The organism is Pseudomonas sp. TE3786 (assembly GCF_054057335.1).
In genome coordinates this window covers 114205-229547 of sequence record NZ_JBSRZF010000001.1, presented here as the reverse complement: position 1 = coordinate 229547, position 115343 = coordinate 114205, and the positions used below count along the sequence as shown (strand labels likewise).

At 61.5% G+C, this 115343-nt stretch carries 100 protein-coding genes and 1 pseudogene (2 of these 101 only partly in view); 50 read left to right on the top strand and 51 right to left on the bottom strand.

Annotated elements, in window-relative coordinates; genetic code table 11:
- The 4 genes from ACVW0Y_RS01040 to ACVW0Y_RS01025 all read right to left on the bottom strand — a co-directional run.
- Positions 1-128, bottom strand: the 5' portion of a protein-coding gene (locus ACVW0Y_RS01040) for a CheR family methyltransferase (protein ID WP_457435464.1). It extends 1087 nt beyond the left edge of the window; only the first 128 of its 1215 coding nucleotides appear in the window; it begins with the start codon at positions 126-128; its stop codon lies beyond the left edge, outside the window.
- The gene (locus ACVW0Y_RS01035; RefSeq protein WP_457435462.1) at positions 125-643 is read right to left on the bottom strand and encodes a chemotaxis protein CheW; all 519 of its coding nucleotides are present in this window, start codon (positions 641-643) and stop codon (positions 125-127) included. The genes ACVW0Y_RS01040 and ACVW0Y_RS01035 overlap by 4 nt, the downstream gene beginning before the upstream one ends.
- Positions 644-651: 8 nt before the next feature.
- Complete coding sequence (locus tag ACVW0Y_RS01030; protein WP_457435460.1) at positions 652-2274, bottom strand: methyl-accepting chemotaxis protein; 1623 nt, start codon at positions 2272-2274, stop codon at positions 652-654.
- Positions 2275-2558: 284 nt separating this feature from the next.
- Complete coding sequence (locus tag ACVW0Y_RS01025; protein ID WP_457435458.1) at positions 2559-2807, bottom strand: DUF3077 domain-containing protein; 249 nt, start codon at positions 2805-2807, stop codon at positions 2559-2561.
- Positions 2808-3373: 566 nt separating this feature from the next.
- Between ACVW0Y_RS01025 and ACVW0Y_RS01020 the strand changes: the two genes are divergently transcribed.
- The 12 genes from ACVW0Y_RS01020 to ACVW0Y_RS00965 all read left to right on the top strand — a co-directional run bounded on the left by ACVW0Y_RS01020 (position 3374) and on the right by ACVW0Y_RS00965 (position 19185).
- Positions 3374-5386, top strand: a complete 2013-nt coding sequence (locus tag ACVW0Y_RS01020) for an autotransporter domain-containing protein (RefSeq protein ID WP_457435456.1) — start codon at positions 3374-3376, stop codon at positions 5384-5386.
- 167 nt (positions 5387-5553) lie between these two features.
- Positions 5554-6465, top strand: a complete 912-nt coding sequence (locus ACVW0Y_RS01015) for a LysR family transcriptional regulator (protein WP_457435454.1) — start codon at positions 5554-5556, stop codon at positions 6463-6465.
- A gap of 125 nt (positions 6466-6590) precedes the next feature.
- Entirely contained in the window at positions 6591-8057 is a 1467-nt protein-coding gene (locus tag ACVW0Y_RS01010) for a gamma-aminobutyraldehyde dehydrogenase (protein WP_457435453.1), read from the top strand.
- A 196-nt stretch (positions 8058-8253) separates the two neighbouring features.
- Positions 8254-9414, top strand: coding sequence for a putative ABC transporter substrate-binding protein YdcS (gene ydcS / locus ACVW0Y_RS01005; RefSeq protein WP_457435452.1), 1161 nt, complete (start codon positions 8254-8256; stop codon positions 9412-9414).
- Between the two features lie 217 nt (positions 9415-9631).
- Positions 9632-10672, top strand: a complete 1041-nt coding sequence (locus tag ACVW0Y_RS01000) for an ABC transporter ATP-binding protein (protein ID WP_457435451.1) — start codon at positions 9632-9634, stop codon at positions 10670-10672.
- A gap of 1 nt (position 10673) precedes the next feature.
- A complete protein-coding gene (locus tag ACVW0Y_RS00995; RefSeq protein ID WP_457435450.1) occupies positions 10674-11612 on the top strand; it encodes an ABC transporter permease in 939 nt (312 codons plus the stop codon).
- On the top strand, positions 11602-12411 hold the full coding sequence (locus ACVW0Y_RS00990) for an ABC transporter permease (RefSeq protein ID WP_457435448.1): 810 nt from the start codon (positions 11602-11604) through the stop codon (positions 12409-12411). Before ACVW0Y_RS00995 ends, ACVW0Y_RS00990 begins: the two co-directional genes overlap by 11 nt.
- A 149-nt stretch (positions 12412-12560) precedes the next feature.
- A complete protein-coding gene (locus ACVW0Y_RS00985; RefSeq protein ID WP_457435446.1) occupies positions 12561-13985 on the top strand; it encodes a gamma-aminobutyraldehyde dehydrogenase in 1425 nt (474 codons plus the stop codon).
- Between the two features lie 312 nt (positions 13986-14297).
- Positions 14298-15803, top strand: a complete 1506-nt coding sequence (locus ACVW0Y_RS00980; RefSeq protein WP_457435445.1) for an APC family permease — start codon at positions 14298-14300, stop codon at positions 15801-15803.
- A gap of 210 nt (positions 15804-16013) precedes the next feature.
- Positions 16014-17669 carry an ABC transporter substrate-binding protein gene (locus ACVW0Y_RS00975; protein WP_457435443.1) on the top strand — a complete coding sequence of 552 codons (1656 nt, stop codon included), beginning with the start codon at positions 16014-16016 and terminating at the stop codon, positions 17667-17669.
- 83 nt (positions 17670-17752) lie between these two features.
- Positions 17753-18199 carry a phosphotransferase system, HPr-related protein gene (locus ACVW0Y_RS00970; RefSeq protein ID WP_457435441.1) on the top strand — a complete coding sequence of 149 codons (447 nt, stop codon included), beginning with the start codon at positions 17753-17755 and terminating at the stop codon, positions 18197-18199.
- Between the two features lie 152 nt (positions 18200-18351).
- Positions 18352-19185 (top strand): enterotoxin A family protein, encoded by an 834-nt coding sequence (locus tag ACVW0Y_RS00965; protein ID WP_457435440.1) that lies wholly within the window; start codon positions 18352-18354, stop codon positions 19183-19185.
- 2 nt (positions 19186-19187) lie between these two features.
- Here the strand turns inward: ACVW0Y_RS00965 and recJ are convergent, their stop codons facing one another.
- Entirely contained in the window at positions 19188-20903 is a 1716-nt protein-coding gene (gene recJ, locus ACVW0Y_RS00960) for a single-stranded-DNA-specific exonuclease RecJ (RefSeq protein WP_457435438.1), read from the bottom strand.
- 84 nt (positions 20904-20987) lie between these two features.
- On the bottom strand, positions 20988-21533 hold the full coding sequence (locus tag ACVW0Y_RS00955) for a YaeQ family protein (RefSeq protein ID WP_457435436.1): 546 nt from the start codon (positions 21531-21533) through the stop codon (positions 20988-20990).
- A gap of 96 nt (positions 21534-21629) precedes the next feature.
- Between ACVW0Y_RS00955 and ACVW0Y_RS00950 the strand changes: the two genes are divergently transcribed.
- On the top strand, positions 21630-22829 hold the full coding sequence (locus tag ACVW0Y_RS00950) for a CaiB/BaiF CoA transferase family protein (protein ID WP_457435435.1): 1200 nt from the start codon (positions 21630-21632) through the stop codon (positions 22827-22829).
- Between the two features lie 147 nt (positions 22830-22976).
- Complete coding sequence (locus ACVW0Y_RS00945; protein WP_457435433.1) at positions 22977-23846, top strand: TIGR02285 family protein; 870 nt, start codon at positions 22977-22979, stop codon at positions 23844-23846.
- 141 nt (positions 23847-23987) lie between these two features.
- Here the strand turns inward: ACVW0Y_RS00945 and thrC are convergent, their stop codons facing one another.
- The 4 genes from thrC to xerD form a co-directional block, all read right to left on the bottom strand.
- A complete protein-coding gene (gene thrC / locus ACVW0Y_RS00940) occupies positions 23988-25397 on the bottom strand; it encodes a threonine synthase (RefSeq protein ID WP_457435431.1) in 1410 nt (469 codons plus the stop codon).
- A gap of 10 nt (positions 25398-25407) precedes the next feature.
- A complete protein-coding gene (locus ACVW0Y_RS00935) occupies positions 25408-26712 on the bottom strand; it encodes a homoserine dehydrogenase (RefSeq protein WP_457435430.1) in 1305 nt (434 codons plus the stop codon).
- Between the two features lie 142 nt (positions 26713-26854).
- A complete protein-coding gene (gene dsbC / locus ACVW0Y_RS00930) occupies positions 26855-27583 on the bottom strand; it encodes a bifunctional protein-disulfide isomerase/oxidoreductase DsbC (protein ID WP_457435429.1) in 729 nt (242 codons plus the stop codon).
- 109 nt (positions 27584-27692) lie between these two features.
- On the bottom strand, positions 27693-28589 hold the full coding sequence (gene xerD, locus ACVW0Y_RS00925) for a site-specific tyrosine recombinase XerD (RefSeq protein ID WP_457435428.1): 897 nt from the start codon (positions 28587-28589) through the stop codon (positions 27693-27695).
- Between the two features lie 248 nt (positions 28590-28837).
- Here xerD and ACVW0Y_RS00920 point away from each other — a divergent pair, with 248 nt between their 5' ends.
- A complete protein-coding gene (locus ACVW0Y_RS00920) occupies positions 28838-29500 on the top strand; it encodes a hypothetical protein (RefSeq protein ID WP_457435426.1) in 663 nt (220 codons plus the stop codon).
- A 107-nt stretch (positions 29501-29607) separates the two neighbouring features.
- Here ACVW0Y_RS00920 and ACVW0Y_RS00915 read toward each other — a convergent pair whose 3' ends face one another.
- The 6 genes from ACVW0Y_RS00915 to ffh all read right to left on the bottom strand — a co-directional run bounded on the left by ACVW0Y_RS00915 (position 29608) and on the right by ffh (position 33754).
- Positions 29608-30015 (bottom strand): acyl-CoA thioesterase, encoded by a 408-nt coding sequence (locus tag ACVW0Y_RS00915; protein ID WP_457435425.1) that lies wholly within the window; start codon positions 30013-30015, stop codon positions 29608-29610.
- A 98-nt stretch (positions 30016-30113) separates the two neighbouring features.
- Complete coding sequence (gene rplS / locus ACVW0Y_RS00910; protein ID WP_108095773.1) at positions 30114-30464, bottom strand: 50S ribosomal protein L19; 351 nt, start codon at positions 30462-30464, stop codon at positions 30114-30116.
- 42 nt (positions 30465-30506) lie between these two features.
- Positions 30507-31259: a tRNA (guanosine(37)-N1)-methyltransferase TrmD gene (trmD, locus tag ACVW0Y_RS00905; protein ID WP_457435424.1), complete on the bottom strand. Its 753-nt coding sequence runs from the start codon at positions 31257-31259 to the stop codon at positions 30507-30509.
- 18 nt (positions 31260-31277) lie between these two features.
- Entirely contained in the window at positions 31278-31814 is a 537-nt protein-coding gene (rimM, locus tag ACVW0Y_RS00900) for a ribosome maturation factor RimM (protein WP_108095775.1), read from the bottom strand.
- Positions 31815-31819: 5 nt separating this feature from the next.
- A complete protein-coding gene (gene rpsP / locus ACVW0Y_RS00895) occupies positions 31820-32071 on the bottom strand; it encodes a 30S ribosomal protein S16 (RefSeq protein ID WP_108095776.1) in 252 nt (83 codons plus the stop codon).
- A gap of 306 nt (positions 32072-32377) precedes the next feature.
- On the bottom strand, positions 32378-33754 hold the full coding sequence (ffh, locus tag ACVW0Y_RS00890) for a signal recognition particle protein (protein WP_457435423.1): 1377 nt from the start codon (positions 33752-33754) through the stop codon (positions 32378-32380).
- A 156-nt stretch (positions 33755-33910) separates the two neighbouring features.
- On the opposite strand from ffh, the gene ACVW0Y_RS00885 reads away from it, so the two are divergent.
- The 3 genes from ACVW0Y_RS00885 to ACVW0Y_RS00875 all read left to right on the top strand — a co-directional run bounded on the left by ACVW0Y_RS00885 (position 33911) and on the right by ACVW0Y_RS00875 (position 37548).
- Positions 33911-34711 (top strand): cytochrome C assembly family protein, encoded by an 801-nt coding sequence (locus ACVW0Y_RS00885; RefSeq protein WP_457435422.1) that lies wholly within the window; start codon positions 33911-33913, stop codon positions 34709-34711.
- 8 nt (positions 34712-34719) lie between these two features.
- Entirely contained in the window at positions 34720-36015 is a 1296-nt protein-coding gene (locus ACVW0Y_RS00880) for an HlyC/CorC family transporter (protein WP_457435421.1), read from the top strand.
- A 222-nt stretch (positions 36016-36237) separates the two neighbouring features.
- The gene (locus ACVW0Y_RS00875) at positions 36238-37548 is read left to right on the top strand and encodes an MFS transporter (protein WP_457435419.1); all 1311 of its coding nucleotides are present in this window, start codon (positions 36238-36240) and stop codon (positions 37546-37548) included.
- Between the two features lie 88 nt (positions 37549-37636).
- Here ACVW0Y_RS00875 and purT read toward each other — a convergent pair whose 3' ends face one another.
- The 4 genes from purT to ACVW0Y_RS00855 are packed head-to-tail and all read right to left on the bottom strand — an operon-like array spanning position 37637 to position 40229.
- Positions 37637-38818: a formate-dependent phosphoribosylglycinamide formyltransferase gene (gene purT / locus ACVW0Y_RS00870; RefSeq protein ID WP_457435417.1), complete on the bottom strand. Its 1182-nt coding sequence runs from the start codon at positions 38816-38818 to the stop codon at positions 37637-37639.
- A 30-nt stretch (positions 38819-38848) separates the two neighbouring features.
- Entirely contained in the window at positions 38849-39064 is a 216-nt protein-coding gene (locus tag ACVW0Y_RS00865) for a DUF1289 domain-containing protein (RefSeq protein WP_457435820.1), read from the bottom strand.
- On the bottom strand, positions 39061-39585 hold the full coding sequence (locus ACVW0Y_RS00860; RefSeq protein ID WP_457435416.1) for a gamma carbonic anhydrase family protein: 525 nt from the start codon (positions 39583-39585) through the stop codon (positions 39061-39063). The genes ACVW0Y_RS00865 and ACVW0Y_RS00860 overlap by 4 nt, the downstream gene beginning before the upstream one ends.
- 41 nt (positions 39586-39626) lie before the next feature.
- Positions 39627-40229, bottom strand: a complete 603-nt coding sequence (locus ACVW0Y_RS00855; RefSeq protein ID WP_457435415.1) for a CoA pyrophosphatase — start codon at positions 40227-40229, stop codon at positions 39627-39629.
- Between the two features lie 155 nt (positions 40230-40384).
- On the opposite strand from ACVW0Y_RS00855, the gene ACVW0Y_RS00850 reads away from it, so the two are divergent.
- Complete coding sequence (locus ACVW0Y_RS00850) at positions 40385-40939, top strand: NUDIX hydrolase (RefSeq protein ID WP_457435413.1); 555 nt, start codon at positions 40385-40387, stop codon at positions 40937-40939.
- A 52-nt stretch (positions 40940-40991) separates the two neighbouring features.
- Positions 40992-41495, top strand: coding sequence for a L,D-transpeptidase family protein (locus ACVW0Y_RS00845; protein WP_457435412.1), 504 nt, complete (start codon positions 40992-40994; stop codon positions 41493-41495).
- A 124-nt stretch (positions 41496-41619) separates the two neighbouring features.
- On the opposite strand, the gene ACVW0Y_RS00840 is transcribed toward ACVW0Y_RS00845, so the two are convergent.
- From ACVW0Y_RS00840 to purL, 3 genes are all read right to left on the bottom strand, one after another.
- Positions 41620-41937: an NGG1p interacting factor NIF3 gene (locus ACVW0Y_RS00840; protein WP_457435411.1), complete on the bottom strand. Its 318-nt coding sequence runs from the start codon at positions 41935-41937 to the stop codon at positions 41620-41622.
- A gap of 169 nt (positions 41938-42106) precedes the next feature.
- Entirely contained in the window at positions 42107-42289 is a 183-nt protein-coding gene (locus ACVW0Y_RS00835; protein ID WP_457435410.1) for a CDGSH iron-sulfur domain-containing protein, read from the bottom strand.
- A 116-nt stretch (positions 42290-42405) separates the two neighbouring features.
- A complete protein-coding gene (gene purL, locus ACVW0Y_RS00830; protein WP_457435408.1) occupies positions 42406-46302 on the bottom strand; it encodes a phosphoribosylformylglycinamidine synthase in 3897 nt (1298 codons plus the stop codon).
- Between the two features lie 166 nt (positions 46303-46468).
- On the opposite strand from purL, the gene mltF reads away from it, so the two are divergent.
- Positions 46469-47935, top strand: coding sequence for a membrane-bound lytic murein transglycosylase MltF (gene mltF / locus ACVW0Y_RS00825; RefSeq protein ID WP_457435407.1), 1467 nt, complete (start codon positions 46469-46471; stop codon positions 47933-47935).
- Positions 47936-48010: 75 nt separating this feature from the next.
- Here the strand turns inward: mltF and tadA are convergent, their stop codons facing one another.
- The 5 genes from tadA to ACVW0Y_RS00800 all read right to left on the bottom strand — a co-directional run bounded on the left by tadA (position 48011) and on the right by ACVW0Y_RS00800 (position 53977).
- Positions 48011-48496 carry a tRNA adenosine(34) deaminase TadA gene (gene tadA / locus ACVW0Y_RS00820; protein WP_457435405.1) on the bottom strand — a complete coding sequence of 162 codons (486 nt, stop codon included), beginning with the start codon at positions 48494-48496 and terminating at the stop codon, positions 48011-48013.
- 3 nt (positions 48497-48499) lie between these two features.
- Positions 48500-49870, bottom strand: coding sequence for a multicopper oxidase family protein (locus ACVW0Y_RS00815; RefSeq protein WP_457435404.1), 1371 nt, complete (start codon positions 49868-49870; stop codon positions 48500-48502).
- A gap of 224 nt (positions 49871-50094) precedes the next feature.
- Positions 50095-51672 (bottom strand): glutamine-hydrolyzing GMP synthase, encoded by a 1578-nt coding sequence (guaA, locus tag ACVW0Y_RS00810; RefSeq protein WP_108095793.1) that lies wholly within the window; start codon positions 51670-51672, stop codon positions 50095-50097.
- Between the two features lie 99 nt (positions 51673-51771).
- Entirely contained in the window at positions 51772-53241 is a 1470-nt protein-coding gene (gene guaB, locus ACVW0Y_RS00805) for an IMP dehydrogenase (RefSeq protein WP_457435402.1), read from the bottom strand.
- 181 nt (positions 53242-53422) lie between these two features.
- Positions 53423-53977 (bottom strand): sugar ABC transporter ATPase, encoded by a 555-nt coding sequence (locus tag ACVW0Y_RS00800; protein ID WP_457435399.1) that lies wholly within the window; start codon positions 53975-53977, stop codon positions 53423-53425.
- A gap of 82 nt (positions 53978-54059) precedes the next feature.
- On the opposite strand from ACVW0Y_RS00800, the gene xseA reads away from it, so the two are divergent.
- The 10 genes from xseA (at position 54060) to ACVW0Y_RS00750 (ending at position 66721) form a co-directional block, all read left to right on the top strand.
- Complete coding sequence (gene xseA, locus ACVW0Y_RS00795; protein WP_457435819.1) at positions 54060-55439, top strand: exodeoxyribonuclease VII large subunit; 1380 nt, start codon at positions 54060-54062, stop codon at positions 55437-55439.
- 26 nt (positions 55440-55465) lie between these two features.
- Positions 55466-56296: a peptidoglycan DD-metalloendopeptidase family protein gene (locus ACVW0Y_RS00790; RefSeq protein ID WP_457435398.1), complete on the top strand. Its 831-nt coding sequence runs from the start codon at positions 55466-55468 to the stop codon at positions 56294-56296.
- A 159-nt stretch (positions 56297-56455) separates the two neighbouring features.
- Positions 56456-57706: a mechanosensitive ion channel family protein gene (locus ACVW0Y_RS00785; protein WP_457435397.1), complete on the top strand. Its 1251-nt coding sequence runs from the start codon at positions 56456-56458 to the stop codon at positions 57704-57706.
- Positions 57707-58074: 368 nt separating this feature from the next.
- The gene (leuA, locus tag ACVW0Y_RS00780) at positions 58075-59751 is read left to right on the top strand and encodes a 2-isopropylmalate synthase (protein WP_457435396.1); all 1677 of its coding nucleotides are present in this window, start codon (positions 58075-58077) and stop codon (positions 59749-59751) included.
- A 247-nt stretch (positions 59752-59998) separates the two neighbouring features.
- On the top strand, positions 59999-60529 hold the full coding sequence (locus ACVW0Y_RS00775; protein WP_457435395.1) for a GspH/FimT family pseudopilin: 531 nt from the start codon (positions 59999-60001) through the stop codon (positions 60527-60529).
- Positions 60495-61070: a type IV pilus modification protein PilV gene (pilV, locus tag ACVW0Y_RS00770; protein WP_457435394.1), complete on the top strand. Its 576-nt coding sequence runs from the start codon at positions 60495-60497 to the stop codon at positions 61068-61070. The genes ACVW0Y_RS00775 and pilV overlap by 35 nt, the downstream gene beginning before the upstream one ends.
- Positions 61067-61789 carry a PilW family protein gene (locus ACVW0Y_RS00765; protein ID WP_457435393.1) on the top strand — a complete coding sequence of 241 codons (723 nt, stop codon included), beginning with the start codon at positions 61067-61069 and terminating at the stop codon, positions 61787-61789. Before pilV ends, ACVW0Y_RS00765 begins: the two co-directional genes overlap by 4 nt.
- The gene (locus ACVW0Y_RS00760) at positions 61786-62352 is read left to right on the top strand and encodes a pilus assembly PilX family protein (RefSeq protein ID WP_457435392.1); all 567 of its coding nucleotides are present in this window, start codon (positions 61786-61788) and stop codon (positions 62350-62352) included. The genes ACVW0Y_RS00765 and ACVW0Y_RS00760 overlap by 4 nt, the downstream gene beginning before the upstream one ends.
- Positions 62349-66302, top strand: a complete 3954-nt coding sequence (locus tag ACVW0Y_RS00755) for a pilus assembly protein (RefSeq protein WP_457435390.1) — start codon at positions 62349-62351, stop codon at positions 66300-66302. The genes ACVW0Y_RS00760 and ACVW0Y_RS00755 overlap by 4 nt, the downstream gene beginning before the upstream one ends.
- A 2-nt stretch (positions 66303-66304) precedes the next feature.
- Complete coding sequence (locus ACVW0Y_RS00750; protein WP_457435388.1) at positions 66305-66721, top strand: type IV pilin protein; 417 nt, start codon at positions 66305-66307, stop codon at positions 66719-66721.
- Between the two features lie 168 nt (positions 66722-66889).
- On the opposite strand, the gene ACVW0Y_RS00745 is transcribed toward ACVW0Y_RS00750, so the two are convergent.
- Entirely contained in the window at positions 66890-67723 is an 834-nt protein-coding gene (locus ACVW0Y_RS00745) for an ATPase (RefSeq protein WP_457435387.1), read from the bottom strand.
- Positions 67724-68089: 366 nt separating this feature from the next.
- Between ACVW0Y_RS00745 and ACVW0Y_RS00740 the strand changes: the two genes are divergently transcribed.
- Entirely contained in the window at positions 68090-68362 is a 273-nt protein-coding gene (locus tag ACVW0Y_RS00740) for a hypothetical protein (protein WP_457435386.1), read from the top strand.
- 29 nt (positions 68363-68391) lie between these two features.
- Here ACVW0Y_RS00740 and ACVW0Y_RS00735 read toward each other — a convergent pair whose 3' ends face one another.
- Positions 68392-69390 carry an NAD-dependent epimerase/dehydratase family protein gene (locus tag ACVW0Y_RS00735; protein ID WP_457435385.1) on the bottom strand — a complete coding sequence of 333 codons (999 nt, stop codon included), beginning with the start codon at positions 69388-69390 and terminating at the stop codon, positions 68392-68394.
- A gap of 242 nt (positions 69391-69632) precedes the next feature.
- On the opposite strand from ACVW0Y_RS00735, the gene ACVW0Y_RS00730 reads away from it, so the two are divergent.
- On the top strand, positions 69633-70217 hold the full coding sequence (locus ACVW0Y_RS00730) for a hypothetical protein (protein WP_457435384.1): 585 nt from the start codon (positions 69633-69635) through the stop codon (positions 70215-70217).
- Between the two features lie 50 nt (positions 70218-70267).
- Here the strand turns inward: ACVW0Y_RS00730 and ACVW0Y_RS00725 are convergent, their stop codons facing one another.
- Positions 70268-71158 (bottom strand): LysR family transcriptional regulator ArgP, encoded by an 891-nt coding sequence (locus ACVW0Y_RS00725; RefSeq protein WP_457435383.1) that lies wholly within the window; start codon positions 71156-71158, stop codon positions 70268-70270.
- 98 nt (positions 71159-71256) lie between these two features.
- Here ACVW0Y_RS00725 and ACVW0Y_RS00720 point away from each other — a divergent pair, with 98 nt between their 5' ends.
- The 4 genes from ACVW0Y_RS00720 (at position 71257) to ACVW0Y_RS00705 (ending at position 75438) form a co-directional block, all read left to right on the top strand.
- Positions 71257-71658, top strand: coding sequence for an ACT domain-containing protein (locus ACVW0Y_RS00720; RefSeq protein ID WP_457435381.1), 402 nt, complete (start codon positions 71257-71259; stop codon positions 71656-71658).
- A 5-nt stretch (positions 71659-71663) separates the two neighbouring features.
- Positions 71664-72266 (top strand): LysE/ArgO family amino acid transporter, encoded by a 603-nt coding sequence (locus tag ACVW0Y_RS00715; RefSeq protein ID WP_457435380.1) that lies wholly within the window; start codon positions 71664-71666, stop codon positions 72264-72266.
- A gap of 212 nt (positions 72267-72478) precedes the next feature.
- Positions 72479-73060, top strand: coding sequence for a superoxide dismutase (locus ACVW0Y_RS00710; RefSeq protein ID WP_108095809.1), 582 nt, complete (start codon positions 72479-72481; stop codon positions 73058-73060).
- A 320-nt stretch (positions 73061-73380) separates the two neighbouring features.
- Positions 73381-75438, top strand: a complete 2058-nt coding sequence (locus tag ACVW0Y_RS00705; protein ID WP_457435378.1) for a putative bifunctional diguanylate cyclase/phosphodiesterase — start codon at positions 73381-73383, stop codon at positions 75436-75438.
- A gap of 99 nt (positions 75439-75537) precedes the next feature.
- Here the strand turns inward: ACVW0Y_RS00705 and ACVW0Y_RS00700 are convergent, their stop codons facing one another.
- Positions 75538-76413, bottom strand: a complete 876-nt coding sequence (locus tag ACVW0Y_RS00700; protein WP_457435818.1) for a GIDE domain-containing protein — start codon at positions 76411-76413, stop codon at positions 75538-75540.
- A gap of 45 nt (positions 76414-76458) precedes the next feature.
- Positions 76459-77031, bottom strand: coding sequence for a LemA family protein (locus tag ACVW0Y_RS00695; RefSeq protein WP_457435377.1), 573 nt, complete (start codon positions 77029-77031; stop codon positions 76459-76461).
- Positions 77032-77235: 204 nt separating this feature from the next.
- On the opposite strand from ACVW0Y_RS00695, the gene ACVW0Y_RS00690 reads away from it, so the two are divergent.
- The 9 genes and pseudogenes from ACVW0Y_RS00690 to ACVW0Y_RS00650 all read left to right on the top strand — a co-directional run bounded on the left by ACVW0Y_RS00690 (position 77236) and on the right by ACVW0Y_RS00650 (position 89843).
- The gene (locus ACVW0Y_RS00690) at positions 77236-78576 is read left to right on the top strand and encodes an imelysin family protein (protein WP_457435375.1); all 1341 of its coding nucleotides are present in this window, start codon (positions 77236-77238) and stop codon (positions 78574-78576) included.
- 301 nt (positions 78577-78877) lie between these two features.
- Positions 78878-80296 (top strand): di-heme oxidoreductase family protein, encoded by a 1419-nt coding sequence (locus ACVW0Y_RS00685; protein ID WP_457435372.1) that lies wholly within the window; start codon positions 78878-78880, stop codon positions 80294-80296.
- Positions 80297-80312: 16 nt separating this feature from the next.
- Positions 80313-81392 carry an imelysin family protein gene (locus ACVW0Y_RS00680; RefSeq protein ID WP_457435371.1) on the top strand — a complete coding sequence of 360 codons (1080 nt, stop codon included), beginning with the start codon at positions 80313-80315 and terminating at the stop codon, positions 81390-81392.
- A 1-nt stretch (position 81393) separates the two neighbouring features.
- A complete protein-coding gene (locus ACVW0Y_RS00675; protein ID WP_457435368.1) occupies positions 81394-82494 on the top strand; it encodes a DUF1513 domain-containing protein in 1101 nt (366 codons plus the stop codon).
- Positions 82495-82811: 317 nt separating this feature from the next.
- A pseudogene (locus ACVW0Y_RS00670) lies at positions 82812-83504 on the top strand (methyl-accepting chemotaxis protein); the annotation flags it as partial.
- 165 nt (positions 83505-83669) lie between these two features.
- Positions 83670-84437, top strand: a complete 768-nt coding sequence (locus tag ACVW0Y_RS00665; RefSeq protein WP_457435817.1) for a methyl-accepting chemotaxis protein — start codon at positions 83670-83672, stop codon at positions 84435-84437.
- Positions 84438-84663: 226 nt separating this feature from the next.
- On the top strand, positions 84664-85803 hold the full coding sequence (locus ACVW0Y_RS00660) for an efflux RND transporter periplasmic adaptor subunit (RefSeq protein ID WP_457435366.1): 1140 nt from the start codon (positions 84664-84666) through the stop codon (positions 85801-85803).
- A gap of 29 nt (positions 85804-85832) precedes the next feature.
- Positions 85833-88913, top strand: a complete 3081-nt coding sequence (locus tag ACVW0Y_RS00655) for a multidrug efflux RND transporter permease subunit (RefSeq protein WP_457435365.1) — start codon at positions 85833-85835, stop codon at positions 88911-88913.
- Positions 88914-89015: 102 nt separating this feature from the next.
- On the top strand, positions 89016-89843 hold the full coding sequence (locus ACVW0Y_RS00650; RefSeq protein ID WP_457435363.1) for an SDR family oxidoreductase: 828 nt from the start codon (positions 89016-89018) through the stop codon (positions 89841-89843).
- 101 nt (positions 89844-89944) lie between these two features.
- Here the strand turns inward: ACVW0Y_RS00650 and ACVW0Y_RS00645 are convergent, their stop codons facing one another.
- From ACVW0Y_RS00645 to ACVW0Y_RS00590, 12 genes are all read right to left on the bottom strand, one after another.
- Positions 89945-90196, bottom strand: a complete 252-nt coding sequence (locus tag ACVW0Y_RS00645; protein ID WP_457435362.1) for a DUF3077 domain-containing protein — start codon at positions 90194-90196, stop codon at positions 89945-89947.
- Between the two features lie 624 nt (positions 90197-90820).
- Positions 90821-91624: a YfaP family protein gene (locus ACVW0Y_RS00640; protein WP_457435360.1), complete on the bottom strand. Its 804-nt coding sequence runs from the start codon at positions 91622-91624 to the stop codon at positions 90821-90823.
- 4 nt (positions 91625-91628) lie between these two features.
- The gene (locus ACVW0Y_RS00635) at positions 91629-93257 is read right to left on the bottom strand and encodes a DUF2300 domain-containing protein (protein WP_457435816.1); all 1629 of its coding nucleotides are present in this window, start codon (positions 93255-93257) and stop codon (positions 91629-91631) included.
- Between the two features lie 9 nt (positions 93258-93266).
- A complete protein-coding gene (locus ACVW0Y_RS00630; RefSeq protein ID WP_457435359.1) occupies positions 93267-97982 on the bottom strand; it encodes an alpha-2-macroglobulin family protein in 4716 nt (1571 codons plus the stop codon).
- Positions 97979-98614, bottom strand: coding sequence for a DUF1175 domain-containing protein (locus ACVW0Y_RS00625; protein ID WP_457435814.1), 636 nt, complete (start codon positions 98612-98614; stop codon positions 97979-97981). Before ACVW0Y_RS00625 ends, ACVW0Y_RS00630 begins: the two co-directional genes overlap by 4 nt.
- Positions 98615-98634: 20 nt before the next feature.
- On the bottom strand, positions 98635-100341 hold the full coding sequence (locus ACVW0Y_RS00620) for a DUF2138 domain-containing protein (RefSeq protein ID WP_457435357.1): 1707 nt from the start codon (positions 100339-100341) through the stop codon (positions 98635-98637).
- Between the two features lie 52 nt (positions 100342-100393).
- Complete coding sequence (locus ACVW0Y_RS00615; RefSeq protein ID WP_457435355.1) at positions 100394-101182, bottom strand: YfaP family protein; 789 nt, start codon at positions 101180-101182, stop codon at positions 100394-100396.
- Between the two features lie 122 nt (positions 101183-101304).
- The gene (locus tag ACVW0Y_RS00610) at positions 101305-102246 is read right to left on the bottom strand and encodes an AEC family transporter (protein ID WP_457435354.1); all 942 of its coding nucleotides are present in this window, start codon (positions 102244-102246) and stop codon (positions 101305-101307) included.
- Positions 102247-102390: 144 nt separating this feature from the next.
- Positions 102391-102612: a hypothetical protein gene (locus ACVW0Y_RS00605; protein WP_457435352.1), complete on the bottom strand. Its 222-nt coding sequence runs from the start codon at positions 102610-102612 to the stop codon at positions 102391-102393.
- Between the two features lies 1 nt (position 102613).
- Complete coding sequence (locus ACVW0Y_RS00600) at positions 102614-103315, bottom strand: lipopolysaccharide kinase InaA family protein (RefSeq protein WP_457435350.1); 702 nt, start codon at positions 103313-103315, stop codon at positions 102614-102616.
- A 217-nt stretch (positions 103316-103532) separates the two neighbouring features.
- Positions 103533-104813, bottom strand: coding sequence for a sensor histidine kinase (locus tag ACVW0Y_RS00595; RefSeq protein WP_457435348.1), 1281 nt, complete (start codon positions 104811-104813; stop codon positions 103533-103535).
- A complete protein-coding gene (locus tag ACVW0Y_RS00590) occupies positions 104803-105486 on the bottom strand; it encodes a response regulator transcription factor (protein ID WP_457435347.1) in 684 nt (227 codons plus the stop codon). Before ACVW0Y_RS00590 ends, ACVW0Y_RS00595 begins: the two co-directional genes overlap by 11 nt.
- A 176-nt stretch (positions 105487-105662) precedes the next feature.
- Here ACVW0Y_RS00590 and ACVW0Y_RS00585 point away from each other — a divergent pair, with 176 nt between their 5' ends.
- A complete protein-coding gene (locus ACVW0Y_RS00585; RefSeq protein ID WP_457435346.1) occupies positions 105663-106406 on the top strand; it encodes a phosphatase PAP2 family protein in 744 nt (247 codons plus the stop codon).
- Positions 106407-106631: 225 nt separating this feature from the next.
- Here the strand turns inward: ACVW0Y_RS00585 and groL are convergent, their stop codons facing one another.
- The 4 genes from groL to ACVW0Y_RS00565 form a co-directional block, all read right to left on the bottom strand.
- Positions 106632-108278, bottom strand: coding sequence for a chaperonin GroEL (gene groL / locus ACVW0Y_RS00580; protein WP_457435344.1), 1647 nt, complete (start codon positions 108276-108278; stop codon positions 106632-106634).
- A 52-nt stretch (positions 108279-108330) separates the two neighbouring features.
- Positions 108331-108624 (bottom strand): co-chaperone GroES, encoded by a 294-nt coding sequence (locus tag ACVW0Y_RS00575; protein WP_457435342.1) that lies wholly within the window; start codon positions 108622-108624, stop codon positions 108331-108333.
- Positions 108625-108878: 254 nt separating this feature from the next.
- Positions 108879-109334, bottom strand: coding sequence for an FxsA family protein (locus tag ACVW0Y_RS00570; RefSeq protein WP_457435340.1), 456 nt, complete (start codon positions 109332-109334; stop codon positions 108879-108881).
- Between the two features lie 151 nt (positions 109335-109485).
- Positions 109486-110217: a HugZ family pyridoxamine 5'-phosphate oxidase gene (locus tag ACVW0Y_RS00565; RefSeq protein ID WP_457435339.1), complete on the bottom strand. Its 732-nt coding sequence runs from the start codon at positions 110215-110217 to the stop codon at positions 109486-109488.
- Between the two features lie 151 nt (positions 110218-110368).
- Here ACVW0Y_RS00565 and ACVW0Y_RS00560 point away from each other — a divergent pair, with 151 nt between their 5' ends.
- Positions 110369-111127 carry an SDR family oxidoreductase gene (locus ACVW0Y_RS00560; protein ID WP_457435337.1) on the top strand — a complete coding sequence of 253 codons (759 nt, stop codon included), beginning with the start codon at positions 110369-110371 and terminating at the stop codon, positions 111125-111127.
- Positions 111128-111258: 131 nt separating this feature from the next.
- Here the strand turns inward: ACVW0Y_RS00560 and ACVW0Y_RS00555 are convergent, their stop codons facing one another.
- Positions 111259-112281 (bottom strand): DUF481 domain-containing protein, encoded by a 1023-nt coding sequence (locus ACVW0Y_RS00555; RefSeq protein ID WP_457435336.1) that lies wholly within the window; start codon positions 112279-112281, stop codon positions 111259-111261.
- 259 nt (positions 112282-112540) lie between these two features.
- Between ACVW0Y_RS00555 and ACVW0Y_RS00550 the strand changes: the two genes are divergently transcribed.
- Both ACVW0Y_RS00550 and ACVW0Y_RS00545 read left to right on the top strand, forming a co-directional pair.
- Positions 112541-112921, top strand: coding sequence for an MGMT family protein (locus ACVW0Y_RS00550; RefSeq protein WP_457435334.1), 381 nt, complete (start codon positions 112541-112543; stop codon positions 112919-112921).
- 83 nt (positions 112922-113004) lie between these two features.
- Positions 113005-114744: an AmpG family muropeptide MFS transporter gene (locus tag ACVW0Y_RS00545; RefSeq protein WP_457435332.1), complete on the top strand. Its 1740-nt coding sequence runs from the start codon at positions 113005-113007 to the stop codon at positions 114742-114744.
- A gap of 74 nt (positions 114745-114818) precedes the next feature.
- Here the strand turns inward: ACVW0Y_RS00545 and ACVW0Y_RS00540 are convergent, their stop codons facing one another.
- Positions 114819-115343: the 3' portion of a mechanosensitive ion channel family protein gene (locus tag ACVW0Y_RS00540; RefSeq protein ID WP_457435330.1), read on the bottom strand. It continues 312 nt past the right edge of the window; 525 of the gene's 837 nt are visible here — the last part of the coding sequence; its start codon lies beyond the right edge, outside the window — the gene reads right to left on this strand; its stop codon occupies positions 114819-114821.

The following is a 115343-nucleotide window of genomic DNA, read 5'->3' as shown; positions in this document are numbered from 1 at the left end:
AGATCACGCCCCGGCACCGTGCCCATGCAGCGGCGCACCGCACGCTCGATCACCGACGCGCCAACGGTAATGGCGTCCAGGCCGATCTTGTCCTTAAGCAGCTGCTCGAAGCGCGGGTCGATGCTCATGGCGCGCCTTCGCTGGTGCCGATGCCGCCGTCCGTAAATAACAGCGCCTGCACCGCCGCCGGCAACAGCTGCTCGATCTGAATGCGCTGCACCAGGCCGCTGGCGCTTTCCAGCACCGGGCCGAGGTAGGGGGAATCGGCGTTGCTCAGGCCGGAATCACGAAATTCATCGGCGGCGCAGCGCAGGGTATCGCTGGCCTGTTCCAGCACCAGCCCCAGCGGCCGGCTACGGCCATCCGCGCACGGGTAACTGACCAGCACCGTGCGCGTGCTGGTACGCGCCAACGCCGGCGTACCCAGGCTGAGCTGGCAGAGATCGAGCACCGGCACCAGATGCCCGCGAAAGGCAAATACCCCGGCCACCCAAGCGGGCGCACCGACAATGGTTTTCACCGGCACCCGCGGCAACACCGCCACCACCTCGCGGGCGGCCAGGGCATAGCGCTCGGGGCCTAGGGAAAACAACAGGTACAGCGGCGCCTTGGGCCCGCGCGCCGGTTGCAGCTCGATGCTCATCGCCGGCCTCAGACCTTGAAGCTCGACACGCCGCTACGCAGGCTGCCGGCCACCTGATTCAACTCCTCAATGGCGAAACTGGCCTGACGCAACGACTCCACCGTCTGCCCCGTGGCCTCGCCCAACTGCGTCAGCGCCTGGTTAATCTGCTCGGCACCGGTAGCCTGGGCCTGCATGCCCTCGTTCAGCACCACCACACGCGGGGCCAGCGCCTGCACCTGGTCGATGGTTTGCGACAACTGCTCGCCCACCTCCTGCACCTCGCTCATGCCACGGCGCACCTGCTCGGAGAACTTGTCCATGCCCATCACCCCGGCCGATACCGCCGACTGGATTTCCCGCACCATCTGCTCGATGTCGTAAGTGGCCACGGCAGTCTGGTCCGCCAGGCGCCGCACCTCGGTGGCCACCACCGAAAACCCGCGCCCGTATTCGCCGGCTTTTTCCGCCTCGATAGCCGCGTTCAGCGACAGCAGATTGGTTTGGTCGGCCACTTTGACGATGGTGGTCACCACCTGATTGATGGTGCTGGCCTTCTCATTAAGGATGCCCAGCTTGGCATTCACCAACTCGGCGGCCCCCATCACCTGGCGCATGGTTTCTTCCATACGCAGCAGCCCCACCTGGCCGGCGCCGGCCAGAGCCGAGGCTTGCTCGGCGGAATAACTCACCTCGCCCATGGTGCGCACCAGATCCCGCGAGGTGGCGGCAATTTCCCGCGAGGTGGCACCAATCTGCGTGGTGGTGGCGGCGGTTTCGGTGGCCGTGGCTTGCTGCTGTTTGGACGTGGCGGCGATTTCGGTCACCGCAGTGGTTACCTGCACCGCCGAGCGCTGCGACTGCGACACCAGCGCAGTAATGTCATCGACCATGGCATTGAAGCCGCTCTGTACCGCGCCGAACTCATCGGCACGCACATTATTGAAACGGGTGGTGAGGTTGCCGGTGCGCATCACCGTAAGAATCTGCGCCAGATGGTTCAGCGGGCCCATGATCGCCCGCATCAACACAAAGCCGCTGATCAACGCCACCGCAATCACCAGCAGCACCGACAGCAGCATGCTCACCTTGGCCCCGGCCGCCTGGCTGGCGATGCTGGTGGTGGCCACATCGGCGCGGTCCTTGTTGTACTGCACCATCTGCAGCAACTGCTCGCGGCCCTTGGCCCACACCGGGCGCAGGTTCTCGTTCAGCGCCTTACGGGCATCCAGCGGACGGCCTTGCTGAAAGTCTTCCAGCACCGCGGCAAGCAGCGTATTGAACTGCTCACGCTGCTTGAGAAAGTCCTCCAACGCGGCTTTATCGGACTCATCAACAATCGACTTCTTGTACTCGGCCACCCGCGCCATCAGCTTTTCGTCGTTGATATGGAATTCCTGAAAGGTCGCCGGGCTGATCACCTGCTCATCGGAGAGGCCCACCACCTGCTGGGCGAGGATAAAACTGTCGACCCAACTGCTGCGGATATAGGAGCTGAAATACACCCCGGGCATGGAGTCGTTGGCCACGCTCTTGGCACCGGCCTCGATGGTTACCAGCCGCGAATAGGCCACCGCGATCATCAGAATGACGATGGCAATGATCACCGCAAAACTCGCCAGAATGCGCTGGCGCAGGGTCCAGTTCTTCACACTTCACTCCCCACTGTGAACGGTGCCTGGGCACGGCTCGAGCTACGGCGCCAAGTGGCGCGCCAATGCCGGCGACGCTATGACGATGACGCGCCCTACACAGGCGCAAGCAAATCAAGCGTAGCAGCGGGTAAGCAGATCAACGACTTAACGGGGATATTTACAGCGATTGGTTCAACCTGGGGCTGCTCGCACAACGCCAAAGCGCCGCGATGCTTTTGATCGTGTAGCTTGGGCCGGCCCGTGGTGGGCTTCGCCGAACGCGGACCGACCCAACCTAGGGGTTACGCCTTAACTTTCACCCGCACCGCCACCAGACAGGCCGCCACCAGGGCATTGGCCATTTCCAGCAGGTATTGGGCGGTATTGCGGCCAGCGTCGTTATCCAGGCTGTCGGTCATCAGCAGCCGGGTAACGCCATCCAGCAGGATCACGGTCTGTTCCAGCGCGTCGGTCAGCGGCACGTCGGCATTTACCGCAAACACCGGAACATCATCGGGTACACAGAAGGTTTGGGGTTGGGTGGTTTTCATCACAGCACCTCCCGGTTCAGAACAGGAGGATGGGGGGTAAGGGTATTTGGATAAGTCATAGCGCACCTTAAGATTGAGAAGGGCTGCCAGACATCGCCGTCAAACGAAGGGAGGCAGCTATACGCGGGTTGACGGACCGGGGACAAGGTGCGAAACCCGGCGCACCCGAAGATGCCCCGCGTACAGCCGCCATAAGAAAGAACAATCAGGAGGCTGTGCACCATGTACTTACAGGCCGTCAAACCCGATCGCTGAACCATTCAGCGACGGGCTGAACTATGCCGGCCCAAGGAAAATCCCGACAAGCCAGCTCCCGCCGACAAGCCCGTAGGCAACTAGGCGCACCGGGCGAGCATAGCCCGTAGGAATAATCACGCCAACGCCCACGCGCCACCCCGCTTGCCCGGCACCACCACTGGCTTGAAGCCCCGCACACCGCCGGCACTCAAAGACCTTTCCTACGCAATTGAAAGCACCAATCCCGCCAGCCAGCCGGAACCAAACGACATAAACCCCAGCACCACATTGCCGAAGCTTGCCGCTTCATTTTTCCCGCAGGTGGTGTCATGAAATCCCTTCCGTTTTCCCGCTCCCCCCTCGCCCAGGCGCTCTCCCCCTGGCACCTGATTCCCGCCGCTGTTCTCTCCACGCTCACCCTTCTCGCCGCCCAGCCCGCTGGAGCGGTGATGATGGATTTGGGTAATTTGCCGAACGGTACAGACACCGTGAATGCCACGACCATCAGCGGCGATGGTCAGACGGTGTTTGGGTTGGTCGGGACTCAGCCGTTTCGTTGGACGGCTGACAAGGGGATGAGCACGTTACCGGCGGAGCTTGCCGGCGCGACTATCTACGCAACCAGCAGCGATGGGCGCTATATCGTAGGCGTTTTGAGAGGCCCATTTCGCTGGGATGCCACCAACGGCGTGGTCAAAGTGGGCGATTACACTGACGGCATTGCCGCCAGTGTCAGTGACGACGGTAGCGTGGCGGTAGGCAACGTCTATGCCCCGCCAGGTAACTACACAGCCTTTCGCTGGACCCAGGCAGGCGGCCAGCAACTGCTGGGTACTCTCGGTGGCTCGCAATCCTGGGCGCTTGGCGTAAGTGGCGATGGCACCGTCGTCGTCGGCGAGAGCGACATCAACCGGAGTAACTCCATTAAACATGCCTTCCGCTGGGATATCGCCAGCGGCACCATGACCGATCTCGGCGGCTTGCCGGGCTATACCGACAGTTCCGCCAAAGCCGCCAACCGCAATGGTTCGGTAGTCGTCGGCACCAGCACCTCGGCGACCGGCGACGAAGCCTTTCGCTGGAGCACCACCAAAGGTATGCAGGGTTTGGGCACCTTGGGCGGTACCTCCAGCAGTGCCAGCGATGTAAACGCCGATGGTTCGGTGGTGGTGGGTACCTCCACCCAGGCCGACAATGCCGCCCGCGCCTTCCGCTGGACCGCCGCTTCTGGCATGACCAACCTGGGCGTATTGAGCGGTGCCACCACCAGTGCCGCCACCGGCGTGAGCGACGACGGCCGCACCGTAGTCGGCACAAGCGGCGCTCGCGCCTTTATCTGGAAAGACGCCACGCCAATCGTGCCAGAGGCCGGCCTGCCGGATGCCTACACGCCCATCGGCGTGATGCAGGATCTGGTCTACCTGCAAAGCTCCTTGATCACCAGCGCCGACACCGTCAACCACCTGATCAACAGCCAGAATCGCCGCCTGGGCGATCTGAACCAAAGCCACTGCCAACCCGGCGCGGCCCAACGCTACTGCCTGGGCCTGGACGCCACCGCCTACCGCGGCGAAGCCAGCAGCAATGGCAACCAGCACAACCTGCAATTCGCCGGCGGCATGCGCCTGAACGAGCACTACTCGGTAGGCGCCAGCGCCAGCCTCGGTGGTGCCGAGCTGGATGTGCAAAACGCCGAACAAACTAAGGCCTATGCCCTGGGCCTGTGGACCGCTTACCAGCAAAACCTCGACAACACCGGTTGGGGCGGCAGCGCCAGCGTGGCGGCCGGCACCAGCAATAACAGCTTCGAACGCGGCGTAGACCTCAGCGACGTACAACGCGCCCAAGCCAAGCTGGATATGCGCAGCAGCGCCGTGCGTATCGCCGCCAACTACGGCCTGCAGCTGGGTACTTCACTGGTCACCCCGGAAATCGCCCTCAGCCATCTGCGCGGCGAGCAGGACGGTTTTACCGAACGCAATGTGGCCTTCCCACTGACCATCGACAGTTCCCGCAGCACCGACACCTACGCCACCCTCGGCGTACGCAGCGCCACCCCGGTCAACGCCAAAGGCACCCTGCACCTGAGCCTGGCGGTGGATACCCTGCTAAGCGAAGACACCCCGGCGATTGAAGGCAGCTCCAGCGTGCCTGGGCTGACTCGTTTTACCTACAACAGCAGCCTGGATAAACGCCGCGTGGTGCCCACCGCCATGGCCGGATATAGCCATGCCATCGATGCCAACTCCACCTTGGGTGGCGGCGTGCAAGTGGCCACCGCTCAGTACCAGGGCGAGCGGGCGGTGTTTGGGTTGGGGGTGCAGTATCGGTATGCGTTTTAACCTGAGCGTTTGATGTTTCCAGGAAATCGCGGCTGACCGGTCCGGCGCTCCGGTCAGTCGCGATGCTTTTTGGGCTTATCCATTCTATTTAATCAATACCAACCCTACCCAACCGATTAATCTCATGGCATTTTCAGCGCCTACGCCTGCAAAGAGCCCGCCCCGCCATGATGACCCTGCGCCAGATCCGCCATTTTATTGCGGTGGCCGAAACCGGTTCGATCTCCGCCGCCGCTCAGGCGGTGTTTATTTCCCAGTCCACGCTGACTCTGGCCATCCAGCAATTGGAGCAGGAGATTGGCGTCAGCCTGTTCAATCGCCACGCCAAGGGCATGACCCTGACCCACCAGGGTCATCAGTTTCTGCGCCAGGCCCACCTGATTCTGGCTACTGTGGATAACGCCAAGCGCAGCCTGCAGCAAAGTACCGATCAGGTCGCCGGGCAGCTCACCATCGGGGTTACCGGGCTGGTGGCGGGTTATTACCTGGCGGACTTGATCACCCGTTTTCAACGCGCCTATCCCAATGTGGAAATCCGTGTGATGGAGGATGAGCGGCCCTATATCGAGCACCTGCTGGTTAGCGGCGAGATCGATGTCGGGGTGTTGATTCTGTCCAATCTGGAAGACCGCCACGCCCTGCAGACCGAGGTCCTCACCCACTCGCCGCTGCGCCTGTGGCTGCCGCCCCAGCACCCGCTGCTGGAGCACGACAGCATCAGCCTGGCGGATGTGGTGAACGAACCGATGATTCAGCTGAACGTGGATGAGATGGGCCTGAATGCCCAACGTTTCTGGTCACGCGCCGGGTTGCAGCCCAATGTCACCTTGCGCACCGGCTCTACCGAAGCGGTGCGTAGCCTGGTGGCAGCAGGCCTGGGGCTGTCTATTCAGCCGGATATGACCTATCGGCCCTGGTCGCTGGAGGGCGACATCATCGAAGCCCGCGCGGTGGTGGATTTAACCCAGACCCTGGACGTCGGCCTGGCCTGGCGTCGAGGCACGGCGCGGCCTGCGCTGGTAGATCCGTTCCTGACGGTGGCACGCGAACAACTGAATAACCGTCGGCCATCTATTTAATCGAACGCTGCCTTCAGTATTAAGAATTTGTAGCCCGCAAGACCGCCCACTAGTCTCTGTTGCCATTCGTATCCAGGCATTTCTGCGTGCAGCGTATGCCCTAACAACAACAGTGAGCGAACTCGATGGCCGGTGCCGCAACCCCCACGCCTTTTTCCAGCGAGCTGTTGATTGACGGTCGCCTGGTGGCTGGCGAAGGCTTTGTAGAGCCGATCCTCAATCCCGCCACGGGCGAAACCCTGATCCGCATCGCCGAAGCCTCTACCGATCAGGTAGAAGCCGCTATTTATGCCGCCCACCGCGCCTTTGCCGGCTGGTCGCGCACCACCCCGCAACAACGCTCCGTGATCTTGCTGAAAATCGCCGAGGCCATTGAGCAGCGCGCCGACGCGTTGGCCCAGTTGGAAGCGCTGAACTGTGGCAAGCCGCTGCACCTGGCGCGCCAGGATGATTTGAATGCGGCGGTGGATGTCTTTCGTTTCTTCGCCGGCGCGGTGCGCTGCCAGACCGGCCAGCTCGCCGGCGAATACCTGCCGGGTTACACCAGCATGGTGCGGCGCGATCCTATAGGGGTCGTGGCCTCGATTGCGCCGTGGAATTACCCGCTGATGATGGCCGCGTGGAAAATCGCCCCGGCCCTGGCTGCCGGCAATACCCTGGTGTTCAAACCCTCCGAGCACACTCCGCTGTCGATTCTGAGCCTGGCGCCGGTACTGGCCGAGCTGTTGCCGCCGGGGGTGATCAACCTGATCTGTGGCGGCGGCGAGAGCGTCGGCAGCCACTTGGTCAGCCATCCGAAGGTGCGCATGGTGTCGCTGACTGGCGACATAGTCACCGGGCAGAAAATTCTTCAGGCCGCCGCGAAAACCCTTAAACGCACCCACCTCGAACTGGGCGGCAAAGCGCCGGTGATCGTTTGCAACGACGCCGACCTCAAGGCCGTGGTCGAGGGTGTGCGCAGCTACGGTTACTACAACGCCGGTCAGGATTGCACCGCCGCCTGCCGCATCTACGCCCAGGCCGGTATCCACGACCGCCTGGTGGCCGAGCTGGGCGAAGCGGTGAGCAGCCTGCGTTTTGCCCGCAAGCGCGATAGCGATAACGAGATCGGCCCGCTGATCAGCGCCCGCCAGCGCGACCGCGTGGCCAGTTTTGTCGAGCGCGCCCTGGGCCAGCCGCATATTGAACGCATCACCGGTGCCGCCGTGCATTCGGGCCCCGGCTTCTATTACCAGCCGACCCTGCTGGCCGGCTGCAAACAGAGTGACGAAATCGTCCAGCGCGAAGTGTTTGGCCCGGTGGTCACCGTTACCCGTTTTGACGAGCTGAGCCAGGCGGTGGATTGGGCCAACGACTCCGAATACGGCCTGGCCTCGTCGATCTGGACGCAGAACCTGGACAAGGCCATGCAGGTGGCCGCCCGCTTGCAGTACGGCTGCACCTGGATCAACAGCCATTTCCTGCTGGTGAGCGAGATGCCCCATGGCGGCCTCAAGCGTTCCGGCTACGGTAAGGATCTGTCCAGTGACTCGCTGGAGGATTACAGCGTGGTGCGCCACATCATGGCGCGCCATGGTCAGCTCACGGATTAAGCGTTTTTCAGTTTTTTATAAGAAAAATCGAGCGTAACGAGCGAAGGTCAGGCAAGGCGGCGGGGTTGGAAAAAGCGCAGTTGGCACCTGCCAATGAGCATTTTTTCAACCCCGCCAACGCAGCATGACCGAGCGCAGTAGCTCGAACGCAACGCGACATAACTGCCCCGACAAAACAGAGAAGAGGGATACCTAAATGTTCGTGAAAAAAACCGCTCTATTAAGTGCGCTCGCCACCGCGCTGCTAGCCAGCGCCAGCTTGCAGGCCGCCGAAGCGCTGAAGGCTGTAGGTGCCGGCGAAGGCGCTCTGGATATCATTGCCTGGCCTGGCTATATCGAACGTGGCGAAACCGATAAGAACTACGACTGGGTGACCCAGTTCGAGAAAGACAGCGGCTGCAAGGTGAACGTGAAAACCGCCGCCACTTCGGACGAGATGGTCAGCCTGATGACCAAGGGCGGCTACGACCTGGTCACCGCCTCCGGCGACGCCTCGCTGCGCCTGATCTACGGCAAGCGCGTGCAGCCGATCAACCCCGAGCTGATTCCCAACTGGAAAACCCTCGACGGCCGTCTGAAAGATGCGCCCTGGTATGTGGTCGACGGCAAAACCTACGGCGCGCCCTACCAGTGGGGCCCGAACGTGCTGATGTACAACACCAACGTATTCAAGAAAGCCCCGGACAGCTGGAGCGTGTTGTTCGACGCGCAGAACCTGCCGGACGGCAAGCCGAACAAAGGCCGCGTGCAAGCTTATGACGGCCCGATCTATATCGCCGACGCCGCGCTCTACCTGAAAAACGCCCAGCCCGAGCTGAACATCAACGACCCCTACGAACTCAACGAAACCCAGTACAAAGCCGTGCTCGAGGTGCTGCGCAAACAGCACGACTTGATCCACCGCTACTGGCACGACACCACCGTGCAAATGAGTGACTTCAAAAACGAAGGCGTGGTGGCTTCCAGCGCCTGGCCATATCAGGCCAACGCGCTGAAAACCGAAGGGCAACCGATTGCCACCACCTTCCCCAAAGAAGGCGTAACCGGCTGGGCCGACACCACCATGCTGCACGCTGAAGCCAAGCATCCGAACTGTGCCTACAAGTGGATCAACTGGTCGCTGGAACCCAAGGTGCAGGGCGACCTCGCCGCCTGGTTCGGCTCGGTGCCAGCGGTACCGGTAGCGTGCAAGGCCAGTGAGCTGCTGGGTGCCGAAGGTTGCGCCACCAACGGCTATGACCAGTTCGACAAGATCGCCTTCTGGAAGACCCCGCAGGCCAAGTGCAAGACCCAGGATGCGTGCGTGCCTTACAGCAAATGGACGCAGGACTTTATCGCGATCATGGGCGGTAGGTAGTTCTTCGCTCCTCCACCGCCCTGTGTGGGAGGGGCTTCAGCCGCGAGCTTTTTTTCAAGATCAAGCGCATCGCGGCTAAAGCCCCTCCCACAAAAATCCCTACCGGCGTTCGTTTTTTGTTTGTGTTTCACACCCACCCAACCCGACCGCATTTTGTGTCGGCAAACCCTGATCGGGTCGGGCGGTGGTGGGTGGTTTTTGATTCCTGGAGTTTGTTATGACCCTTGCAGTGCAATTCACCGATGTGTCCCGTGTGTTCGGCGACGTCAAGGCCGTAGACCGGGTGTCCATCGACATCCAGGATGGCGAGTTCTTTTCCATGCTCGGCCCGTCGGGCTCAGGCAAAACCACGTGTTTGCGCCTGATCGCCGGCTTCGAGCAGCCGAGCGCAGGCTCTATCCGTATTCATGGTGCCGAGGCCGTGGGCCTGGCACCGTACCAGCGTGACGTCAATACGGTGTTTCAGGACTACGCCCTGTTCCCCCATATGAACGTGCGCGACAACGTGGCCTATGGCCTGAAAGTAAAAGGCGTGGGCAAAAGCGAGCGCCTTAGCCGCGCCGAAGAAGCCCTGGGCATGGTGGCCCTGGGCGGTTACGGCGAGCGCAAGCCCGTGCAGCTTTCCGGCGGCCAGCGTCAGCGCGTGGCCCTGGCCCGTGCACTGGTCAATCGTCCGCGCGTATTGCTGCTGGACGAACCCCTCGGCGCGCTGGATCTGAAGCTGCGCGAGCAGATGCAAAGCGAGCTGAAAAAGCTCCAGCGCCAACTGGGCATCACCTTTATTTTTGTCACTCACGACCAGACCGAAGCGCTGTCGATGTCCGACCGCGTGGCGGTGTTCAACAAGGGCCGCATCGAGCAGGTCGATACCCCGCGCAATCTCTATATGAAACCGGCCACGCCCTTTGTCGCGGAGTTTGTCGGCACCTCCAATGTGCTGCGTGGCGAGCTGGCGCAGTTGCTGACCGGCAGCGCGACGCCCTTTTCGATTCGCCCGGAACATATCCGTCTGCTTGATGCCACCAATAGCGAAGGCGTGGGCAGCGATGTGCTGGTCAGCGGCCTGCTGCATGACGTGCAGTACCAAGGCGCGGCCACCCGTTTTGAAGTGCTGTTGGAGAACGGCCAGAACCTCAGTGTCAGCCAGGCCAATACCCAGTGGCAGCAGAATGCCCCGGCCTTCCAGGCGGGTCAGCAGGTTAGCGTGCGCTGGGCGCGTGAGGCCATGGTGGCGCTGACCGATGTCGAGGGCCGGTGAGATGACCGCCTTGTCCCTGCATTCATCAGGCGGGCCGTTGCATCGCCTGTCGAACCTGCTGTACCGCAAGCCCAATCTGTACCTGGCGATGCTGCTGGTGCCGCCGCTGCTGTGGTTTGGCGTGATCTATTTCGCCCCGCTGCTGACCTTTCTCTGGCAGGGCGTGTACACCTACGACGAAGTGGTGATGGAAGCTGTCCCGATTCTGACGTGGGACAACCTGTTGGCTCTGCTAGAGCCAGCTAACTACGACATTATTTTGCGCACGCTCAGCATGGCCATTGTGGTGTCCTTGGCCAGCGCCGCGTTGGCTTTCCCGATTGCCTATTACATGGCGCGCTACACCACGGGCAAAACCAAAGCGTTTTTCTATATCGCGGTGATGATGCCGATGTGGGCCAGTTACATCGTCAAGGCCTACGCCTGGACCTTGCTGCTGGCCAAAGGCGGCGTGCTGCAGTGGTTCGTCGATCAACTACACCTGACGCCCGTGTTGCAGTTCATCCTCGGCATTGAAGGGGTGGGTGGAAGCACCTTGGCAACCTCGCAATTGGGCCGCTTTTTGGTGTTCGTTTACATCTGGCTGCCCTTCATGATTCTGCCGATCCAAGCCTCTCTCGAGCGCTTGCCACCGTCACTCTTGCAGGCCTCAGCCGACCTCGGCGCACGACCTTCGCAAACCTTTGTGCAGGTGATTCTGCCGCTGTCGATTCCGGGCATCGCCGCGGGCTCGATCTTCACGTTCAGCCTCACCCTGGGCGACTTTATCGTCCCGCAGCTAGTGGGCCCGCCAGGGGTATTTCTCGGCAATATGGTGTACGCCCAGCAAGGAACGGCCAACAACATGCCGATGGCCGCCGCCTTCACCCTGGTGCCGATCGTGCTGATCGCCATCTACCTGTCCATCGTCAAACGTCTGGGGGCTTTCGATGCACTCTGAGCGCGCTTCCTGGGGTCTGAAAATTGCGGCCTGGGGCGGGTTGGTGTTTTTGCACTTCCCGATCCTGATCATTTTTGTTTACGCCTTTAACACCGAGCAGTCGGCGTTCAGCTTTCCGCCGCAAGGCTTCACCCTGCACTGGTTCAGCGTCGCCTTCAGCCGGGTGGATGTATTGGAGTCGATCAAGCTCAGCCTGCAGATCGCCTGCCTGGCCACGCTGATTGCCATGGTGCTCGGCACCCTGGCCGCCGCCGCGCTGTACCGGCGGGATTTCTTCGGCAAGGAAGGCGTGTCGTTGATGCTGATTCTGCCGATTGCCTTGCCCGGTATCGTTACCGGCCTGGCGCTGCTTACGGCGTTCAAAGCGCTGGGCATTGAGCCGGGGATTTTCACCATCGTGATCGGTCACGCCACCTTCTGCGTGGTGATTGTTTACAACAACGTGATCGCCCGTTTCCGCCGCACCTCCCACAGCCTGATCGAGGCCTCGATGGACCTGGGTGCCGACGGTTGGCAGACCTTTCGCTACATCATACTGCCCAACCTCGGCTCGGCCTTGCTGGCCGGCGGCATGTTGGCGTTTGCCTTGTCGTTCGACGAAATCATCGTCACCACCTTTACCGCCGGCCATGAGCGCACCTTGCCGCTGTGGCTGCTTAACCAACTGAGCCGGCCACGCGATGTGCCGGTGACCAACGTGGTCGCCATGCTGGTGATGCTGGTGACCATGCTGCCGATTCTGGGCGCGTATTACCTGACCAAGGGCGGGGAAAGCGTGGCGGGTAGTGGCGGCAAATAAATACCGAGAGACCGTACGAACATCCCGTAGGAGCGGCTTCAGCCGCGATTGGCCGGACCTGGAAACGCAGCTACGAAGCCGATCAAAAGCATCGCGGCTGAAGCCGCTCCTACGAGAACTGCACAACACCTGAAAGAGGGGATTAAGCCATGCAAACCAAACTGCTGATCAATGGCCAACTGGTGGCCGGTGAAGGCGCCGCGCAAGCGGTGCTCAACCCATCGTTGGGCACTGAGCTGGTCACCATTACCGAGGCCAGCGAGGCCCAGGTGGATGCCGCCGTACGCGCCGCCGATGCAGCCTTCGACAGCTGGTCGCAGACCGCACCGAAAGACCGCTCGCTGCTGCTGCTGAAGCTCGCCGATGTGATCGATGCCAATGCCGAAGAACTGGCGCGCCTGGAGTCGCAGAACTGCGGCAAGCCGTATAGCGCCGCACTGAATGACGAGCTGCCGGCGATTGCCGATGTATTCCGTTTCTTCGCTGGTGCCAGCCGCGTAATGGGCGGTTCGGCGGCCGGTGAATACCTGCCGGGCCACACCTCGATGATCCGCCGCGACCCGGTGGGCGTAGTCGCCTCCATCGCCCCCTGGAACTACCCGTTGATGATGGCCGCGTGGAAGTTGGGCCCGGCCCTGGCCGCCGGCAACACGGTGGTGCTCAAGCCCTCCGAGCAAACCCCGCTGACCGCTTTGCGCCTGGCCGAGCTGGCCGCCGATATCTTCCCCGCCGGGGTCATCAACGTGGTGTTCGGCCGTGGCCCGACTGTGGGCGCACCGCTGACCAACCACCCGAAAGTGCGCATGGTTTCGCTCACAGGCTCGGTGGCCACCGGCAGCAATATCATCGCCAGCACCGCCGACACCGTGAAACGCATGCATATGGAGCTGGGCGGCAAGGCCCCGGTGGTGATTTTCGACGACGCCGATATCGACGCGGCGGTCGAAGGCATCCGCACCTTCGGCTTCTACAACGCCGGCCAGGACTGCACTGCGGCCTGCCGTATCTACGCGCAAAAAGGCATCTACGAAAAGTTCGTGGCCAAGCTGGCCGAGGCCGTGAGCACCATCAAATACGGGGTGCAGGATGACGAAGGCACCGAGCTGGGCCCGCTGATTACTCAGCAACATCTGGATCGGGTTGCCGGCTTTGTCGAACGTGCCCGTGCCATCCCCCATATCAAGGTGCTGACCGGCGGCAAGAAGGTCGATGGCCCGGGTTTCTTCTTCGAACCGACCGTACTGGCCGGCGCGCTACAGGACGACGAGGTGGTCCGTCGCGAGATCTTCGGCCCGGTGGTTTCGGTGACCCAGTTCGACGATGAAGCGCAAGCACTGGCCTGGGCCAACGATTCGGACTACGGCCTGGCTTCTTCGGTGTGGACCCATGACGTCGGCCGCGCCCACCGCTTCGCCGCACGCCTGCAGTACGGCTGCACCTGGGTGAACACGCACTTTATGTTGGTCAGCGAAATGCCCCATGGCGGGCAGAAGCTTTCCGGCTACGGCAAGGATATGTCCATGTACGGCCTGGAGGACTACACCACGGTTCGGCATGTGATGTTCAAGCACTGATTCAAGCCACCACCACCGTCATCCCAGCGCAGGCTGGGATCCAGAATTTCGGACCCTACGAATTGGGCGGTCCGACTCTCGATTCTGGATTCCGGCCTACGCCGGAATGACGGTGGTGGCTGTGACGTTGCAGGTACCCATTTCACCCTCCCCCGGCGCTGTTTGCGTGCCCGACAGCGGGGTGAACTGCGGGCTTTTTCCGGGATGCGGCAAGTTCGGCGAGGCGGTTTTTACGCCCGTGGCGAACTTAATAACAACAGCCCCAAGGGGCACATCAAAACAGCTGCCATCACTCTTAGAGGAGCTTCAAAAATGAGCGATCACATCGCCGACCGCGACGCGGAGCAGTTACGCGCGCTGGGTTATACGTCCAATTTCAAACGCAGTATGAGCGTCACCGAAAACTTCGCCCTGGGCTTTACCTACCTGTCGCCGGTAGTGGGCGTGTACACCCTGTTCGGCCTGTGTCTGGCCGCCGGTGGCCCCCCGATGTTCTGGGCTTATCTGTTGGTAGGTCTGGGCCAGTTGCTGGTGTGCCTGATCTTCGGTGAGGTAGTTTCGCAGTTCCCGATTTCCGGTGGTGTTTACCCTTGGGCACGCCGCCTGGTGGGCAAGCGCTGGGCGTGGATGGTGGGCTGGGTGTATGCCTGGGCATTGGTGGTAACCATCGCCGCCGTGGCAGTGGGTGCTGGCCCGTATATGGCTGCCATGCTCGGGTTTGAGCCAAGCAACAGCACCAATATCGGCATCGCCCTGGTGCTGACCCTGATCGCCACTGTGGTCAACCTCAGCGGTACCAAGGTGCTGGCGCGTATCGCCATGTTCGGCTTTATCTGCGAACTGCTGGGTGCCTTGGTGGTGGGTATCTACCTGCTGGTGTTCGAACGTCATCAGCCGTTCAGCGTGCTGTTCAATACCTTCGATATCGCCATCGACGGCTCGTACCTGCCGGCCTTCCTTACCGCCTCGCTGGCGGGCATGTTCCTCTACTACGGCTTCGAGGCCTGCGGCGATGTGGCCGAAGAAACCCCGAACGCCAGCCGCAGCATTCCCAAGGCCATGCGCATGACCATCTATGTCGGTGGTGTGGCGGCGATGTTCGCTTGCCTGGCGCTGATTCTGGCCGTGCCGGACATGAGCGCAGTAATCAACGGCACCGACAAGGACCCGGTCACCACCATCCTCAACAACGCCTTTGGTGTCACCGGTTCGAAAGTGGTGATGGCCATCGTCATGGTCTCGTTTATCTCCTGCGTACTGAGCCTGCAAGCGGCGGCCAGCCGTCTGCTGTACTCCTACGCCCGTGACGAGATGATCATCGGCAGCAGCCTGCTGAAAAAGCTCTCGCCGACCACCCATGTGCCGACCACCGCGCTGCTGGTGTGCGGCGTGCTGCCGGCAATCGTGATCTGCCTGGGCTTTGTGTTGCAGGACGCGGTGGCGACCATCGTCAGCTTTGCCGCCATCGGCATTTACCTGGCCTTCCAGATGATCGTCAGCGGCGCGTTGTTTGCCCGTCTGCGCGGCTGGAAACCGAGCGGTGCCTTCACCCTCGGCGGCTGGGGCATGCTGGTGAACATCGGCGCGCTGGTGTATGGCGTGCTGGCGATCATCAATATGGCCTGGCCGCGCTCCCCGGATGCCGCCTGGTACGTCAACTACGGCATGCCGTTGTCGACCGCCATCGTTATCGGCTTGGGTCTGCTGTACATGGTTGCGCGCAAACCCTACGAAACCGGCACGGCACCGGCGGGTGATGCGTGGAAGTTGGCGGGTAGCAAACATGCGCCGAATGGCGCGCTAGGCGACGCGGTTTAACGCGTACCAACGCCCGGCTAACCCCGGGCGTTTTTGTTTCTGTTGGGCGACTATCCTTGGCGGCAACTAGAAACGTCGGACAATCCAACTGCATCAAAAACGCTACACACCAGAGATTGCGCGGTCTGTAGAACTAGAGGCATGATGCGCCGAAGGCACCCACAGTTCGCTCCGAGCAGCCGGCTGTGCCCGCTGCTCATGGAAGATGCCATGCCCGAATCGCTGTTGTGCCAGGACCGGCCCATCACCTCTCGACGTGCAAACAGGCGGCACCTGTGGCTGCTCGCCCTGTTGTTGCCATTGCTCGGCAGCGCACCCTGCCCCGCCGCCGTCATGCCTCCCAGCGGACATCTGCCCACCATCGACTTTCAGCTGCGCTGGAAGCATCAGTTCCAGTTCGCCGGCTATTACGCGGCCATTGCTCAGGGTTACTACCGCGAAGAGGGTTTTGAGGTGCGCTTGCATGAGGGCGCGCCGGGCAAGACGCCGGTCGAGGAAGTGCTGGCCGGCCGCGCCCAGTATGGCGAGAGCAATAGCGAGCTGCTCTACGAGCGCCTGAATGGCAAGCCGCTGGTGGCCCTGGCGGCGATCTTTCAGCACTCACCCTCGGTGCTGTTGGCACGTACCGATGCCGGAATTCGCACGGTGCACGATCTGGTGGGCAAGCGCGTGATGCTGATGAATGCGCAAACCGATGCCGACTTTCTGACCATGTTCAGCCGCGAGGGCATCGACCCTTCCACCCTCGATCTGCGATCCAGCAGTTACGAGGTCGATGATCTGGTCAGCGGCAAGGTGCAGGCCTTCAATTCCTACCTGACCAACGAGCCGTATTACCTGGAACAAAAGGGCGTGGCCTATAGCGTGCTGTCGCCGGCCACCTACGGCATCGATTTCTATAGCGACATTCTGTTCACCAGCGAGGCCGAGGCCACTGACCACCCCGAGCGGGTGGCTGCGTTTCGCCGCGCCACCCTCAAGGGTTGGCGTTACGCCATGGACCATCCGGATGAAATCATCGAGCTGCTGCTGAGCAAGTATCAGGTACAGAAAACCCGCGAGCATCTGCAGTTCGAAGCCCAGGCCATGCGCGGGCTGATCCTGCCGGATCTGGTGGATATCGGCCATATGAACCCCGGGCGCTGGCAGCGCATGGCCGAAGCCTTCAAGGAACAGAATATGGTGCCCAGCGTAAGCCGCCTCGACGGCTTTCTCTATGACGCCAACCCACCGCAGCTGGTGGAGCGCCTGCGCACCATCATCGTGTTGATCAGCCTGGGTTGCGCGGCGATTCTGGTGGTGGTGCTGGTGCTACTCAGCAGCCAGCGACGCCTGCAACGGGAGATCCAGCGACGCATCGTGGCCGAGGAAGAAGTACGCGCCCTGGCCTTTCACGACAGCCTGACCGGCCTGCCCAACCGCAACAGCTTTATTCCCTATGCCACGCAGAAACTGCTCAGCGCCAAGCGCAACGACGAGCGCCTGGCCCTGTGTTACCTGGACCTGAACAAATTCAAAGAGATCAACGACTCCTACGGCCACCAGGCTGGCGATGCGATTCTGGTGCATGCGGCCAACGCCATCAGCGCCAATATCCGCGAGGCGGATATGGCCGCTCGCATGGGTGGCGACGAGTTTGTGGTGCTGCTCGATGGCGTGCACGATGCCGATGATATCTACCGCGTGACCGAGCAGATCTGCCAGGCCATCGCCCAACCGCTGCACTGGCAGGGTCGCGAGCTGAGCGTCTCGGCCAGTCTGGGGGTGGCGATTTATCCACAGGCCGGCGAGCACCTGGACGAGCTGATGTCCAGGGCCGACTCGGCGATGTTCTACAAAAAGGCCGCGATGCTGGCGCTGCGCTAGGGCCCACCCCCGGTCGATCAGGCTGAACCATCTGCCCTGCCCCTGAGTCCACCCTTCAGTTACCGCTGACTGAAGGAATGGCTATGAGCACGCAGAAACGCTATGTCCCGCAAGAAATCGACGACATGCAAGACCGCATGGGCTCTATCGAGCAGCTGGACTTCGATGAGGGTAAAGATCAACGCAGTGGCCGCGTCGGCGACCTCAAATCGCCCGCTGAAATAGCCCGCGAACAGCCGGCCAAACGGGTCCGCGAAGCCGGCCAGAGCGGCGGCGAAACCTTGGGTGAAGGCGACAACGAAGACGGCGTGAGCCTGGACGACCTGAGCCCGGAAACCCTGATCGACGAAAGCGGCGCGCGCTCGGCCACCGAGCCAGGCGGCAGGACCGCAGCGGATTGGGATTTGAGCATTGTCGATGAAGCCGATATCGGCGAAGGCTATGGGCTGGATGAGGAAGAGCTGGCCCATGTGCAGCCGTTGGATGGTAAGCCGTACGATAAGAAAGCGTCGGACGGTACGCCCGAGTAGCTGTTTTGCTTCCACTGCTCTTTCCCGCTTCAGCAACTTTGGTCACAGCGGTCTCGGAAACAGCTGCTGGGCCCGTCCAGCGCAGTGAGACAGCATCAAGCCTCAATACAGCCTGCATCACTTCGGACGCAGGCTCAGTGAGGTGAAACGAAATGGCATTCTCCGCTACGTTTCTTGCCAGTCTGGGCATGGCTGCCCTGCTGGCCAGCAGCCCTGTGCTCGCCCAGCCTTTGTATAACGAAGTATTCCGTGCCGACACACGCTCGCCCGAGGACGTTTTCGTAAACGGCTTCAGCAACGACGGTCAACAGTTGAGTTTGCTCGATCATGTGTTCGGTGATTCCTGCAGTGCAAACACCACCGAAGTCGACCATAGAACGGGATGGATAAGCACCACAGGCAGCTTTTACCAAGCCAGGGCGTTTGCCGCTCGCCAACTGGCCAACGGCAGAGCGTTTCAGAATCAACACCGTATGTGGATCTACACCATCCGCCCGGACGACACCTATTTCGAAATTCGTGATGTCTTTATGCAGGCGGCAATGGCAGCTGACGCGAACGAGCAGGGCTATGTCTCGAGTCAGGCGAGCCGTATCAGGATGTTGGTCTCGACCTTACCGCCTGAAGAACAGCAGGATGTGGTGACTCGCCGCGTCGCTGCACAAAACATCGTATCGGCCGTTGCCGCTACCGCAACGTTCGACGGCGCCGGTTGGGACACCGTCGTAGCCCCTACCGCACAAAACAATCCCCGCTTCGTGCAACCGATCAACCCTATGAGTAACCGTGGTGCCAACCTGCAAAGCATGGTGCCTGGCCACAACCTGTATCACTACTCGATGCAAACCCAGTCCTGCAGCCAGGCCTGCGATGGCGCTACTTCGGCCAGCCAGCGGGTCAAACGGAGCGCCATCGCTGAGCCCCTGTACTGCGCCAGCGAGCCCTCCGCCGCCCAGAGACTAATAGGCAGCGAAGATGGGGATTGACGTTACCGCGCCGCCATATGGGCAATCATCAGTTGCACCGTTTCCTGCCCGCGGTATTCGTTGACGTCGAGTTTGTAGGCCAGCTCCACCCAGCGCACGTTGGGGTTGGGCCACACGTCGCGGTCGATGCCAAAGGCGATGCCGTCGAGCTGCACAGAACCACACTCGCTTTTCAGCAGCACTTTCAGGTGCCGTTCGCCCACCACCCGCTGCTGCACCAGTTGGAATACGCCGTGGAATAGCGGCTCGGGAAAGTGCTGGCCCCAGGGCCCGGCATTGCGCAGGGCGCGGGCCAGTTCCAGGTGGAACTCTTCCACCGCCAGGGCACCATCGGAAAGCAGGCGGCCGGTGAGGTCGTCTTCTTCCAGTTGGCGGCGCACTTCGGCGTCGAAGGCGGCGGCAAAGGCACCGAAGTTTTCCTGCGGCAGCGACAGCCCGGCCGCCATGGCGTGGCCACCGAACTTGCTGATCAGCCCGGGGTGCTTGGCAGCCACGGCATCCAGCGCATCGCGAATATGGAAACCCGGCACCGAGCGCGCCGAGCCTTTCATCAGACCGTCACCGGCGTCGGCGAAAGCGATGGTCGGCCGGTGGTACCGCTCTTTCATCCGCGAGGCGAGGATGCCGATCACGCCTTGGTGCCAGTCCGGTTCGAACAGGCACAGGCCGAATGGCATCGACTCCAGCGGCAAGTCTTTGAGCTGGGCCAGGGCCTCGCGCTGCATGCCCTGCTCGATGGCTTTGCGGTCCTGGTTCAACTGGTCCAGCTGCACGGCCATATCGCGGGCCAGGGCTTCGTCTTCGCAAAGCAGGCATTCGATGCCCAGGCTCATATCGTCCAGACGGCCAGCGGCGTTCAGGCGCGGGCCGAGGATAAACCCGAGGTCGGTGGAGGTTATGCGCTCGGCCTGACGCCCGGCCACTTCGAGAATCGCCCGCAGGCCCGGACGGGCGCGGCCGGCGCGAATCCGCGCGAGGCCCTGATGGACCAGAATGCGGTTGTTGGCGTCCAGCGGCACCACGTCGGCAACGCTGCCCAGCGCCACCAGATCGAGCAGCTCGGCGAGGTTCGGCTCCTGCACACCGGCACGGGCAAACCAGCCCAGTTCACGCAGGCGGGCGCGCAGGGCCAGCAGCACGTAAAAGATTACCCCGACACCGGCCAGCGCCTTGCTCGGGAAGGTGCAGCCGTGCTGGTTGGGGTTGACGATGGCGTCCGCCGCCGGCAGCTCGGGGCCAGGCAAGTGGTGGTCGGTGACCAGCACACTGAGCCCCGCGGCCTTGGCCGCCGCCACGCCCTCGACACTGGAGATGCCGTTGTCCACGGTCATCAGCAACTGCGGCTGGCGCTCCAGGGCTACGGCGACGATTTCCGGGGTCAGGCCGTAGCCGTATTCAAAGCGGTTGGGTACCAGGTAGTCGACATGCGCAGCGCCCAGCAGACGCAGGCCAAGCATCCCGACGGTGCTGGCGGTGGCGCCGTCGGCATCGAAGTCGCCGACGATCAGAATCCGCTGCCGCTGCTCCAGGGCCTGCACCAGCAGGGTGACGGCGGCATCGATGCCCATAAGCTGCTGATAAGGGATCAGCCGGGCCAGGCCCTTGTCCAGCTCAGCCGCCGACTGCACGCCACGGGCGGCGTACAGACGAGTGAGCAAGGGCGGCAGGTCGCCGAGGTTGGGCAAGGTGGCGGGCAGTGGGCGGGCTTCGATACGCATGGGCTAAACAGGTTCTACAAGAAGAGGCGTAGGGCGAATAAGCGTTCGCGCTTATCCGCCATCGATAACGGACTGAGTGAGGCCTTACTCGCCCCGATCCCCCATCAACCACTCCAACTGCACTTCATGCTGACCACGCTCATCGGTCACATAAATGGTGCCTTCGCTGATCATCACCGCCCAGTTGATGGCGCGCGGCATGTCTTTGGCCAGGTTTTCCAGGGCCTCTTGTGGCACCGCAGCGATATTGACGTTCTTCAGCATCTTGGCCGCGTCCACTACCTTGCTCTGCCACACGCGCAGGCTGCCGTAGGCCAGCAGGCTGGTGCGTTCGGTGCGGCGCGAGCACCAGGTCAGTCGGTCGGCGTCCGGCAGGCCCACTTCGATCCAATGCAGCACGCGGCCATCCAGGCTCTTTTCCCACAGGGCCGGCTCATCGACATCCGACAGGCCGCGGCCGAAGGCCAGCTCTTCGCTGTACCACAGGGCATAGGCGAGCAAACGCACGGTCATGCGCTCTTCGGTTTCCGAAGGGTGGCGGGCGATGGTCAGGCGCGAGGTGGCATAGACGCCACGGTCGAGGTCGGTGAGGTTGAGGTCGACTTTGTAGGTCGTGGAAGGCTGGGCCATGGTTCGGCTTCTAGGCAGGAGGAAAGGCCGCAAGTCTACCGCAAGCGACCGCTGCGGGTTAGAGTCGCGGCCATTGTCTGCCGACGGATACTGCCCATGAGCCTTGCCAGCAAACCCCTCGCCGGGGTCAAAGTGATCGAACTCGGCACCTTGATCGCCGGGCCCTTCGCCGCGCGGATCTGCGCGGAATTCGGTGCCGAGGTGATCAAGGTGGAATCTCCCGATGGCGGCGACCCGCTGCGCAAATGGCGCAAGCTGTACGAGGGCACCTCGCTGTGGTGGTTTGTGCAGGCGCGCAACAAGCAGTCGCTGACCCTCAACCTGAAACACCCGGATGGCCGCGAGGTGCTGCGCAAGTTGCTCAGCGAAGCCGATATCCTGATCGAAAACTTTCGCCCCGGCGTGCTGGAAAAACTCGGCTTCGGCTGGGACGAACTGCACGCGCTGAACCCGAAACTGGTGATGGTGCGCCTCTCCGGTTTCGGCCAGAGCGGGCCGCTGAAGGACCAACCGGGCTTTGGCGCGGTGGGTGAGTCCATGGGTGGTTTGCGTTATATCACCGGCTTCGAGGATCGCCCGCCGGTGCGCACCGGTATTTCCATTGGTGACTCGATTGCCGCGCTGTGGGGCGTGATCGGTGCCTTGATGGCATTGCGGCACCGAGAAGTAAACGGTGGCCAGGGCCAGGTGGTGGACGTGGCGCTGTACGAAGCGATCTTCGCCATGATGGAAAGCATGGTGCCGGAGTTCGATGTGTTCGGTTTTATTCGCGAGCGCACCGGCAACATCATGCCCGGCATCACCCCCTCCTCCATCCACACCAGCAGCGACGGCAAGCATGTGCAGATCGGTGCCAACGGCGATGCGATCTTCAAGCGCTTTATGCTCGCCATCGGCCGCCCGGACCTGGCCGATGACGCCAGCCTGGCCAGCAACGACGGCCGGGATCTGCGCCGTGACGAGCTGTATGGGGTAATCGACCGCTGGGTCGGCGCGCTGCCGCTGGAAGCGGTGCTGGCGGCACTGACGGCTGCCGAGGTGCCGGCCAGCCGGATCTATTCGGCCGAGGATATGTTCAGCGATCCGCAGTACCTGGCCCGGGAAATGTTCCTCAGCGCCAAACTGCCAGACGGCAAGGCGTTCAAGATGCCCGGCATCGTGCCCAAGCTGTCGGAGACGCCGGGCAGCGCCGAATGGGTGGGGCCGCAGTTGGGTGAGCATAACCAGACGGTGCTGGCGCGGTTGGGGTATAGCCCTGAGCAGATTGTGACGTTGAAAAGCGCTGGGGCTATCTAGCGCCCCACAAGCATCGCGCTTATCACAACTGTGCGCCCGTTCTGGACTACGCCAGGCCCGGCCACTATCGTTCGCCGACCGAGTGAGGGCGCGTCAGACGCCTATACTTTTCACGCTGCACTCCCGGCGTCCTTGGAGTTTTCTTCCATGCCTGCATTGCCGTTCGCCCCGCGCCTGTTACTGGCTAGCCTGCTTATCTTCACCGCCTTGTCGGTGCAGGCCGAGGGCAAGCCGCGCATTGTCTGGACCGTGCGCGATATGCCGCCCTTCAGCATTCTCGAAGGGCCGCGCAAAGGTCAGGGGGTGGTCGACCAGATGCTCGCCCTGCTACGCGCCGACATGCCGCAGTACGAACACGTGCAGAGCATCGCCAACCGCGCCCGCGCCAACCAGATGGTCAACAACGGCGTGCTGACCTGCGATCCCGGCATGTTGTGGAGCGAAGAACGGGCCAAGCAACTGTATTTCTCCATTCCCACCCTGGGCATCCTCACCAATGGCGTGGTGGTGCGCAAAGCGGACGAAACCGAACTGGCACCCTTTATCAAAGGCGGCGAGTTCGATCTGGCCAGCTTTCTCCAGGATGGTCGCTACACCCTCGGCACCCTGGTGGAACGCAGCTACGGCCAGCAGATCGACGCTGCGTTGAAACAGGCGAAACCCAATGTGCTGGTGGTCCACCACGGTGTCGAAGCCGCCCTGAGCCTGTTGCGCATGCAACAGCACCAGCGCCTGACCGCCGTGGTCGGCTATTGGCCGGAACTGCATTACCAGGGCGAGGCCGCCGGGATCTCGCTGAGCGACCTGAGCTTCTATTCAGTCCAGGGCGTGCCGACCTACCAGATGGGCTACGTCGCCTGTACCCGTTCACCGGAGGGGCTGCAAGCGATCAAGGCCATCAACCGGACCGTACGCCGCTTGCGCGAAGGGGAAGTGATCCATCTGTACGCCGATTGGCTGGATGGAAAGACGCGGGATGCCTACCTGAAGGCGGCGAAGGGGTTTTTCAACGAGTAGCTCTGCCCACTCAAAAGCATCGAGGCTAAAGCCTCCCAACAAAAACGCGCCCCTCGTAGGAGCGGCTTTAGCCGCGATGCTTTCTCAGATCGAGAGCATCGCGGCTCGCCCAGCCGCTCCTACGGGGTATAACGGCGTCGCTTACAACGGCTTGCCGCGATTGCCGTGGGCGCTGACAAAGCTTTGCATGGCTTTGATGTCGTTCGGCAATACGGTCAAGCGCTCTGGGCGGTCGAACAGGTCTTGCAGGTGTGGCGGCAGGACCGGGCCTTTGCCGACGCCGGCTTTTTCCACGGCTTCGGGGAATTTCACCGGGTGGGCGGTGCCCAAAATCACCATCGGCGTGCTCAGGCTGCGGCGGCATTCGCGCGCGGCTTTAACACCGATGGCGGTGTGCGGATCCAGCAGCTCACCCGTTTCGGCGTAGACCTGGGCGATGGTTTCGCAGGTTTCTTCGTCGTTGACGGCCAGGGAGTCGAACAGCTTGCGCGCCTCGCTCCAGCGGTCCTGATCAACGCTGAAGCCGCCGCCTTTCTTGAAGGTGGCCATCAGATCAAAGATCGCAGCGCCATTGCGACCGTGCAGGTCGAACAGCAGACGCTCGAAGTTGGACGACACCATGATGTCCATGGACGGCGACAAGGTCGGGTGCAGGGTGTCTTTGACGTACTGATTGCCGCTCATAAAGCGGTGCAGGATGTCGTTGCGGTTGGTGGCGACGATCAGTTGGCTGATCGGCAGGCCCATGTTGCGCGCCAGGTAGCCGGCGAAGATATCGCCGAAGTTGCCGGTGGGCACCGAGAACGCGATGGAGCGCGCCGGGCCGCCCAGCTGCAGGGCAGCGTGAAAGTAGTAGACGATCTGGGCCATGATCCGCGCCCAGTTGATCGAGTTCACCGCTACCAGGCGGGTGCCCTTGAGGAAGCTCTGGTCAGCGAAGCTGTCTTTGACCATTTCCTGGCAGTCGTCGAAGTTACCTTCCACGGCGATGTTATGGATGTTGTCGCCGAGGATGGTGGTCATCTGGCGGCGCTGCACTTCCGAGACGCGGTTGTTCGGATGCAGGATAAAGATATCGACGTTATCGCAGGCCTTGCAGCCTTCAATCGCGGCCGAGCCGGTGTCGCCGGAGGTGGCACCGATGATCACCACGCGCTCGTTGCGCTTGGCCAGCACGTAGTCGAGCAGACGGCCGAGCAGTTGCAGGGCGAAGTCTTTGAACGCCAGGGTCGGGCCATGGAACAGCTCCAGCACCCACTCGTTGCCGTTCAACTGACGCAGCGGTGCCACGGCGTTATGGGCGAACACGCCGTAGGTTTCTTCGAGAATCTTTTTGAAGTCGGCATCCGGAATGCTGCCGGTGACGAACGGGCGCATCACGCGGAAGGCCAGCTCGTGATACGGCAGGCCGGCCCAGGAGGCGATTTCTTCCTGGGTGAAACGCGGCAGGTTTTCCGGCACATACAGGCCGCCGTCGCTGGCCAGACCAGCCAGCAGCACGTCTTCGAAATTCAGCGCAGGCGCTTGGCCGCGGGTACTGATGTAACGCATGAAATAGTCCTCAGCTCAGTTGCTCAACGCGGATCCGCACGACACTGCCCACTACATCGCTCAGAGCCTCGAGGGCGGCGATGGCGTCGTTCATGCGTTTTTCCACTACGCGGTGAGTGACCAGGATCATCGGCACCAGGCCGTCCTGCTCTTCGACTTCCTGTTGCATGATCGATTCGATATTGATGCCGCGCTCCGACAGGATGGTCGCCACCTGGGCCAGTACGCCTGGGTGATCCTTGGCCTGGATGCGCAGGTAGTAGGCGCTCTCGCAGGCTTCGATCGGCAGGATCGGATGGGTGGACAGCGCGTCCGGCTGGAAGGCCAGGTGCGGTACACGGTTCTCCGGGTCGGTGGTCAGGGCGCGGACCACGTCCACCAGATCGGCGATCACCGACGAAGCGGTGGGCTCCATGCCGGCGCCAGCGCCGTAGAACAGCGTGCTGCCAGCGGCGTCGCCGTTGACCATCACGGCGTTCATCACGCCATTGACGTTGGCGATCAGGCGGTCGGCCGGGATCAGGGTCGGGTGTACACGCAGTTCGATACCGGCGGCGGTGCTGCGCGCCACGCCCAGGTGCTTGATGCGATAGCCCAGCGCTTCGGCGTAGTTGACGTCGGCGGTGGTCAGTTTGGTGATGCCTTCGGTGTAGGCCTTGTCGAACTGCAGCGGAATACCAAAGGCGATGGAGGCCAGGATGGTCAGCTTGTGGGCCGCGTCGATGCCTTCAACGTCGAAGGTCGGGTCGGCTTCGGCATAACCCAGGGCCTGGGCTTCGGCCAGCACGTCAGGGAAGGTGCGGCCCTTTTCGCGCATTTCGCTGAGGATAAAGTTGCCGGTGCCGTTGATGATGCCGGCCAGCCAGTTGATGCGGTTGGCCGCCAGGCCTTCACGGATGGCCTTGATCACCGGGATACCGCCGGCGACTGCGGCTTCAAACGCAACAATCACGCCCTTCTCGCGGGCCTTGGCGAAGATTTCGTTGCCGTGGACGGCAATCAGCGCCTTGTTGGCAGTGACCACGTGCTTGCCGTTTTCGATGGCTTTGAGCACCAGCTCGTGAGCGATGGTGTAGCCGCCGATCAGCTCGATGACGATGTCGATTTCAGGATTGCTGGCCACCGCGAACACATCGTTGGTGGTGGCAATACCGGTAATGTCGCACTGAGGGTTCTGCGAGCGCAGCGCAATCTGCGCCACTTCGATGCCACGCCCTGCGCGCCGGGCAATTTCCTCGGCGTTGCGCTTGAGCACATTGAACGTACCGCCACCGACGGTACCCAGCCCACAGATGCCTACTTTGACCGGTTTCACCCTGAACTCCCCAGAACTTACTGCGTGAAACGGCCCGCTGAAGCCAGGCCGTGAATATAAAAGAGCCGCACCTTACGAAGCGGCTCGGTATTAGTCAATCAAGCTGCGAGGCCGCGCGAAAACGTAGCGAGCGCAGTAGTTTTCACTTGGCTTTGAGTGCCAGGGCAGCAACCTGTGGCGCCGCCTGATAACCAGGGATCAACTTGCCGTCGGCCAAGACGATAGCCGGTGTGCCATTCACGCCAATCGACTGGCCCAGGGCGAACTGCTTGTCCACCGGGTTTTCGCATTTGGCGGCTTTGATGTTTTTGCCTTCGACCATCTGGTCCATGGCCTTTTTGCGGTCGCTGGAGCACCACACGGCCTGCAGCTGGGCGTCACCTTCGGAACCCGGGCCCTGGCGCGGGAAGGCCAGGTAGCGCACTTCGATGCCACGCCGGTTGAGTTCGGCCACTTCGCCATGCAGCTTGTGGCAGTAAGGGCAGGTGGTGTCGGTGAACACGGTGATATGGGCTTTGGTTTCACCTACCGCCGGGTAGATGACCATTTCGCTGGTGGGGATGGCGTTGATGGTTTTGGCGATGCCTTCGCTTTCGGCTTTTTCGGTGAGGTTGATCGGCTTGCCGCCGTTCACGTCGAACAGGTAGCCCTGCATCACATATTTGCCATCGGCGCTGGCGTAGAGCACGCGGCCGCCTTGCATGCGTACTTCGTACAGGCCGTTGAGCGGGCTGGCGGCGATGCTTTCGACCGGCACATCCATTTGCAGTTTTTCCAGGGTCTTGCGGATCGTCTGGTCGGCTTCATCGGCCCAGGCGATACAGCTGCTCAGGGCAATAAGGACAGCGGCGATAATACGGGTGGCGCGCATTGGATACTCCTGGCAAACGCGGCTTAACAGCGAGGGCGAAGCCTACCATACAAGCCCGGCCCAGGCCGACCGCAGCGGGTCGGGAAGGTGCTACCGGCTATGTAGGCAGTCAGCCACGCGGGTGATGGCGGGCGTGCAGTTCCTGCAGGCGGGCACGGGCGATATGGGTGTATATCTGGGTGGTGGACAGGTCACTATGCCCGAGCAGCATCTGCACCACCCGCAGGTCCGCGCCATGGTTGAGCAGATGGGTGGCAAAGGCGTGGCGCAGGGTGTGCGGCGATAGCGCCTTGCCGATGCCGGCGACCTTGGCGTGGTGCTTGATGCGGTACCAGAAGGTCTGGCGGGTCATCTGCTCCCCGCGCAGGCTGGGGAACAGCACGTCACTGGGGCGCCCTTCGAGCAACTGCGGACGGGCCTCACGAACAAAACGCTCGATCCACACAATCGCTTCCTCGCCCATGGGCACCAGGCGCTCCTTGCTGCCTTTGCCGAATACCCGCAGCACACCCTGACGGAGGTTGACTTGCTCCAGGGTCAGGCTGATCAGCTCGGTCACCCGCAGGCCGCAGGCATACAGCACTTCGAGCATGGCGCGATCACGCAGGCCGATGGGCTCGGCGGTTTGCGGGGCGGCGAGCAACGCGTCGACATCGGCTTCGGACAGGCTTTTCGGTAATGGCCGGCCCAGCTGCGGCATTTCCACCTGCAGGGTGGGGTCGATGGCGATCAGATTTTCCCGCAGCAGATACCGATAGAAACCGCGCACCGCCGAGAGAAAACGCGCGGTGGAACGGGCCACATACTTCTGTTCCAGGCGCCAGGCAAGGTGGTCGAGCAGCACATCACGACCGATCTCGGCCAGGTTCAGCCCGCGCTCCTGCAACCAGCCGTTGAAGTGCGCAAGATCGCTGCGGTAGGCCGAGCGCGAGTGTTCGGACAGGCCCTTTTCCATCCACAGGGTGTCGAGAAACTGGTCGATGAGAGGGTGATCAAGAACCGGCATAAATTGAGTGGGTCTGGCGGGCGGGAGCGCACTAGTCTTTCACAGCCTCGCCTTGCAGCACAGGCTCACCGCCAGAGAAAGGCCAACCTCCCCCGCCCCAGCTCGTGGCCAGCATCGAGCTGCGGCCCGCGGACGTCCCCGACGGCTGGTGCGAAAATGCCCGCGTCACCCTATCTTTGGGTGGGTGACAGGGAAGGGTTTGCTGGCCATGATTTCAACACGCCACTACTGCCTGCCGGACGCTCCCCATGGCCACTCAACACAATTCCCGCCTCGGTCAGATTCTGCTGAACAAAGGACTGATCAGCGCCGAGCAACTCGCTCAAGCCATCCAGCTACAAACCAGCAGCCGCCAACGCTTGGGGGAAATCCTCATCGCGCAGGGGCTGGTCAGCGAACGCCAGCTCAGCCGCGCGCTGAAAAAACAAAGCAGCCTGCGCGTCGCCGCCACGCTGGTGGCTGCACTGCTGAGCCCATTCCAGATGGCCAGCGCGGACTTGCACCGCCCGGCCGCCAGCAGTCTTAGCCGCACCTTGCAGCCGCTGGATGATGCCGAGATGAGCAAGGTCAGCGCCCAAGGGTTAGATGACGTACTGCAGGGTTTGTTTTTACAGGCGGAAAGCGGCGACGGCATCGGCACGGCGGCCAAGCTGGCGAAGCTGGTGATGCCGGTGCTCAACAGCCTGGAAGCGGAAACCTCGATGAAAGATGTGCGCTACGACACCAGTAAACTGACCTCGGTGCTTAACGCCGATGGCAGCGTGAATGTACGTTTGCCCAGCTCGATTGGTGAGCTGCGTTTCGACAATGTGCGGGTGGCGGGGGCTGGTGCGGGGCAGAGTATGGGCAGCGTGACGTTGCAGGATATCGATCTTTCTCAGGCGTCGTTGCGGATCAGTTTGAAGCCGTAGGTTGGGGTGAGCGAAGCGAAGCCCAACGGGACGTAGGCGTTTGTGCGGGCAAGCATGGTTCGCCTCGTTGGGCTTTACCTGCGGTTCAGCCCAACCTGCGCCCGACCTCAAAACCCTGGCAACACCGGCACCGGCTGCTTGTTGTCGTCGATGGCAACAAAGCTGAACACGCCGGTGATGGCCTTCTCGCGACCATCGCTGTACATGCTTTCGACAAACACCTCGACCTCGACCTTGAGGCTGGTATTGCCGACCTTCACCACGCGCCCCACCAACTCGACGATGGAGCCGGCGGCAATCGGGTGTTTGAAGTCGATGCGGTCGGACGACACCGTCACCAGCGGCAGCCGGCAAAAACGCGTCGCAGCGATAAACGACACCTCATCCATCCAGGCCAGCGCAGTGCCACCGAACAGGGTGTTGTGGTGGTTGGTGGTCGGTGGGAATACGGCCTTGGCCACGCGGGTTTCCGACAGCGCGGTGCGGCGTTCGATCTCTTGCTCTCTTGGGGTCATGCACAACTACCTTGAAACGGGAAAAACGAAGCTCGGCACTAAATCGCGGGCAAGAAAAAAGCAGCCCGAGGGCTGCTTTTTTCGCAAGGAGACTGGGATTAAACCAGTTTTTCCTTGATGCGAGCTGCTTTACCAGACAGGTCACGGAGGTAGTAAAGCTTGGCTTTACGCACGTCACCGCGACGCTTGACGGCCAGGCTGTCAACCAGCGGGCTGTAGGTCTGGAAGGTACGCTCAACGCCAACACCGTTGGAGATTTTGCGAACGGTGAAAGCACTGTTCACACCACGGTTACGCTTGGCGATTACAACGCCTTCGAAGGCTTGCAGACGCGAACGGTCGCCTTCTTTCACTTTAACTTGAACGACTACGGTGTCGCCCGGAGCGAAAGTAGGGATCTCTTTGCTCATCTGCTCGGCTTCGAGGGCCAAGATAATTTTGTTAGTCATGCTGTGCTCCTAAGACAAACCAACTGGCCTGCCATCGATACGTTAACTATCGTCCCGTTGCCGGATGTATTCCGCCAACAGCTTTTTCTCTTCTCCAGAAAGCGAGCGGCTTTCCAGAAGATCAGCGCGTCGTTCGCTGGTCCGACCAAGGGACTGTTGCAAACGCCAGCGCCGGATGTGTGCGTGATTGCCACTCAGCAACACGTCGGGAACGCGCTTATCCGCATACACCTCCGGTCGGGTGTAGTGCGGGCAGTCGAGCAAGCCATCCGTAAAGGAGTCTTCCTCGGCCGAATCCGCATGACCCAGCGCACCAGGTAGCAGACGCGTTACCGCATCGATCAGAACCATTGCCGGCAGCTCACCGCCGGACAGGACGTAATCCCCGATCGACCACTCTTCATCGACATGCGTTTCAATGAACCGCTCATCGATGCCTTCATATCGTCCGGCAATGAGGATCAAGGTCTCCTCTTTTGCCATCTCTCGCACGGCTGACTGAGTCAGCTGGCGGCCTTGCGGCGACAGGTAAATAACCTTCGCCTGCGCTCCAGCGGCTTGCTTGGCATCAGCCAAGGCGCCCTCCAGAGGCTTGATCTTCATCACCATGCCGGGGCCACCGCCGAAAGGACGATCATCCACCGTCTGGTGGCGATCTTCGGTGTAGCTTCGGGGATTCCAACAGGTCAGCTGTAATAGCCCCTGTTTCACCGCACGACTGGTAATGCCGTATTCGCTGATGGCAGCAAACATTTCCGGGAACAAACTGATGACTTCAACACGCAGGCTAGCCATATCTCTACTAACCGTTGCTTAGAAGTCCGCATCCCAGTCAACCCGCATTTCGCCAGCTGCCAGGTCGACCGAGAGAACGCAGTGCGCCGTGTACGGCAGCAAACGTTCGCGATCATCCAGGCTGCCCGCGCAGGGCTTGACCACCATCACATCGTTAGCGCCAGTTTCCAGCAAGTGATCAATGGACCCGAGCAATTGCCCGAGCTGGTCGATCACCTTCAGACCTTTGAGCTGGTACCAGTAGTACTCGCCATCGGTCAGATCTGGGAGCAGGCTGCGGGGCACACAAATGTCGAAACCCGCGAGAAGACGTGCTTCTTCACGGTCGTCGAGACCCTTCAGCTTTGCTACGAGGACCTTGTTCTGCGAACGGCCCTGGGCTAACTCAACCTGACGTACATCACCGTCGCGTTTCAGCGTCCAGCGTTTGTAGTCCAGCAGGTTGTCAATCGGATCGGTAAAGGAAAAGACCTTCACCTCGCCGCGAACACCATGCACCGAAACAATCTTACCGATGACGATCAGGTCATCAGCAGGAGCGGGCGTCGCGTTCATGCGGCTTAGGCTGCTGCCTTAGCGGCATCCTTGAGCAGCTGAGCAACGCGCTCAGACGGCTGTGCACCCTGGCCGAGCCAGTAGGTAGCACGCTCTTGGTCTACGGACAGACGGATCTCTGCACCGGAAGCGATTGGGTTGAAGAAACCAATACGCTCAACAAAACGACCGTCGCGCGCATTGCGGCTGTCGGTCACGGTGAGGTGGTAAAACGGGCGCTTCTTGGAGCCGCCACGGGCAAGACGGATGGTTACCATGTGAACATCGTTCCTGTAGTCGGTGCTGCAAAACTAAAAATACATGCCAGGCACTAGGCCCGAAAGGCCGCATATTCTAAGGATTATCGGGATTTTTGCAAATCTCTTTTTGCCCTGCCCCGATGACAGACGCCCCGGCGGCGCAAAAACACTGATTGGATTCAATGTTTAAGTCCGTTTAGAGCGTCGCGAGCGAAGGTCTGGCAAGGCAAAAACAGGCGAAAAAGCGCAGTTTGCTCAAGGCCAATGAGCATTTTGAGCCTGTTTTTAACGCCGCCAGACCGAGCGCAGCAGCTATAAACGGATTTACATCTTGGGCATGCCGCCGCCGGGGAACATCCCCCCCATGCCGCGCATCATCTTGGCCATGCCGCCTTTGGCGGTGACCTTCTTCATCATCTTCTGCATCTGTTTGTGCTGCTTGATCAGACGCCCGATGTCCTGCACCTCGGTGCCGGACCCCATGGCGATGCGGCGCTTGCGCGAGCCACTGATGACGTCCGGGTCACGGCGCTCCTGAGGAGTCATCGAGTTGATGATCGCCTCCATCTGCTTGAACTGCTTCTCCGCCGCGCCCTGGGCGTTGCCCATCTGCGACAGGTTCATGCCACCGATGTTCGGCAGCTTGTCCATCAGGCCGCCGAGACCGCCCATGTTTTTCATCTGCTGCAGCTGGTCACGGAAGTCTTCGAGGTCGAAGCCTTTGCCCTTCTTCAGCTTCTTGGCGAGCTTGTCGGCCTTGTCGCGATCGAGGGTCTGTTCGGCTTGCTCGATCAGGCTGAGCACATCGCCCATGCCGAGAATACGCGAGGCAATACGGTCGGGGTGGAAGGGTTCGAGCGCTTCGCTCTTCTCGCCCATACCGATGAACTTGATCGGCTTGCCGGTAATGGCACGCACCGACAGCGCTGCACCGCCACGGGCGTCACCGTCGACCTTGGTCAGCACCACGCCGGTCAGCGGCAGGGCATCACCGAAGGCCTTGGCGGTGTTGGCGGCGTCCTGGCCGGTCATGGCATCGACCACGAACAGGGTTTCGATCGGATTGATGGCGGCGTGAACGGCCTTGATCTCGGCCATCATTTCGTCATCGATGTGCAGACGACCAGCGGTGTCGACGATCACCACATCGATGAATTTGATCTTGGCTTCGCGAATCGCCGCTTCGGCAATTGCCACGGGCTTCTGGGTGATATCGGACGGGAAGAAGGTCACGCCGATATCGTTGGCCAGGGTTTCCAGCTGCTTGATCGCGGCGGGGCGGTACACGTCGGCCGACACCAGCATCACGGTTTTCTTTTTGCGCTCTTTAAGGAAGCGCGCCAGCTTGCCGGCAGTGGTGGTTTTACCCGCGCCCTGCAGACCGGCCATCAGCACCACGGCAGGCGGGGTGGAGTTCAACGCCAAGTCTTCGTTGGCGGCACCCATCAAGTCTTCGAGTTCGAGACGGACGATCTTCACGAACGCCTGGCCCGGGGTCAGGCTTTTGGAAACTTCGGTACCGACGGCGCGTTCTTTGACCTTATTGACGAAGTCTTTCACCACCGGCAGCGCGACATCGGCTTCCAGCAAGGCCATGCGCACTTCACGCAGGGTGTCCTTGATGTTGTCCTCGGTCAGCTTGGCCTTGCCGGTGACATGGCGCAGGGTCTGCGAGAGGCGATCGGTTAGATTTTCGAACATGCGCGTTCCTTTCAGGCGGTCTGGCACCGGGTTGAGCTTGCGGCAAGCGCGCGATTATAGCGGAGACATCTCCACGCCGACACCGCCTGTGGTCTTTCGTGAAACGCGCGTTTTATGCCACACTCTCGGCCTTTCGGGCTCGCCTTACACGGACTTATGCACCCTCTGCTGCCAAGCCTCGCTGCTGCCTTCCTCTATATAGGCGCCACTGTTTACCAAGGTCTGCGCCTTTCCCAGCGCCAGTTGCCGTCCAAACGCGTGCTCGCCCCCCTAGTGTTGCTGGCGTTGCTCTTCCACGGCGCAACCCTGTTCAGCCAACTGCATGCCGAAGCCGGCGTGGCGCTGGACTTCTTCAACGCCGCCAGCCTGATCGCTTATGCCGCTATTTTGCTGACCATCGTCGCCAGCGTGCGCATTCCGGTGCTCAACCTGTTGCTGCTGTTTCTGCCGCTAGGCTGCCTGACGGTGCTACTGGCGCAGTTCGTACCGGCCGGCACGGTGCCGGTGATCAACGAGAAACCGGGGATCATTGCCCATATCCTGCTGTCGATCCTGGCCTACGGCATGCTTACCATCGCCGCGTTCCAGGCCTTGCTGTTGCTGCTGCAAGACCACCAGCTCAAGCACAAACACCCTTCCGGCCTGATCAAGAACTTCCCGCCGCTGCAAACCATGGAAAGCCTGCTGTTCGGTTTCCTCTGGGCCGGCTGGGCGCTGCTGAGCCTGTCGTTGATTTCCGGCTGGCTGTTCCTCGACAACCTGTTCGCCCAGCACCTGGTGCACAAAACCCTGCTGGCCTGCGTAGCCTGGCTGATCTTTGCCGTGCTGCTGTGGGGCCGCCATCAACGTGGCTGGCGTGGGCACAAGGCGATTCGCTGGACCCTGGCCGGCTTCTGCCTGCTGATGCTGGCGTACTTCGGCAGCAAGCTGGTACGTGAATTCATCCTGCATATCTAGGTCGCCCTGTGTCTGAGCTGAATCCGCAGTACCTGTTTGGCCTGCTGGTTTTTCTGGTCCTCTGCTCAGCGTTTTTCGCCAGCGCAGAAACCAGCCTGCTCAGCCTCAACCGCTACCGCCTGCGCTACCTGGCCAAACAAGGCCGGCGCGGTGCCAAGCGCGCCAGCACCCTGCTCAATCGCCCACAACTGTTGCTTGGCGTGCTGCATTTCTGCAACACCCTGGTCATCGTGCTGGCCGCCACTGTTGCTGCCGTATTGGCCACCACCTTGTGGGGCGACCTGGGCCTGATCCTCTCCACTCTCGGCCTGACCCTGGCCCTGCTGCTGTTCGCCGATATCACCCCGCGCACCCTCGCCGTGCTGCGCCCGGAAGCCTTCGCCTTTCCGTTCAGTGCGCCGCTGCGTTTGCTGGTCGAGCTGCTCGCGCCGCTGGTGTGGCTACTCAACGCCGTCAGCAACGGCCTGCTGCGCCTGTGCCACATCGACCCGACGCGCAAGCGCCGGGACGGCCTCAGCGCCGAAGAGCTGCGCAGCGTAGTGCGTGAGGCCACCCACGAGCTGCCGCAAAACCGCCAGAGCATGCTGCTGAGCATTCTCGACCTGGAAACCGTGACCGTTAACGACATCATGATTCCGCGCAATGAGGTCACCGGCATCAATCTGGATGACGACCTGGAAGACATCATCATCCAGCTGCGCACCACCTCGCACACGCGCCTGCCGGTGTTTCGCAGCGACCTCAACCAGGTTGAAGGGGTGGTGCATATGCGCCAGATCGCCCGCCTGCTGACCCATGATCAACTGACCATCGAAGCCCTGAGCGCAGCGGCCCACGAGCCCTACTTCGTGCCGGAAAGCACGCCGCTATCGACCCAGCTGCTGAACTTCCAGAAGCACAAACGGCGCATCGGCATCGTCGTCGACGAATACGGCGACGTGCAGGGCATCGTTACCCTGGAAGATATTCTCGAAGAGATAGTCGGCGACTTCAGCAATCAGGACGCCCTGCGCAGCCCCGATATTCACCCGCAGGAAGACGGCACCCAGGTGATCGACGGTGCCGCCTATATCCGCGACGTGAACAAGGCCCTGGGCTGGAGCCTGCCGTGCGACGGGCCGAAAACCCTCAATGGCCTGATTACCGAGGCCCTGGAAAATATTCCCGACAGCGCGGTGTGCCTGAAGATCGGCCCGTACCGCCTGGAAATCCTGCAATCCACCGACAACCGGGTAAAAAGCGTGCGCGTCTGGCGCCCACTGCCACGGGCGAGCAGCGATACACCGACACCCCGCGACGATTAGCAAAAGGTGTAATTGTCAGCAGCGCCGCCGCGCTTTTATAGTCACCTCCTCCCCCGCCCGCCTGCCATCCGCAGGCTGGCCCGTGCCGCGTAGAAGGCCTCACAAAGCCCCTTCCCGTCGCCGCACAGCATCAGCGTTTCCTACCCCTTGCGCGCTACCACAACAATTCGCTTCGGCCACTGCCTGCCCGTGGATCCAAGCCCTGCCCATCGAAGGCAAACCATGACCAGCGCTATCGCAACCCACGACGAGGCCAAGCCGGTGAACTCCACCGCCCGCGTCGCCACCGCCAGCTTTATTGGCACCGCCATCGAGTTCTACGATTTCTATGTGTACGCCACGGCGGCGGCACTGGTGATCGGCCCGGTGTTTTTTCCCGCCACCTCCACCACGGCGCAAACCCTGGCGGCATTCCTCAGTTTTGGTATCGCCTTCCTCGCCCGCCCGCTGGGTTCGGCACTGTTCGGCCACTTTGGTGACCGCGTCGGTCGCAAGTCGACCCTGGTGGCATCCTTGCTGCTGATGGGCGTGTGCACCACCCTGATCGGCGTGCTGCCGGGTTATAGCAGCATCGGGGCCTGGGCCCCCATCCTGCTGTGCCTGCTGCGCTTCGGTCAGGGCCTGGGGCTGGGTGGCGAATGGGGTGGCGCGGCGTTGCTGGCCAGCGAAAACGCACCGCCAGGCAAACGCGGCTGGTTCGGCATGTTCCCGCAGCTGGGGCCATCCATTGGTTTTCTTGCCGCCAACGGTTTGTTCCTGACCTTGGCCATGACCTTGAGCGATGAGCAATTCAAGGAGTGGGGCTGGCGTATTCCGTTTCTGCTCAGCGCGGTACTGGTGATGGTCGGCCTATACGTGCGCTTGAAGCTGGAAGAAACCCCGGTATTTGCCAACGCCGTGGCCCGCCACGAACAGGTGAAGGTGCCGCTGTTCGAACTGTTCAGCCAGTACTGGGCACCGATGCTGCTGGGTGCCGGAGCCATGGTGGTGTGCTACGCGCTGTTTTATATCTCCACGGTGTTTTCCCTGAGCTACGGCATCAGCAGCCTGGGCTATACCCGCGAGACCTTCCTTGGCCTACTGTGCTTTGCCGTGGTCTTTATGGCCCTGGCCACCCCGCTGTCGGCCTGGGCAAGTGACCGCTTCGGGCGCAAGCCGGTGCTGGTGGTCGGCGGCGTGCTGGCGATTCTCTCGGGCTTTCTGATGGAGCCATTGCTTACCCACGGCTCGACCTGGGCGGTGGCCCTGTTTCTGAGCATCGAGCTGTTTCTGATGGGCGTGACGTTTGCGCCAATGGGCGCTTTGCTGCCCGAGCTGTTCCCCACACGTGTGCGCTACACCGGTGCCTCGGCGGCGTACAACCTGGGCGGCATTGTCGGTGCCTCGGCAGCACCGTTCTTCGCCCAGCAGTTGGTGGCGATGGGAGGTTTGAGTTGGGTGGGCGGGTATGTGTCGGCGGCGGCGTTGCTTAGCGTGATTGCGGTGCTGTGCCTGAAGGAAACGCGGGATTCTGATCTGCAGAAGATCGGATAACGATCGTCAATCCAGTAGGAGCGGCTTCAGCCGCGATGCGATTTAAAAGCATCGCGGCTGAAGCCGCTCCTACGAGGGGGATTGGCGCTTACAGCTCGACCACTACCGCCTGAGCGGCGCGAGTCGCTTTGGCGCGGGCTGCATCGGTCGATTCATCACGCGCCAGGGCCACGCCCATGCGGCGCTGACCATTCACTTCCGGCTTGCCGAACAGACGCAACGCGGTGTCCGGCTCGCTCAGTGCAGCGCCGAGGTTGCTGAACGCGGTCTGGGTCGACTTGCCTTCCACCAGCACCACCGCCGAGGCCGATGGGCCCAACTGGCGAATCGCGGGGATCGGCAGGCCGAGAATCGCGCGGGCGTGCAGGGCGAATTCCGACAGGTCCTGAGAAATCAGGGTAACCAGGCCGGTGTCGTGCGGACGCGGGGAGATTTCGCAGAACCACACCTGGTCGCCTTTGACGAACAGCTCGACGCCAAACAGACCACGACCACCCAACGAACCCGTCACGGCCAGCGCAATGCGCTCGGCTTCGGCGCGAGCCTTGTCGCTCATCACCTGTGGCTGCCAGGACTCTTGATAGTCGCCTTTAACCTGACGATGGCCGACCGGCTGGCAGAAGGTGGTACCGCCCACGTGACGCACGGTGAGCAGGGCGATTTCGTAGTCGAAGTCGATAAAGCCTTCGACGATCACCCGACCCTTGCCAGCACGGCCGCCAGCCTGAGCGTAGTCCCAGGCGGCTTGCAGATCAGCGGCGCTTTTCAGTACCGACTGACCTTTGCCCGACGAACTCATGATCGGCTTGATCAGGCACGGGAAGCCCAGTGCTTCGGTGGCGGCCTTGGCTTCTTCGAAGCTGTCGGCAAAGCGGTACGGCGAGGTTGGCAGGCCCAGCTCTTCAGCGGCCAGGCGACGGATGCCTTCACGGTTCATGGTCAGCTGCGCGGCACGCGCGGTGGGGATCACGGTGTAGCCTTCGGTTTCCAGCTCGGCCAGGGTGGCGGTGGCGATGGCTTCGATTTCCGGCACGATGTAGTGCGGCTTTTCCAGCTCGATCACGGCGCGCAGCGCGGCACCGTCGAGCATGTCGACCACGTGGCTGCGATGCGCCACCTGCATGGCCGGGGCGTTCGGGTAACGGTCCACGGCAATCACTTCAACGCCCAGGCGCTGCAGCTCGATCACCACTTCCTTGCCCAGCTCACCCGAGCCACACAGCAAGACGCGCGTCGCGCTGGGCGACAAGGGGGTTCCGATACGAGGCATGAGGCTTTCCTTCACGTGCAAATTAAAAAGTTAGGTATTAACGGGTTTGCCCGGCTCGGTCAGCAGGCCGCTGGCGCGGGCCCGCTGCAGGCAGTAACCGAGCACCAGGCGGCGCTCGGCGTTGTCCATGCGGCCCCAGCGGATGATTTCATCAGCGGTGCGTTGGCAGCCGGTGCACACGTCGTCGTCATCCAGCGCGCAGACGCTGACGCAGGGCGAGCGCACCGGGCGTTCGGCTTCCATCAGTCGTCCTGCTCTACCAGATCGCGAGCGTAGCGCTGCGAATTATGAACGTAGTGGGCGGCGCTGGCTTCGAGCATTTTCTTCTGCTGCTCATTCAGCTCGCGCACTACCTTGCCAGGGGAGCCCATCACCAGCGAGCCATCGGGAATTTCCTTGCCTTCACCGATCAGCGAATTGGCACCGATGATGCAATATTTGCCGATCTTGGCACCGTTGAGGATCACCGCGTTGATGCCGATCAGGCTGTAATCGCCGACATTGCAGCCGTGCAGCATGGCGTTATGGCCGATGGTCACGCCGGTGCCGATATTCAGCGGAAAGCCCATATCGGTGTGCATCACGGTGCCGTCCTGCACGTTGCTGTTCTGGCCGATATGAATCAACTCGTTGTCGCCGCGCAGCACCGCGTTGAACCATACGCTGGCACCCTGCTCCAGCTTGACCTTGCCCACCAGCGTGGCGTTGGGCGCGACCCAGCTTTCGGGATGGGTTTGCACACTCGACTGTCCCAAGCGGTATTTCATCGGCGTTTCCTCACGGCAATTTTTAAGCAATCAACAGCGGCTCAGCTCAGGCTGATGTAATGGTCCGGCGGCTGATGCAGGGAGATCCCGGCGTCGTAGAGCAAGTTGACCAGTTCGACCACCATGATCGCGGTCAGCCCCCAGATTTTGTACTCGCCGTACCGGTAGCTGGGCACATACCAGTCGCGCCCACGGTAATCGATACGGTGGGTGACCTCGCGCGGGTCATTGCGGAAGAACTCCAGCGGCACGCTGAACACCGAGGCAATTTCGCCATCGTTGGCCTGGTACTCCACAAAGTCCGGCACCACCCCAACGTACGGGGTTACCTGAATGCCATGGCGCGACACCAGACTGCTGAGCGGCCCGATCACCTCCACCAGGCCTGGCGGCAGGCCGATCTCCTCTTGCGCTTCGCGCAGGGCAGTGGCCACCAGATCGCGGTCTTCGGGGTCGCGACGACCGCCGGGGAAGGCCACTTCGCCGCCATGGGTCGAGAGCCCGCTGGCACGCAGGGTGAGCACCAGTTCAGGGGTGTCACTGCGGGTTATGGGCACCAAAACGGCGGCTTCTGGAAAGCTCCGGTCGGTGCCCAGAACGACTGGCTGGTAGTCGCGCACGCGCTGGAGCATCTCATCGAGCATGGGGCATTCTCGGTCTTTTGTTCTGCCGGGCATGATGGCATGAAAGCGCAAAGCTGCCCAAGCCCTACGCCCGGCGGTTGCTGGCATGCCTTGCTCAGGAGGGCCGGGCACGCGAAGATGCGCGACACAGCCGCAACCAGGCCCCAGGAGACGGGATGAAATACTGCAGCCAGTGCGGCCACAGCGTGTCGCAGCGAGTGCCCGAGGGCGATAACCGGGTGCGTTATGTGTGCGATGAATGCCAGGTCATCCATTACCAAAACCCGCGCATAGTCGCTGGCTGCCTGCCGGTCTGGGGCGATCAGGTATTGCTCTGCCGGCGCGCCATCGAACCCCGTCGTGGTTTCTGGACGCTGCCCGCCGGTTTTATGGAAAACAGCGAAACCATGGCCGAGGCCGCCATGCGCGAAACCTTGGAAGAAGCCTGCGCACGGGTGCGCAACCTGGAGCTCTACAGCCTTTACGACCTGCCCCATATCAGCCAGGTGTATGTGTTTTTCCGCGCCGAGCTGGCAGACCTGGACTTTGCCGTGGGCGAAGAAAGCCTGGAAGTGAAGCTGTTCGATGAGGCCGACATCCCTTGGTCCGAGCTGGCTTTCCCGACCGTGGGGCGTACCTTAGAATGCTTCTTCGCCGACCGGGTGGCCCAACACTTCCCGGTGCGCAACGAGCCACTAGAAGCTCTGCGCCCACACTTTCTCTCTGTTTAAACACACAACATTGCCGGCCGCCTTACGCGGCCCGAGCCCTGGAACTACCTTGATGCGCTGGTTGTTAACTGCTGTCTGCCTGTCGTTTGCGATGTTTTCGCACGCTTCCACCACCATCACGCTGGACGGCAAGACGGTGGACAAGGTGCTGGTGATGAAAGCCGAGCACCGGTTGGTGCTGCAAAACAAAGGCGAGACGCTGAAAAGCTACCGCATCTCCCTGGGCAAGAAACCCAAAGGGCCGAAGCAACGCGAAGGCGACAGCCGCACCCCCGAAGGTTACTACTGGATCGACTGGCGCAAGACCAGCGACAACTACAACCTGGCCATGCACATCTCCTACCCCAACATCAAAGACCAGGCCAACGCCCGCAAGGAAGGCGTACCGCCGGGCGGCATGATCATGATCCACGGCACGCCGATCGACGATGAATACCCGGAGTGGTACTTCAATACCCTGGACTGGACCGAGGGCTGTATCGCCATGAAGAACGACGATATGCGTGAGGTGTGGAGTTTGGTGAAAGACGGCACGCTGATCGAAATTCGTCCGTAACGCCGAGCGCTTGTAGGCGCGGTTTCAGCCGCGATGCTTTTAAAGATCAACACAATCGCGGCTGAAGCCGCTCTTACGAGATTGTGGATCATTAAAAAGGCGCCTCACTCGACGCCTTTTTGGTTTAGAAAACCAGATCCGACAATCGCCAGACCTCAAACGCCGGCGTCTCATACGGATGCGCCTTGCGTAGTGCCTTCACCGCGTCATGAATCAGCTCATCCGCCACCACCAGCTCCACCTTCCATTCCGCTACGTGCTCGAGCACGTCGGCCTGGCCTATAAACGCACTGCTGCCCGTCAGAGGGCGAAACTGTCCCTGCCCGAGGGCCTGCCAACAGCAGCTGTCGTAATTCCCTATGCGCCCCGCACCCGCTCCAAACACAGCATTCTTAACAACGTCCAGATGGCTTTCCGGAACATAAAAACACAGCTTGTACATCGTGGTCTCCACGGAGCATTCGCATGCTTTACCAATGCAAGATACTGGCGCTAATAAATCAGCACTCAGTGATGGCATATTGCCCCATTCGCAGCTAAGGGCGCAATTTCACAGTGCTTGTTGGAGTGCCATGGAGCGCCACGCGTTCAGCCAGGGTTAGACGATTTGCTCACAAGCCCGAGCAAAAACGCCGCCACTTGGCCCGCCAGGAAGGTGCCGGCTGGGTATGGCTGCCATCACAGAACGGCAGGTTGCCCGACCGCCCACAACGACACAGCAAAAGACGTTGCTCACGCTTGGCAGTGTAGATCAGGGCGTTCTCACAAGAGGAGCGGCAGTCCGGCAGTTGCACCGACCGACCACAGGTACACAACCGCAAGGTGACGCCTGCTTCAAGCGGGCGCACCTCGGGAAGAGTTGGAGAGTTGCCGGAAGCAGGCTTGCCCTGCTCCCGTTGTTCAGAGTCCGTCAGTTCACCCAGACGCGGGCATTGCGGAACATGCGCATCCAGCCGCCGTCCTCGTCCCACTCTTCCGGTTTCCAGGAGTTCTGCACGGCGCGGAATACCCGCTCCGGGTGCGGCATCATGATGGTCACGCGGCCGTCGCGGCTGGTCAGACCGGTGATACCACGCGGCGAACCGTTAGGGTTGGCCGGGTAGTTCTCGGTGACCTTGCCGTGGTTGTCGATAAAGCGCAGCGACACACAACCGGACAGATCCGCTTCCAGCAAGGCTTCCTCGCTTTCGAACTCGGCATGGCCTTCACCGTGGGCGATGGCGATCGGCATCCGCGAACCGGCCATATCACGCAGGAAGATCGACGCCGATTCCTGCACCTGAACCATGGCCACCCGCGCTTCGAACTGCTCGGAACGGTTACGCACGAAGTGCGGCCAGAACTCGCTGCCCGGAATCAGCTCGTGCAGGTTGGACATCATCTGGCAACCGTTGCACACGCCGAGGGTGAAGCTGTCCTTGCGCTCGAAGAAGGCGCTGAAGGCATCGCGGGCACGGCTGTTGAACAGCACCGACTTGGCCCAGCCTTCACCGGCACCCAGCACGTCGCCGTAGGAGAAGCCACCGCAGGCCACCAGGCCTTTGAACTCTTCCAGGCTGACGCGACCGGCGAGGATATCGCTCATATGCACGTCGATGGCGTTGAAGCCGGCGCGGTCGAAGGCCGCGGCCATTTCCACCTGGCCGTTGACACCCTGCTCACGCAGCACCGCCACTTGCGGACGAACGTTTTTCTTGATGTAGGGCGCGGCGATGTCCTGGTTGACGTCAAAGCCCAGTTTCACGTTCAAACCCGGGTTGGCTTCGTCCAGCAGCACATCGAATTCCTGCTCGGCGCACTCGACGTTGTCGCGCAGGCGCTGCACCTGATAACTGGTGGCCGCCCACTCACGCTGCAACATACGGCGCTCGCCGGTGAAGGCCGGCTGACCGTTGAAGCTGATGTTCACTTCGGCGTTGTTCAGCGGCTGACCGATCACGGCCACGCAATCGCCCAGACCGGCTGCGCTGAATTGCGCCAGCACTTCCGGGGTCGCGTCCTGACGCACCTGGATTACCGCGCCCAACTCTTCGTTGAACAGCACGGCGGCCAGTTCTTCGCGGCTGTGGGCCACGGTGTCGAGGACGATGTTCAGGCCGCAGTGACCGGCAAAGGCCATTTCCAGCACGCTGACCAACAGACCACCGTCGGAGCGGTCGTGGTAGGCCAGCAGGCTGCCGTCGGCATTCAAGCCCTGGATCACGGCGAAGAAGGCCTTGAGGTCTTCAGCGTCGTCGACGTCCGGCGCCTGGCGTGCCAATTGGCCGTACACCTGGGCCAGGATCGAGGCACCCATGCGGTTCTGGCCGCGACCGAGGTCGATCAGAATCAGGTCAGTCTCGCCCTTGTCCATGCGCAGTTGCGGGGTCAGGGTTTTACGCACGTCGAGTACCGGGGCGAAGCCGGTGACGATCAGCGACAGCGGCGAGGTCACGCTCTTGTCGGTGCCCTCTTCGCTCCAGCGGGTTTTCATCGACATCGAGTCTTTGCCGACCGGAATGGTGATACCCAGCTCCGGGCACAGCTCCATACCGACCGCTTTCACGGTGTCGTACAGACGGGCGTCTTCACCGGGGTGACCAGCAGCGGACATCCAGTTGGCCGACAGTTTGATGTCGGAAATCTTGCCAATGCGCGACGCGGCGATGTTGGTCAGGGTTTCGCCAATCGCCATACGGCCGGAAGCCGGGGCGTTGAGCAAGGCCAGCGGCGTGCGCTCACCCATGGCCATGGCTTCGCCGGTATACACGTCGAAGCTGGTGGTGGTGACGGCGCAGTCGGCCACCGGCACTTGCCACGGGCCAACCATCTGGTCGCGGGCAACCAGACCGGTAATGGTGCGGTCACCGATGGTGATCAGGAAGCTTTTGCTGGCCACGGCCGGGTGATGCAGCACACGGGTCACGGCTTCTTTGAGGTCGAGGCTGGCGGCGTCGAAATCATCGCCCAGCTCGGCTTCACGCACCGCCGAACGGTGCATGCGTGGAGCCTTGCCCAGCAGAACCTCCAGCGGCATATCGACGGCGTTGTTGCCGAAATGGCTGTCGGCCACGGTCAGTTGTGGTTCGGCCAGGGCTTCACCGACCACGGCAAACGGGCAGCGCTCGCGCTCGCAGATGGCGTTGAAGGTTTCAAAGTCGGCGGCATCGACGGCCAGTACATACCGTTCCTGGGACTCGTTGCACCAGATTTCGTGCGGGGCCATGCCCGGTTCGTCGTTCGGAACGGCGCGCAGTTCGAAGCGGCCGCCGCGGCCGCCGTCGTTGACCAGTTCCGGGAAGGCGTTGGACAAACCGCCCGCGCCGACATCGTGGATAAAGCTGATGGGGTTCTTGTCACCCAGCTGCCAGCAGCGGTCGATCACTTCCTGGCAACGGCGCTCCATTTCCGGGTTTTCCCGTTGTACGGAGGCGAAGTCGAGGTCGGCAGAGCTGGCACCGGTGGCCATCGACGAGGCAGCACCGCCGCCCAGGCCGATCAGCATGGCCGGGCCACCGAGCACGATCAGCTTGGAGCCGACGGTGATCTCGGCTTTTTGTACGTGTTCAGCGCGGATGTTGCCCATACCACCGGCAAGCATGATCGGCTTGTGGTAACCGCGCACTTCGTCGCCGTGGGGGGTGCTGATTTTTTGCTCGAAGGTACGGAAGTACCCGGTGAGGGCCGGACGACCGAATTCGTTGTTGAACGCGGCACCGCCGAGCGGGCCTTCGATCATGATGTCCAGCGCAGTCACGATGCGCTCAGGCTTGCCGTATGGGGTTTCCCACGGTTGTTCGAAGCCTGGGATCTGCAGGTTGGACACGGTGAAACCGGTCAGGCCGGCTTTGGGCTTGGCACCGCGACCGGTGGCACCTTCGTCGCGAATCTCGCCACCGGAACCGGTGGACGCACCGGGGAATGGGGCGATGGCGGTCGGGTGGTTATGGGTTTCCACCTTCATCAGGATATGCACCGGCTCTTGCACCGCGCCGTACTGGCGGGTTTCCGAGTTCGGGAAGAAGCGCCCGGCGACCGAACCTTCGATTACGGCGGCGTTGTCTTTATAAGCCGACAACACACCTTCGCCGTGCATCTGGAAGGTGTTCTTGATCATGCCGAACAGGCTTTTTTCCTGATTCTCGCCGTCGATATCCCAGCTGGCATTGAAGATCTTGTGGCGGCAATGCTCGGAGTTGGCCTGGGCGAACATCATCAGTTCGATGTCGTGCGGGTTGCGCCCCAGTTTTACGAAGGCGGCGACCAGATAATCGATTTCGTCGTCGGCCAGGGCCAGACCGAGGTCGCTGTTGGCTTTTTCCAGCGCGGCGCGACCACCGTTCAATACGTCAACAGCGGTCAGCGGCTTGGGCTGGGCGTGGCTGAACAGCCCTGCGGCCTGTTCCAGATCGCCCAGCACCAGCTGGGTCATGCGGTCGTGCAACGCGGCGGCAACCAGCTCGGCGTCAGCGTCGCTGAGCGTACCAGCCACGTAATAGGCGATGCCGCGCTCCAGACGCTGGATCTTCGCCAGGCCGCAGTTGCGAGCGATATCGCTGGCCTTGCTGGACCACGGGGAGATGGTGCCGAAACGCGGCAGCACCAGGAACAGACGGCCGCTTGGCTCTTGCACCGGCACACTCGGGCCGTACTTGAGCAAGCGGGCGAGCACTTTCTCTTCGTCGCCGTTGAGCAGACCGGTCACCTCGGCAAAGTGGGCAAACTCGGCGTACACCGCTGTAACAGCGGGGACTTTGGCAGTCAGTTGCTCGAGTAACTTGCCGTGGCGGAAGGCAGAAAGGGCAGGAGCGCCGCGCAGGATCAACATCTCGGGGAAAGCCTCGGGAAGGGGAATGCTTTGAGGCCGTGCATTCTAACCCAAAGCTCCCGCCAAGGCACTCGTGACGGGGACCCAGTCGACAGTTTTGCGCTAGCAGAGAAGCTCCCCGGCTGTCGAGATATGGCGACCTCAGCGCTTTGCGTATACTCCGCCGATGCTTGCACACACGACGCTGCGCACACGCCCCCATAAATGGTTGGCGGCGACTGCCATTCTTATGCTGCTCTGGGGCTGTAGCGAGCCTCAGCCGACGGCCCTTGAGCGCATCCAGAAGGATGGCGTGCTGCGGGTGCTCACCCGTAACAGCCCAGCCACTTACTTTCAGGACCGCAATGGCGAAACCGGCTTCGAGTACGAACTGGTCAAACGCTTCGCCGATGACCTGGGTGTCGAGCTGAAGATCGAGACCGCCGATAACCTCGACGAAATCTTTTCCCGCCTCAATCAGGAAAACGGCCCGGCCCTGGCCGCCGCCGGTCTGGTCAGCAGCCAGGGGCGAATGAACCAGGCGCGCTTCTCCCAGCCATACCTGGAAGTCACCCCACAGATCATCTACCGCAATGGCGAAAACCGCCCGACCCGCCCGGAAGATCTGCTCAACAAACGTATCCTGGTGCTCAAGGGCAGCAGCCACGCCGAGCAACTGGCGACGCTCAAGGCGCAACTCCCCGAGCTGCAATATGAGGAGTCGGATGCGGTGGAGATCGTCGACCTGCTGCGCATGGTCGACGAAGGGCAGATCGACCTGACCCTGGTGGACTCCAACGAACTGGCGATGAACCAGGTGTACTTCCCCAATGTGCGCGTAGCCTTCGACTTCGGCGACGCCAACACCCTGGGCTGGGCCTTTCCACCGGGTACCGATGACAGCCTGGTGAAAGAGGTCAACGCCTTTCTTGAGCGGGTGAAGATCAATGGCGTGCTGCAACGCCTGAAAGACCGCTACTACGGCCATGTCGATGTTCTGGGTTACGTCGGTGCCTACACCTTTGCCAAACACTTGCAGCAACGCCTGCCGCGCTACGAGCAGCACTTCCGCCAGAACGGCAAGACCTATGAACTGGACTGGCGCCTGCTGGCGGCCATCGGTTACCAGGAGTCGCTGTGGCAACCCAACGCCACCTCGAAGACTGGCGTGCGCGGCCTGATGATGCTGACCCAGAACACCGCCGAAGCCATGGGCGTATCCAACCGCCTGGACCCCAAACAGAGCATTAACGGCGGCAGCAAATACTTCGCCTCGATCCTGGAAAATCTGGCCCCCGAGCTGGCAGAGCCGGACCGTACCTGGTTTGCCCTGGCCGCTTACAACATCGGCATCGCGCATCTGGGCGACGCACGCAAGTTGGCGGAAGCAGAAGGCCTGGACCCGAACAAGTGGCTGAACGTGAAAACCATGCTGCCGCGCCTGTCGCAGAAGCAGTGGTACAGCAAGACCAAATACGGCTATGCCCGTGGCGGCGAAACCGTGCATTTCGTGCAGAACATCCGCCGCTACTACGACATCCTCACCTGGGTAACCCAGCCGCAACTGGAAGGCGGGCAGATGGCCGAAGGCAACCTGCATATTCCAAGCATCGACAAGCGCAAGCCGGACGACAGCGGCCCCGCGGCGTTGTAGAACAAGAGCATCGCGGCTGAAGCCGCTCCTACGGATTGTGCGATCTCGTAGGAGCGGCTTCAGCCGCGATGTTTTTTAATCTGGCTTCGCTCGGCGCTGCTTGAAGAACTCACTGAGCACCGCACTGCACTCCTCCGCCAACACCCCGCCCTCCACCAGCACCCGGTGGTTGAGAAAGATCTGGTCAAAGAACTTGCCGCGGCTTTGCACGATACCGGCCTTGGGCTCGGTGGCGCCAAATACCACGCGGTTGACCCGCGCATGCACCAGCAGCCCGGCGCACATGCTGCACGGTTCCAGGGTGACGTACAGGGTGCTGCCCGGCAGCCGGTAGTTTTCCACCGCACCGGCAGCGGCCCGAATGGCGACCATCTCGGCATGGGCGCTGGGGTCGTGCGTGGTGATCGGGCAGTTGAAGCCGCGGCCGATCACCTGCCCCTCCTGCACCAGCACCGCACCCACCGGCACCTCTCCCAGGCTGGCACCTTGGGCGGCGAGCGTGAGGGCCTCGCGCATAAAGTGCGAGTCCTGGCTGCGGTCGATGATCTGCGGTTTTCTCATCGTTTACTCAACAAGAATCGAGGCCATCAGGCCGGTTTCCATATGGTCGATGACATGGCAATGGAACATCCACACCCCTGGGTTATCCGCCACCAGGGCGACCCGTGCATTCTCGTTCTTGCCCAGCAAGTAGGTGTCCGTGAAGTACGGAATGATTTTCTTGCGGTCCGAGCTCAGCACTTTAAAGCTCATGCCGTGCAGATGGATGGGGTGCTGGTACTGAGCCATGTTGCGGAACTCAAGGATATAACTCTGCCCCAGTTTCATCTTGGCGAGGGGCCGGTCGGCACAGGTCTTGTCGTTGATATCCCAGGCCTTGCCGTTGATTTGCCAGAAGGCCGGCGCGCGGCCATTGGTGGTCACCGACACGGCACCCACCCATTCGAACTTGAAGTCCAGCACTTCGGCATTTTGCAAATCCGGCTCGGCAATCGGGTTGGCCGGAATCTGTGGCGGCCAGTCGCTCGCTGCTGCCTCTTCGCTGGCTACCGAACGCAAGGTGGCCAGCCGCACCGGCCCGTTGCGCAGCGGCAACTCGACGCCAGCTTCCGGCACTTTGATCGCCAGGCACAAACGCATACCCGGACCGATCCAGTACTCCTTGCCGAACGGCCGCGGCTCGATCGGGTTGCCGTCCAGCGCGTACAGGCGCGCGTCGGCACCCGGCAGATTGAGGCGATAGGTCACGGTGTTGTCGAGGTTGAAAATGCGCAGACGAACGATCTGCCCGGCCGGCAAGTCGATGGTCGGCAAGTGCTCGGCATTGATCGTCGAATAGCTGCCGGCGGTACCGCCACGCGCCGCTTCACGGGGAATGCTGAATGGCGTAAAGGCACCCTCGGCATCGATATGCCAGGTCTTCAGACTGAGCGAGCGCTCGTGCTTGAAACCGGTCGGCTCACGCTCCTCCACCACCAGCGGACCGACCAGGCCATGGCCCAGCTGCTCACTGCTCAACACATGGGGGTGGTACCAGTAGTTGCCGGCGTCCGGCGTCTTGAACTGATAGTCGAAATACTCGCCGGGCAATACCGGCAGCTGCGACACATAGGGCACACCATCCATTTCCAGCGGCAGGCGGATGCCATGCCAGTGGATGGTGGTGGGCTCGCTGAGCTTGTTGATAAAGCGCACCCGCAGCCACTCACCCTGACGGCTACGCAACTCGACGCCCGGTGCCGAACCGTTATACGCCCAGGCCGGTGTCTTGTGGCCCGCCACCAGCTCCAGATCCATGGGTGCAGCGATCAACTCGTAATCATGGGTAGTGCTACCCAATGGCCGTCCCAGCCAATAACGAACTCCACCGGCAGAAAAGCCCACCGCAGTCAAACCGAGCAGGCCACCGAGAATTTGTCGACGCGTAAAAGACATGGGTACAGACACCTCTAGATAGGGGACTTTCTAGAACAACACGCTGGCCCATCAGGCTTGAAGTTTTGATAGCCGGTCTCTGACGGACCGGCTTGCGGGACGAGTCCCTAGTCGTCGACCAGGCGGCGTTGCGTCCTCGCTTTAATGCTCACGTACTACAGTACGCTGCGCTTAAAGCTGCGGGGCGCCTTGCCTGGTCTTAGCCTAGGAACTCTCGGGGGAACTCACTCCCACTCGATGGTTGCTGGCGGCTTGCTGCTCACATCGTAAGTAACGCGGGAAATGCCTTCGATCTCGTTAATGATCCGGCCGCTCACCGTTTCCAACAGTTCATACGGCAGATGCGCCCAACGAGCAGTCATGAAGTCGATGGTTTCCACCGCGCGCAGGGCCACGACCCAGGCGTAACGGCGGCCATCGCCAACCACGCCGACGGATTTCACCGGCTGGAACACCACGAATGCCTGGCTGACTTTGTGGTACCAGTCGGCTTTGCGCAGTTCTTCGATAAAGATGTGGTCGGCGCGACGCAGCAGGTCGGCGTATTCCTTTTTCACTTCACCGAGAATCCGCACACCCAGGCCCGGGCCGGGGAATGGGTGGCGGTAGACCATGTCGTACGGCAGGCCGAGTTCCAGACCCAGGCGACGAACTTCGTCCTTGAACAGTTCGCGCAGCGGCTCGACCAGTTTCAGGTTCATTTCTTCCGGCAGGCCACCGACGTTGTGGTGCGACTTGATCACGTGGGCCTTGCCGCTTTTGGCGCCAGCCGACTCGATTACGTCCGGGTAGATGGTGCCCTGGGCGAGGTACTTGATGTTGTCCAGCTTGCAGGACTCGGCATCGAATACGTCGATAAAGGTACGGCCGATGATTTTGCGCTTTTTCTCCGGGTCGGCTTCGCCGGCCAGGTTGCCCAGGAACTGCTCTTCGGCGTTGGCGCGAATCACTTTGACGCCCATGTTCTCGGCGAACATGGCCATCACTTGCTCGCCTTCGTGCAGGCGCAGCAGGCCGTTGTCGACGAAGACGCAGGTCAGTTGGTCGCCGATGGCTTTGTGCAGCAGCGCGGCAACTACCGAGGAATCGACGCCGCCGGACAGGCCCAGCAGCACGTTATCGGTACCCACCTGGGCGCGCACCTGAGCGATGGCGTCTTCGGCGATTTTCGACGGGGTCCACAGTGCTTCGCAGCCGCAGATGTCGAGGATGAAACGGGAGAGGATGCGACCGCCCTGTTTGGTGTGGGTCACTTCCGGGTGGAATTGCACGCCGTAGTAACGGCGGTCATCGTTGAACATGCCGGCAATCGGGCAGCTCGGGGTGCTGGCCAGGATGTGGAAGTCTTCCGGCATCTTGGTGACCTTGTCACCGTGGCTCATCCACACATCGAGACCGAACAGGCCATCGGCATCCACGTGGTCTTCGATGCCGTCCAGCAGGCGGCTTTTGCCGACCACGTCGACGCGGGCATAACCGAATTCACGCAGCTCGGAGCCTTCCACCTTGCCGCCCAGTTGCTCGGCCATGGTCTGCATGCCGTAGCAGATACCGAAAACCGGCACGCCAAGGTCGAACACCGCCTGCGGGCAACGCGGGCTGTCGGCAACGTGAACCGACTCTGGGCCGCCAGCGAGAATCACGCCCTTGGGCGCGAATTCGCGAATCGCTTCATCGTCCATGTCGAACGGGTGCAGCTCGCAGTACACACCGATCTCGCGCACGCGGCGGGCGATCAGCTGGGTGTACTGGGAACCGAAGTCGAGGATCAGGATGCGGTGAGCGTGAATATCGAGGGCCATGATTCAGTCTCGTCTAAGTCAATCAGTAACAGTCGTGATTCAGAAACAACTCGGGGCTGAATAAAACAGCCCCGGTTGCTTAACGATTTGCTTAAAGCCTCACCCTACTCGGTAGTTAGGGGCTTCTTTAGTGATTTGAACGTCGTGTACGTGCGACTCGGCCATGCCTGCACCAGTGATCCGTACGAACTCAGGTTCGGTACGCATCTGCTCGATGGTGGCGCAGCCGGTGTAGCCCATCGAAGCACGCAGGCCACCCATCAGTTGATGGATGATCGCCGCCAGTGGGCCTTTGTATGGCACACGGCCTTCGATGCCTTCCGGTACCAGCTTCTCGGCACCAGCGGCGGAGTCCTGGAAATAACGGTCGGAGGAACCTTGGGTCTGTGCCATGGCGCCCAGCGAACCCATGCCACGGTAGGCCTTGTACGAGCGGCCCTGGAACAGTTCGACTTCGCCTGGCGCTTCTTCAGTACCGGCGAACATCGAGCCCATCATCACGCAGGAGGCACCAGCCACGATGGCCTTGGACAGGTCACCGGAGAAACGGATGCCGCCATCGGCAATCAACGGTACGCCGGTACCTTCAAGGGCAGCAGCAACGTTGGAAACGGCGGAGATTTGCGGAACGCCTACACCGGCCACGATACGGGTGGTGCAGATCGAGCCTGGGCCGATACCGACTTTCACCGCGTCAGCGCCGGCGTCGGCCAGGGCCTTGGCAGCAGCGCCGGTGGCGATGTTGCCGCCGATGACCTGCACTTGCGGGAAGTTCTGTTTAACCCAACGCACGCGGTCGATCACGCCTTTGGAGTGACCGTGGGCAGTATCGACCACCACCACGTCAACGCCGGCAGCGACCAGTGCGGTCACGCGATCACCAGTGTCAGCACCGGTACCTACAGCAGCACCCACGCGCAGACGACCTTGGTCATCCTTGCTGGCGAAGGGGTAAGCCTTGGCTTTTTCGATGTCGTTGACGGTCATCATGCCTTTGAGGTTGAAGGCTTCGTCGACGATCAGCACGCGCTCGATGCGGTGCTTGTGCAGCAGCTCGCGAGCTTCTTGCTTGTCGGCACCTTCGCGGACGGTGACCAGACGCTCTTTGGGGGTCATCACGTCGCGGACTTTGGCATCCAGACGGCTTTCGAAACGCACGTCACGGGAAGTGACGATGCCGACCAGGTCGCCGTCGTGCAGCACCGGCACGCCGGAAATGTTGTTCTGACGGGTCAGATCGAACAGGTCACGTACGGTGGCATCGGCTTCGATGGTGATCGGATCTTTCACTACACCAGACTCGAAGCGCTTCACTTTGCGCACTTCGGCAGCCTGCTGCTCGATGGTCATGTTCTTGTGGATGATGCCGATGCCGCCTTCCTGGGCCATGGCAATGGCCAGACGGGACTCGGTCACGGTATCCATCGCTGCGGAAATCAGCGGGATGTTCAGTTCGATACCACGGGTCAGTCGAGTTTTAAGGCTGACGTCTTTGGGCAGAACTTCGGAATAACCTGGAATTAGAAGGACGTCGTCGAAGGTTAGAGCTTCTTGACTGATACGCAGCATGGCGGGGGCTCCCGGACGGGAAAATGGAAGCGCGCCATTATACCCACGCGGGTACTTGGGCTCAATGCAAAAGGTTAATTAGATCGATCAGGGTTTTCTCCGTTTTCTGTAGGAGCAGCTTCAGCCGCGAAAAAGGGTCGCTTTTATGCAAAGCATCGCGGCTGAAGCCACTCCTACGAGATCAAGGACAATCTACGGTTACTTGGCGGACCGGATAACCCAATCGCTCCCCAAACTCTTCTATAAAGGACGGCTTGAACCCCGCCTCGCCCCAGTTATTGAAGATAAAGCCCAGATTGGAAAAGCCGCAGGGCTGCAAAAACAGAAAGCCATTGATGTCATCTTCAAAGCCGCACAGCGGGCAGGTGAAGTTGTCGCTGACCTTGGGCATCCACTCGTCCAGGCTGTCGAACAGTGCCTCGCCGACTTCCTTGCGGCACTGCGGGCAGCCGGCTTCTTCGAGAAAGCCCTGGGTCGGGGTAAAGATGCAGCGCCGGGTCACCACTTCCAAGCCATTTACCGGACGCTTGAACGGCAGCAGCTCCGGGCGCAGCACAACACGCTTGGCCCCCGGAGCGATGGCGTAGGCCATACGGTTGCCGGTACGCCCGCAAGTGCTCAACTCGGCCTGGACGATATCGCGTTGCACCAGCCAACGCAGAATCAGGCGCGCCCGCGCTTCATGGTTGGGGAAAGTGGAAATCTGCGGCACCAGAATATGTTGTTGCTCTGCCATGACCGGCTCCAAACCGAAACAGCCGGCAGTTTAACAGGCCAGGGCTTGGGCTCGACGCGCCTAAGCCTCTATCATGCCCGCCATGATCAACGACCCGTTCCAACGCCTCGGTCTCGACCGCGAAGTACTTACCGTCAGCCAGCTCAACGGCCGCGCCCGTGTATTGCTGGAGGATGTGTTCAGCAATATCTGGGTGGAAGGTGAAATCTCCAACCTGGCCAAGCCCGCCTCCGGGCATGTGTATTTCACCCTCAAAGACAGCAACGCCCAGGTGCGCTGCGCGCTGTTCCGGCAGAACGCCGCCCGTGTGCGTCAGGCATTGCGCGATGGCCTGGCGGTGAAGGTGCGCGGCAAGGTGTCGCTGTTTGAAGGCCGGGGCGACTACCAGTTGATCCTCGACAGCGTCGAGCCCGCCGGCGATGGTGCCCTGCGTCTGGCATTCGAGGCGTTAAAGGAAAAGCTCAGCAACGAAGGCCTGTTCGCCGCCGAAAACAAAATCGTCCTACCCGCACACCCTCAGCGCATTGGCGTCGTCAGCTCGCCCACTGGCGCGGTGATTCGCGACATTATCAGTGTGTTCCGCCGCCGCGCGCCGCAGATCCAGCTGACCCTGATCCCCACTGCCGTGCAGGGCCGTGAGGCCACCGGGCAGATTGTCCGCGCTCTGCAGATTGCCGACCGGCAAGGCTTCGACGCGCTGATCCTGGCCCGTGGCGGCGGTTCGCTGGAAGACCTCTGGTGCTTTAACGAAGAGCTGGTGGCCCGTGCCATCGCCGCCTGCCAGACGCCGATCATCAGCGCCGTCGGCCATGAAACCGATGTATCGATCAGTGATTTCGTCGCCGACGTGCGCGCCCCTACGCCCTCCGCCGCTGCCGAGCTGCTGGCCCCGGATGCCAATGAACTGGTGCAGCGCCTGAATAGTCTGCATCGCCGCCTGGTGCTGCGGATGCACAACCGCATCGAGCGCGAACGCCTGCGTCTGGAGGGCATCAGCCGCCGCCTGCGTCACCCTGGCGAGCGCCTGCGTCAGCAAGCACAACGCCTGGACGATCTGGATATGCGTCTGCGCCGTGCCTTCGAACGCAGTCTGCAACAACGACAGGAACGGCTCGCCCGTCTGGATATGCGCCTGGCTGGGCAACATCCCGGGCGCGCCCTGGCCTTGCTACGCCAACGCCTGGATAGCCTCAGCGAACGCTTGCCACGGGCCATGCGCGAAACCCTGAAAGACCGCCGCCAGCAGCTGCAAGCCCAGGCGCAAACCCTGAATGCCTTTAGTCCCTTGGCCACCCTGGGACGCGGCTACAGCATCCTGCTCGATGAGCGCGGCAAAGCCATTCGCAGCGCGGCACAGACCCGACCCGGGCAACGCCTGAAGGCGCGGCTGGGTGAAGGCGAGCTGGAGGTACGGGTGGAAGACAATCACCTGACCCCAGTAACCCTATCGCTGCTGGACTGATTTCCCTCTTTATATAGGCGTCCACCATGCGTGTGCTGTTGTCCTTGCTGCTCTGCCTTGCCCTTCCCGTCCACGCCGACAGCTATCTCAGCCGCTTGCTGAACAAGCCGGTACCCGGTGGGGTGGCAGTGATCGACCTCGGCCCCGGCACCGGCACGCCTACCGCCAGCTACCAGGGCAAACCGGTGTTGGTGGTGCATGAACAAGGGCAACGCTGGCTGGCGATTGTCGGCCTGCCGCTGACCAGCAAGGCCGGCGCGCAAAGCATTGTCGCCAAGGATGGCAGCGGCAGCCGTACCCTCGGTTTCAAGGTGGGCAGCAAGCGCTACGCCGAACAGCGCATCACCCTGAAGAACCAGCGCCAGGTCAATCCGAACCCGGCCGATCTCAAGCGCATCGACAAGGAACTGGCCGAACAGACCCGCGCCTACCAAAGCTTCAGCCCGGGCACACCGAGCAATCTGCTACTCGACAAACCGGTCAACGGGCCACTCTCCAGCCGCTTTGGCGTGCGACGCTTCTTCAATGGCGAAGAACGCAACCCGCATTCGGGCCTGGACTTCGCCGTGGGCGCCGGCACAGCGATCAAGACCCCGGCGGCCGGCAAGGTAATTCTCATCGGCAACTATTTCTTTAACGGCAACACGGTATTTGTCGACCATGGCCAGGGCTTTATCAGCATGTTCTGCCATATGTCGAAGATCGACGTGAAGCTCGGCCAGCAGTTGCCACGCGGCGCTGTAGTGGGCAAGGTCGGCGCAACCGGTCGTGCCACCGGGCCGCATATGCACTGGAATATCAGCTTGAATGATGCACGGGTGGACCCGGCGATTTTTATCGGTGCCTTTGAGCCGTAGAGACGGCGTGGAATAGATCAAAATAATCGCGGTTGAAGCCCCTCCCACAGGCAACCACGTTCTCTCTGGGAGGGGCTTCAGCCGCGAGCTTTTGATTTTAATGCCCTACAGATACAACCTAGCCCCAGGCATTAACCGCACCACAGGACGACGATAACCATGGAACAGCAGTACGACACCGCCCTGCAGTGGCTAGCGCGCTTTCCCTATCTGTACAGCCTGCTGTCGCTGATTCTGCTGCTCGTCGCCGCGTGGCTGGCCAACTGGCTGATCAAGCGCGTGCTGGTGCGCGGCTTCTACCGTTTTCTGCGCGCCACCCACCTGGGCCAGGACAAAGCCCTGGCCCGCTCGCACATCATTGCCCGCCTGGCCAATGTGGTGCCGGCGCTGATTCTGGCCAATGGCGTAGAACTGATCCCCGACCTGCCGCACGCGTTGATTACGGTGACGCGCAATGTCTGCGGTGCCTTTATCGTGCTGACCATTGCCCTGGCCCTGAGCGGCACGCTGACCCTGGCCAATTCGTTTTACGAGCGCCGCCCCGACGCCCACCTGCGGCCCCTCAAGGGCTACTTCCAGGTGGTGAAGATCGTTATCTACGCCATCGCCACCGTGTTGATGATCGCCACCCTGGTGGACCGCTCGCCGCTGATTCTGCTCTCTGGCCTTGGTGCCATGGCCGCGGTGCTGTTGCTGATTTTTCAGGACACTTTGTTGTCGCTGGTGGCCAGCGTGCAGATTTCCTCCAATGACATCATCCGCGTCGGCGACTGGGTGGAGATGCCCCAGCTGAACGCGGATGGCGACGTGATCGATATCGCCCTGCACACGGTAAAAGTGCAGAACTGGGACAAGACCATCACCACTATCCCGACCAAACGCTTTATCAGCGACTCGTTCAAAAACTGGCGCGGCATGCAGGAAGCAGGCGGCCGGCGGATCAAGCGCAGCCTGCATCTGGATCAGAACAGCGTGCACTTTCTCAGCCCTGAAGAAATCGAGCACCTGCGCCAGTTCAAGCTGCTGGCACCGTACCTGAAGAGCAAGGAAAGCGAGCTGATGAGCTGGAACAGTCAGCTGGAGGAACCGTTGCGGGTGGCGTTGAACACCCGGCGCGTCACCAATATCGGCACCTTCCGCGCCTATGTGGAGAACTATCTGCGCCAGCACCAGGGCATTCGCCAGGACATGACCCTGCTGGTGCGCCAGCTCAGCCCCCTGGCCGACGGCCTGCCGCTGGAGCTGTATTGCTTTACCAACACCACGGCCTGGGTGCCGTACGAAGCCATTCAGTCGGACATCTTCGACCATATGCTGGCGATTCTTCCGGAGTTTGGTTTGCGGGTATTCCAGCACCCCAGTGGTGCGGATATGCGTGCGTACCAAGCCGAACGCAGCCCCGCTCCGTAGGGCGGATATCGCCACGGGCGATATCCGCCGGTTCGCCAATCGACCGCCTCGGCGGCATTCGCCCTACACCCCGCGCAATATTTGTAAGCTTTGCGGAAATTCGAGACAACTTTCTCTCCGCAAACCGGCCATCACGCTACAAATCACCAAATTTTCAGCAAGCCTTGCCATATTCAACCCAAGCAAATAGGGTTAACCGCATGAAAACGTCCCATACCCTCATTCTGCTGCGCCAACACGCCTGCCTGTGCCTGGTCAGTCCGCGACTGCAAAGCTGACTGCTCACCTCGCCCCGCACTACTCTTTAGCTACAGCAGTTTCACCGGTCGGCCACCCTCATCTGGCCACGCTACTTAAAGGACTTCGCCATGAGCATGCTCAAAGATCCATCGAACAAATACCGCGCCTTCACCCCGATCAACATTCCCGACCGCACCTGGCCGAGCAAGGTGATCGACAAGGCGCCGATCTGGCTGAGCACCGACCTGCGTGATGGCAACCAATCGCTGATCGAGCCGATGGATGCCGACAAGAAAATGCGTTTCTTCAAGACCCTGCTGGCCGTGGGCTTGAAGGAAATCGAAGTGGGCTTTCCGTCCGCTTCGCAAACCGACTTCGACTTCGTCCGCGAGCTGATCGAAGGCGGCCATATTCCCGATGACGTCACCATCCAGGTACTGACCCAGGCCCGTGAAGACCTGATCGAGCGCACCTTCGAATCGCTCAAGGGCGCCAAGAAAGCCATCGTTCACTACTACAACGCCTGCGCGCCGAGCTTCCGCCGCATCGTCTTCAACCAGGACAAGAACGGCGTAAAAGAAATCGCCGTGCATGCCGGGCAGATCATCAAGCGCCTGGCCGACGCTGCGCCGCAAACCCAGTGGGGTTTCGAGTATTCGCCGGAAGTATTCAGCTCCACTGAAATCGATTTCTCGGTGGAGGTGTGCAACGCGGTGATCGCGGTGTTCCAGCCGACCCCGGCCAAACCGCTGATTCTCAACCTGCCGGCAACCATCGAAAACGCCACGCCGAACAACTATGCCGACCAGATCGAATGGTTCTGCCGTCATGTCGATCGGCGTGACAGCGTGCTGATCAGCCTGCACACCCACAATGACCGTGGCACCGGCGTAGCCGCCACCGAGCTGGGCCTGATGGCCGGCGCCGACCGCGTGGAAGGCTGCCTGTTCGGCAACGGCGAGCGCACCGGCAACGTCTGCCTGGTGACCGTGGCGCTGAACCTCTACACCCAGGGCATCGACCCACAGCTGGACTTCTCCGACATCGATACCGTGCGCAAGGTGGTGGAAGACTGCAACCAGTTGCCGGTACACCCGCGTCACCCCTATGTCGGCGATCTGGTCCACACCGCGTTCTCCGGCTCGCACCAGGATGCAATCCGCAAGGGCTTCGCCCAGCAGAAAGAAGACGGCGTTTGGGAAGTGCCATACCTGCCAATCGACCCGGCCGATATCGGCCGCAGCTACGAGGCGGTGATTCGCGTCAACAGCCAGTCGGGCAAAGGCGGCATCACCTTCCTGCTCGAACAGGAATACGGCATCAGCCTGCCACGGCGCATGCAAATCGAATTCAGCCAAGTGGTGCAGAAGGAAACCGACCGCCTCGGCCTGGAAATGACCGCCGAGCAGATCTACGGCCTGTTGCAGAACGAGTACCTGCAAGCGGCCAGCCCCTATGTGCTGAAAAGCCATCGCCTGCAGGAAGAAAACGGCATCTGCAACGTTGACATCGATGTCAGCGTCAGCGGTGAACTGCGGCGCAAACACGGCACCGGCAAAGGTCCGCTGGAAGCGCTGGTGGCCGCCTTGCCACAGAACCTGGAAATCATCGACTACCACGAGCACGCCATCGGTGCCGGTGCCAATGCCAAAGCCGCGGCCTATATCGAAGTGCGCCTGAATGGTGGGCGTCCGGTGTTTGGCGTCGGCATCGACGAAAACATCACCACCGCCAGCTTCCGTGCCTTGTTCAGCGCCCTTAACCGCGCCTTGAAACAGGCCGAGGAAAACACTCAGGCGGCGTGATTGTCAGCAGCAACACCCAAGGGGCGCCCGGCAACGAGCGCCCCTTTTTTATGCCCGGAAACTCGTAGGAGCGGCTTCAGCCGCGATGCTTCTGATCGGAAAAGCATCGCGGCTGAAGCCGCTCCTACGGGCCCTTGATTTGTACCAACCCCCATACAAAACACCAACCAAACCGATACCCGCAGACATTCTGGCAATACAAAGGCTCCGCAAACTCGCGCCTCCATTTCCTACTTTCGTGAAGCCTATGTCTGTATCGGCTGATGTCACTGTTGCCGCGATTTACCGCAGACGCCCCAAGGCACAAGGCGCTTTCTCCCTAGTGGAGCTGCTGGTGGTGGTGGTGTTGCTGGCGATATTCGCCGCCATCGCCATTCCCAGTTTTACCCGCCTGACCCATAGCAACCAGGCCCTGGCCGCCGCCAATGAACTCTACGGGGTGCTGCAGTACGCCCGCAGCGAAGCCCTGAGCCGTGGCCGCGGAGTCACCGTGAGCGTATCTGCCAGCGACGCCTGGGCCGGTGAAATCACCGTGAAAGCCGGCAGTGAAACCCTGCGCCATTACGCCAAGGGCCTGTTCGGCAACGCCAGCGCCAGCAGCTCGCTGGCGGCCATGACCTTCTGCCCGGGCTTTCTTGCCGCCAGCACCTGCAGTAACGGCGCGCTCAGCAGTCCGCCGACCCTCACCGTGGGCTATGCCGACGACAGCTCGGTGACCACCCGCACAATCAAGGTACTTGCCAGTGGCCAGATCACCCGCCCCGCCATCAGCCAATAAACCCTCTCCCCGCGCCATGGCCGGCTTCAGCATGATCGAAGTGCTGATCGGCCTGTTGGTGATGTGCATCGGCGTGCTTGGCATGGTGTCGCTGCAGACCCACGGCTTGCAGCTGTCGCAAAGTGCCAACCAGCGTAGTACGGCAGTGATGCTGGCCGAGGATCTGGTGGAGATGATGCGCAGCAACCCCAGCGCCGCGCTTAACGCCGCCAAGCTGTTCAGCAATACCTCCGGCTACTACAAAGCCGCCGGCAGCGAGTTCGCCAGCAGCAGCGTAGCCAACTGCACCAGCCTCGACCGCAGCGCCGGCGGCAATACCGTTGCCAGCCAGGATCTGGGCTGCTGGCTGCAGGAAGTGCAAAGCCTGCTGCCGGTCACCAGCGGGCTGCTCAAGGGCAACTTCACCATCTGCCCGAGCAAAAAGGAAAACAGCTGCAGCAGCGGTTCCAGCTCGGTGGTGATGATCCAATTGGCCTGGCAGGACAAGAGCGGCGACTGTACTGACAACGTTTGCTACTACCGTCTGCGAGCCGAACTATGAACCTGCACCCTGCCCGTCAGCGCGGGTTGTCGTTGATCGAGCTGATGGTGGCGATGCTGATCAGCACCTTTATGATCCTCGGCACCACGCAGATCTACATCGATAACCAGCGCACCTACCAGTTCCAGCAGGGCCAGAGCAGCAACCAGAATCTCGGGCGGATGATTCAGTTGCTGCTTGATCAGCAGTTGGCGCGCACCGGTTATCGGGCAACGCCAAAAGGCAATCCAGGCCTGGGTACAGCGTTTCCAGCCATTGCCAGCAGCAATGGCTGCCCCGCATTCGCCCTGGGTGAAACCTTGCTGGCCAGCAGCGACGGCAATGGCGTGTGCTTCCGTTACCAAGGCGCATCGGACGGTGCCGACATCAACTGCCTGGGCAAAAAGATCAGCGCCGGGGTCAACGTGCTCAGCCGCATCAGCTTCGTCAGCAGCACCACGGCAGGCGCAGGCAGCCTTGTCTGCGCGATAGATGGCAGCAGCATCACGCTGCTGGATGGCTTGGCGGATTTCATGTTGTTCGCCGTCCCAGGCAGTAAAGGCAACAGCCAGGCTGTGCGTTACGCCGCGTTGTTTTCAAGCAGCAAAACGTTACGCGACGGTGTCGCCACCAGCGTGCTGGATCAGTGGAAGAGCCTGAGCGGCAAGACCCGAACGGCCGACCAATACCTCTACCAGATCAGCCAGGGCAGCGTCGCTCTGAGGAACCTGATGCCATGAAGCACCACCCACATCAACAACAGGGGGCGGCGCTGCTGGTCGCGCTGATCATGCTGCTGATCATCACCATGCTGGCGGTGTCATCACTGCGCGAAAGCGTCCTGCAAAACCGCCTGAGCGGTACGTTCTCGGAACGTCAGCAAGCCGCCAACGCCGCCGAGTCGGCGCTACGTGAAGGGGAGCGGCGTCTGCAAGCACTCGGTAACGCCAGCAATGTGGATAGCGGCAATGCCGACTGCGCCGCCAGTGTGATTGCCTTGAGCAGCCTGGTCAGCAACCTCTGCGTGCTCTCCAAGGATCTTTTCGCCGACAGCAGCGCAGCCGGCAAAGATTGGTGGACGGCCAACACCTATGCCATCGACTACAGCGGCTCCGATGGCGAGTCCGGCTTTCCCACCACCCCACGCTGGAACACAGCCTATATCGGTACTTCCACCACTAACCTGGCGGACCTGATGCAAGGCCGTGGCACGTTCTATTACCGCGTCAGCGCATCGGCAAGAGCTGATGGCAAGCGCTTCCCGGTCGTTCGCCAAAGTGTTTACAGGATCGACATCCAATGAAGAACCCACGCCATAGCCGCCTGCTGGTTGGCTTGTTGTTGGCATTCGCCTCGCTGTACGCCAGCAACGCGCCGGCCACCGCGCTGAACCTCAGCCAGCTACCGCTGTTTGTCACCGAAGGGGTGGCACCGAACATTATGGTGACCATCGATAACTCGGGGAGCATGAAGTGGGCGTTCGCGCCGGACACCATGAACCCCACCACGGGTTCGACCTACTACGGCTACACCGCCGAGCAAGTACGTACCAGCCGCCGGGCCAAATCGGCGGCGTTCAACCCGCTGTACTACAACCCGGCGGTTACCTACACCGCGCCCTACAGCGTCACCTACAGCAGCGGCACGACCACTACCACGCCGCTGACCACCAGCTTTAGCGCCGCCTACGTCAACGGCTTCAAAACCGCACGCGGCAGTCTCAACCTGTCCAGCGGCTATATGGTCAGCTGGGATTACGACACCAGCCGCGGCACCACGGCGGCTTCGAGCAGCAACTCGACCTACTGGTCGTATAGCAACTACGCCAGTTATTCCAGCCCGGACAAGGTCTTCTACCTGGCGGCCAACCCGTCCTCCGACTTCGGCTCGACCACCACCACCACCACCAGCACCGCCTCGAGCAGCGCTGCTACCAGCTACAGCACCAGCACCACCTCCACCAGTTCGCAGAGCATCAGCAGCGGTGGCTCCTACAAAGTCACCAAGTCCGGCAGCACCTGCACAGTAAGTTTCACCAACCCCAGTTCGTCATCGACCACCGATACCACAACCGATAGCACCACCAGCGCCACCAGCAAGGTCGTGACCACCACCACCGTGACTTACACGGCCGGTACCTGCACCCTGAAAACCAGCGGCAGCACCTCCACCTACACGGTGTCTGCAACCAAGACCACTGGCACCAGCGCCGTCACCACGGTGACCACCGTGGACCGCACCAAGCTGGCCGTGCCGGCGTACTACTACGTGTATAACAGCGCCCTGTCCGGCTGTACCGCCAGCATCCACGATGACAACTGCTACAAGCTGGTCACCGTCAGCACGACCTCGGGCACCGGCGGCACGGATGAGCGGCAGAACTTCGCCAACTGGTACAGCTTCTACCGCAACCGCGAGTTGGCCACCCAGTCGGCGGCCAACCTGGCATTTTCCGAACTGTCTGCCGATACCCGTTTGAGTTGGCAGGCCCTGGGCACCAGCGACACCTGCATCACCAGCACTTCGTACTTGAGCAGCTACAACTGTCGGGGCCTGGATAGCAGCAGCACCAGCACCTACGACAACCGCCTGGGCGACTTCTCCGGTAGCCACCGCGCGCAGTTTTTCACCTGGCTGGGGGACATCTACTTCAACCAGAGCACACCGCTGCTGGGTGCCATCGACCGGGTCGGCACCCTGCTGACTGCTACGGGTAAATACGGGCCTTATGCCAAGGTGATCGGCAGCACCGAAGCGCCGGTGTACGCCTGCCGCGCCAGCTACAGCATCACCCTCACCGACGGCATCTGGAACACCGCAGGCACCCATGGTGAATACGACAACAGCAGCCGAAGCCTGCCCGACGGCACCAGTTACAGCCCGGTTGCGCCCTTCAAAGACAGCACCAGCAACACCCTTGCGGACCTGGCTTTCAAGTACTGGGCCACTGACGCACAAACTACTGTGGCCAACGAAGTGCCGACCTACACCAAGGAAAGCGGCAGCGGCCAGTACTGGAACCCGAAGAATGACCCGGCCAACTGGCAGCACATGGTCAGCTACTTTGTCGGCCTGGGCCTGACCAACACGCTGACCAACCCGGCCTGGGGTGGCGACACCTATTCCGGCGATTACAGCGCCCTGGTAGCAGGCACCAAGAGCTGGCCAGCGGCCTCCTCGGGCAGCGCCAACAACGTCTATGACATGTGGCACGCGGCGATCAACTCGCGCGGCGAATTCTTCAGCGCCGATAGCCCGGACAGCCTGCTCACCGCCCTGCAAAGCATCGTTACGCGCATCAACGAAACCAGCGTAGCCAGCGCCGGGCAGACCGTCGGCTCGCCCTTGGCAGACACTGCTTTCACCACCAGCAACAGCTATATCCCGAGCTTTTCCAGCGAGGACTGGAGCGGCAAGCTGATCAAATACACCCAGACCAGTACCGACAAAACCCAGGTATGGGATGCGCAAACCGTACTGGACAGCACCTATCCCAAAGGCAATAGCGCCTACGCCAATCGGCCGATCTACATCGCCGGCGGCACGGCCAGTAGCGGCCTGCAGAGCTTTACCTGGGCCAACCTCAGCGCCGCGCAACAGACCACCTTGAACAAGGCCCTGAACAGCACCATTGACAGTAACGGCAGCAAACGCCTGGACTGGCTGCGTGGCGATCGCAGCAACGAAGGCAGCCTGCTGCGCAGCCGCAGCCATATCCTGGGTGACATCGTCGATTCCACGCCCGCTCTGGTCACTACCCCGAAGGCGCTGGCAGCGTTGATGAACAGCCTCAATGGCGACACCAGCTACAGCACCTTCAAAAGCAAATGGGCGAGCCGCGCCACACGCATCTATGTGGGTGCCAACGACGGCATGCTGCATGCCTTCGATGACAACGGAAACGAGACCTTCGCCTTTATCCCCAGCGCCGTGCTGAGCAACCTCTACAAACTCGCGGACGGCGATTACACCGGCAGCAATCACCAGTACTACGTCGACGGTTCACCCGTGGTGTCCGAGGCCTACTTCGACAATGCCTGGCACACCGTTCTGGTGGGTACCTTACGTGGTGGCGGCCGGGCGATGTTCGCGCTGGATGTCAGCGACCCCAGCAATATCAAACTGCTCTGGGAGAAGAGCTTCAGCGACAGCGACTATGCCGAGATGGGCTACACCTTCAGCAAGCCGGTAATCGCCCGACTGCACACCGGCGATTGGGCCGTGATTGCCGCCAATGGCTATAACGCTGCCAACGACAAAGCCGCGCTGTATGTGATGAGCGTGAAGAACGGCAGCCTGATCAAAGCACTGACCGTTAGCGACGGCGTCAGCACTGCCAATGGCCTGTCCACGCCTTATGTCGCCGATATGGATGGCGACCTGATTGCCGACTACGTCTATGCCGGCGACCTGCACGGCAATATGTGGCGCTTCGACCTGATCGGCAGCGGTGGTGCGCTGACCAGCACGGCGATCAACAGCAACTTTGCCGTGGCTTTTGCCGGCAAGCCGCTGTACACCGCCACGGCGGCCTCCTCGACCAGTAGCAGTACGGTCCAGCCGATTGTCGCCAGCCCCTATGTGGTCGCCCATCCGTCAGGTGTGGGTCATATCGTCGTGTTCGGCACGGGCAAGTACCTGGAATCCAGCGATGCCGCTGCTGACACCACTAAAGCCATGACCCTGTATGGCATCTGGGATACCCAGACCGCCGGCGAGAGCACCAACAGCACACCGACCCTGAGCCGCAGCAAGCTGCAGCAACAAACCTTCGGCAACAGCACCAGCATCACCTATACCGCCAGCGACGGTACCAAGGTCACCACTGATGCCAATAGCTTGTCGAACAATGCCGTCACTTGGTACGACAACACAGGTGCCATCAAGCAATACGGCTGGTACCTCGACCTGCCGCAAACCGGTGAAATGGTGGTGACTGCACCATTGAGCTACAGCAGCAGTGTGATCATCACCTCGCTGGCCCCCGACGACGACCCCTGCCAAAGCGGCGCACAAACGTTTTTTACCCTGCTGGATCCGACCACTGGCGGACTCTCCAGCGACGTACTGGAACTCGGCCTAGCGGACGCCTTCTCCCACCTGCAGTACAACGGCCTGATCGGCGGAGCCAGTACCAGCACATTGGAAGGCGTCACCAATCTGGAGGGCAGCAATTCGGATGATCACGGCGTCTTGCTCTCCGGCACCACCAACCAACGGCAAAGCTGGCGCGACGTGCGCCTGCAGGAATAAACATGCAGAAGTCGGAACGAGGTTTCACCCTGGTGGAGCTGATGGTGACGGTGGTGATCCTGTCGATTCTCGCCGCCATCGCCATCCCCAGTTACACCCGCTACGTCACTCGCGCGCACCGCAGTGAGGCGCAGGCCCTGCTCAATGAAGCGGCGGCCCGGGAGGAGCGTTACTACGCGCAGAACAACGCCTTCACCAGCACCGTCACCAACCTCGGCCTGCGCAGCAGCAGCGGGCTTAGCGACAACGGTTACTACCAGCTGAGCATCAGCACCAGCGACGACACCCAGGGCGGCTACCTGCTTAGCGCCACACCGCAAGGGAGCCAGGCCAAAGACACCGAGTGCGGGACAATGAAGTTGAATGCATTGGGGGAACGCAGCGTGACTGGCAGCGATAGCAGCGCCTGCTGGAAATAACACGGCCCGTTTGGGAAGGGCGCAGGTTGGATTGAGCCCAACAATCTACACGCGCAGCCCGCACCCTGTTGGGCTTCGCCTGCGGCGGAGCCCAACCTCCTCCCCTCAATGACCCGCGCCCCAACAAAAAGCCCCGCACTGGCGGGGCTTTTTGTTGGGGCAGGCTTATTACCGCGCGTTGATCTGCTGCTGCAGGTTCTGCACCTGGCTTTGCAGGGTGCTGATATTGCGCGTCATCTGCGCGCGAAAGGCGTCGAACTCACTGGTGTTGGTCGCCGCGGCAGCCGGACGGTTTTCCTGTTCGCTTTTGAGCACCAGCAGGTCCTGTTCCAGACGGCCGATGGCGACGTTGGGGTTGCCTTGTTTCTTCAGCGCGTCGATATCAGCGGCCAGGCTTTTCAGCTGCGCGTCGATCTTGCTGGTGTCGCCTTGGGCAGCCTTGAGGGCGGCCTGGTCGGCGACCACAGTCTTCAATTTGTTATCGAAAAGCCCGGTAGCGTCTTGCTGGGTTTTCAGGTCGGCGGCCAGTTGCTCATCACGCTTGCCCTGGTCGGCCTGTTTGCTGCTCAGGGTTTGCAGTTGTTTGCTCAGGTCGGCGACTTTGCTTTCCAGCCCCTTTACTTGCAACCGCAGGGCTTCGCTGCCGCTGGTGACGTTCGATTCAGTGGCCACCACCTTGCCGGAAATATCCTGAATGCGCCCGGCGGCATCTTCGCTGATGCGCGCGAAGCTTTCCTGGGTGGCGACCAGTTGCTGGCTCATCAGATCGATCTGTTGATGACTCCACCAACCGAGCACGCCGAAGGCGATCATCAAGGCGGCCACCAGGGTCCACAGCGGCGCGGTGCCGGGGCCTTTGGTTTTTACCGGGGGGGCGGCGTAACCACGGTCTATCGGCGCATGGCGGCCGTGGTCGTGGTGATCCGCGGAGAACTCGTGATCGCGTGCGTCCGTGGTCAGGCTGGGGACGTTGTCCAGTTCATCGAGAGCGTCGTTACGCATGGTTCAACCTATAGGGCACGCAGTGAAAGGGTAGCTATTCAGTCAAGCAACATACTGCAACAGCAGGGCACGCAGTATACCGAGCGCAACGGCGACGCCCAATGGTGCATAGCGCACCGCGCAGGCGCGTGTAAAGCACCCGAGACAGCCATCGACCGCCTGTAGAGCGCCCAGTTCCGGGTTTTGTGAGCTGGTACAGCATTTGCTTTAAGCGAAACGGGGAGTAACAGAGCGTGCAGACCGGTCCGAACCGGCAAGCGCGAGGGCCACAGAGCCTGGTTACTCAAGCCCGAAAACAGCGCCTGACCCGCGCAAGCGTTTTCGTACTCAGGCTTCGCTTCGGCTTGAGTTCATGGGGGAAGTCGAATGGAACTGACCAAGTCTGTACTCGATTGCATGCAAACCTTGCGTCGCCGTTTGCGCCAGGAACAGCATCTGGATATCCGTCTTAGCCAACCCGACTCCGTGATGCAGATGCTCATCGCCTGCGCGGCGTCCGATGTGGCTGACACCCGGCAAATGGGCTTGAAGCTCAGCGACCTGACCAACATCCGTTTGGCCCCACCTCCACCGCCAGTGCTCAGCGAAGCGGAACTCATCGCCAAGTACACGCGCTATGCCGGCCCTTTAAGGGGCTGAAAACCATTGCGCTCGGTTAAGCAGCGTTTTCAAACGTCCTGTTTGCCAACCACCTTCCACCAGGTGCAGAACTCGTCGAGCGCCGTCCAGATACTGGTCTGCGGCGCATAGTCGAGCTCGCGCTGGGCACGGCTGATATCCAGGGAGAAATCCTTGGACATCACCGCCACGCCCAGACGAAACAGGCTCGGTTCGGGGCGACCGGGCAACAGCTTGCAGATGGTTTCGTTGATCGTGGCTGCGGTATAGGCCAGGCCTACCGGCACATGCTTGGTCACCGGGGGCAGGTCGAGCTGGCGCAGCACGTAATTGACCACATCCCACAGCGGCACCGGTGCGCCATTGCTGATGTTATAGACCTTGCCCAACGCCGGCCCGGCCGCCAGCAGGCTGCTGAACAGCGCCTCGTTGAGGTTGTGCATGCTGGTGAAGTCGACGCGGTTGAGGCCGTTGCCAATAATCGCCAGACGGCCTTTGCGCTGCATTTCGATCAGCCGCGGAAAGATACTGGTGTCGCCGGCACCGGTGACAAAGCGCGGGCGCAGGGCGATCACTTCCAGACCGAATTCCTGGGCCGCCAGCACTTCCTGCTCGGCGATAAATTTGGTTTCGCCGTAATGGTCGACGAACTTCTTTGGCACCTGCTCTTCGCGCAGGCCGACATGGGCCTTGCCGTCGAAATACACCGAAGGTGAAGACAGGTGCACCAGGCGTCGCACCTTCTGCCCCAGACAGGCTTCGATGACATTCTGGGTCAGCACCACATTGCCGTTGTAGAAGTGCTCGCGCTTGCCCCAGGTGCCGACCGCACCGGCGCAATGCACCACCATCTCGATGTCGTGACAAAGACTGCGCACCAGGCTCGGATCACTGAGATCGCCCTGCACGAACTCGGCACCGCGCTTGATCAGGTGCTCCACGGCTTCCGGGCGCCGACCGTTGATGCGTACCGCCAGCCCCTGCTCCAGCGCGAAGCGGGCAAAGCGCCCACCAATAAAGCCACTTGCCCCGGTCACCAGAATCTTCATCGTCCACCGCCATGGTTTTTGTAATGGGCGTGACTGTAGCAAGCGCCGCCGCACTTGTAGTGTGGCGCGGCGAGCCAAGCTTCTGACTTGGCGCGCGGCGGGGCCGTGGTCATTGCCCACGCCCGTTCAGGGGTTCCTGCAAGAAAGCTCGCGCAGAGATTGCCGATCCAGGCGATTTTCCGCGGCCATCGCCACCCCTAGCCTGCAAGTCCGCAACATCACTCGCAGCATGGAGAAGGCAGATGACTCAACTCACCGCAACCACCGACGGCGATAACGGCGACGTTATCCAGACCCAGGGAATTTCTGGCAAGGCGATTTTCGACGTTCTGTCGCCATTGATTACCCCTCCCAATCAACTGCTATTTGACGACAATGGCTACGACGCCAGCCTGGCTGCCAAGCAATTTCAGCTCCTGGAAAACGGGGATGATATTTACGTTAATAAATCCGGGGCGGGCGGTACCACCTGGGTCGCTTCCCGGGGTGGGGTACACAGTCTGACCAAGCAGATCGTCCAGGCCGCCCACCAGCTCAATGCGGTTTCTCTGGTGGTCACCCAGGGCGTCAGCGGCAAAGCCATTTTCGACGTGTTCTCGAAATTGATCAGTGCCCCGTCGGTGCTGACCTTCGATGGCAAGCCCTACGCCGACAGCCTGGCTGGCCAGCAGTACGCATCGATCCAGTTGGATGGCGATGACTATGGCTACGTTGAGCAACCGGACGGCACCACCACCTGGATCTCTGGGAACGTGGGTGCGTCTATGGCGCAGTCGGATGCCAAGCAGGCCCGTAGTATCAACGTGAAATCCGCAGCCTCTTCCTGAACCAGTCTTGCCCTTTACTCAGCGGGCGACGTAAGCCGCCCGCCTGTTTCTTAAGCCTGTACCAGCACACTGGCAGTGGCCCGCTGCAAATGCCGGGTCAACTCGCCAAGCAACTCACCGCCATTGCGCCAATGGTGCCAATACAGCGGTACATCGATGGGATGGTCGGCCTGCAATTCGCACAACGCACCACTGGCCAATAACTCGCGCACTTGCAGTTCCGGCACCAGTCCCCAGCCCATTCCTGCCTCGGTCAAACGAATAAAACCTTCGGAAGACGGGCACAGGTGGTAGGCGAACGCACCCTCGACACCAAAGCTCGCCAGGTAGCGATGTTGTAGAAAATCATCCGGTCCGAAGACGATGGCCGGTGCGCGCGCCAGACTCTGCGCAGTGATGCCGGCGCTGAGATGGCGGGCGATAAAGTCCGGGCTGGCCAAGGCGCGATAACGCATGGCCCCCAGAGCCAGGCTGCGCGCACCGGCCACCGGGCGATCACTGGCACATACGCAGGCCGCGACATCGCCGGCACGCATGCGTTTGAGGCCAACGTCCTGATCTTCCACCACCAGTTCCAGTAGCACCCGATGCTCGGCGCAAAAGGCCGTCACCGCCTGCGCCCACCAGGTCGCCAGGCTGTCGGCATTGAGGGCGATCCGCAGGCGCTCCGGTGCCGCGCCTTCGTCCAGGGCTGGCACCTGGCCGGACAGATCGCGTTCGAGCAAGCGCACCTGCTGCACATGGTTGAGCAGACGCCGGCCGATTTCCGTGGGTGCCGGTGGTGTACCCCGCACCAGCACCGGCTGGCCGACCCGCGCTTCGAGCAGTTTGATCCGCTGCGATACCGCCGATTGCGACAAGCCCAGCACCTGCGCCGCCCGCTCGAAGCCGGCCTGCTCGACCACCGCCGCCAGGGCCGAGAGCAGTTTGTAATCGAACACTATCGATTCTCCTAATGCACGATCAGCAAGATTGGTTTTCCTTATACCGCTTTGCGCCGCAGACTCGCCACACGAATCACCCTTCAGGACCTTTTCACATGGCTGGCGAAACATCCCTGGCAGTGCTGCTGCGCACCATGCGCCCCCACCTCAACAGCGGCGACTATGTGTTCTGCTGCATCGCCGATCCGGCATTGCTGCAAGGCGTCCCGGTGCTGGGCAGCTTTCAGGAACAGGAAGGCCTGAGCGTGATCCTCTCCCGTGAGCAGGCCGACAAACTGGGGCTGGCTTACGACTATGTCGCCGCCTGGATCACCCTCACCGTGCATTCCGACCTGGCCGCCGTCGGCCTTACCGCCGCCTTCGCCACCGCCCTGGGCAATGCCGGGCTCAGCTGCAATGTGATTGCCGGCTACCACCACGACCATCTGTTCGTCGCCAGCACTGACGCCGCGCGCGCCATGGCGGTGTTGCAGCAACTGACCGAGCAGGCGGAGTGAATCCTATGTGGCAGAGCTATGTGAATGGGCTGTTGGTGGCCGCCGGATTGATCGTCGCCCTGGGGGCGCAGAACGCCTTTGTGTTGGCACAAAGCCTGCGCCGCGAACACCATCTGCCGGTGGCCGCGCTGTGCGTGTTGTGCGATGCGCTGTTGGTGGTAGCCGGGGTATTCGGCCTGGCTACCTTGCTGGCGCAAAGCCCGACGCTGCTGGCCGTGGCGCGTTGGGGTGGTGCCGCGTTTCTGCTCTGGTATGGGCTCAAGGCGCTACGCCGCGCCTTCAAGCCCGAGGCGTTGAACGAGGCAGCCAACGCCGGCCCGCGCTCACGCAAGGCAGTGCTGATGACTGCGCTGGCGGTGACCTTGCTCAACCCCCATGTCTACCTCGACACCGTGCTGCTGATCGGCTCGCTGGGCGCGCAACAGGCGGCACCGGGCGCTTATGCGGCAGGCGCGGCCAGCGCCTCGCTGCTGTGGTTCTTCACCTTGGCCCTGGGTGCCGCCTGGATGGCACCCTGGTTGGCACGTCCGGCCACCTGGCGGGTACTGGATGTGCTGGTGGCGGCGATGATGTTCGTCGTTGCAGGGCAACTAATCGCCGGGGCGTGAGTCCACCGACTAGGTGAGGAGGTTTGCGTACCGCGATCCAGGGCCCTCGGCCGGGGTATAACCCACACAGTTGCTGCGTGGTTATGCCACAGACCCGGTGCTATCATCCGACCCCTGCGTCGCAAAGAGTACAAACTCCCCGTCGCATGTTTGGCCGCCCGTGATCGGCCTTGCGCCTATACCGCAACTGACCCTGATTAGGAGAATCACCCATGGCTTTCGAATTGCCTCCGCTGCCATACGCCCATGACGCGCTGCAGCCACACATCTCCAAGGAAACCTTGGAATTCCACCACGACAAACACCACAACACCTACGTCGTGAACCTGAACAACCTGGTGCCTGGCACCGAGTTCGAAGGCAAAACCCTGGAAGAGATCGTCAAGACCTCGTCGGGCGGCATCTTCAACAACGCCGCTCAAGTGTGGAACCACACCTTCTACTGGAACTGCCTGGCACCTAACGCCGGCGGCCAACCGACCGGCGCCCTGGCTGATGCCATCAACAACGCCTTCGGTTCGTTCGACAAATTCAAAGAAGAATTCAGCAAGACCTCCATCGGCACCTTCGGCTCCGGCTGGGGCTGGCTGGTGAAGAAAGCTGACGGCTCCCTGGCCCTGGCCAGCACCATCGGTGCCGGCTGCCCGCTGACCAGCGGCGACACCCCGCTGCTGACCTGCGACGTCTGGGAACACGCTTACTACATCGACTATCGCAACCTGCGTCCGAAGTATGTTGAAGCGTTCTGGAACCTGGTGAACTGGGACTTCGTCGCGAAAAACTTCGCGGCTTAAGCGCCAGTGCATTAGAAAAAACCCGGCCCTCAAGCCGGGTTTTTTTATGGCCGTTTCACAGCCTGCTTTGCTGACGGTTTACGGCGACGGGCCATTTATCGCAATCTGCCTACACAGAAGAGAGAAAAATGCTCAGCGGTCTAAAGTTGTGGGAAGCACTAACCGACACAGTTCCAACGCATAGCGCCGGTTGAAAAAAAGCGCTGGCCGCGTGCCACCGCTCTTGATATTTTTCGCCGTGATGGCCCTTTGACTGCTTCCTCACGATTGCTAATACTCCATCGGTATGACGCCTGTGGTCTCGAACAAGGAATGGTCATTTGAAGCTGGAACTCAAACACAGCCTTTCGCTGAAACTCCTGCGCGTGGTGTTGCTGTCAGCGCTAGTGGTCGGCGTGTTGTTGAGCTGCGCGCAAATCATGTTCGACGTCTACAAGACGCGACAAGCGATTGCCGATGACGCCCACCGTATTCTCGATATGTTTCGCGACCCCTCGACCCAAGCGGTTTACAGCCTGGATCGGGAGATGGGCATGCAGGTTATCGAGGGCCTGTTCCAGAACGAATCCGTACGCGTTGCTTCGATTGGCCATCCAAATGAGCCAATGCTGGCCGAGAAATCCCGCGAGCCCATGGTCCGCGCCACCCGCTGGCTGACCGACCCTATTCTTGGCGACGAAGCCACCTTCACCACGCAGCTGGTTGGCCGCGGCCCCTACAGCGAATACTACGGCGACCTCGCCATCACCCTGGACACCGCCCGCTACGGCCAGGATTTCATCACCAGCTCGGTGATCATCTTTGTTTCCGGCGTGCTGCGCGCCCTGGCCATGGGCCTGGTGCTGTACCTGGTCTACCACTGGCTGCTGACCAAGCCGCTGTCGAAAATCATCGAGCACCTGACCAATATCAACCCCGACCGCCCGAGTGAGCACAAGCTGCCGATGCTCAAGGGCAATGAAAAGAACGAGCTGGGGCTGTGGATCAACACCGCCAACCAGTTGCTCTCCTCCATCGAACGCAACACGCACTTGAGGCGCGAAGCTGAAGACAGCCTGTTGCGCATGGCCCAGTACGACTTCCTCACCGGCCTGCCCAACCGCCAGCAACTGCAAACCCAGCTCGACCAGATTCTCGGCGACGCCGGCCGTCTGCAGCGCCGGGTGGCCGTACTGTGCGTGGGCCTTGATGACTTCAAGGGCATCAACGAGCAGTTCAGCTACCAGATCGGTGACCAGTTGCTGCTGGCCCTGTCCGACCGTCTGCGCAGCCACAGCGGTCGCCTCGGTGCCCTCGCCCGTTTGGGCGGCGACCAGTTCGCCCTGGTGCAAGCCGATATCGAACAACCCTACGAAGCCGCAGAATTGGCGCAAAGCGTGCTCGACGATCTGGAAGCGCCGTTCCTGCTCGACCATCAGGAAGTGATGCTGCGCGCCACCATCGGCATCACCCTGTTCCCCGAAGACGGCGACAGCACCGAGAAGCTGCTGCAAAAAGCCGAACAGACCATGACCCTGGCCAAGAGCCGTTCGCGCAACCGCTACCAGTTCTATATCGCCAGCGTCGATAGCGAAATGCGCCGCCGCCGCGAGCTGGAAAAAGACCTGCGCGAAGCCCTTACCCAAGGCCAGCTGCATCTCGTCTACCAACCGCAAGTGGACTACCGCGACCACCGCATCGTCGGCGTCGAAGCGCTGCTGCGCTGGAACCACCCGGTGCATGGTCTGGTGCCGCCAGACACGTTTATTCCGCTGGCCGAACAGAACGGCAGCATCATCCCGATTGGCGAATGGATTCTCGACCAGACCTGCCGCCAACTGCGCGAATGGCACGACCAGGGGTTCACCGACCTGCGCATGGCCATCAACCTGTCCACCGTACAACTGCACCACGCCGAGTTGCCGCGGGTGGTGAACAACCTGATGCAGGTGTACCGCCTGCCGCCACGCAGTCTGGAATTGGAAGTCACCGAAACCGGCCTGATGGAAGACATCACCACCGCCGCCCAGCACCTGCTCAGCCTGCGCCGCTCCGGCGCGCTGATTGCCATTGATGACTTCGGTACCGGCTACTCCTCGCTCAGCTACCTGAAGAGCCTGCCGCTGGACAAAATCAAGATCGACAAGAGCTTTGTGCAGGACCTGCTCGACGACGAAGACGACGCCACCATCGTGCGCGCCATCATCCAGCTGGGTAAGAGCCTGGGCATGCAGGTGATTGCCGAGGGCGTGGAGACACTGGAGCAAGAGGCCTACATCATTGCCCAGGGTTGCCATGAAGGTCAGGGCTATCTGTACAGCAAGCCGCTACCGGCGCGGGAGCTGACCCTGTTCCTCAAACAGTCGCGCCGAATCAGCAACGCCAGCATCACGCTGTAAACCCAGCCCCATAAAAAGCTAAAGCTCGCGGCTAAAGCCCCTCCCACAGGAAACGCATTCCAAGGTGGGAGGGCTTCAGCCGCGAGCTTTTAAATGCTGTTAACCGTGGTAATTCTGTAGCACCCAGTTAATCGCCAAGGCACCGAGCAAGCACACCACAGCGCCTGCTGCTGCCTGCCAATAAAACGCCCGGGCCAATTCATCTTCTCCGGCATTAGAAAGAATAAACGGCTGCGACGTCTGCGGCTGGCCCATAAAGTTGGTCGCCGGCCGTGCGCTGGTTTGCCGGTGGCGGTCTTCGGCTTCCAACTGCGCGGCCAAGCGCACGCGGTTCCATTCGCGCTCATCCAGTTGGCCATCGCCATTGCTGTCAAAGCGCTGCATCAAGCCGTCGAAGTCGCCCTTCCATTCGCGGATCACCTCGCCCTGGGCGGCATTCACGTCCAGGCCCTGCCGGCCTCCACCCGTGGTTTTGAAATCACCAATGGCATACAGCGGCTGACCGACATGCAGGCGCTCTTCGGTGTAGCGGTAACCGTTCTCCTGGTTGAGCAGCAAGGCGAAAAAACCGCTTTTCGCCGGGCCCATCGGGTGGCGCGTATTGCCGTACCACACCTTGCGGGTCGACGGCCGCACCTGCGCGCCACTGGGGTCGATCAGGCATTCGCCAGTGCTATCGGACAACTGCAGCCACCCTTCGCTGGTGCGGCTGTCGACCGTACTCCACGTGCGGCTTTTGCCGTTACTGCGCGACTCTTCGACCTTGATCCGCCACCACAGACACGGCGTGCCGGTCAGCGGTGCGAGGGTTTGCGCCACCGTCGGCACCTCCTGCAGCACGCCGTAGAACTCGACGTAGCCCTGGGCGGCGGAGCGGATTTTCGAGGTCGGGGTATCGAGCATATGGCGCGCCGCGCTAAGGCGATTGATGCACCACCAGACGCCACCGCCACAGCCGACGACGGAAAAGCACATAAGGAAAATGAACTGTTGGATATCCACGACTCAGCTCATTCGCGCTTAGTTGAACAGGGCTTTGACGTCGACGTCGGCCTTTTCCGCATCGCTGAACACCAGCAGATCGGCAGGCTTGAAGTTGAACGCACGGGCAACGATCACATCGGGGAACTGCTCGACGCGCACGTTGTTGATATTCGCCGCTTCGTTGTACAGCTCGCGGCGATCGGCAATACCGTTCTCCAGACCGCTGATGCGCTGCTGGAGGAACTGGAAGCTCTCGTTGGCTTTCAACTGCGGGTAGTTTTCCGCCAGGGCAAACAACTGCCCAAGGCCGGCACGCAGACCGCTTTCCGCTTGACCTACGGCGCTGACATCGCCGCGCTCACGGGCGCTGGCCACGGCATTGCGGGCGCTGATCACCTGCTCCAGGGTGGTGCGTTCGTGCTGCATGTATTGCTTGCAGGTTTCCACCAACTTGGGCAACTCATCGTGGCGCTGCTTGAGCAGCACGTCGATGTTCGACCAGGCCTTGGTCACGCCATGCTTGACCCGCACCAGACCGTTGTAAATCGACACGCCATATACGGCGGCAAAGAACAGCACTACCAACAGCACAACCGCTGTAACGCTCATCGCAGGAACTCCTAACCAAGCTGCATTCAGGTGCTGGCATTTTAGCCACGATCCACTGTGCAAAGCAGAACTGGCGCACGGCTAAAACAATAAATAAGGGCATAAGGCCTTTGCACAAAATGCAAATCTTTCGCATTATGTACTGGTTTTGCAGCCCGATCAGGGCGCACCACCTTCTCACCTCACGATGCAAAGGACTTCGCCATGATTCGTATGCCTCTGGCTACCGCCAGTCTGCTGGCCATCGCTATTTCTCTCGCCGGTTGCGGCGACGACAAGAAAGCGCAAGCCACTCAAGCAGCCGCTCCTGCTGCCAGCACTGCCACCGCTCCTGCTGCTGCCGCAACTGGCAAAGTCGATGAGGCTGCCGCCAAGGCCGTCGTCAACCATTACGCCGATATCGCCTTCGCGGTATTCAGCGATGCCGCCAGCACCGGCCACGCGCTGCAAAAAGCGGTAGACGCGTTTATCGCCAAGCCGTCCGCCGAAACCCAGAAAGCCGCTCAGGCCGCCTGGCTGGCCGCTCGTGTACCGTATATGCAGAGCGAAGTGTTCCGTTTCGGTAACGCCGTGGTCGATGACTGGGAAGGTCAACTGAACTCCTGGCCGCTGGACGAAGGCCTGATCGACTATGTTGCCGCTGACACCCCGGCTGCCCAAGGCAACCCGGCGGCCACCGCCAATATCATCGCCAACAAGACCATCCAGGTCGGCGACGACAAGATCGACGTGAGTGAAATCACCGGCGAAAAACTGGCCGGCCTCAACGAACTGGGCGGCTCCGAAGCCAACGTTGCCACCGGCTACCACGCCATCGAGTTCCTCCTGTGGGGCCAAGACCTGCACGGCACCGGCCCAGGTGCTGGCGAGCGTCCGGCTAGCGACTACGCCAAAGGCGCAGACTGCACCCACGGCAACTGCGACCGTCGCGCCGAATACCTGAAAGCCGCTACCGACCTGCTGGTCAAAGACCTCGACAGCATGGTTGAACAGTGGAAAGCCGGCGTTGCCGACAACTACCGCGCCACCCTGGTGGCTGACGCCCCGGAAAACGGTCTGCGCAAAATGCTCTTCGGCATGGGCAGCCTGTCCCTCGGCGAACTGGCTGGCGAGCGTATGAAAGTGGCGCTGGAAGCCAACTCCACCGAAGACGAACACGACTGCTTCAGCGACAACACCCACAACTCGCACTTCTACAACGGCAAAGGTATTCGTAACGTTTACCTGGGCGAGTACAAGAAAGTCGACGGCACCACCCTGACCGGCCCAAGCCTGTCGTCCCTGGTGGCCAAAGCTGACGCCGCCACCGACACCGTGGTCAAAGACGACCTGGCCGCCACCGAAGGCAAGCTGCAAGCCCTGGTCGACAGCGCCAACAAAGGCGTGCACTTCGACCAGCTTATTGCTGCCGACAATGCCGCTGGCAACCAGATCGTGCGCGACGCTATCGCCTCCCTGGTGAAACAGACCGGTGCCATCGAGCAAGCTGCTGCCAAACTGGGCATCAACGACCTCAAACCAGACAACGCCGATCACCAGTTCTAATCGGTTTTGATCTGTGGAAACGGATGCGCCGCCAAAGCGCATCCGTTTTTTTTCGCCTGCTTTTTGCGCCCCCTCTCTCCCGTAGGAGCGGCTTCAGCCGCGATTGGCCAAGCCCGGAACCGGCAAAAGCCTCGCGGCTAAACCGGAGCGCCGGCCGGCCGCTCCTACGACAAACGCATTGCCTTCACAGCTTTTTTACACTGTGACAATTAACCTCCCCGGCAAACGCTAATTCCTCTTATTTGAACCGGCCCATGCTGCTAAGCTTGCGCGCTTGTTTTCGTGGTCTGGAACACCCTTGATGCCCCGCGCGCGCCATTCCCTGCTGCTTGCCTTGAGCCTGGTTGCCTTGAGCGCCTGTGACGACTCGCCACGCTTTACCCAAGCCGAACCGGGCGAGGCGCTGTCCGGCGGGCAAACCACCGTGGTCACGCAGAACCGCGAGGCGTTTATGCGGCCGTCCGAGAACCTCAGTCACGAGCGCCAGCTGGACTTCGCCGTCGGCAACAGTTTTTTCCGCAGCCCCTGGGTTATTGCCCCGTCCACCACCACCGCCCGTGACGGCCTCGGCCCGTTGATGAACACCAACGCCTGCCAGAACTGCCATATCAAAGACGGCCGTGGCCATCCGCCAGAGGGCGACGGCGATATCAGCGCGGTGTCGATGCTGGTGCGGGTGTCACTGCCGCCGAGTACGGAAATGGCCGCCGTGATTGAAAAGCTCGGCGTGGTCCCCGAACCGGTCTACGGCACCCAGCTGCAAGACATGGCCATTCCCGGCGTAGCGCCGGAAGCGCGCATTCGTATGAACTACCAAACCAGCCAGGTGGCGTTCAAAGACGGCACCCAGGTCGAGCTGCGCAACCCCGTGCTGCAGATCAGCAACTGGGGCTACGGGCCAATCAGCGCCAACGCGCAGTTTTCGGTGCGCATCGCCCCGCCGATGATTGGCCTGGGCCTGCTGGAAGCCATCCCCGACGAAGCGATTCTGGCCAACGCCCACGCACAAAAAGCCGCCAATAGCGGCATCGCCGGGCAACCCAACTATGTCTGGGACGATGCCCTGCAGAAAACCGTACTCGGCCGTTTTGGCCTGAAAGCCGGGCAACCGACCCTCAACCAGCAGAACGTCCACGCCTTCTCTTCCGATATGGGCCTGACCACCAGCCTGCGTCCGTTCGATGAATGCACCGCGGCACAAACCGCCTGCCAAACCGCCACCAATGGCGGCGTACCGGAAGTCAGCGACCACCTGCTGAGCCAGGTACTGTTCTACACCCGCAACCTTGCCGTACCAGCGCGCCGCCAGGTCAACGATCCGCAGGTGCTGAACGGCAAGGGCCTGTTCCACCAGGCGGGCTGCCAGCAATGCCACACCCCGCAGTACACCACGCGCAGCGACGCCGCCGAACCCGAGCTGGCCAATCAGGTGATCCGCCCGTACAGCGACTTGCTGTTGCATGACATGGGTGCCGGTCTGGCCGACAATCGCCCGGAGTTCAAAGCCAGCGGCAGCCAATGGCGCACGCCGCCGCTGTGGGGCATCGGCCTTACGCAAACAGTCAGTGGCCACACCCAATTTCTGCACGACGGTCGCGCGCGCAACCTGCTGGAAGCCATTCTCTGGCACGGCGGTGAGGCGCAGGCGGCAAAACAACAGGTTCTCGCTTACGATGCCGATCAGCGCGCTGCGCTGCTGGCTTTCCTGAACTCTCTCTAAAGGAGCCCAAGGCCTCATGTTCGGAAAGAATAAATTTCGCACCAAACTGCTCTTCAGCAGCATCGCCGCCCTCGCCCTGGGTGCCTGCTCGCCCGCCGATCAGCAAGCGGAAATTTCCACGGCGCTGGCCAAGCAAGTGATCCTGCCGACCTACAGCCGTTGGGTGGAAGCCGACCGCGCCCTGGCTGCCAGCGCCCTGGCGTTCTGCTCCGGCAAAGCCGATCTGGAAAAAGCCCGCGCCGACTTCCTCGCCGCGCAAAAAGCCTGGGCTGAACTGCAGCCGCTGATGATCGGCCCGCTGGCCGAAGGCAACCGCGCGTGGCAGGTGCAGTTCTGGCCGGATAAAAAAGACCTGGTCGGCCGTCAGGTCGAGCAGCTTGTAAAAGCGACGCCAAACATCGACGCCGCCGCCCTGGCCAAATCCAGCGTGGTGGTACAAGGCCTGTCGGCCTACGAATACATCCTCTACGACAGCAAGCTGGACCTGGCCAACGCCGAAACCAGAGCGCGCTACTGCCCGCTGCTGGAAGCCATCGGTCAACGCCAGCAGTCGCTGGCTGAAGAAATCCTCGGCCGCTGGGACAGCAAGGACGGCATGATCGACCAGCTGAGCAAGTTCCCCAACCAGCGCTACGCCGACTCCCACGAAGCCATCGCCGAACTGCTGCGCGTGCAGGTCACCGGCCTCGACACGCTGAAGAAGAAACTTGGTGCACCGCTGGGCCGGCAGAGCAAAAACCTGCCGCAGCCGTTCCAGGCCGAAGGCTGGCGCAGCAACACCTCGCTGAAAAGCATCGCCGCCAGCCTGGCCAGCGCCGAGAACCTCTGGAAAGGTGTGGATAACCATGGCATCCGTGGTCTGCTGCCGGCCGAGCAAAAGCCGTTGGCCGAGAAGATCGACGCCGCCTATGTGGAATCCAGGCGTCAGCTGGACGCCCTCGACCGCCCGCTCACCGAACTGCTCGCCGACGAAGCCGGGCGCAAAGCGCTGAACGACTTCTACGACAGCCTCAACGTGGTCCATCGCCTGCACGAAAGCGAGCTGGCGAAAGCCCTCAACGTCCAACTTGGCTTCAACGCCAACGATGGTGACTAACATGCTCCGCCGCCATGTCCTGGGCCTCGGCAGCCTGCTGCTCGGTGCCCTGACGCTGGGCGGCTGGACCGTCAGCCGCAACGCCAGGAACCCGCTGGTGCTGTCCGCCCGCGACGACAACAACGGCAACCACTACGCCGTCGGTTATCGCCTGGATGGCAGCCAGGTGTTCGCCACCCAGGTGGCGCAGCGCTGCCACGATATCGTCGAGCACCCCAGTGAAGCGTTGGCGCTGTTTGTGGCGCGACGTCCAGGCACCGAAAGCTACCTGATCGATCTGCGCGACGGTCGTCTGCTGCAAACCGTGAAGTCGCAGCCCAACCGGCATTTCTATGGGCATGGCGTGTTCCATAGCAGCGGCGAGTGGCTGTACACCACCGACAACGACACCACTGACCCCGGTCGCGGCCTGCTTACCGTTTACCGCTACGACAATGGTCAGCTGCAGCACAGCGGCGAGCTCAGCACCCATGGCCTGGGCCCGCACCAGGTATCGTGGATGCCCGACGGCGAAACCTTGGTGATCGCCAATGGCGGTATTCGCACCGAAGCCGAAAGCCGCAAGGAAATGAACCTCAACGCCATGGAGCCCAGCCTGGTGTTGCTCCAGCGCGACGGTACGCTGATCTCCAAAGAAACCCTGAGCCAGCAAATGAACAGCGTGCGTCACCTGGCCATCGCCAACGACGGCACCATAGTCGCCGGCCAACAGTTTATGGGCGACGCCCACGAGCCGGCCGAACTGCTCGCCATCAAACGCCCGGGCCAACCCTTCCAGGCCTTCCCGCTGCAAGCCGAGCAGCGCGATGCCATGGCCCACTACACCGCCAGCGTCGCCATCCATAGCGACCTGCGCCTGGTGGCCCTGACGGCACCGCGAGGCAATCGCTTCTTTATATGGGATCTGGACACCGGTGCCGTTCGCCTGGACGCGCCACTGCCCGACTGCGCTGGCGTCGGTGCCAGCAAAGACGGTTTTGTCGTCACCTCCGGGCAAGGCCGCTGCCGCTTCTACGATTGCCGCAACCTGCAGATCAGCGCCCAGGCGTTAGATCTGCCGGCCGGGCTGTGGGATAACCACCTGCACCTCAAGCAGGCTTGATCGGCTCAAAACCGTTCACTCCCCGTAGGAGCGGCCTTAGCCGCGATGCTCTTGATCTTTAAACAGCATCGCGGCTAAAGCCGCTCCTACGGATGCTCACCGCATCCGTCATGGCCATTCGCCAGAATTGTCCTGCGCGCTTAAGTCCAAACGCTTACAGCCGACTATATTCAAACAACACCTGTGCGCTCCGGGCCATCCCGCTCGACGGACAGCTTCACCGTGTCTGTCGTCAGTGAGCTACATGGAAGTCAAGACGCCTCGCACCTGGAACGAACCGGTGTTTAGCAATTACCGTCCCCGAGAGGCGTTACCCCATGTTCCTACAACAATCCCTACGTGCGCAGATCCTTGCCCTGTTGGGCGGCAGTCTGCTGCTCACCGTGATCATTGCCCTGGCCTGTTTCAGCTTTCTGTCCGGCGGCATTCAGAACTACCGCAGCTTGCTTGATGGCCCATTGCAGGAGTCACAGCTGGTCGACCAGGCCAACCTCGAATTCAAATCCCAGGTCCAGGAATGGAAAAACGTGTTGCTGCGTGGCAAAGACCAAGCCGCTCAGGACAAGTACTGGGGCCAGTTCGAAGAACAGGAACGCAAGGTGCAGGACATTCTCGGCAAGCTGATCGGCGAAACCGGTGACGATGGCGCGCTGAAAGGCCAGGTGGAAAAACTGCGCAGCGAGCATCAGGCCCTGGGTGCCTACTACCGCAAAGGCAAGGCTGACTTTATTGCCGCCGGTGCCGAACCAACCGCTGGCGACAAAGCCGTGCAAGGCATCGACCGCGCCACCAGTGATCAGATGGGCGCACTGGTCACCCAACTGCACCAGCGCAGCGAAGAGCAGGCCAAGGCCATCAGCGCCAGCGCCGAGCGTACCGTGTGGTTCGGCACTGCCGTGCTGCTCGGTGCCAGTGTGCTGATCGCCCTGCTCAGCCTGTGGCTGGTCAACCGCAACCTGATCACCCCGATCAAGAGCCTGATCGAACATATCGGCCGCCTCAGCCAGGGCAATTTCGGCCAGCGCGTGGACACCAGCCGCCGCGACGAACTGGGCAACCTGGCCGTGGCCGCCAACACCCTGCGCGACTTCCTCGCCGACACTTTCGCCCGCCTGCAACGCAGCACCAGCGAACTGGACAGCGCCAGCGGCGAGCTCAACGCCATCGCCACCCTGATGGCCCAGGGCACCGCGGAGCAGTTTTCGCGCACCGACCAGGTGGCCACCGCCATGCACGAGATGTCTGCCACCGCCCAGGAAGTGGCTCGCCACGCCGCCGACGCCGCGCGCGCCGCCGATGATGCCGACCACTCTTCGCAGCAAGGCAGCAAGGTGATGAACTCGACCATCCAGACCATCACCGCCATGCGCGGCGAAATCGCCAACACTGCCGACGTGATCCGCCGTCTGGAAGCCGACAGTGGCCGCATCGGCAAGGTGCTGGAAGTAATCCGCGGTATTGCCGACCAAACCAACTTGCTGGCCCTAAACGCCGCCATCGAAGCAGCGCGTGCCGGCGAAGCCGGCCGTGGCTTTGCCGTGGTCGCCGACGAAGTACGCACCCTGGCCCAGCGCACCGCACAGTCCACCGCCGAGATCCACCAGATCATCGACACCGTGCAGACTGGCGCCTTGAATGCCGTGAAAGCCATCGAAAGCGGGCAAAGCCGCAGCGAAGAAGGCGTGCAGCAGGTGACCGAAGCCGGCAGCATGCTGGCCAATATCACCCAGGCCGTGGAAGCGATCCGCGACATGAACCGGCAGATCGCCACGGCGGCGGAAGAACAGACCTCGGTGGCCGAAGACATCTCACGCAACCTCACCGAAATCACCTCGATTGCCACCACCAACCAGGAGAACGTAGTACGTACCGAGAAGGCCAGCGTGAACTTGCGTGGGCTGTCGGGGCAGTTGAGTGATGTGACACAGCGGCTGAGCGCCTGACGCCGCCCCCCTCTACTACAAACTCGCCCCCCGTAGGAGCGGCTTCAGCCCCGATGCTGTTGATCTTGAAAGCATCGCGGCTGAAGCCGCTCCTACGAGATTGCCGTTCGCCTCACCCCCCGTAATCATTTGCAAACCCCGGTTTTTGACTTGGCCGCCGCACTGGGACTAAGGTACGCGCCTTGCCTATTCCCCAGGCCCAATCTCCCTGCCAAGGAACCGGAATATGTTGCTCCGCCGTATGCTCGTCATGATCGGTGTGGTCGTGCTCGTTGTCGCTGCGCTGGCCGGTCTGAAATACCTATCCATCTCCGCTCAGATCGCTCAATTCAGCGCGCCGAAGCCGGCCATCAGTGTGTCTGCCACCAACAGTGAACAGGTGCAGTGGCAGAACCGTCTGCCCGCCATCGGTACCCTCAAGGCCCTGCAGGGCATCGACCTCACCGTGGAATCCAGCGGCACCGTGCAGGACGTGCTGTTCCGCTCCGGCGAGAAAGTCAGCCTGCACCAGCCCATCGTGCAACTGGACAGCGATGTGGAATCCGCCACCCTCGCCACCTCGCAAGCCGAGCGTGATCTGGCCCAGGTCGAGTTCGACCGCGCGCGCAGCCTGCTGACCCGCCAAGCCCTGTCGAAAAGTGAATACGACCGCCTGGCCGCCGAACTGCTGAAAGCCAATACCCGTGTCGCCCAACTGAAAGCCATCCTGGCCAAAAAACGCATCCTCGCGCCGTTTGCCGGCACCATCGGTATCCGTCAGGTGGACGTCGGTGACTTCGTCTCCAGCGGCACCATCATCGCCACCCTGCAGGATGTCAGCAGCCTCTACGTCGATTTCTTCCTGCCGGAACAATCGGTGCCGCAGCTCAAGCTCGGCATGCGCGTGCGCTTCTCGGTAGCCGCCTTCCCGAACGAAACCTTTGAAGGCGAGATCAACGCCATCAACCCGAAAGTCGAAGACAGCACCCGCAACGTGCAAGTGCGCGCCGTGTTGAGCAACCCGCAAAGCAAACTGCTGCCAGGCATGTTCGCCAACCTGGAAGTGCTGCTGCCCACCGAAGATGCTCGCGTGGTGGTACCGGAAACGGCCCTCACCTACACCCTCTATGGCAACTCGGTGTACGTGATCACCGAGAAGAAAGACGACCAGGACGCCGCGCAAAAAGACGACCAAGGCCAGCCCTACCTGGTGGTAGAGCGCCGCTTCGTCGAAACCGCTGAGCACCGCGACGGCAAGGTGGTGGTGCTCAAAGGCCTGAAAGCCGGTGAGCAAGTGGTGACCGCCGGCCAGCTCAAGCTGGACAACGGGTCCCACGTGGCCGTCGTTGCCGATGACGCCCTTATGAACAGCCCGTCCGCCAACTGACCGGCCGCCGCGCGCCAAGGAAGCACTTCATGGCTTTTACAGACCCGTTTATCCGTCGCCCGGTGTTGGCCACCGTGGTCAGCCTGCTGATCATCCTCCTGGGCTTCCAGGCGTTCAGCAAACTGACCATCCGCCAGTACCCGCAGATGGAAAACGCCCTGATCCAGGTAACCACCTCCTACCCCGGGGCCAACGCCGAAACCATTCAGGGCTATATCACCCAGCCCCTGCAACAGAGCCTGGCGAGCGCCGAAGGCATCGACTACATGACCTCGGTCAGCCGGCAGAACTACTCGGTGATCTCCATCTACGCGCGCATCGGCTCCGACAGCGACCGCCTGTTCACCGAACTGCTGGCCAAGGCCAACGAGGTGAAAAACCAGCTGCCGCAAAACGCCGAAGACCCGGTGCTGAGCAAAGAGGCGGCCGACTCCTCGGCCCTGATGTACGTGAGTTTCTACAGCGATGAACTGAGCAACCCACAGATCACCGACTACCTCTCGCGCGTTATCCAGCCCAAGCTCGCCACCCTGCCCGGCATGGCCGAAGCCGAGATTCTCGGCAACCAGGTATTTGCCATGCGCATCTGGCTGGACCCGGTGAAACTCGCCGCCTACGGCATCACCGCCCAGGATGTGAACGACGCCGTACGCAAAAACAACTTCCTCTCCGCCGCCGGCGAGACGAAGGGCGAATACGTGGTCACCAGCGTCAACGCCAGCACCGACCTGAAATCGGCCGACGCCTTTGCCGCCATCCCGGTGAAAACCCAAGGCGACAGCCGCGTGCTGCTGGGCGATATCGCCCGGGTGGAAATGGGCGCGGAGAACTACAACTCCATCAGTTCCTTCGATGGCATTCCCTCGGTGTATATCGGCATCAAGGCCACCCCCAGCGCCAACCCGCTGGAAGTGATCAAACACGTGCGCGCGGCCATGCCCGACCTGGAAGCGCAGCTGCCGCCGAACCTGAAAGTGTCTATCGCCTACGACGCCACCCAGTTCATCCAGGCCTCCATCGACGAAGTGGTGAAAACCCTGTTCGAAGCGGTGCTGATCGTGATCGTCGTCGTCTTCCTGTTCCTCGGGGCCCTGCGCTCGGTGCTGATCCCGGTGATCACCATTCCGCTGTCGATGATCGGCGTGATGTTTTTCATGCACCTGATGGGCTACTCGATCAACTTGCTGACCCTGCTGGCCATGGTGCTTGCCATCGGTCTGGTGGTGGACGATGCCATCGTGGTGGTGGAGAACATCCATCGCCACATGGAAGAAGGCAAAACCCCCTACGACGCCGCCATCGATGGTGCCCGCGAAATTGCCGTGCCGGTGATTTCCATGACCATCACCCTGGCGGCCGTCTACGCCCCCATCGGTTTCCTCGAAGGCCTGACCGGCGCGTTATTCAAAGAGTTCGCCCTGACATTGGCCGGAGCGGTGATCATCTCCGGCATCGTCGCCCTCACCCTGTCGCCGATGATGTGCTCCAAACTGCTGCGCCACGAGCAAAACCCCACCGGCCTGGCGCACAAACTGGACACGCTCTTCGACCGCCTCAAGGTCCGTTACCAGCGCATGCTGCACGGCACCTTGAACACCCGGCCGGTGGTCGTGGTGTTTGCCATCATCGTGCTGTGCCTGATTCCGATCTTGCTGAAGATGACCAAGACCGAACTGGCCCCCGACGAAGACCAGGGCATCGTGTTCCTGATGGCCAGTGCGCCACAGCCGACCAACCTGAATTACCTGAATGCCTACACCCAGCAGTTCGTAAAGATCTTCAAGGAGTTCCCCGAGTACTACTCCTCGTTCCAGATCAACGGCTACAACGGTGTGCAGGCGGGGATCGGCGGCTTTCTGCTGAAACCCTGGGACGAGCGCAAACGCACGCAGATGGAATTGCTCCACGAAGTTCAGGGCAAGCTCAGCGGCATTCCCGGCCTGCAGATCTTCGGCTTCAACCTGCCGTCCTTGCCGGGTACCGGTGAGGGCCTGCCGTTCCAGTTCGTGATCAACACGCCGAACGACTACGAGTCGCTGCTGCAGGTAACCGAGCGAATCAAAAAACGCGTGGAAGCCTCGGGCAAATTCGCCTTTATCGACGTGGACCTGGCCTTCGACAAACCGGAAATCGTCGTCGACATCGACCGCGCCAAAGCCGCGCAGATGGGCGTGAACATGGAGGACCTCGGCGGCACCCTGTCGACCCTGCTGGGTGAAGGCGAGATCAACCGGTTCACCATCGATGGCCGTAGCTACAAGGTGATCGCCCAGGTTGAACGCGCCTACCGCGACAACCCGAACTGGCTCAGTAACTACTACGTAAAAAACAACCGCAACGAGATGGTGCCCCTGGCCACCCTGATCAAGGTGCACGACAGCGCGCGCCCGACCCAACTCAACCAGTTCCAGCAACTCAACTCGGCGATCATCCAGGGCTTCCCGATCGTCAGCATGGGCGAAGCCATCGACACAGTGCGGCAGATTGCCGAAGAAGAAGCCCCACGCGGCTTCGCCTTCGATTACGCCGGTGCCTCGCGTCAGTACGTCCAGGAAGGCAGCGCGCTGTACGTCACCTTCGCCCTGGCCCTGGCGCTGATTTTCCTGGTGCTGGCCGCGCAGTTCGAAAGCTTCCGCGACCCGCTGGTGATCATGGTCACGGTGCCGCTGTCGATCTGCGGGGCGTTGATTCCGTTGTTTCTCGGCTACTCGAGCATGAACATCTACACCCAGGTGGGCTTGGTGACGCTGATTGGCCTGATCACCAAACACGGCATCCTGATCGTCGAATTCGCCAACCAGTTGCGCCGCGAACAGGGCCTGTCCCGGCGTGCCGCGATTGAAGAAGCGGCGGCGATTCGCCTGCGCCCGGTGCTGATGACCACCGCAGCCATGGTGTTCGGCATGGTGCCGCTGATTCTCGCCACCGGTGCCGGCGCGGTAAGCCGCTTCGACATCGGTCTGGTGATCGCCACCGGCATGTCGGTGGGCACCCTGTTCACCCTGTTTGTGCTGCCGTGTGTGTACAGCTTGCTGGCCAAACCGGATGCCAACGACGCCGAGCCGCTGGTGGCCAAAGACCATGGTCCGACTCATCCGCTGATTTCCTGAGCCTGATCCCAGCCCGGAAAGCCCCGCACCTGCGGGGCTTTTTTTTGCCGGTGCCGGTACGATTGGCCAGCGCCGTCGCCCCCAAGAATAAGGAAGCCCCGCATGTCCAAAACCGTTCTGATCACCGGCTGCTCCAGCGGCATAGGCCGCGCCCTGGCCGAGGCCTTCCAGGCGGCCGGCTATCGCGTCTGGGCCAGCGCGCGCCAAGCCGCCGACCTCGCCGCCCTGAGCGCCGCAGGCTTTAACGCCGTGGCGCTGGACGTCAATGACAGCGTCGCCGTCGCCCAATTGGCCGAGCGCTTAAGCGCTGAAATCGGGGGCCTGGATGTGCTGATCAACAACGCCGGCTATGGTGCCATGGGCCCGCTGCTGGACGGCGGCCGCGAGGCCCTGCAACGCCAGTTCGACACCAACGTCTTCGCCCTGCTCGACGTCACTCACGCACTGTTCCCCCTGCTGCGCCGCAACCGAGGCGTAGTGGTGAATATTGGCAGTGTGTCGGGCGTACTGGTCACGCCCTTTGCCGCGGCCTACTGCGCCTCGAAAGCGGCGGTGCATGCCTTGAGCAATGGCCTGCGCATGGAACTGGCACCCTTTGGGGTGCGGGTAGTGGAAGTGCAGCCGGGAGCGATTGCGTCGAGCTTTGGTGCCAATGCCACACGCGAGGCGGAGCAACTGATTGCCGAGGATTCGCCGTGGTGGCCGATTCGTGAAGGCATTCGGGCGCGGGCGCGGGCCTCGCAGGACAACCCGACGCCGGCCAGCGAGGTGGCTGCGGATATTCTGGCCGCTGTGCAGCGGGCCGCACCGCCGCGCTTGTTGCGCTTGGGCAATGGCAGCCGGGCGTTGCCGTTGATGGCGGCGTTGTTGCCGCAGGGGGTGGTGGAGTGGGTATTGAAGAAGAAGTTTGGGTTGGAGGGGAAGTTGTGAACATGGCGTAGGTTGGGTTGAGCCAAAGGCGAAGCCCAACGCTGCCGGAACGATAGTGGACCGGTTCGTTGGGCTTCGCGGTGCTCAACCCAACCTACGGGTTAGGCGGGTTTCTCACTTTCGGCGATGCCTGCCAGGCAGGCTTCGATCAGGGCGGTAGTCATTTCCAGAAGGTACTGGAGGGTGTTGCGTTCGTGTTCTTTGGGGCGTTCGTTGGTGGCCAGGCGGGTGAGGCAGTTGAGGAGGATGCTGGCTTGTTCGAGTGCGTCGCTGACGGGGACTCCGGCGTTTACGCTGAAGACGGGGGTGTCGTCGGGCATGCAGAAGCTGCGGGTGTGGGTGAGGATGTTCATGGGGTCACCTCCAGGGTGAGTGGAGGATGGGGGGTAAGCGTATTTGGGTAAGTCATGGTTTAGTCCTCTGCATTACGAATGCGCTACCAAACATCGCTGTCAATCGAAGGGTGGCAGCTGTGTGCGGGTTGACAGACCGAGGCAGAGAACAAAACCCGGCGCACCCGAAGATGCCCCGCACACAGCCGCCATAAAGAGAACAACAGACACCGGAAAAGCGTCCTGCTATTCGATGGGAACTATGCGTTCAACTGCTAACGGGCTGTCAAACCCGACCGCTGAACGATTCAGCGATGGGGTGACTTTGCCGCCGCAGGAAAATCCTTACAGCCAGCTTATGCCGAGGGGGGTGTAGGCAATGAAGCGCGGTTGGTGGGGATAGGGGGAAAGAATTGGCGCTATTGGCACTATTGGCGCTGATGGCGGGGTGGTCTTCTTTACCGCGTGAGCTGAGCGTTCTGTTTCGCGCCTTACGCGCGACCTACTTTTCCAGTCGCCGGTATGCCGGCGACTGGAAAAAAGTGAGTCGTGCGTAAGGCGCGAAACCAATCGCCCAGCGCACGCGCTAAAGAAGAATACCCAAGCCCCCAAAGCTAGCGCCCAAAAAGCAGCCAACGTCCGGGCTCACGGATAACTAAACCGTTTAACGAGCGTCAATTCCCCCGTCGCCCGCATGGGCACGATAAACGACTCCTGCTTTTCATTGGCCGTCCCCTCCTGCGAAATCACCGTCACCTGCGCTGTGGTCAGCGCCTGCACTGGCGTCTCGGCCCCCTCTTCATCCTCGCTGGAACCCCCACCAAAATAATTCACATACACCAGATACTCACCCGCCAGCGGCGTAGGCGAGGCAAAAATCTCCGGCCCGAAACCCGTGGTCACGTCCACATCCAGCGCACCACCGTTGGCGGCCGAGCGATCGCCATACCAGATATGCGCGCCATCCGGAGTCACCACATGCAGATCGAGGTCGGTGTTGTCACTGTCCCAGGACAACACTACCCGCAACTTGGCCGCCGTCTCGCCGCTGCCACGGTTGTAGAACTGCACCCGATGCCTGGCCGTGCCCTCCGCATTGCGCACCTCCACGCTGTTGCTGCCGGAAGGAAATACGAACGGCCGGTCAAAGCTGCCGTCTTCCTGCACTTTCAGCGGCATGCTGATGCCGTTGACGATCAAGCGCGCCGGCTTGCTGGCGTCTTTGGGGGTGGCTTGGATCTGCCCGGCGATGCGGGCGGTGTTGGCCTGGTCGGTGGCACTGTTTACGGAGGAGGCCGGGTAGTTCACCTCCTGCATAAAATGCGCGCCCTCGTCCGAGCCTTTGCGCCAGCCGCCCACCGGCGTGTCGATTTGCACGCCGTTGGTGGCCAGCGCCGCCAGGGGCAGGCAAGCAAGAAACAAAGCGATTTCAGTCAGGCGTACACGCATGGGGCTATTCCAGAAGTAGGTGGCGGGCGAGGCCTTCGATATAGGTTTCATCCTGGCCATTGGGATGGGCGGCAAAGGCCAGGTGCAGGTATTCGTGGGTCAGGTCGAGGCGGTCTTGTAGCGAGTACATGCCGCGCACGTAAATGCGTTGGCGTTCACGGTCGACGTGGGGTTTGCCGCCGCTTAGCTGGCACACGGCGAAGTCGCTGGTTTCCACATAGCCAGGTTCGCTTTGCAGGTGTTCGCGCCAGCTGCGTTGCTGTTTTTTCAGCCAGTCTTCGGCGTTGCCCAGGGCCTGGCAGGCGGCTATGGGTTGGTCCCAACGGCTGAGGCTGGCGCGGGGAAAGGCGCGGGCGAGGATCGCGTCGTAACGCAGGCCCTGCCCCGCTTGTGCAACGGCGGTTTGCCAGGCCAGGCGATCCGGGCCGGTTTTGTCGCTGTGGTAGGTCACCGGGCTGCCGGCCAGCACCAGGTCGCTGGTCCAGGCGGCGATCTGCCGCGCCCCGTCGCTGGCCGGGCGCGGGGCCACACGCTGGCTCGCGCTGCTGTCGGCAATGCTCAGGCACTCGCCGCTGCGGCTGGCGCTTTGCAGCAGGTAGGTGCGGATGGTGATGGCCAGAGCCTTGGCGGCTTCGGCGGGTTGCGCCGAGGCTTCGCGGTCGAGCACCCGGGCCACGTAATCTTCGCGACTGAGGCGCGCGGTGAGCTGGCCGTCGGCACCGACAAACAGCTCGCCGGCACTGCTGATGGGCAGGCGGTTGCCGTTGGCAAATTGCACCTCGTAGTCGCCGTAAAGCGCGCCGGCCGCCACCAGTTGCCCGCTGGCTTGGCTGCGCACCTGACGCACCGGATAACGGGCAAACAGTTGCACCTCGACGCACTGCCCCGCTTCCACCGGCGCAGGCGTGGGCAAGGCGCTGCCGAGGGCTTCGGCGTAGTCCTTGAGGATGCGTTGACTGGTGCCACTGCCGCCGGCCCACACCGGTGTGCCATCCACCAGCCAGCCGGCAAAACCGCCTTGGCGCGCCTGGGCATCGTGGTCGGCCAGCCAGCTCCAGGTTTTCACCCGCAGTCGACCGCCAAGCGCGCCCAGGGTGACGCCTTCGGGGGCATGCAGCATAACGTCGAGCAGCACCCGCCGTGCCTGTTGCTGCGCCGGTACGCTGCCCAGCTGTTGCAGCAGTTCGCCCACCGGCACCCGTTGCTGCGGTTGCAACTTGTCTATGTCGCTTAGCCACAGCGGTGCCTGGCGTTGTTGCCAGTAGGCACGCCAGTCGGCGGCATTCAGGTGTTGGTTGGCGGGGGAAAAATACAGGCCGCAGCTTTGCGTCAGGGCCTGGTCGCGTTCGATCCGCTCGCCGGCTTTGCAGCAGTACACCTCGTCGCGGTCCAGACCTTTGCAGGTGTAGCCGACCTCGGCTTTGCCACTGTCGACCAGGTAGGCGTAGACGAACAATTTCCACAGGCTGCCCAGGGGCGTGCTGAGGTCGCTCGGCAACGGCCCGCGACTCACCACGCTCTGGTGATTGAGCTGCAGCAGTTGAGTACCGGGCGGCGCACCAATGGCCAGTTGCAACGGTGCCTCCCCCGCTCTGGCGAGCAGGGGCAACACGGCGATGCACAACCAGCCCAGGCGCACGGCTTATTCGACCTTCAGGCTGCCGTAGCTCGGTTCGCTTTCCAGCGCCTGGTCCTGCGGGGCGTACATACGCACGTAGCGCGCCGGTGGCAGGGAGAATTCGCCTTTCTGCGAGAAGCGCACCAGGTGGCGCACGGTCAGGCCGCCTTCCAGGCTGTCCACCGGTACGGCGTAGAGCAGCTGGCCGTCTTCGTGGCGGGCTTTTTCCAGCGGTGCGGCTTCTTCCGAATCCAGGCCGCTGACTTGAATGCCCCAGGTGGTGCGCTCTACATCGGCGCCAGGCGGCAGCGGCACTTCCAGCAGGCCGTAGCGCAGGGCGCGGGCGTCTTCGCTGCTGAGGTTCACTTCGTCCAGATACAGGTCGTCGCCGGAGATAGCCTCGCCCTCGCCCACTTCCTGCACGCTGAATTCAAAGGCGGTATCACTGGGCACCAGACGCAGCAGACGGCGGCTCAGGGTCACCGGCAGCACGCCCGGTTTGCTCTGCGCGCTGCGGTAGCTGAGGGCGACGTTCACTGGCTGAGTAATCGAGGCTGGCAGGTCGAGCGCGCTTGGCACGCCTTTGCCGGTCCATACCCACTGGGTTTCACCGCTTGGGCGTGGCTGCGCCAACCAGCCTTCACCCGGTTTCAGTTCACTTGGCGCAGCTTTTTGCTGACTGGCCGCTTGCAGCCAGGTCAGCGCCAGGGCGCGTTCCAGGGTCGACTGCTCAGGTGCCAGACGTTGCAGCAAGACCTTGGCCTGGGCCTGGTCAACACCGGCCAGCTTGGCCTTGAGGCTGGCCACAAACGGATGCTCGCTGGCGTTAACCAGCTCTTGAGCACCGGCCAACTGCGCGGCGAACGCCGCCGGCTGATTCACTTTGCTTTGCTTGGCCAGCTCAGCGGTCAGCACACGGGCGACGGCCAGACCCAACTTGGAGTTGGGCGCGGCGAGAATCAGGCTGGTCTGGCCATCATCGCTTGGCGTTTGTTCTTCCGTTGGCTGCACGTTGGCGACGTCCGTGCGCGGGGCATCGGCGACGGCTTCGCTGTCGGCGTCGCTGTCGACTTCGGTGGCGGCTGCTACCTTGGCGGCCACTTCGGCATCGGCTTTAGCCTGGACGTCGTGGTTGGCCAGGTCGGCCAGCAGGCCTTCCACCAGGGTGTTGATCGGCAACTTCATGTCTTTGGCGAAGGCCAGGATCAGCGCCCGTTGCAACGGCGGTGTGGTGCTCGCTTGCTTGGCGTAGATATCCATCACCCGCTGCCAATGGTCGGCCGGCAGGCTCAGCTCCAGGGCCTGGCTGGCGTACCAGTCGGCGTAGTAGGCGTAAGCGGTGAGGAAGGCATCCGGCTCGGAACCCTCACCCCACCAGGTGAACAGCGCTTCCGGCCCGGCCATCTGCACCAGACGCAGACGGCTGTTCTGCATGATCAGGCGCAGGCGGTCAGTGACGCGTTTTTCAATCCGGCCACCGTCGGCATTGCCCACTTCGGCTTTGCTCAGCAATGGATAGGCCAGGCTCAGCGGCAGCAGGCGGCTGGCGGTTTGTTCAACGCAGCCGTAGGGGTATTCGAGCAGGTCGTCGAGGTTGCTGTTGAACAGGGCTTGGGCGCTGTCATCCAGACGCAGGCTGATATCGCGGGCATCGCTCGGCAGTTGCAGGGCATTGGTCCCGGCATTGACGGTTAGGCGTTGGCTTTGCAGGTCCTGCCAGCCTTTGCCGACGGTGCGCAGGGTTACGCCCAGGGCATCCACCGGTTTGCCATCGAGCAACAGTTCGGCTTTCCACTCGCCCCCCACCACCGGCACTTTCGGCAGAGGCAGATAGTTGATGCCTTTTTCCAGGTCGATAGCGGTGCGCTTTTCCTGGCCATTGAAGTGGCTGACCAGTTCGGCTTTGGTGGCTTGCTCGCCCTGGTTGAAAACAAACACGCCCATGGCCGGTTGGTCGTCGGTGCGGAATTGGGTCGGGCCGCTCCACTTCAGGTACAGGGGTTTTTCCGAGCGGATAAATTGTTTCTTCTGCCCCACGGTGCCGGCGTCACTGACGGCACGGGCGGTGATGCGCCAGCGGGTCAGCGAGTCGGGCATGCGGAAGGTGATTTTCGCGTGGCCGTCGGCATCGGTTACCAGGTCAGGCTGCCAGGCAGCGGTGTCGACTTCTTCGCGACGCGGGCGCTCCAGCACTTTTACGCTGCGGTCGCTGCGGTTGGCTTTGCCCGGCGCGGTGGGCGAACCCGGCAAGGCCACGTCGTAGCTGATAAACGACAGGCTGGCGCTGGTGCGCACGTTGTTGCGGCGTGGGTGGTAGAAGAACTGATCGATGCTCGGCGCGATTTCCGGCTGCAGGGCGTAGATCATTTCATCCACCACGCTGACGGTCAGCCGCGTGCCCACCGGCTTGCCGGCGAACTGGGTGCTGAGGTCGATGGTCACCAGTTCGCCCGGTTGGTACTGCTCTTTGTCGGCGGCGATGGCGATGTCGATTTGCGGCGCGGCCACTTTGATGCCGGCGTTCTGGAAGCTGTAATCGCCGCCTTTGGTGTACAGGGCAGAGAAGGTCAGGTTCGGCGAGAACTGCTCGGTAACCGGGATGCGTGCGCGGTATTGGGTGTCGCTGAGTTTTTCCAGCTTCAGCCAGTCGGCACCTTTGGAGAGCAGCGCGGTGGCCTCGACCGAATCACGCTCCAGGGTCAACAGGGCATCGCCCACCGGCTCGGGGAAGGTGATCAGCGCCAGGGCTTCGTCGCCGGCTTTGTATTCGGCTTTATCCAGCACGATCTCGATGGTGCCGGCCACAGCTTTGACGCCTTCACCGCTCACCGAGTGGCCGGTGGCACCGAGGATCAGGCCGTGGTCGTCCTTGAGGGTGATGCTGTAGGAACCGGGACGTTCAAAACTCAGGTCGAAACCCTCGGCATCGGCGGCCAGACTGCCTTGGTCTTTGCTCTGGTCTTCCAGGCGGACCCACTCGTAATGCGCGGGTTTATGGGTTTCTTTTTTCTGCCCTTGGGCGGTTTCACTGCGGTAGCTGAAGTGCACTTTTTCGTTGGCGGCGCTAAAGCGCTGCGGCGCGCTCAGGCGATAACGGGCGGCACCGCGCTCAATGAGGATTTCCTTGCTGGTTTTCACCCGGTACGCCGCGCCATCGCTGGCGAATACGGTCAGCAGGTAACGGCTGGGTTTGTCGGCGGCGGGCAGTTTCAGCTCGGCGCGGCCCTGGCTGTCGGTGCTGATTTCAGTGGTGGCCAGTTCGACCGGGAATTGGCCGAGGTACTGCAGTTCGTTGTCGATCATCGACAGCTGCTGGGCACGCAGGGTCAGTTGCACTTTGGCGTTCTGCACCGGCTTGCCGTCGGGGTAGACCAGCACCAGATTGCCCTTCACTTCTTCGCCAGTACGGAAATCGGGCTTGGCCAGGTCCAGGGCAATTTCAAAGTGCGGTTTGATGTAGTCGGCCACACGGAAGGCGCTGCTGTATTGCTGGTCGCGGTAGGCGAAACGCAGCTCGTAACCACCGGCCACGGCATTGTTGGGCAACTGGAAGCGGCCCTGGCTGCCGGCCTTGCTGTCCATGTTCAGGTCAAGGGTCTGCAGGGCGGTGCCGTTGGCATCCAGCACGGTGAGTTTCACCGGGGCGCTGGTGGGGGCTACCGAGTCGCGGGCGTTTTTGAATTCACGGCCGAGGATTTTCACTTCCACCCAGTCGCCGGGGCGATACAGCGGGCGGTCGGTGAAGGCGTAAAGCTTGGTGTCGTAAATTTCGCTGTCGTAGTAGAAGTTCTCGGAGACGAACACGCCGCCTTCGCTGTCTTCACCCAGCACATAGGAGCGCTCGGGGCTGGCGTGTTTCAGGCGCAGCAGGCCCTGGTCATCGGTGGTGCCGCTGCTCATCACGCCGAGGCCATCACTCCACAGCACTTTGGCTTTGGGGACCACGCTGCCTTCGTGCTTGCGCGCGGTCCACACCAGCAGTTCGTCGCCGGCAATCTTGCTCACGGCCACGGTGTTGGAGACAAACACCATGGTGGTGGCGCGGTATTTACCCACCAGCGCTTCCACCAGATACAGGCCCGGTTTCAGCTTGCCCAACGGCACATAAACATTGCCCGGGTTAACGGTGACAAAGTCGCTGGACGAACCGGACAGTTCCACGCCTTTTGGCGGCTGAATGGCTTTGGCATCCCACAGCGGATAGCGGAACTGCGCCACCAGCGGCAGGCCTTTCATCGGCGCGAATTGCGCGGTGCTTTCGTACTGGGTGGGGGCGACGATGGCGGTGCCCATTTTCAGTTCCGGCGCTTGCTCGGTGACGTTCTTGCGCGACTCGTAAGAGAACGCGCGCTGCATCACCCGGCGGGATTTGCGGTACCAGTTGTCCCACAGGTACGACAGGGTGTTGGCCAGGCCTTCACCTTTGAATTCACCTTCGGCGACCACGCGGTGCAGGTTCTTCTGCCGCTTGAGAAACTCCAGCGGCTGGTCGATGCGGTACACGCGCATATCCACGCCGCCGTAGGGTTCCATGCGGTAGCGACGGTAGTCGCGGCCCGGCGCTTCGAGGCGCACCTGGGCCACTTCGTCGGTGGCAAAGCTGGAATCGGCCAACAGGAAGAACGACTCGCCGGCCAGCGGCGCGTAACCGCTGGAGTTGACGCTGTCTTCGGCGTGCAGGCTGCCGAGCGGCAACAGCACGCTAGCCAAGAGGGCCAAGCCAAAATTACGAGCCTTCATCGCGCGAGGAACTGCAATCGATAGATGCCGATAAAGTTCGGATTGGATTCGTCGGGTATCCATCGGGTGTCCTTCCATGTCATGAGTTGTTGCACGCTGACCGAACGCATGCCGTTATCGGTCGGCGTGGTGGTGCCTGTGTGGTATGCGATTTCGCGGCCCATCCAGATCATCAGATGTTGCTCATCGCCCTGGTCGAAAAAAATCAGATCACCCGGACGCGCCTGGTTGAGGTCGCGGCCGAGAAAATGGCTGTTGTACTGAATCAGTTTGATTGCGTTGACATACGGGCCAACCTTGCCGCCGCCCTGCTGCCATTGCTGAGCCAGGCTGCGCTGGGCGTCTTGCAGCTGCAGTTCCGGCGGCAGGTAGCGGTTGGAGAGGCCATTGGCGCGCAGCCACTTGGCATCGTGCACTTTCAGCGCTTCATTGGCGGCAAAGCGCACCAACCCGGCACAGTCTTGCTGGTGCCAGCGCGGGCTCGGGCCCTGGCGCAATTGCTCCTGGGCGATGCGCACAAACCAGGCGCGAAATACCTGGGACTGCTCGGCGTCCAGCGGCGCGACCGCACTGGCAGCCGGTGCGTTGGCGCAGGCGAGCGCCGGCAGCAACAAGCTCCCCAGCAGCACCAGCGCTACGGCAACAGGCGATTTCACAGAGCGCGCCACTCCAGCGGCAGCCACTGCCAATTGGCATCCGGGGCGGCGTCGGCCGGCAAGGTCAGCGCATAGTTCTGATGCCCGGCCAAGGCTTTCAGCTTGGGCAGCAACAGGGTTTGCGCGGCGTTGCGGAACACCGGCTCCATGTCGCTGGGCAGCGCATCGAGGGTTTCCTGTTGCAGGAGATTGGACAGCGTGGACGGTGCCAGGTAGGCCGGTACCACGGCGTCTTTAGGCAGCACATCGGCCAGCGGCGGGAAGCGTTTGTCGAGGGCGTCCAGGCCTTTGGCGACCAGGGCATCATCCAGGGAGAAGAGCAGGGTCGAACCATGGCGGACCAGGCTGACGCGGAAGAAACCGCTGGTCACCATGGCTTCCGGCACCTGTGCGGCGCTGGTCGGGTACTGGCCGAAGTTGGAGCTGACTTCGCGCTGCCAGGCATGGCCGTAGTCGCGTACTTCGTCGTTGACCGGGAAGATGCCGCCTTCGACTTCCGATTCCCAGGCACCGATCACCGAGCCGAACAGCTTGCCCAAGTTGTCGTCCAGGCTGGCACCGGCCTTGTCGTCCAGTTGGCCGACCAGCAGCGGGCTGTGCAAACGCGAGTTGGGGTACCAACACAGGCCGGCGGCACCGGTCAGATGCTCGGCCAGTTGTTTAGCCACGTCCGGTTCTGCGCCAACCTTGGCGAACATTTTTTCATGCACCGCCGGTGCCAGCGGCAAGGCCACGCAGGCGCTGGCACCCATAGGCATGGCACGCCAGATCGGGTTGAAGTCGAGGGTGGTTTTATCGCCGCTGTCGTTCAGGGCCAGGTAGCTGTGCCAGCCGGCACCGTCCATTTCAAAACGCAGACCGGCGAAGGTCGGGATAAACCGCTGATACCCCATGGCCACGTAATCGCTGCCCAGGGAGATGCGTTGCTTCAGTTCGCCGCGCTCTTTCAGGCCAAAGCCTTCGGTAAAGGCTTCGTCGCCATTGAGCATGGCTTCCACCGCTTCGGTGGCACCTTTGCCCAGTTGCGCGCCTTCACTGTCGCTGTCCAGCAGCATGCCGGGATTGGACAGCATCACCAGCTTGTCGCCATGGCTGGCGAACAGCAGTGCGCGTTCGCCGTTATAACGCAGGCGGTAAAGCGGCACGGCATCGCCGTCCACCCGCAGCTCGGCGACCTGCCGCAGCTGGGTGTCGTCGGTGGCGACATGGGCCAGAGGCTCGAGCACTCGGGCCAGGCCGCCGCGCTCCATAAGCACCATGAAATTCTTCAGCTTGCCGTCGGCACCGCGCCACAGGGCAACCTGGGCCGGTTGGTCAAGCAGTTGTTCGAGCAGGCTGTCCTGCAGCTGCAGGTCGTGTTCGTAGATGATGCGCCGTAGGCTGCCGGTGATGCCCAGACGATCCGGGTTGGACTCGTAGTAGAACACCAGGTCTTCGGTCAGGGTGTCGCGCAGCAGCGGCACGGCCAGCAGGTCTTTGGGCAGACGGCTCAAGGACTCGCTTTCGATCAGCACCTGCGGGTGGGTGAGGTCCAGTTGCAGTTCACTGCTTTCGGCCAGGGTGCGCGGCGGTTCGAGGTGCTGTTGCCACCAGGCGAGCAGACCGGCAGCGGCGCTCAGCGGTACGGCAATGGCCAGGGCAATTAGCGCACGGCGCTTGCGCCCGCTGCCTGCTGCCCCGTTCTGGGTGGTGTTCTCGCTCATGTATGCAAACCCCAATTCGTCCGTGCTACGGCGCTTATTCAGTAGGTGCAGCTTAATAATTGAAAGACTTGATCAGTTGCAGATCGCCAATACCGCGCAACGGCACGATAAAGGTCTCGCGTTTTTCATTCGGCGTGTTTTCGTTGAACACCAGGCTGATCTGCGCGGTGATCACTTCGTTCTGGTTACTGCCTTCGGTGAAGTTGTAACCCTCACTGTTGAGGTTGCCCCAGTAGTTGACGAATACCAGGTAGGTGCCGTGCAGCGGCGCGGTCATGGTGAACATCTCGGGGCCGGGGCCATCGACGCTGTCCACGTCCAGGCCACCGCCATTGCTCATCACCGGGTCGGCCCAGAAGGCGTGCTGGCCGTCCGGGGTGACCACATGCAGATCGAGTTCGGCCTTGGGGTCGTCCCAGCCGAGGACAATGCGCACCCGCGCCGGGGTCTTGCTGGTATTGGCTTCGTAGAACTGCACGCGCTTTAGCGACTGGCCGTCGCCGCTGACCACTTCGACGCTGTTGGAGCCGGCACCAAAGTTATAGGGGCGCACGAAGCGGCCCTGCTCGTCGGTATACAGCGGCAACGGGTTGCCGTTGACCACCAGACGATGCGGTTGGCGAGTGCCTTGCAGATTTTTCAGGGAGCCCTGGATCAGGCTGCGGCCACGCTGGGCGCCACGGTCTATTGGCGGTGTCGGGTAGGCCACGCGTGCGTCATCGGAGCGTTCCAGCAATCCGGAATAACGCCAGCCAGCAGTCGGCCCTTGCAGCTCGACGGAGGGGTCGGCCATGGCGCTGGAAGCCAGCAAAGCCAGGCAGAGGAACAACGGGGGGCGCATGCATAATCCCTTGAACGCGCGAAAGAGCGGCAAAGGTAAAGCCTGGCCCGCAGCCTGACAATGGCCCGGCGACACAATTTGTAAGAGTTACCGAATGGCTCACAGCGCCTGGCTAACAAAGCCTACATCCAACCGCCCCATTGCAGGAAAACGATGCCGACATTGGTGGTGATGGCGGCCACCAGCGTGGTGATCACGATGATCGCCGCCGCCAGCTCATGGTTGCCATTGGCCGCCTTGGCCATGACAAAACTGGCCGCCGCCGTCGGGCTGGCGAAGTACAGAAACAGCACACCCAGGTCGGCACCGCGGAAACCGAAAGCGAAGGCACCGGCGGTGGACAGGATCGGCAGCCAGACCATTTTCATCAGGCTGGCGCTGACCGCCATGCTGCCACTTTTGCGCAACGAAGCCAGCGACAGGGTGCCGCCGATACAGATCAGCGCCAGGGGCATGGTCAGTTGCGCCAGGTATTCGCCGGAGGTGATCAGCCAGGCCGGCAGCGGAATCTGCCAGTAGGCAAACGGAATGGCTGCCAGCACCCCGATGATCAGCGGGTTGCAGATAATGCTTTTGCTGATGCTCCACACGTCCGACTTGGCGCTGGGGCTGTAGATCGCCAGGACGATGGCCGACAGGCTGTTATAGGAAAGGATCACCACGCCGGCGAGGATGCCGCCCAGCGACAGGCCGTAGTCGCCGTACAGGCTGGTGGCCAGGGCCAGACCGATGATGCCGTTGTTACCGCGAAAGGAGCCCTGGGTGTACACACCGCGATCGGCCATCGGCACGCGCCAGATCGCCCAGCCCCACACCAGCAGAAAGCCCACCACCGTCGCCAGGACAAAATAGCCCAGCACCGCCGGTTGCATGGCGGTACGCAGGTCGGCATGAATGATGGCCAGAAACAGCATGACCGGCATGCTGACGTTGAACACCAGGCTGGAGGCGGTATTGATGAAATGGCCGTCGATCAGTGCCAGGCGTTTGAGGAAAACGCCGAGAAACAGCATGGCAAACACCGGCATGGTGATGCCGAAGGTGGCGGCGATAATCGCGAACATGGGAAGTGGAACCAGGGCGGGTGTCGTTAGGGGGCTAATGATAAGCCACGAAGGCAACGAGCGCGACCCGGGTTAGCCGGGCCCCCGCCGAAAGCCGCCAGCTCAGGCGGCCATTCGACAACGGTGGGAAGGTACGACGCTGGCTTAGCGGGTACCGCCTTGGGCAAGGCCGAACATCAACAACAGCAGGTCCTGATCCGGACGCACGGCGATCTTGGCTTTGACGTTGGCAGGCATCGAACACTGGCTGCCGGCCGACATTGAATGCAACACGGTGGGGCCCGGCTCATGCCAGGCGGCTGCCGACAGTGACGCCACACCCAAGGCACCGATGAGGAATACACCTCGTGCAATATCTAGCTTCATGTCACAACCCCTTGATAGCGCTGCCAAACGCTGTGGAATGACCATAGATAACATGTTGCCAGTCTGCCGAACTCCACGACGAATGGCGGCGTAGTTGCCGCAGATCGTGACGAGCGGCTTGTCGCCGGGTGAGGCGACGGCGGGATTTCTCCAGATCCAGCACGCCCACTTCGAAGGTGGCCGCGCTGCCCTCGCCTTCCACGCGAATAAATACGTGCTTGGAATACAGGCAGTTGTGCTGCCAGCGGGCATTGTTCATGCGCGCAATCATCACCCCCACGGCCTCCATCACCTGCTGGTGAAAGGCTTCGCCGTGGCGCTCGCGGCCGCCTGCGGCGTGCCAGTGATCAATTTCGATAAAGTCCTTGAGCTCGGCCGTTACCAGCAAGGCCCGCCAGGATTTGTCGGCATCGCGCTCGGCACCGCAGTACACCACTTGCGGCACCTTGATGCCGAGGCGGCTGAGGCACTGCAGGGCGTTCAGTTCGCGCAATACGGTGGGACGGCCGAAGGGATGCAGCAGGCTGTGATACACATGGCCGACTTGACGCTTGGCATACAGCAGGTTGCCGTCTTCGCTGCGAATACGTTGCACGCCGCTGGTGCCACCGCGCCTGTGATTGGGTTCTTCCACCCAATCACCTTGAAGTTGCCACCATTGTTCGAATACGCCGGGGGCCGGCAAATGCAGCGCTGCAGTCATGCGAATGTGTCCTGTACGGAAGATATAAAAGCACTGCCACCCGCTGTCGGGCGACCATATCCATTTCAAGGCCTGGGAAGGCTCAGACGCGGTCGAGAGAGTTCTTATAAGGCTCGACCGACAAGGAATGTAGCAGCCTTTGTCTGCACAATGGGGGCCAAGTTCCGAAAACACCTACCAAACGTCGGCCAATTCACGACTATCTAACGGATAGCCCTCAGCCTTCGTCACTCACCATCACCACCTTGAAACGGCAGCCGCTGGGCAGGGCCGCGCTCAGGCTGACCTGCCAACCCTGGCTTGCACAAATACGCTGCACCAGCGACAAACCAAGCCCCAAACCGTCGCCGCGCTGACTGTCGCCGCGCACAAAGGGCTGGAACATGGCTTCACGCTGGTTCTCCGGAATGCCGACGCCGGTGTCTTCCACCATAAAACCGTCCGCCACCAGGGTCAGGCGGATATGACCACTGTCGGTGTAGTGCAGGGCATTACGCAGCAGGTTGCCCATCACGGTGCGCAGGAAGGTGGCGTTGAAGCTGCCCGGCAGCACTGTCTCGATCTGGTAATGCAGCTGCAGGCCTTTGCTTTCGATAGGCCCGCGCCACTGCTCGATCAGTTCGTAGGCCGCGCTGTCCAGGCTCATGGTCGGAATCTGGCTGGCGTCGGTGTTCTGCGCGCGGGCCAGGAGAAAGAAGGTTTGCACCAGAGCGCGCATATCTTCGCAGGCGCGGAAAATACGCTGCACCTGAGCGCGGGCGCGGGTGTCGAGGTTAGGGTTTTCCAGCAGCAGCTCGCAGGAGCTGGCCAGCACCATCAGCGGCGTACGCAGTTCATGGCTGACGTCGCTGGTAAACAGTCGCTCGCGGTTCAGCGCATGGCGCAGCAACCCCAGGGTGGTATCAAAGGCGGCGGCCAGCTGCCCCACCTCGTCGGCGGCGTAGTCCGGGGCCAGTGGCGGGGCCATGGCCAGCAACTGATCGCGATGGCGCACCTGACGCGACAGCCGCACCACCGGCTCGATCACCTTGCGGGCCAGGAACTGGCCGAGGAATACGGCCAGGGCCACACAAAGCACAAAACCGATCCACACCGTGGTGTACAAGGTCCGCTCGCGCTCTTCGAACTCGCTCTGGTCTTGCAGCAACACGTATTCCTGACCGGCCACGATGCGCACAAAGGCATGGTAGGACAGGTCCCCGCGAAAAATTTCATGGAAGCCAGGTTCCATGCCCTGCAAGTAGTCCGGCAAGGCAAAATCACCGTGTCCGCCGGAAAAATAGAACAGCTGGTCAGGCTCGGGCTGGTTACGCCAATCGTCCATGCTGTCCATGTGCAGCATGCGGTCGAGGTCACCGCTGAGCACGCCGGAAATCAACTTCTCCTCGAGCATATGCACGGCCATATAAATGCCAGTGGCGAAGGCCGCCGCCACCAGGGTGGTCATCACGACAAAGGCAATAACGATGCGCCGTGACAGGCTGTGCTTAAACTCCATCGATTACTTCCGCCAGGCGATAGCCCACCCCATGCACGGTCTGCAGCAGGGGCACTGCGAAAGGCTTGTCGATCACCTGGCGCAGTTGGTGAATATGGCTGCGCAGGCTGTCGCTGTCCGGGCAGTCGTCGCCCCACAAGGCTTCTTCCAATACTTCCCGGCGCAATACGTGCGGGCTTTTCTGCATCAGCACGGCCAGCAACTTGAGGCCGATGGGGTTGAGTTTGAGCGCCTTGCTGCCGCGACTGACCTGCAGGGTATCGAGGTCGTAGCTAAGGTCGGCGACCTGCAGAATCCGCCGCCCGCCGCCCTGGCTGCGGCGCAGCACCGCCTCGATACGGGCGGCTAGTTCAGAGAGCGCAAAGGGTTTCAGCAGGTAATCGTCGGCACCGGAGCGGAAGCCTTGCAGGCGGTCATCCAGCTGGTCGCGAGCGGTGAGCATAATCACTGGTGTGTCACGCCGGGCGTCCTCGCGCAGACGCTTGCACAGGGTATAGCCGTCCATGCCCGGCATCATGATATCCAGCACGATCAGGTCGTAATGCTCGGTGGCGGCCAGGTGCAAGCCGGACAACCCGTCCTGGGCGCAGTCGACGCTGTAACCTTTCATGCCCAGGTAATCCGCGAGGTTGGCGAGAATGTCGCGGTTGTCTTCAACGATCAGAATGCGCATGGATGTTCCTTGGTGCGGGTGTTGCGGGCGGCGTGTGACGGTGCGTCTCGCTGCGCGACATTACCCGAACATTGCTTGATTGAAGCGGGTTTCACATTTTTTTCACAGCAACTTGACGCGTTACTGACACCACCGCGGCGAGCATGCAGGCTACCTCACAAGCGTCTGGACTCAGCATGTCGTCGAATCCACCTCTATCTTTCTCAGCACCGTTGAACCTGCGCCTGGCCCTGGGCATTCCGCTGACCATTGCGGCGCTGCTACTGCTGATTGAACCCACACGCCTGGATTTTGCCCTGGCCAACCTGATGTACACCCCGGGCAGCGGCTTTATCGGCAAACACAGCGCCTTTCTCGAAGACATCCTGCATGACCGCGCCAAGCAGGCGGTGATTCTGTTCGCGGTGGTGTCGATCATTGGTTTTATCGGCAGCTTCTTTATCGAGCGTCTCAAACCGCTCAAGCGCCAACTCGGCTACCTGGTGCTGGCCATGGGTTTATCCACCAGCTTCGTCACCCCGATGAAAGCGGTGACCGCCGTGCAATGCCCCTGGAGCCTGACGCAGTTCGGCGGCCAGGAAACCTACAGCCCCCTGCTCAGCCATCGCCCCGCCACTGACAAACCCGGCCGCTGCTGGCCCGGCGGCCATGCCGCCGCCGGCTTCACCTTGTTCGCCCTGTTCTTTGTTTTTCGCGACCGCAAACCTCGCCTGGCGCGCGCCGGCTTCATCTTCGCCCTGACCCTGGGCACCGTCTTTTCCATCAGCCGCATGCTGCAAGGCGCGCACTTCTTCTCCCACAACCTGTGGACGGCGGTGTTTTGTTGGTTGATTTGTTTGGGCTCGTACTGGGCCGTGCTCTACCGGCCGGCCCAAAGCATCGCGGCTGAAGCCGCTCCTACGGTTCTGCGCAATCCGTAGGAGCGGCTTCAGCCGCGAGCTTTTGCTGTTGCGATCTCAGCCGCGCCGCCGATCAAGATCGAGCGAGCTAGAGCAGTGCAAGGCGAAATGGTTTTTTGAAGCGCAGTTGGCTGTAGCCAATGAGCATTCAAAAAATCATTTCAACGCAGCAATGCCGACGCGCAGCCGATCGCTCAGCCATAAAAAAACCCCGCACCAGGCGGGGTTTTTATTGGCAAAGCTGGGTTACATCATGCCGCCCATGCCGCCCATACCACCCATGTCTGGCATACCGCCGCCAGCTGCAGGCTTGTCTTCCACGATTTCAGCAATCATCGCTTCAGTGGTGATCATCAAGCTGGCGATAGAGGCCGCGGCCTGCAGAGCAGAACGGGTTACTTTGGCCGGGTCGAGGATACCCATTTCGATCATGTCGCCGTATTCGCCGGTGGCAGCGTTGTAACCGAAGTTACCGGAACCCTGCTTGACCTTGTCGACTACAACGCTTGGCTCATCGCCCGAGTTGGCAACGATCTGACGCAGCGGTGCTTCAACAGCGCGACGCAACAGAGCGATACCGACGTTCTGATCAGCGTTGTCGCCTTTCAGTTCGGAGATGGCTTGCAGAGCGCGAACCAGAGCCACGCCACCGCCAGGTACCACGCCTTCTTCAACGGCTGCACGGGTAGCGTGCAGGGCGTCTTCAACGCGGGCTTTCTTCTCTTTCATTTCCACTTCGGAACCGGCACCAACCTTGATCACGGCAACACCGCCAGCCAGTTTGGCCAGACGCTCTTGCAGTTTTTCACGGTCGTAGTCGGACGAGGTGTCTTCAACTTGTTTGCGGATCTGGGCAACGCGGCCTTCGATATCAGCCTGAACGCCAGCACCGTCGATAACGGTGGTGTTTTCTTTGCTGAGGATGACGCGCTTGGCATTACCCAGGTGTTCCAGGGTGGCGCCTTCCAGGCTCAGACCGATTTCTTCGGAAATCACGGTACCGCCAGTCAGCACGGCGATGTCTTGCAGCATGGCTTTGCGGCGGTCGCCGAAGCCTGGTGCTTTAACAGCAGCGACTTTAACGATGCCGCGCATGTTGTTCACAACCAGAGTAGCCAGGGCTTCGCCTTCAACGTCTTCAGCCACGATCAGCAGCGGACGGCCAGCTTTGGCAACCGCTTCCAGCACCGGCAGCATTTCGCGGATGTTGGAGATCTTTTTGTCGACCAGCAGGATCAGCGGGCTGTCCAGCTCGGCAACCATGGTGTCCGGCTTGTTGATGAAGTACGGGGACAGGTAGCCACGGTCGAACTGCATGCCTTCTACAACCGACAGTTCGTTTTCCAGGCCCGAGCCTTCTTCAACGGTGATCACGCCTTCTTTACCGACTTTTTCCATTGCCTGGGCAATGATGTCGCCGATGGAGCTATCGGAGTTGGCGGAGATGGTGCCGACCTGGGCGATGGCTTTGGTGTCTGCGCATGGCTTGGACTGGGCTTTGAGCTGGGCAACGATGGCGATGGTCGCCTTGTCGATGCCGCGCTTCAGGTCCATCGGGTTCATGCCGGCAGCGACGGCTTTCAGGCCTTCGTTGACGATCGACTGAGCCAGAACGGTGGCGGTGGTGGTGCCGTCACCGGCGTCGTCGTTGGCACGGGAGGCAACGTCTTTAACCAGCTGCGCGCCCATGTTTTCAAAGCGATCTTTCAGCTCGATTTCTTTGGCAACGGAAACGCCGTCCTTGGTGATGGTCGGAGCGCCGTAGCTCTTCTCGATGATCACGTTACGGCCTTTCGGGCCGAGGGTGGCTTTAACTGCGTCAGCCAGGACGTTTACGCCAGCCAGCATTTTTTTACGGGCGGAGTCGCCGAATTTAACTTCTTTTGCAGCCATGATCGTTATTCCTCAAATTCGTTTCGGTAGCGCGGAATTCGTAGAGCGGAAATCAGCCTTCAACAACGGCCAGGATTTCGTTCTCGCTCATGACCAGCAGGTCTTCGCCATCAACCTTGATGGTGTTGCTGCCCGAGTACGGACCGAACACCACTTTGTCGCCGACTTTAACGGCCAGAGGGCGCACTTCGCCGCTGTCCAGCACACGGCCGGTACCTACAGCGAGGATTTCGCCACGGTTCGGCTTTTCAGCAGCCGAGCCCGGCAGAACGATGCCACCAGCGGTTTTGGTTTCTTCTTCACTGCGACGGATAACGACGCGGTCATGCAGAGGACGAAGCTTCATTGTCGATCTCTCCCAAGTAAGGTGGTTTAAAGCCGCCGGTTTATTCACCGGCTGGTTGTACTGCTATCCGGCGTGGCCGGTCGCGCGCCGCAGAGCGGCAACGCGGAAGACTGACTGTCGTAAACCGACAGAGACCTTGCGGTGACCACTACATAGGGGCAGGGAACGGGATTACAAGGGCGGGGGTGAAAATTTTTTACTGCTTGGCAGGTAACCGATGAATGCTGCAGCAGAGCATTCATCGGCCCTGGAGATTACTGCGGGTCGCGGTGTTCGAATTCGCCTTCGATCACATTCGGGCGGTGCGGCCCGGAACGCGCTTGCAGATCATCGGCAAACGCGCGCTGGCGCAAGGCCTGTTCGGCAGCCCGTTGGCGCAACTTGCCCACGATCAGCCGGCGGGTGAACGGCAGCAGGCACAGCAGGCCGAAAATGTCGCTGATAAAGCCGGGCAGCAACAACAGCCCGCCGCCCACCGCGATCAACAGCCCTTCGAGCATTTCCTGTTCCGGCAATTCGCCACGCGCTAGACGTTCACGGGCACGCCAGGCGGTAGCCACACCGGCCACGCGCAGCAATACGGCACCAAGCACGCCGCTGCCGATGATCAACAGCAAGGTCGGCAGCACGCCGATGGCGCTGCCCACTTTGATCAATACCGCCAGTTCAATGATCGGGAATAGCAGAAACAAAAACAGAAAAGCACGCATCTATCGATTTCCTCGGTGCGACAAACATCAAAAGCATCGCGGCTCAAGCCGCTCCTACAAGACCGCAGCTCCCCGTAGGAGCGGCTTCAGCCGCGAGCTTTTAAAACCTCATGGCCATACAAATTCTAGATGGTGCTCGCCTAGTTTTAATTCAAGCTGGAACGTCGCCCGTCGCCGGCCAGGTTTCAGCCCGCGCCAGTGCTACCAAGGCCTGACGCACCTCCAGGGCAGTGTTACAGGATGTTGGAAAGGGTAGCCAATGCAGGCCAACACCGATACGCAGGTGGAAACCCTCGCTGTCGATACCAGCCAACAGCGCCGGCGCGTGGGTAGGCAGACCGGCCAGCTTGACGTAATGGGCGATGGCGTTGGCGTGGTCGCTGTTCATATGTTCCACCATGCTCAGCTCGGATTCGCCGAAGAAAGGGTTGGCCAGGCTCACCTGCTCGACCCAATGAATGGCACCAAAACCACCGATATACCTCGAACGCACTGGCTCCAGCACCCAGAAATCGAAGTCATGGGCCTGGTGATAGCCCTCGGATTCCGGGAAGTAACGGTAGTAGCGCTCGGCGGCAGCGGCAATCGCGGCTTCGTCAGTAATTTTGCGCGCCTGCGCCAGCAGGGTCAGACGGCCAACGGCCTGCACATCTTCCGCGCCGCGTTCGCCCACCAGCAGCGAGCACTTGGGCTCCGCCTGCAGGTTATGGGTGTGCTGAGCAATGCGGCTGATCAGAATCAGCGGGTAGCCATTCGCGTCCAGGCAGTACGGCACCACCGATCCGAAAGGGTAGCCTGGCATGGACTTGGACAATGTGGAGAGCGCCCCACGGTATTCCTTGAGTAGCAATTCTCGGGCATGCTTGCCGACTTTCACGCTCACCTTATGACTCCTTGTTGAGAATTCGTCTCGAAGACGGACAGGTGCCCAGCTTAACGGTTGCGCGCGCCAACGGGGCAACAACGTATCGGGTGGGGCAATACGCTCATGCACTGCAGGGCCATTGCCCGCCAACCTTTCTGGGGATGTGGTTATGGAACTGAAAGACAAAGTCATCGTTATCACCGGCGGCGGCCAAGGCCTTGGCCGTGCCATGGGCGAATACCTGGCGGCCCGCGGTGCCAAACTGGCGCTGGTGGACCTCAACCAGGAACGCCTGGATGAAACCGTTGCCGCCTGCAAAGCCGCCGGTGGCGACGCCCGCGCCTACCTGTGCAACGTAGCCAATGAAGAACAGGTTACCCACACCGTAGCCCAGATCGCCGACGATTTCGGTGCCATCAACGGCCTGGTCAACAATGCCGGCATTCTGCGCGACGGCCTGACCATCAAGGTCAAGGACGGCGAGCTGTCGAAGATGAGCCTGGCGCAGTGGCAGTCGGTGATCGACGTCAACCTGACCGGCGTGTTCCTCTGCACCCGCGAAGTGGCCGCCAAAATGATCGAGCTGAAAAACCAGGGCGCGATCGTCAACATCTCTTCCATTTCCCGTGCCGGCAACATCGGCCAGGCCAACTACTCCGCCGCCAAGGCCGGTGTAGCGGCGGACACCGTGGTCTGGGCCAAAGAACTGGCGCGCTACGGCATCCGTGTGGCCGGCGTTGCACCAGGCTTTATCGAGACCGAAATGGTCGCCAGCATGAAGCCCGAAGCCCTGGAAAAAATGACCTCGGGCATTCCGCTCAAGCGCCTGGGCCAGCCGAAAGAGATCGCCCACTCGGTGGCGTACATCCTGGAAAACGACTACTACACCGGTCGGATTCTGGAGCTGGATGGCGGCCTGCGCCTGTAATAGCGACCCGCCCATAAAAAAGCCCCGCCAAGTGCGGGGCTTTTTTATGGGCTATCGCGACTCAAGCCGCTCCTGCAAAAACCTTGGTCCTGTAGGAGCGGCTTCAGCCGCGATTCAGCCAAACGATATTTCTACCAACCTACACCAAAGCCCACGCTATACCGGGTTTCGTCGACCTCGCCTTCTTTGGCGCCGCTGACGATGTTTTTCTCGGCCTTCACGTTCAGCGAAGCCCAATCCGTAACCTTGTAGCGCAGGCCCGCTTCGGCATCGAGTTCGTACTCGCTGTCGCCGCCAATCGGCTTGCCGACTTCGCCGTTGCTGAATAGCTCGAAGGTCTTGCCCACCAGATAGCGGTTGTAGTCCCACTTCAGGCCCAGGGAATAGAAGTTGTCGCTGCCGCCATCCTTGTATTCGTAGTCGTTCTGGTTGACCAGGGTGGCCAGGGAGAAAGCGCCCAGCTCATCGTCCCAGAACTGGTAACCGGGACCGGTACCGATGGTGCGCTGGCTGGAGACGTCTTCGATATGGTCGCGCTTGTAGCTCAGGCGGCCTTGCCAGAACCAGTGTTCATCGAGAAAACGGTCCAGGGCGTATTCGGCGTTCCAGTTGTTGGTGGTGGTGACGTCGTCCTGCGACTCGCGGTTGTAGCCGCCTTCGGCGTTGTGACGCCAGGCACCGTGGCGGGCGGTGGTCTTGAAGTCGACGTCGTAGTCGTCGGTATCGGTTTCCGCACGTTTGTAATCCAGACCGACGTCGACGTTGCCCTTCCATACCAGGTCTTCAAGAATCGGCTTGGGCTTGATGATCTGCTCGATGCTGGCCAGCTCGACGGTTTTCGGTGCCTCGCCATTGATCAGGGTGACCTTGCCGTCTTCGGCCGCTTGCAGCGACTTGGCGCGCTCGCCGGTGAACTCATCCTGCTTGACCATCAGCTCGCGGTCGCTTTCCAGGGTTTTCACCTGTTTCCAGTCCACCGGAATGGTGCCGCCGTAGCTGGTCTCGACTACCAGCTTGCCGCCGTCGAAGACCTTGATGGTACCGGTCAGACGGTCGCCGTTTTTCAACCAGATGGTGTCGGCCAGAACAGGGGTTGCCGCCAGCGTCAGCGCGGCGCAGGAAAGAGCGTGGGAGAGCTTGTTGGATAACCGCATGGGGAGATGTACCGCTCCATAAAAATTAAGGCTGGGCATTATCCAAGATAAAAACCCGCAGACCTAAAAAACACTGGAAGGAGTGACCGGCAGATACCGGTCAAGTTCAACCTGATTGCCCAGCAAGGCTCGCGCCAGAGCACGCCGCTGGGCTTTATCGGCCAGTTGGCGGGCGCTGCAGCCGCGGTGCAGTTGATCGATAGCGGCAGTCGGTTAAGCTGCCGGCTCTCAATCAGCCGCCGGGGGCATCGGGAAAAACATGCCAACCAAACACGACAGCACCAACACAGCCGCCCCCGCCAACGTTGCCAGCGACACCGCCGAAGCCCGGCGCATGGCGCTGTATGTGACCCTGGCGCAGGTGCCCAGTGGCTGCGTGGTGAGCTACGGCGAACTGGCGCAGTGGGCCGGTCTGGGCCGCGCCGCGCGCTGGGTGGGGCGTACCTTGAGTCAGTTGCCCGAAGGCAGCACCCTGCCCTGGCACCGCGTGGTCGCGGCGGGTGGTCGCCTGAGCCTGGCCGCCGGCACGCTGTCGGGCGAGGAACAACGGGCAAGGCTGCGCGCCGAAGGAGTGCGCATGGTCAATCAACGGGTGGATATCAAGCGCCATGGCTGGCGTCCGATGGAGCACAGCGGTTAGAGTGCGCCCTGTTTTTGGCAATCCAGTCGGTACCCGCGACTGGGCAATTCACGTTCTTGTAATTCCACGCAGATCTCAGCCCAATGGCCCGTAAAACCTGGCGTGCCGCACTCGCCGCCTATGCTTCGCCGGCAAGTCTGGCCCTGCTGCTTCTTGGCTTCGCCGCCGGCCTGCCGTACATGTTGGTGTTCTCCACGTTGTCGGTGTGGCTGCGTGAAGCTGGCGTGTCGCGGGAAACCATCGGCTTCGCCAGCCTGATCGGCCTGGCTTACGCCTTCAAATGGATCTGGTCGCCGCTGCTCGACCAATGGCGCCTGCCTTTGCTCGGCCGCCTCGGCCGCCGCCGCTCCTGGCTGGTGCTGGCGCAAATCATCATCGCCCTGGGTCTGATCGGCATGGCGCTGTGCGACCCACGCGCCCATCTGACCTGGCTGATCGCCATCGCCGTACTGGTGGCTTTCGCCTCTGCCACCCAGGACATCGCGGTAGACGCCTACCGCCTGGAAATCGCCGACGACACCCGCCAGGCCGCCCTCGCCGCCAGCTATATGCTTGGCTACCGCGTCGCCGCCCTGCTTGCCACGGCGGGCGCGCTGTACTTCGCCGAGTGGTTCGGTTCCACCACCGTTTCCTACGAGTTCGGTGCCTGGGCCAGCACCTATCTACTGTTCGCCGTGCTGATGCTGCCGGGCCTGCTCACCACGTTGTGGATGCGCGAGCCGCATGTGGATATGCCGGCACAGACCACCACCTCGCGTTTCAAACTCAAGGACCAGCTGTACTCGGTGCTGATTCTGCTGGTGATGCTGATCTCCCTGCCGGCGATGATCACCGGCCTGCTTGACCGCGCCTGGCCACGCGCCGCGCTCTACGCGATTTTCCTCGGTGCCTGCCTGATGCCCGCCGGACGCCGCCTGATCGCGCCGGTGCGCGACCTGCTGAGCCAGCAGCGCAAGCAATTGATTGTCGCCGCCCGCGGCAAGGTGATTCCCAACTTCGACTTCGTGCACCAGGCGGTGTCGATGATTGTGCTGATCATCATCCTGGTCACCGCTGCGGCGGCGGCCAAAGCCTTCACCAGCGGTGCCTGGCCGCGCGGCACCCTGTATGTGCTGATCGCCCTGGCCTGCGTATCGGCACCGGGGCGTCTGCTGATGGCCCCGGTGGTCACGCCGATCAGTGAGTTCGTCCAGCGCTACCGCTGGCAGGCGTTGCTGTTGCTGGGCTTGATTGCCACCTATCGCATGTCGGATACGGTGATGGGGGTGATGGCCAACGTGTTCTACATCGATCAGGGCTTCACCAAAGAGCAGATCGCCAGCGTGAGCAAGCTGTTTGGTCTGGTGATGACCTTGCTGGGTGCCGGCGCGGGCGGCTTGCTGATTGTGCGCTTTGGCATTATGCCGATCCTGCTGATTGGCGGCGTGCTATCGGCGGCCACCAACCTGCTGTTCATGCTCCTGAGCGACATGGGTGCCAATCTGGACATGCTGATTGTGACCATTTCCGCCGACAACTTCAGCGCAGGCCTGGCCACATCAGCCTTTGTCGCCTACCTGTCGAGCCTGACCAACCTGAAATTCTCCGCCACCCAATACGCCCTGCTCAGCTCGATCATGCTGCTGCTACCACGGCTGATCGGTGGTTACTCGGGGGTGATGGTGGAAAACGTCGGCTACCACAAATTCTTCCTGATCACCGCGCTACTGGGCATTCCGACGCTGATTCTGATTTGCTGGCAATGGCAGCGGATGGCGAGTCAGCCAGCGGTACCGCCGGCTGAGGAGCAACCGCCCATAGCGGCCGAGGAAAAGGCTATGTAGAAGCGGCTTCAGCCTCGATGTTTTTGATCGCCAAGAGCATCGCGGTTGAAGCCGCTCCTACAGAGACGAGGTAATTACGCCGGCTCTTGGACCATACGAATAACCCGCTGCGGGAAGGGAATGGCAATCCCGGCATCCTGCAAGCGGTCGCGAATCTCTTCGTTGAATTTGAAGGTCAGGCTCCAGTAGTCCGCGGTCTTCACCCACACCCGCAACGACATCTTGATCGAGCTATCGCCCAACGACGCCACCACCACGGCTGGTGCCGGGTCCTTGAGCACACGCTCGTCCTCGGCCATGTCCATCAGCACCTGCTTGGCCGCTTGCAGGTCGGCGTCGTAGTTGATGCCGATATCGAACACCACCTGGCGCGTGGCCTGGCGGTTGTAGTTGGTGATGATGCCGTTGGACAGACCGCCGTTGGGCATGATCACCGTCTTGTTGTCGCCGGTGCGCAGCACGGTGTGGAATATCTGGATGTTATCCACAGTGCCGGTAACGCCTTGCGCTTCGATGACATCGCCAATACGGAAAGGACGAAACAGCAGAATCAGCACGCCACCGGCAAAGTTGGCCAGGCTGCCCTGCAGCGCCAGGCC

What these genes read in the sequence shown, in the direction of transcription:
- ACVW0Y_RS01035 (WP_457435462.1), bottom strand. Translation starts at nt 643, where the DNA reads ATGAGCATCGAGCTGCAACCGGCGCGCGGGCCCAAGGCGCCGCTGTAC.
- ACVW0Y_RS01025 (WP_457435458.1), bottom strand. Translation starts at nt 2,807, where the DNA reads ATGAAAACCACCCAACCCCAAACCTTCTGTGTACCCGATGATGTTCCG.
- ACVW0Y_RS01020 (WP_457435456.1), top strand. Translation starts at nt 3,374, where the DNA reads ATGAAATCCCTTCCGTTTTCCCGCTCCCCCCTCGCCCAGGCGCTCTCC.
- ACVW0Y_RS01015 (WP_457435454.1), top strand. Translation starts at nt 5,554, where the DNA reads ATGATGACCCTGCGCCAGATCCGCCATTTTATTGCGGTGGCCGAAACC.
- ACVW0Y_RS01010 (WP_457435453.1), top strand. Translation starts at nt 6,591, where the DNA reads ATGGCCGGTGCCGCAACCCCCACGCCTTTTTCCAGCGAGCTGTTGATT.
- ydcS (WP_457435452.1), top strand. Translation starts at nt 8,254, where the DNA reads ATGTTCGTGAAAAAAACCGCTCTATTAAGTGCGCTCGCCACCGCGCTG.
- ACVW0Y_RS01000 (WP_457435451.1), top strand. Translation starts at nt 9,632, where the DNA reads ATGACCCTTGCAGTGCAATTCACCGATGTGTCCCGTGTGTTCGGCGAC.
- ACVW0Y_RS00995 (WP_457435450.1), top strand. Translation starts at nt 10,674, where the DNA reads ATGACCGCCTTGTCCCTGCATTCATCAGGCGGGCCGTTGCATCGCCTG.
- ACVW0Y_RS00990 (WP_457435448.1), top strand. Translation starts at nt 11,602, where the DNA reads ATGCACTCTGAGCGCGCTTCCTGGGGTCTGAAAATTGCGGCCTGGGGC.
- ACVW0Y_RS00985 (WP_457435446.1), top strand. Translation starts at nt 12,561, where the DNA reads ATGCAAACCAAACTGCTGATCAATGGCCAACTGGTGGCCGGTGAAGGC.
- ACVW0Y_RS00980 (WP_457435445.1), top strand. Translation starts at nt 14,298, where the DNA reads ATGAGCGATCACATCGCCGACCGCGACGCGGAGCAGTTACGCGCGCTG.
- ACVW0Y_RS00975 (WP_457435443.1), top strand. Translation starts at nt 16,014, where the DNA reads ATGCCCGAATCGCTGTTGTGCCAGGACCGGCCCATCACCTCTCGACGT.
- ACVW0Y_RS00970 (WP_457435441.1), top strand. Translation starts at nt 17,753, where the DNA reads ATGAGCACGCAGAAACGCTATGTCCCGCAAGAAATCGACGACATGCAA.
- ACVW0Y_RS00965 (WP_457435440.1), top strand. Translation starts at nt 18,352, where the DNA reads ATGGCATTCTCCGCTACGTTTCTTGCCAGTCTGGGCATGGCTGCCCTG.
- recJ (WP_457435438.1), bottom strand. Translation starts at nt 20,903, where the DNA reads ATGCGTATCGAAGCCCGCCCACTGCCCGCCACCTTGCCCAACCTCGGC.
- ACVW0Y_RS00955 (WP_457435436.1), bottom strand. Translation starts at nt 21,533, where the DNA reads ATGGCCCAGCCTTCCACGACCTACAAAGTCGACCTCAACCTCACCGAC.
- ACVW0Y_RS00950 (WP_457435435.1), top strand. Translation starts at nt 21,630, where the DNA reads ATGAGCCTTGCCAGCAAACCCCTCGCCGGGGTCAAAGTGATCGAACTC.
- ACVW0Y_RS00945 (WP_457435433.1), top strand. Translation starts at nt 22,977, where the DNA reads ATGCCTGCATTGCCGTTCGCCCCGCGCCTGTTACTGGCTAGCCTGCTT.
- thrC (WP_457435431.1), bottom strand. Translation starts at nt 25,397, where the DNA reads ATGCGTTACATCAGTACCCGCGGCCAAGCGCCTGCGCTGAATTTCGAA.
- dsbC (WP_457435429.1), bottom strand. Translation starts at nt 27,583, where the DNA reads ATGCGCGCCACCCGTATTATCGCCGCTGTCCTTATTGCCCTGAGCAGC.
- xerD (WP_457435428.1), bottom strand. Translation starts at nt 28,589, where the DNA reads ATGCCGGTTCTTGATCACCCTCTCATCGACCAGTTTCTCGACACCCTG.
- ACVW0Y_RS00920 (WP_457435426.1), top strand. Translation starts at nt 28,838, where the DNA reads ATGGCCACTCAACACAATTCCCGCCTCGGTCAGATTCTGCTGAACAAA.
- ACVW0Y_RS00915 (WP_457435425.1), bottom strand. Translation starts at nt 30,015, where the DNA reads ATGACCCCAAGAGAGCAAGAGATCGAACGCCGCACCGCGCTGTCGGAA.
- rplS (WP_108095773.1), bottom strand. Translation starts at nt 30,464, where the DNA reads ATGACTAACAAAATTATCTTGGCCCTCGAAGCCGAGCAGATGAGCAAA.
- trmD (WP_457435424.1), bottom strand. Translation starts at nt 31,259, where the DNA reads ATGGCTAGCCTGCGTGTTGAAGTCATCAGTTTGTTCCCGGAAATGTTT.
- rimM (WP_108095775.1), bottom strand. Translation starts at nt 31,814, where the DNA reads ATGAACGCGACGCCCGCTCCTGCTGATGACCTGATCGTCATCGGTAAG.
- rpsP (WP_108095776.1), bottom strand. Translation starts at nt 32,071, where the DNA reads ATGGTAACCATCCGTCTTGCCCGTGGCGGCTCCAAGAAGCGCCCGTTT.
- ffh (WP_457435423.1), bottom strand. Translation starts at nt 33,754, where the DNA reads ATGTTCGAAAATCTAACCGATCGCCTCTCGCAGACCCTGCGCCATGTC.
- ACVW0Y_RS00885 (WP_457435422.1), top strand. Translation starts at nt 33,911, where the DNA reads ATGCACCCTCTGCTGCCAAGCCTCGCTGCTGCCTTCCTCTATATAGGC.
- ACVW0Y_RS00875 (WP_457435419.1), top strand. Translation starts at nt 36,238, where the DNA reads ATGACCAGCGCTATCGCAACCCACGACGAGGCCAAGCCGGTGAACTCC.
- purT (WP_457435417.1), bottom strand. Translation starts at nt 38,818, where the DNA reads ATGCCTCGTATCGGAACCCCCTTGTCGCCCAGCGCGACGCGCGTCTTG.
- ACVW0Y_RS00860 (WP_457435416.1), bottom strand. Translation starts at nt 39,585, where the DNA reads ATGAAATACCGCTTGGGACAGTCGAGTGTGCAAACCCATCCCGAAAGC.
- ACVW0Y_RS00855 (WP_457435415.1), bottom strand. Translation starts at nt 40,229, where the DNA reads ATGCTCGATGAGATGCTCCAGCGCGTGCGCGACTACCAGCCAGTCGTT.
- ACVW0Y_RS00850 (WP_457435413.1), top strand. Translation starts at nt 40,385, where the DNA reads ATGAAATACTGCAGCCAGTGCGGCCACAGCGTGTCGCAGCGAGTGCCC.
- ACVW0Y_RS00845 (WP_457435412.1), top strand. Translation starts at nt 40,992, where the DNA reads ATGCGCTGGTTGTTAACTGCTGTCTGCCTGTCGTTTGCGATGTTTTCG.
- ACVW0Y_RS00840 (WP_457435411.1), bottom strand. Translation starts at nt 41,937, where the DNA reads ATGTACAAGCTGTGTTTTTATGTTCCGGAAAGCCATCTGGACGTTGTT.
- purL (WP_457435408.1), bottom strand. Translation starts at nt 46,302, where the DNA reads ATGTTGATCCTGCGCGGCGCTCCTGCCCTTTCTGCCTTCCGCCACGGC.
- mltF (WP_457435407.1), top strand. Translation starts at nt 46,469, where the DNA reads ATGCTTGCACACACGACGCTGCGCACACGCCCCCATAAATGGTTGGCG.
- tadA (WP_457435405.1), bottom strand. Translation starts at nt 48,496, where the DNA reads ATGAGAAAACCGCAGATCATCGACCGCAGCCAGGACTCGCACTTTATG.
- ACVW0Y_RS00815 (WP_457435404.1), bottom strand. Translation starts at nt 49,870, where the DNA reads ATGTCTTTTACGCGTCGACAAATTCTCGGTGGCCTGCTCGGTTTGACT.
- guaA (WP_108095793.1), bottom strand. Translation starts at nt 51,672, where the DNA reads ATGGCCCTCGATATTCACGCTCACCGCATCCTGATCCTCGACTTCGGT.
- guaB (WP_457435402.1), bottom strand. Translation starts at nt 53,241, where the DNA reads ATGCTGCGTATCAGTCAAGAAGCTCTAACCTTCGACGACGTCCTTCTA.
- ACVW0Y_RS00800 (WP_457435399.1), bottom strand. Translation starts at nt 53,977, where the DNA reads ATGGCAGAGCAACAACATATTCTGGTGCCGCAGATTTCCACTTTCCCC.
- xseA (WP_457435819.1), top strand. Translation starts at nt 54,060, where the DNA reads ATGATCAACGACCCGTTCCAACGCCTCGGTCTCGACCGCGAAGTACTT.
- ACVW0Y_RS00790 (WP_457435398.1), top strand. Translation starts at nt 55,466, where the DNA reads ATGCGTGTGCTGTTGTCCTTGCTGCTCTGCCTTGCCCTTCCCGTCCAC.
- ACVW0Y_RS00785 (WP_457435397.1), top strand. Translation starts at nt 56,456, where the DNA reads ATGGAACAGCAGTACGACACCGCCCTGCAGTGGCTAGCGCGCTTTCCC.
- leuA (WP_457435396.1), top strand. Translation starts at nt 58,075, where the DNA reads ATGAGCATGCTCAAAGATCCATCGAACAAATACCGCGCCTTCACCCCG.
- ACVW0Y_RS00775 (WP_457435395.1), top strand. Translation starts at nt 59,999, where the DNA reads ATGTCTGTATCGGCTGATGTCACTGTTGCCGCGATTTACCGCAGACGC.
- ACVW0Y_RS00765 (WP_457435393.1), top strand. Translation starts at nt 61,067, where the DNA reads ATGAACCTGCACCCTGCCCGTCAGCGCGGGTTGTCGTTGATCGAGCTG.
- ACVW0Y_RS00760 (WP_457435392.1), top strand. Translation starts at nt 61,786, where the DNA reads ATGAAGCACCACCCACATCAACAACAGGGGGCGGCGCTGCTGGTCGCG.
- ACVW0Y_RS00755 (WP_457435390.1), top strand. Translation starts at nt 62,349, where the DNA reads ATGAAGAACCCACGCCATAGCCGCCTGCTGGTTGGCTTGTTGTTGGCA.
- ACVW0Y_RS00750 (WP_457435388.1), top strand. Translation starts at nt 66,305, where the DNA reads ATGCAGAAGTCGGAACGAGGTTTCACCCTGGTGGAGCTGATGGTGACG.
- ACVW0Y_RS00745 (WP_457435387.1), bottom strand. Translation starts at nt 67,723, where the DNA reads ATGCGTAACGACGCTCTCGATGAACTGGACAACGTCCCCAGCCTGACC.
- ACVW0Y_RS00740 (WP_457435386.1), top strand. Translation starts at nt 68,090, where the DNA reads ATGGAACTGACCAAGTCTGTACTCGATTGCATGCAAACCTTGCGTCGC.
- ACVW0Y_RS00735 (WP_457435385.1), bottom strand. Translation starts at nt 69,390, where the DNA reads ATGAAGATTCTGGTGACCGGGGCAAGTGGCTTTATTGGTGGGCGCTTT.
- ACVW0Y_RS00730 (WP_457435384.1), top strand. Translation starts at nt 69,633, where the DNA reads ATGACTCAACTCACCGCAACCACCGACGGCGATAACGGCGACGTTATC.
- ACVW0Y_RS00720 (WP_457435381.1), top strand. Translation starts at nt 71,257, where the DNA reads ATGGCTGGCGAAACATCCCTGGCAGTGCTGCTGCGCACCATGCGCCCC.
- ACVW0Y_RS00715 (WP_457435380.1), top strand. Translation starts at nt 71,664, where the DNA reads ATGTGGCAGAGCTATGTGAATGGGCTGTTGGTGGCCGCCGGATTGATC.
- ACVW0Y_RS00710 (WP_108095809.1), top strand. Translation starts at nt 72,479, where the DNA reads ATGGCTTTCGAATTGCCTCCGCTGCCATACGCCCATGACGCGCTGCAG.
- ACVW0Y_RS00700 (WP_457435818.1), bottom strand. Translation starts at nt 76,413, where the DNA reads ATGTGCTTTTCCGTCGTCGGCTGTGGCGGTGGCGTCTGGTGGTGCATC.
- ACVW0Y_RS00695 (WP_457435377.1), bottom strand. Translation starts at nt 77,031, where the DNA reads ATGAGCGTTACAGCGGTTGTGCTGTTGGTAGTGCTGTTCTTTGCCGCC.
- ACVW0Y_RS00690 (WP_457435375.1), top strand. Translation starts at nt 77,236, where the DNA reads ATGATTCGTATGCCTCTGGCTACCGCCAGTCTGCTGGCCATCGCTATT.
- ACVW0Y_RS00685 (WP_457435372.1), top strand. Translation starts at nt 78,878, where the DNA reads ATGCCCCGCGCGCGCCATTCCCTGCTGCTTGCCTTGAGCCTGGTTGCC.
- ACVW0Y_RS00680 (WP_457435371.1), top strand. Translation starts at nt 80,313, where the DNA reads ATGTTCGGAAAGAATAAATTTCGCACCAAACTGCTCTTCAGCAGCATC.
- ACVW0Y_RS00675 (WP_457435368.1), top strand. Translation starts at nt 81,394, where the DNA reads ATGCTCCGCCGCCATGTCCTGGGCCTCGGCAGCCTGCTGCTCGGTGCC.
- ACVW0Y_RS00665 (WP_457435817.1), top strand. Translation starts at nt 83,670, where the DNA reads ATGGCCCAGGGCACCGCGGAGCAGTTTTCGCGCACCGACCAGGTGGCC.
- ACVW0Y_RS00660 (WP_457435366.1), top strand. Translation starts at nt 84,664, where the DNA reads ATGTTGCTCCGCCGTATGCTCGTCATGATCGGTGTGGTCGTGCTCGTT.
- ACVW0Y_RS00655 (WP_457435365.1), top strand. Translation starts at nt 85,833, where the DNA reads ATGGCTTTTACAGACCCGTTTATCCGTCGCCCGGTGTTGGCCACCGTG.
- ACVW0Y_RS00650 (WP_457435363.1), top strand. Translation starts at nt 89,016, where the DNA reads ATGTCCAAAACCGTTCTGATCACCGGCTGCTCCAGCGGCATAGGCCGC.
- ACVW0Y_RS00645 (WP_457435362.1), bottom strand. Translation starts at nt 90,196, where the DNA reads ATGAACATCCTCACCCACACCCGCAGCTTCTGCATGCCCGACGACACC.
- ACVW0Y_RS00640 (WP_457435360.1), bottom strand. Translation starts at nt 91,624, where the DNA reads ATGCGTGTACGCCTGACTGAAATCGCTTTGTTTCTTGCTTGCCTGCCC.
- ACVW0Y_RS00630 (WP_457435359.1), bottom strand. Translation starts at nt 97,982, where the DNA reads ATGAAGGCTCGTAATTTTGGCTTGGCCCTCTTGGCTAGCGTGCTGTTG.
- ACVW0Y_RS00620 (WP_457435357.1), bottom strand. Translation starts at nt 100,341, where the DNA reads ATGAGCGAGAACACCACCCAGAACGGGGCAGCAGGCAGCGGGCGCAAG.
- ACVW0Y_RS00615 (WP_457435355.1), bottom strand. Translation starts at nt 101,182, where the DNA reads ATGCGCCCCCCGTTGTTCCTCTGCCTGGCTTTGCTGGCTTCCAGCGCC.
- ACVW0Y_RS00610 (WP_457435354.1), bottom strand. Translation starts at nt 102,246, where the DNA reads ATGTTCGCGATTATCGCCGCCACCTTCGGCATCACCATGCCGGTGTTT.
- ACVW0Y_RS00605 (WP_457435352.1), bottom strand. Translation starts at nt 102,612, where the DNA reads ATGAAGCTAGATATTGCACGAGGTGTATTCCTCATCGGTGCCTTGGGT.
- ACVW0Y_RS00600 (WP_457435350.1), bottom strand. Translation starts at nt 103,315, where the DNA reads ATGACTGCAGCGCTGCATTTGCCGGCCCCCGGCGTATTCGAACAATGG.
- ACVW0Y_RS00595 (WP_457435348.1), bottom strand. Translation starts at nt 104,813, where the DNA reads ATGGAGTTTAAGCACAGCCTGTCACGGCGCATCGTTATTGCCTTTGTC.
- ACVW0Y_RS00590 (WP_457435347.1), bottom strand. Translation starts at nt 105,486, where the DNA reads ATGCGCATTCTGATCGTTGAAGACAACCGCGACATTCTCGCCAACCTC.
- ACVW0Y_RS00585 (WP_457435346.1), top strand. Translation starts at nt 105,663, where the DNA reads ATGTCGTCGAATCCACCTCTATCTTTCTCAGCACCGTTGAACCTGCGC.
- groL (WP_457435344.1), bottom strand. Translation starts at nt 108,278, where the DNA reads ATGGCTGCAAAAGAAGTTAAATTCGGCGACTCCGCCCGTAAAAAAATG.
- ACVW0Y_RS00575 (WP_457435342.1), bottom strand. Translation starts at nt 108,624, where the DNA reads ATGAAGCTTCGTCCTCTGCATGACCGCGTCGTTATCCGTCGCAGTGAA.
- ACVW0Y_RS00570 (WP_457435340.1), bottom strand. Translation starts at nt 109,334, where the DNA reads ATGCGTGCTTTTCTGTTTTTGTTTCTGCTATTCCCGATCATTGAACTG.
- ACVW0Y_RS00560 (WP_457435337.1), top strand. Translation starts at nt 110,369, where the DNA reads ATGGAACTGAAAGACAAAGTCATCGTTATCACCGGCGGCGGCCAAGGC.
- ACVW0Y_RS00555 (WP_457435336.1), bottom strand. Translation starts at nt 112,281, where the DNA reads ATGCGGTTATCCAACAAGCTCTCCCACGCTCTTTCCTGCGCCGCGCTG.
- ACVW0Y_RS00550 (WP_457435334.1), top strand. Translation starts at nt 112,541, where the DNA reads ATGCCAACCAAACACGACAGCACCAACACAGCCGCCCCCGCCAACGTT.
- ACVW0Y_RS00545 (WP_457435332.1), top strand. Translation starts at nt 113,005, where the DNA reads ATGGCCCGTAAAACCTGGCGTGCCGCACTCGCCGCCTATGCTTCGCCG.